Origin of the sequence: Aeromonas bestiarum, from assembly GCF_000819745.1 — a bacterium.
GTDB lineage: Bacteria > Pseudomonadota > Gammaproteobacteria > Enterobacterales > Aeromonadaceae > Aeromonas > Aeromonas bestiarum.
Genome location: NZ_CDDA01000006.1, coordinates 140,780 through 231,635 on the forward strand (window position 1 = coordinate 140,780; position 90,856 = coordinate 231,635).

Annotated in this window: 92 protein-coding genes, 3 tRNA genes and 1 pseudogene; 50 read left to right on the forward strand and 46 right to left on the reverse strand. The window is 61.4% G+C overall.

What is annotated here, in order from left to right:
* Positions 1-71: 71 nt before the first annotated feature.
* From BN1118_RS02385 to rsmC, 4 genes are all read right to left on the reverse strand, one after another.
* A tRNA-Leu gene (locus BN1118_RS02385) sits at positions 72-157 on the reverse strand.
* A 116-nt stretch (positions 158-273) separates the two neighbouring features.
* Positions 274-1,734, reverse strand: a complete 1,461-nt coding sequence (gene glgA / locus BN1118_RS02390; RefSeq protein WP_043137217.1) for a glycogen synthase GlgA — start codon at positions 1,732-1,734, stop codon at positions 274-276.
* A complete protein-coding gene (glgC, locus tag BN1118_RS02395) occupies positions 1,724-2,983 on the reverse strand; it encodes a glucose-1-phosphate adenylyltransferase (RefSeq protein ID WP_274454401.1) in 1,260 nt (419 codons plus the stop codon). Before glgC ends, glgA begins: the two co-directional genes overlap by 11 nt.
* A 107-nt stretch (positions 2,984-3,090) precedes the next feature.
* Entirely contained in the window at positions 3,091-4,119 is a 1,029-nt protein-coding gene (gene rsmC / locus BN1118_RS02400) for a 16S rRNA (guanine(1207)-N(2))-methyltransferase RsmC (protein ID WP_043554404.1), read from the reverse strand.
* Positions 4,120-4,397: 278 nt separating this feature from the next.
* Here rsmC and dapA point away from each other — a divergent pair, with 278 nt between their 5' ends.
* The 4 genes from dapA (at position 4,398) to BN1118_RS02420 (ending at position 8,769) form a co-directional block, all read left to right on the forward strand.
* Positions 4,398-5,270: a 4-hydroxy-tetrahydrodipicolinate synthase gene (dapA, locus tag BN1118_RS02405; protein WP_043554405.1), complete on the forward strand. Its 873-nt coding sequence runs from the start codon at positions 4,398-4,400 to the stop codon at positions 5,268-5,270.
* A 94-nt stretch (positions 5,271-5,364) separates the two neighbouring features.
* On the forward strand, positions 5,365-7,005 hold the full coding sequence (locus BN1118_RS02410; protein ID WP_043554406.1) for a GGDEF domain-containing protein: 1,641 nt from the start codon (positions 5,365-5,367) through the stop codon (positions 7,003-7,005).
* Between the two features lie 4 nt (positions 7,006-7,009).
* Positions 7,010-8,113: an EAL and HDOD domain-containing protein gene (locus BN1118_RS02415; protein ID WP_043554407.1), complete on the forward strand. Its 1,104-nt coding sequence runs from the start codon at positions 7,010-7,012 to the stop codon at positions 8,111-8,113.
* A gap of 65 nt (positions 8,114-8,178) precedes the next feature.
* On the forward strand, positions 8,179-8,769 hold the full coding sequence (locus tag BN1118_RS02420) for an HAD family hydrolase (RefSeq protein WP_043554408.1): 591 nt from the start codon (positions 8,179-8,181) through the stop codon (positions 8,767-8,769).
* Between the two features lie 139 nt (positions 8,770-8,908).
* On the opposite strand, the gene hfq is transcribed toward BN1118_RS02420, so the two are convergent.
* Positions 8,909-9,271, reverse strand: coding sequence for an RNA chaperone Hfq (gene hfq, locus BN1118_RS02425; protein WP_011707507.1), 363 nt, complete (start codon positions 9,269-9,271; stop codon positions 8,909-8,911).
* 177 nt (positions 9,272-9,448) lie between these two features.
* Here hfq and BN1118_RS02430 point away from each other — a divergent pair, with 177 nt between their 5' ends.
* Genes BN1118_RS02430 through BN1118_RS02440 form a run of 3 tightly spaced genes read left to right on the forward strand, consistent with a single transcriptional unit; the run spans position 9,449 to position 12,934 of the window.
* The gene (locus BN1118_RS02430; RefSeq protein WP_043554410.1) at positions 9,449-10,726 is read left to right on the forward strand and encodes a paraquat-inducible protein A; all 1,278 of its coding nucleotides are present in this window, start codon (positions 9,449-9,451) and stop codon (positions 10,724-10,726) included.
* Positions 10,719-12,365 (forward strand): intermembrane transport protein PqiB, encoded by a 1,647-nt coding sequence (pqiB, locus tag BN1118_RS02435; RefSeq protein WP_016352115.1) that lies wholly within the window; start codon positions 10,719-10,721, stop codon positions 12,363-12,365. The genes BN1118_RS02430 and pqiB overlap by 8 nt, the downstream gene beginning before the upstream one ends.
* The gene (locus BN1118_RS02440; RefSeq protein WP_084213991.1) at positions 12,365-12,934 is read left to right on the forward strand and encodes a PqiC family protein; all 570 of its coding nucleotides are present in this window, start codon (positions 12,365-12,367) and stop codon (positions 12,932-12,934) included. The genes pqiB and BN1118_RS02440 overlap by 1 nt, the downstream gene beginning before the upstream one ends.
* Positions 12,935-13,018: 84 nt before the next feature.
* Here the strand turns inward: BN1118_RS02440 and ompA are convergent, their stop codons facing one another.
* Entirely contained in the window at positions 13,019-14,077 is a 1,059-nt protein-coding gene (ompA, locus tag BN1118_RS02445) for a porin OmpA (protein ID WP_043554548.1), read from the reverse strand.
* A gap of 232 nt (positions 14,078-14,309) precedes the next feature.
* On the opposite strand from ompA, the gene BN1118_RS02450 reads away from it, so the two are divergent.
* On the forward strand, positions 14,310-15,044 hold the full coding sequence (locus BN1118_RS02450) for a substrate-binding periplasmic protein (RefSeq protein WP_043554413.1): 735 nt from the start codon (positions 14,310-14,312) through the stop codon (positions 15,042-15,044).
* A 56-nt stretch (positions 15,045-15,100) separates the two neighbouring features.
* Here BN1118_RS02450 and BN1118_RS02455 read toward each other — a convergent pair whose 3' ends face one another.
* Positions 15,101-16,108 carry an SGNH/GDSL hydrolase family protein gene (locus tag BN1118_RS02455; RefSeq protein WP_043554549.1) on the reverse strand — a complete coding sequence of 336 codons (1,008 nt, stop codon included), beginning with the start codon at positions 16,106-16,108 and terminating at the stop codon, positions 15,101-15,103.
* Positions 16,109-16,346: 238 nt separating this feature from the next.
* On the opposite strand from BN1118_RS02455, the gene BN1118_RS02460 reads away from it, so the two are divergent.
* Positions 16,347-16,727, forward strand: coding sequence for a YgiW/YdeI family stress tolerance OB fold protein (locus BN1118_RS02460; protein WP_043137188.1), 381 nt, complete (start codon positions 16,347-16,349; stop codon positions 16,725-16,727).
* Positions 16,728-16,796: 69 nt separating this feature from the next.
* On the opposite strand, the gene mltC is transcribed toward BN1118_RS02460, so the two are convergent.
* The 5 genes from mltC to BN1118_RS02485 all read right to left on the reverse strand — a co-directional run bounded on the left by mltC (position 16,797) and on the right by BN1118_RS02485 (position 21,831).
* The gene (mltC, locus tag BN1118_RS02465) at positions 16,797-17,897 is read right to left on the reverse strand and encodes a membrane-bound lytic murein transglycosylase MltC (RefSeq protein WP_043554414.1); all 1,101 of its coding nucleotides are present in this window, start codon (positions 17,895-17,897) and stop codon (positions 16,797-16,799) included.
* 168 nt (positions 17,898-18,065) lie between these two features.
* Entirely contained in the window at positions 18,066-18,338 is a 273-nt protein-coding gene (locus BN1118_RS02470; RefSeq protein WP_005313967.1) for an oxidative damage protection protein, read from the reverse strand.
* An 8-nt stretch (positions 18,339-18,346) separates the two neighbouring features.
* Complete coding sequence (mutY, locus tag BN1118_RS02475; RefSeq protein WP_043554415.1) at positions 18,347-19,408, reverse strand: A/G-specific adenine glycosylase; 1,062 nt, start codon at positions 19,406-19,408, stop codon at positions 18,347-18,349.
* Positions 19,409-19,507: 99 nt separating this feature from the next.
* Positions 19,508-20,188 (reverse strand): GspB family T2SS assembly factor variant ExeB, encoded by a 681-nt coding sequence (gene exeB / locus BN1118_RS02480; protein ID WP_043554416.1) that lies wholly within the window; start codon positions 20,186-20,188, stop codon positions 19,508-19,510.
* The gene (locus tag BN1118_RS02485) at positions 20,188-21,831 is read right to left on the reverse strand and encodes an ExeA family protein (RefSeq protein WP_043554417.1); all 1,644 of its coding nucleotides are present in this window, start codon (positions 21,829-21,831) and stop codon (positions 20,188-20,190) included. Before BN1118_RS02485 ends, exeB begins: the two co-directional genes overlap by 1 nt.
* A gap of 273 nt (positions 21,832-22,104) precedes the next feature.
* Between BN1118_RS02485 and BN1118_RS02490 the strand changes: the two genes are divergently transcribed.
* On the forward strand, positions 22,105-23,346 hold the full coding sequence (locus BN1118_RS02490) for a multifunctional CCA addition/repair protein (protein WP_043554419.1): 1,242 nt from the start codon (positions 22,105-22,107) through the stop codon (positions 23,344-23,346).
* A gap of 130 nt (positions 23,347-23,476) precedes the next feature.
* Here BN1118_RS02490 and BN1118_RS02495 read toward each other — a convergent pair whose 3' ends face one another.
* From BN1118_RS02495 to BN1118_RS02510, 4 genes and pseudogenes are all read right to left on the reverse strand, one after another.
* On the reverse strand, positions 23,477-24,361 hold the full coding sequence (locus BN1118_RS02495; protein WP_043554421.1) for a hypothetical protein: 885 nt from the start codon (positions 24,359-24,361) through the stop codon (positions 23,477-23,479).
* Between the two features lie 54 nt (positions 24,362-24,415).
* A pseudogene (locus BN1118_RS02500) lies at positions 24,416-24,703 on the reverse strand (hypothetical protein); the annotation flags it as partial.
* A 148-nt stretch (positions 24,704-24,851) separates the two neighbouring features.
* Positions 24,852-25,541 carry an LrgB family protein gene (locus tag BN1118_RS02505; protein ID WP_043137161.1) on the reverse strand — a complete coding sequence of 230 codons (690 nt, stop codon included), beginning with the start codon at positions 25,539-25,541 and terminating at the stop codon, positions 24,852-24,854.
* Positions 25,534-25,935, reverse strand: a complete 402-nt coding sequence (locus BN1118_RS02510; RefSeq protein WP_043554424.1) for a CidA/LrgA family protein — start codon at positions 25,933-25,935, stop codon at positions 25,534-25,536. Before BN1118_RS02510 ends, BN1118_RS02505 begins: the two co-directional genes overlap by 8 nt.
* Positions 25,936-26,061: 126 nt before the next feature.
* On the opposite strand from BN1118_RS02510, the gene BN1118_RS02515 reads away from it, so the two are divergent.
* The gene (locus BN1118_RS02515) at positions 26,062-26,937 is read left to right on the forward strand and encodes a LysR family transcriptional regulator (RefSeq protein WP_043554425.1); all 876 of its coding nucleotides are present in this window, start codon (positions 26,062-26,064) and stop codon (positions 26,935-26,937) included.
* 6 nt (positions 26,938-26,943) lie between these two features.
* Here the strand turns inward: BN1118_RS02515 and BN1118_RS02520 are convergent, their stop codons facing one another.
* The 3 genes from BN1118_RS02520 to pdxR all read right to left on the reverse strand — a co-directional run bounded on the left by BN1118_RS02520 (position 26,944) and on the right by pdxR (position 30,441).
* Positions 26,944-27,804 (reverse strand): hypothetical protein, encoded by an 861-nt coding sequence (locus BN1118_RS02520; protein WP_043554551.1) that lies wholly within the window; start codon positions 27,802-27,804, stop codon positions 26,944-26,946.
* A gap of 217 nt (positions 27,805-28,021) precedes the next feature.
* On the reverse strand, positions 28,022-28,906 hold the full coding sequence (locus tag BN1118_RS02525) for a hypothetical protein (RefSeq protein ID WP_043554426.1): 885 nt from the start codon (positions 28,904-28,906) through the stop codon (positions 28,022-28,024).
* A 107-nt stretch (positions 28,907-29,013) separates the two neighbouring features.
* Entirely contained in the window at positions 29,014-30,441 is a 1,428-nt protein-coding gene (gene pdxR / locus BN1118_RS02530) for a MocR-like pyridoxine biosynthesis transcription factor PdxR (RefSeq protein WP_043554428.1), read from the reverse strand.
* A gap of 128 nt (positions 30,442-30,569) precedes the next feature.
* On the opposite strand from pdxR, the gene BN1118_RS02535 reads away from it, so the two are divergent.
* The 3 genes from BN1118_RS02535 (at position 30,570) to BN1118_RS02545 (ending at position 32,299) form a co-directional block, all read left to right on the forward strand.
* The gene (locus BN1118_RS02535) at positions 30,570-31,052 is read left to right on the forward strand and encodes an OsmC family protein (protein WP_043554429.1); all 483 of its coding nucleotides are present in this window, start codon (positions 30,570-30,572) and stop codon (positions 31,050-31,052) included.
* Positions 31,053-31,143: 91 nt separating this feature from the next.
* Positions 31,144-31,581, forward strand: coding sequence for a rhodanese-like domain-containing protein (locus BN1118_RS02540; protein WP_043554430.1), 438 nt, complete (start codon positions 31,144-31,146; stop codon positions 31,579-31,581).
* Complete coding sequence (locus BN1118_RS02545) at positions 31,571-32,299, forward strand: GNAT family N-acetyltransferase (RefSeq protein ID WP_043554431.1); 729 nt, start codon at positions 31,571-31,573, stop codon at positions 32,297-32,299. The genes BN1118_RS02540 and BN1118_RS02545 overlap by 11 nt, the downstream gene beginning before the upstream one ends.
* A gap of 51 nt (positions 32,300-32,350) precedes the next feature.
* Here BN1118_RS02545 and ybaK read toward each other — a convergent pair whose 3' ends face one another.
* The 3 genes from ybaK to BN1118_RS02560 form a co-directional block, all read right to left on the reverse strand.
* Positions 32,351-32,821 carry a Cys-tRNA(Pro) deacylase gene (gene ybaK / locus BN1118_RS02550; protein WP_042868183.1) on the reverse strand — a complete coding sequence of 157 codons (471 nt, stop codon included), beginning with the start codon at positions 32,819-32,821 and terminating at the stop codon, positions 32,351-32,353.
* A 220-nt stretch (positions 32,822-33,041) separates the two neighbouring features.
* Positions 33,042-34,307, reverse strand: a complete 1,266-nt coding sequence (locus tag BN1118_RS02555; protein ID WP_042868184.1) for an inorganic phosphate transporter — start codon at positions 34,305-34,307, stop codon at positions 33,042-33,044.
* A 25-nt stretch (positions 34,308-34,332) separates the two neighbouring features.
* Positions 34,333-35,013 carry a TIGR00153 family protein gene (locus BN1118_RS02560; protein ID WP_042653142.1) on the reverse strand — a complete coding sequence of 227 codons (681 nt, stop codon included), beginning with the start codon at positions 35,011-35,013 and terminating at the stop codon, positions 34,333-34,335.
* A gap of 169 nt (positions 35,014-35,182) precedes the next feature.
* Here BN1118_RS02560 and BN1118_RS02565 point away from each other — a divergent pair, with 169 nt between their 5' ends.
* On the forward strand, positions 35,183-36,148 hold the full coding sequence (locus tag BN1118_RS02565; RefSeq protein WP_043554434.1) for a CYTH domain-containing protein: 966 nt from the start codon (positions 35,183-35,185) through the stop codon (positions 36,146-36,148).
* 107 nt (positions 36,149-36,255) lie between these two features.
* Here BN1118_RS02565 and BN1118_RS02570 read toward each other — a convergent pair whose 3' ends face one another.
* Both BN1118_RS02570 and lpxL read right to left on the reverse strand, forming a co-directional pair.
* Positions 36,256-36,723, reverse strand: coding sequence for an energy transducer TonB (locus tag BN1118_RS02570; RefSeq protein WP_043554436.1), 468 nt, complete (start codon positions 36,721-36,723; stop codon positions 36,256-36,258).
* Between the two features lie 155 nt (positions 36,724-36,878).
* Complete coding sequence (lpxL, locus tag BN1118_RS02575) at positions 36,879-37,802, reverse strand: LpxL/LpxP family Kdo(2)-lipid IV(A) lauroyl/palmitoleoyl acyltransferase (protein ID WP_043554438.1); 924 nt, start codon at positions 37,800-37,802, stop codon at positions 36,879-36,881.
* Positions 37,803-38,110: 308 nt separating this feature from the next.
* On the opposite strand from lpxL, the gene hldE reads away from it, so the two are divergent.
* Positions 38,111-39,538: a bifunctional D-glycero-beta-D-manno-heptose-7-phosphate kinase/D-glycero-beta-D-manno-heptose 1-phosphate adenylyltransferase HldE gene (gene hldE / locus BN1118_RS02580; RefSeq protein ID WP_043554439.1), complete on the forward strand. Its 1,428-nt coding sequence runs from the start codon at positions 38,111-38,113 to the stop codon at positions 39,536-39,538.
* Between the two features lie 171 nt (positions 39,539-39,709).
* On the opposite strand, the gene tolC is transcribed toward hldE, so the two are convergent.
* Positions 39,710-41,035, reverse strand: a complete 1,326-nt coding sequence (gene tolC, locus BN1118_RS02585; protein WP_042868198.1) for an outer membrane channel protein TolC — start codon at positions 41,033-41,035, stop codon at positions 39,710-39,712.
* A 306-nt stretch (positions 41,036-41,341) separates the two neighbouring features.
* On the opposite strand from tolC, the gene nudF reads away from it, so the two are divergent.
* The 11 genes from nudF (at position 41,342) to parC (ending at position 52,761) form a co-directional block, all read left to right on the forward strand.
* Positions 41,342-41,983: an ADP-ribose diphosphatase gene (gene nudF, locus BN1118_RS02590; RefSeq protein WP_043554440.1), complete on the forward strand. Its 642-nt coding sequence runs from the start codon at positions 41,342-41,344 to the stop codon at positions 41,981-41,983.
* A 108-nt stretch (positions 41,984-42,091) separates the two neighbouring features.
* Positions 42,092-42,538 (forward strand): DUF1249 domain-containing protein, encoded by a 447-nt coding sequence (locus BN1118_RS02595; protein WP_043554441.1) that lies wholly within the window; start codon positions 42,092-42,094, stop codon positions 42,536-42,538.
* 26 nt (positions 42,539-42,564) lie between these two features.
* Positions 42,565-43,383, forward strand: coding sequence for a 3',5'-cyclic-AMP phosphodiesterase (gene cpdA, locus BN1118_RS02600; RefSeq protein ID WP_043554442.1), 819 nt, complete (start codon positions 42,565-42,567; stop codon positions 43,381-43,383).
* Positions 43,384-43,396: 13 nt separating this feature from the next.
* Positions 43,397-43,984 carry a YqiA/YcfP family alpha/beta fold hydrolase gene (locus BN1118_RS02605; protein ID WP_043554444.1) on the forward strand — a complete coding sequence of 196 codons (588 nt, stop codon included), beginning with the start codon at positions 43,397-43,399 and terminating at the stop codon, positions 43,982-43,984.
* Between the two features lie 2 nt (positions 43,985-43,986).
* Positions 43,987-44,610 (forward strand): NUDIX hydrolase, encoded by a 624-nt coding sequence (locus BN1118_RS02610; protein ID WP_043554445.1) that lies wholly within the window; start codon positions 43,987-43,989, stop codon positions 44,608-44,610.
* Between the two features lie 37 nt (positions 44,611-44,647).
* The gene (locus tag BN1118_RS02615; protein ID WP_043137111.1) at positions 44,648-45,052 is read left to right on the forward strand and encodes a GFA family protein; all 405 of its coding nucleotides are present in this window, start codon (positions 44,648-44,650) and stop codon (positions 45,050-45,052) included.
* Between the two features lie 199 nt (positions 45,053-45,251).
* Complete coding sequence (locus BN1118_RS02620) at positions 45,252-45,494, forward strand: DUF1656 domain-containing protein (RefSeq protein ID WP_043137108.1); 243 nt, start codon at positions 45,252-45,254, stop codon at positions 45,492-45,494.
* Complete coding sequence (locus BN1118_RS02625; protein WP_043554447.1) at positions 45,487-46,353, forward strand: efflux RND transporter periplasmic adaptor subunit; 867 nt, start codon at positions 45,487-45,489, stop codon at positions 46,351-46,353. The genes BN1118_RS02620 and BN1118_RS02625 overlap by 8 nt, the downstream gene beginning before the upstream one ends.
* A gap of 1 nt (position 46,354) precedes the next feature.
* A complete protein-coding gene (locus BN1118_RS02630) occupies positions 46,355-48,370 on the forward strand; it encodes an FUSC family protein (protein ID WP_244463569.1) in 2,016 nt (671 codons plus the stop codon).
* A gap of 116 nt (positions 48,371-48,486) precedes the next feature.
* Positions 48,487-50,382 (forward strand): DNA topoisomerase IV subunit B, encoded by a 1,896-nt coding sequence (gene parE / locus BN1118_RS02635; protein WP_043554448.1) that lies wholly within the window; start codon positions 48,487-48,489, stop codon positions 50,380-50,382.
* An 84-nt stretch (positions 50,383-50,466) separates the two neighbouring features.
* Entirely contained in the window at positions 50,467-52,761 is a 2,295-nt protein-coding gene (gene parC, locus BN1118_RS02640; protein ID WP_043554449.1) for a DNA topoisomerase IV subunit A, read from the forward strand.
* 67 nt (positions 52,762-52,828) lie between these two features.
* Here parC and BN1118_RS20940 read toward each other — a convergent pair whose 3' ends face one another.
* A complete protein-coding gene (locus tag BN1118_RS20940) occupies positions 52,829-53,641 on the reverse strand; it encodes an FRG domain-containing protein (protein ID WP_084213985.1) in 813 nt (270 codons plus the stop codon).
* A 420-nt stretch (positions 53,642-54,061) separates the two neighbouring features.
* On the opposite strand from BN1118_RS20940, the gene BN1118_RS02645 reads away from it, so the two are divergent.
* A complete protein-coding gene (locus BN1118_RS02645; RefSeq protein WP_043554450.1) occupies positions 54,062-54,274 on the forward strand; it encodes a hypothetical protein in 213 nt (70 codons plus the stop codon).
* 123 nt (positions 54,275-54,397) lie between these two features.
* On the opposite strand, the gene BN1118_RS02650 is transcribed toward BN1118_RS02645, so the two are convergent.
* The 10 genes from BN1118_RS02650 to BN1118_RS02695 all read right to left on the reverse strand — a co-directional run bounded on the left by BN1118_RS02650 (position 54,398) and on the right by BN1118_RS02695 (position 61,901).
* Positions 54,398-54,772, reverse strand: a complete 375-nt coding sequence (locus BN1118_RS02650) for a hypothetical protein (protein ID WP_043554452.1) — start codon at positions 54,770-54,772, stop codon at positions 54,398-54,400.
* A 182-nt stretch (positions 54,773-54,954) separates the two neighbouring features.
* The gene (locus BN1118_RS02655) at positions 54,955-55,206 is read right to left on the reverse strand and encodes a hypothetical protein (RefSeq protein ID WP_043554453.1); all 252 of its coding nucleotides are present in this window, start codon (positions 55,204-55,206) and stop codon (positions 54,955-54,957) included.
* A 193-nt stretch (positions 55,207-55,399) separates the two neighbouring features.
* Positions 55,400-56,305 (reverse strand): cold adaptation protein AtcC, encoded by a 906-nt coding sequence (atcC, locus tag BN1118_RS02660; RefSeq protein ID WP_043554455.1) that lies wholly within the window; start codon positions 56,303-56,305, stop codon positions 55,400-55,402.
* 11 nt (positions 56,306-56,316) lie between these two features.
* Positions 56,317-57,078, reverse strand: coding sequence for a cold adaptation protein AtcB (gene atcB / locus BN1118_RS02665; RefSeq protein ID WP_005313872.1), 762 nt, complete (start codon positions 57,076-57,078; stop codon positions 56,317-56,319).
* 13 nt (positions 57,079-57,091) lie between these two features.
* A complete protein-coding gene (atcA, locus tag BN1118_RS02670) occupies positions 57,092-57,622 on the reverse strand; it encodes a cold adaptation protein AtcA (protein ID WP_021139714.1) in 531 nt (176 codons plus the stop codon).
* A gap of 6 nt (positions 57,623-57,628) precedes the next feature.
* Positions 57,629-57,913 (reverse strand): cold adaptation protein ActJcold adaptation protein ActJ, encoded by a 285-nt coding sequence (gene atcJ / locus BN1118_RS02675; RefSeq protein WP_005313867.1) that lies wholly within the window; start codon positions 57,911-57,913, stop codon positions 57,629-57,631.
* Positions 57,914-58,162: 249 nt separating this feature from the next.
* The gene (locus BN1118_RS02680) at positions 58,163-58,687 is read right to left on the reverse strand and encodes a protein disulfide oxidoreductase (protein WP_043140421.1); all 525 of its coding nucleotides are present in this window, start codon (positions 58,685-58,687) and stop codon (positions 58,163-58,165) included.
* 3 nt (positions 58,688-58,690) lie between these two features.
* The gene (locus tag BN1118_RS02685) at positions 58,691-59,434 is read right to left on the reverse strand and encodes a DsbA family protein (protein ID WP_043554458.1); all 744 of its coding nucleotides are present in this window, start codon (positions 59,432-59,434) and stop codon (positions 58,691-58,693) included.
* Complete coding sequence (locus tag BN1118_RS02690; protein ID WP_043554459.1) at positions 59,431-61,473, reverse strand: protein-disulfide reductase DsbD family protein; 2,043 nt, start codon at positions 61,471-61,473, stop codon at positions 59,431-59,433. The genes BN1118_RS02685 and BN1118_RS02690 overlap by 4 nt, the downstream gene beginning before the upstream one ends.
* Before the next feature lie 50 nt (positions 61,474-61,523).
* Positions 61,524-61,901: a hypothetical protein gene (locus BN1118_RS02695; protein ID WP_043554553.1), complete on the reverse strand. Its 378-nt coding sequence runs from the start codon at positions 61,899-61,901 to the stop codon at positions 61,524-61,526.
* 175 nt (positions 61,902-62,076) lie between these two features.
* On the opposite strand from BN1118_RS02695, the gene BN1118_RS02700 reads away from it, so the two are divergent.
* From BN1118_RS02700 to pspG, 4 genes are all read left to right on the forward strand, one after another.
* On the forward strand, positions 62,077-62,805 hold the full coding sequence (locus BN1118_RS02700) for a 1-acylglycerol-3-phosphate O-acyltransferase (RefSeq protein WP_043554460.1): 729 nt from the start codon (positions 62,077-62,079) through the stop codon (positions 62,803-62,805).
* Positions 62,806-63,016: 211 nt separating this feature from the next.
* On the forward strand, positions 63,017-63,679 hold the full coding sequence (pspA, locus tag BN1118_RS02705) for a phage shock protein PspA (protein WP_043554461.1): 663 nt from the start codon (positions 63,017-63,019) through the stop codon (positions 63,677-63,679).
* A 2-nt stretch (positions 63,680-63,681) separates the two neighbouring features.
* On the forward strand, positions 63,682-63,888 hold the full coding sequence (locus BN1118_RS02710) for a PspC domain-containing protein (RefSeq protein ID WP_043140401.1): 207 nt from the start codon (positions 63,682-63,684) through the stop codon (positions 63,886-63,888).
* Between the two features lie 46 nt (positions 63,889-63,934).
* The gene (pspG, locus tag BN1118_RS02715; RefSeq protein WP_043140399.1) at positions 63,935-64,153 is read left to right on the forward strand and encodes an envelope stress response protein PspG; all 219 of its coding nucleotides are present in this window, start codon (positions 63,935-63,937) and stop codon (positions 64,151-64,153) included.
* Here pspG and BN1118_RS02720 read toward each other — a convergent pair.
* Positions 64,150-64,560: a GIY-YIG nuclease family protein gene (locus BN1118_RS02720; RefSeq protein WP_043554462.1), complete on the reverse strand. Its 411-nt coding sequence runs from the start codon at positions 64,558-64,560 to the stop codon at positions 64,150-64,152. The two genes, pspG and BN1118_RS02720, sit on opposite strands and share 4 nt — an antisense overlap.
* 44 nt (positions 64,561-64,604) lie before the next feature.
* On the opposite strand from BN1118_RS02720, the gene BN1118_RS02725 reads away from it, so the two are divergent.
* Positions 64,605-65,336, forward strand: coding sequence for a substrate-binding periplasmic protein (locus tag BN1118_RS02725; RefSeq protein WP_043554464.1), 732 nt, complete (start codon positions 64,605-64,607; stop codon positions 65,334-65,336).
* Here BN1118_RS02725 and rarD read toward each other — a convergent pair.
* A complete protein-coding gene (gene rarD, locus BN1118_RS02730; protein ID WP_043554465.1) occupies positions 65,318-66,220 on the reverse strand; it encodes an EamA family transporter RarD in 903 nt (300 codons plus the stop codon). The two genes, BN1118_RS02725 and rarD, sit on opposite strands and share 19 nt — an antisense overlap.
* 102 nt (positions 66,221-66,322) lie before the next feature.
* Between rarD and BN1118_RS02735 the strand changes: the two genes are divergently transcribed.
* Complete coding sequence (locus BN1118_RS02735; protein WP_043554466.1) at positions 66,323-66,910, forward strand: uracil-DNA glycosylase family protein; 588 nt, start codon at positions 66,323-66,325, stop codon at positions 66,908-66,910.
* 14 nt (positions 66,911-66,924) lie between these two features.
* Here the strand turns inward: BN1118_RS02735 and BN1118_RS02740 are convergent, their stop codons facing one another.
* Positions 66,925-67,782 carry a DMT family transporter gene (locus BN1118_RS02740; RefSeq protein ID WP_043554467.1) on the reverse strand — a complete coding sequence of 286 codons (858 nt, stop codon included), beginning with the start codon at positions 67,780-67,782 and terminating at the stop codon, positions 66,925-66,927.
* A 91-nt stretch (positions 67,783-67,873) separates the two neighbouring features.
* Here BN1118_RS02740 and BN1118_RS02745 point away from each other — a divergent pair, with 91 nt between their 5' ends.
* Complete coding sequence (locus BN1118_RS02745; RefSeq protein WP_043140387.1) at positions 67,874-68,764, forward strand: LysR substrate-binding domain-containing protein; 891 nt, start codon at positions 67,874-67,876, stop codon at positions 68,762-68,764.
* Positions 68,765-68,776: 12 nt separating this feature from the next.
* Here BN1118_RS02745 and znuB read toward each other — a convergent pair whose 3' ends face one another.
* Together znuB and znuC are read right to left on the reverse strand one after the other, a co-directional pair.
* Positions 68,777-69,556: a zinc ABC transporter permease subunit ZnuB gene (znuB, locus tag BN1118_RS02750; protein ID WP_042868261.1), complete on the reverse strand. Its 780-nt coding sequence runs from the start codon at positions 69,554-69,556 to the stop codon at positions 68,777-68,779.
* 20 nt (positions 69,557-69,576) lie between these two features.
* The gene (gene znuC, locus BN1118_RS02755; RefSeq protein ID WP_042868263.1) at positions 69,577-70,341 is read right to left on the reverse strand and encodes a zinc ABC transporter ATP-binding protein ZnuC; all 765 of its coding nucleotides are present in this window, start codon (positions 70,339-70,341) and stop codon (positions 69,577-69,579) included.
* A gap of 94 nt (positions 70,342-70,435) precedes the next feature.
* On the opposite strand from znuC, the gene znuA reads away from it, so the two are divergent.
* Both znuA and BN1118_RS02765 read left to right on the forward strand, forming a co-directional pair.
* The gene (gene znuA / locus BN1118_RS02760) at positions 70,436-71,341 is read left to right on the forward strand and encodes a zinc ABC transporter substrate-binding protein ZnuA (RefSeq protein WP_043554468.1); all 906 of its coding nucleotides are present in this window, start codon (positions 70,436-70,438) and stop codon (positions 71,339-71,341) included.
* Between the two features lie 76 nt (positions 71,342-71,417).
* Entirely contained in the window at positions 71,418-72,092 is a 675-nt protein-coding gene (locus BN1118_RS02765) for a transglutaminase-like cysteine peptidase (protein ID WP_043554469.1), read from the forward strand.
* On the opposite strand, the gene BN1118_RS02770 is transcribed toward BN1118_RS02765, so the two are convergent.
* Positions 72,087-73,028 (reverse strand): TAXI family TRAP transporter solute-binding subunit, encoded by a 942-nt coding sequence (locus tag BN1118_RS02770; protein ID WP_043554470.1) that lies wholly within the window; start codon positions 73,026-73,028, stop codon positions 72,087-72,089. The genes BN1118_RS02765 and BN1118_RS02770 overlap by 6 nt on opposite strands.
* Positions 73,025-74,323, reverse strand: a complete 1,299-nt coding sequence (locus BN1118_RS02775; protein ID WP_043554472.1) for a LapD/MoxY N-terminal periplasmic domain-containing protein — start codon at positions 74,321-74,323, stop codon at positions 73,025-73,027. Before BN1118_RS02775 ends, BN1118_RS02770 begins: the two co-directional genes overlap by 4 nt.
* A 260-nt stretch (positions 74,324-74,583) precedes the next feature.
* On the opposite strand from BN1118_RS02775, the gene mepM reads away from it, so the two are divergent.
* The gene (gene mepM, locus BN1118_RS02780; protein ID WP_043554473.1) at positions 74,584-75,921 is read left to right on the forward strand and encodes a murein DD-endopeptidase MepM; all 1,338 of its coding nucleotides are present in this window, start codon (positions 74,584-74,586) and stop codon (positions 75,919-75,921) included.
* A 72-nt stretch (positions 75,922-75,993) separates the two neighbouring features.
* Here mepM and BN1118_RS02785 read toward each other — a convergent pair whose 3' ends face one another.
* Positions 75,994-76,938: a D-2-hydroxyacid dehydrogenase gene (locus tag BN1118_RS02785; protein WP_043141060.1), complete on the reverse strand. Its 945-nt coding sequence runs from the start codon at positions 76,936-76,938 to the stop codon at positions 75,994-75,996.
* Positions 76,939-77,101: 163 nt separating this feature from the next.
* On the opposite strand from BN1118_RS02785, the gene BN1118_RS02790 reads away from it, so the two are divergent.
* On the forward strand, positions 77,102-77,683 hold the full coding sequence (locus BN1118_RS02790) for a YjaG family protein (protein WP_043141062.1): 582 nt from the start codon (positions 77,102-77,104) through the stop codon (positions 77,681-77,683).
* 78 nt (positions 77,684-77,761) lie between these two features.
* Here the strand turns inward: BN1118_RS02790 and BN1118_RS02795 are convergent, their stop codons facing one another.
* Positions 77,762-78,241, reverse strand: coding sequence for a MarR family winged helix-turn-helix transcriptional regulator (locus tag BN1118_RS02795; RefSeq protein ID WP_042866558.1), 480 nt, complete (start codon positions 78,239-78,241; stop codon positions 77,762-77,764).
* A gap of 163 nt (positions 78,242-78,404) precedes the next feature.
* Here BN1118_RS02795 and BN1118_RS02800 point away from each other — a divergent pair, with 163 nt between their 5' ends.
* Together BN1118_RS02800 and BN1118_RS02805 are read left to right on the forward strand one after the other, a co-directional pair.
* Positions 78,405-78,932, forward strand: a complete 528-nt coding sequence (locus BN1118_RS02800) for a hypothetical protein (protein WP_043141064.1) — start codon at positions 78,405-78,407, stop codon at positions 78,930-78,932.
* 9 nt (positions 78,933-78,941) lie between these two features.
* Positions 78,942-80,540 carry a BCCT family transporter gene (locus tag BN1118_RS02805; RefSeq protein ID WP_043554476.1) on the forward strand — a complete coding sequence of 533 codons (1,599 nt, stop codon included), beginning with the start codon at positions 78,942-78,944 and terminating at the stop codon, positions 80,538-80,540.
* A gap of 84 nt (positions 80,541-80,624) precedes the next feature.
* Here the strand turns inward: BN1118_RS02805 and mutS are convergent, their stop codons facing one another.
* Entirely contained in the window at positions 80,625-83,195 is a 2,571-nt protein-coding gene (gene mutS, locus BN1118_RS02810; protein WP_043554477.1) for a DNA mismatch repair protein MutS, read from the reverse strand.
* Positions 83,196-83,476: 281 nt separating this feature from the next.
* On the opposite strand from mutS, the gene pncC reads away from it, so the two are divergent.
* From pncC to BN1118_RS02855, 9 genes are all read left to right on the forward strand, one after another.
* Positions 83,477-83,968 (forward strand): nicotinamide-nucleotide amidase, encoded by a 492-nt coding sequence (gene pncC / locus BN1118_RS02815; protein WP_043554479.1) that lies wholly within the window; start codon positions 83,477-83,479, stop codon positions 83,966-83,968.
* 80 nt (positions 83,969-84,048) lie between these two features.
* The gene (recA, locus tag BN1118_RS02820) at positions 84,049-85,110 is read left to right on the forward strand and encodes a recombinase RecA (protein ID WP_042866551.1); all 1,062 of its coding nucleotides are present in this window, start codon (positions 84,049-84,051) and stop codon (positions 85,108-85,110) included.
* Positions 85,111-85,151: 41 nt separating this feature from the next.
* Positions 85,152-85,652, forward strand: coding sequence for a regulatory protein RecX (locus BN1118_RS02825; RefSeq protein WP_043554480.1), 501 nt, complete (start codon positions 85,152-85,154; stop codon positions 85,650-85,652).
* A gap of 25 nt (positions 85,653-85,677) precedes the next feature.
* The gene (locus BN1118_RS02830) at positions 85,678-86,034 is read left to right on the forward strand and encodes a hypothetical protein (RefSeq protein ID WP_156994802.1); all 357 of its coding nucleotides are present in this window, start codon (positions 85,678-85,680) and stop codon (positions 86,032-86,034) included.
* Between the two features lie 146 nt (positions 86,035-86,180).
* The gene (gene alaS / locus BN1118_RS02835) at positions 86,181-88,805 is read left to right on the forward strand and encodes an alanine--tRNA ligase (protein ID WP_043554483.1); all 2,625 of its coding nucleotides are present in this window, start codon (positions 86,181-86,183) and stop codon (positions 88,803-88,805) included.
* Positions 88,806-88,821: 16 nt separating this feature from the next.
* Positions 88,822-90,069, forward strand: coding sequence for an aspartate kinase (locus BN1118_RS02840; RefSeq protein WP_043554484.1), 1,248 nt, complete (start codon positions 88,822-88,824; stop codon positions 90,067-90,069).
* 93 nt (positions 90,070-90,162) lie between these two features.
* Positions 90,163-90,351: a carbon storage regulator CsrA gene (gene csrA, locus BN1118_RS02845; protein WP_005315760.1), complete on the forward strand. Its 189-nt coding sequence runs from the start codon at positions 90,163-90,165 to the stop codon at positions 90,349-90,351.
* Positions 90,352-90,563: 212 nt separating this feature from the next.
* Positions 90,564-90,656 (forward strand) — tRNA-Ser (locus BN1118_RS02850).
* Positions 90,657-90,659: 3 nt separating this feature from the next.
* A tRNA-Arg gene (locus BN1118_RS02855) sits at positions 90,660-90,736 on the forward strand.
* The last annotated feature ends 120 nt before the right edge of the window (positions 90,737-90,856 follow it).

Consider the following 90,856-nt stretch of genomic DNA (forward strand, 5'->3'; position numbering starts at 1 on the left):
TTCCGCCACCTTCGCACATTCGGGTTATCAGTCTGGATTGACATGCTGTCTGATAAAAGCATGTTGCAGTATGGTGCGAAGAGAGGGACTCGAACCCTCACATCCGTGGGACACTAACACCTGAAGCTAGCGCGTCTACCAATTCCGCCACCTTCGCATCACTGCGGTGGGGGATTCTATAGAGTTTTGAAGGAGCGTCAACAGCCAAAGGGGACTTTTTTCGCTGTTGACGTTCAAAGCAGTGCTAAGGGCACAAAACTTCAGCAATTAGCGTCATTGACGCGCCAGGGCATCCCGATACATCTGCTCATACTGGGTGACCGAGTCCGGCCAGTTGAAGCGGGTGTTCATGGCGTTGCGCTGCACTCTGGCAAACCGTTCGGGATCCTGCAGGTAATAGAGCAGGCTGCGGCGCATGGCATCGAGCAGTATGTTGGCGGTCGGATCGTTGAAGCAGAAGCCGGTGGCGTGCTCAGGATCGGCATCCCAGTCCACTACGGTATCCTTGAGGCCACCGACGGCCCGCACCAGCGGCAAGGTGCCGTAGGCCAGGCTGTACATCTGGTTGAGACCGCAGGGTTCGAACAGGGAGGGCATCAGGAAGAAGTCGGCGCCCGCTTCCACCAGGTGGGCCAGCCTATCGTCATAGGTGTTGATGAAGGCAAACTTGTCCGGGTACTGCTGGGCCATGGCCTGCAACTGGGCGGCGAGGGAGGGATCCCCCGAGCCCACTATCACCACCTGCACCTTGTGATGCAGGAACTTGTCCAGCACCGGCAGCAACAGGTGCACCCCTTTCTGCTCGGTCAGCCGGCACACCATGCCGTAGATGGGCAGATCCGCCACCGGCAGGCCGGTTTCCTGTTGCAGCGTCTGTTTGCAGATCCGCTTGCCGGCGAGGTTGTCGACGTCATAGGTGGCGGGCAGGAAGTCGTCGAAGGCCGGATCCCAGTCCTGATAGTCGCAGCCATTGAGAATGCCGCGCAGGTCAGCTGCCCGCTGCTGGAAGATGCTGGCCATGCCGTGGGCGCCCAGGTGAGTCAGCAGCTCGCTGGCGTAGTTGGGACTGACCGCATTGATCTTGTCTGCATAGAGCACCCCGCACTTGAGCAGGTTGATGTGACCGTAGTCGTAGCTGATGCGCTGTTCATACTCGGCAATCTCGGGCATGGCCCAGAACTGCTCCCGCCCGAATACCCCCTGGAAGGCCGCGTTGTGAATGCTGATCACGCTGCGGGTGTGCTGGAAGAAGGGGTTATGGGCATGACGGGACTTGAGCAGCAGCGGCAGCAGACCGGTATGCCAGTCGTTGCAGTGCACTATGTCGGGGGCAAAGTTGAGCTGTTCGCAAGCATGCAGGGCCGCAGCCGAGAAGAAGGCGAAGCGTTCACCATTGTCGCCATAGGCCTGGTTGTTCTCGGCGTAGAGCTGGGGTCGATCGAAATATTGCGGGCAGTCGAGCAGGTAGACACAGACCCCTTCCAGCTCCATCTGATAGATGCGATAGCCGATATCCGGCAGTCCCGGATGGGTTGGCAACCAGCGCGAGGCGATCAGTCTGGCCTCATCACGGCGTTTGATCGTCTTGTAGAAGGGCAGGATGATCCTGACGTCATGGCCCTTCTGGGCCAGATACAGCGGCAGGGCTCTGGCCACGTCCGCCAGGCCCCCGGTCTTCACAAGCCCCTCAACTTCCGAGGCAACAAACAGGATTTTCAGTGGGTTAATAGCCAACTCTTGCTCCCTTAGGTACCACGACGATACCGCCTTCGGATACGGTAAATCTCTCTCTGTCATGGTCCAGATTTTCACCGATCACGGTGCCGGGTGCAATTTCAACGTTCTTGTCAATGATGGCGCGTCGAATGGAACAGCCTTCGCCAATCTTCACATCCCCGAGCAACACCGACTCGCTGATGTGGCTGCAGGGGCCTATGTTGCAGCGAAAACCCAGGATGGAGCGCTGGATTTGGCTGCCCTGAATGAAGCAGCCGCCGGAGATCAGGGAGTTGGCAATCTTGACCTTGCAGTCATCGGTATCGACGAAGGTGGCTGGCGGCAGGGGCGGATAGTGAGTGTGCAGCGGCCACTTGCGGTTGTAGAGGGAGAAGGGGGCGTCGTCCGCCACCAGATCCATGTGCGCCTGCCAGTAGGAGTCGAGGGTGCCCACGTCGCGCCAGTAGACGTTGGGCTTCTCGCCCGGGATCACGTTGGTGCTGTAGTCGTAGACATAGACGGGGGCGCGCGGGAACAGGCTGGGGATGATGTCCTTGCCAAAATCGTGGCTGGAGTTCTCCTCGGCGGCATCGCGCTTGAGCTCGCGGTAGAGCGCTTCGGTTTCGAAGATGTAGTTGCCCATCGAGACCAGTGCCTGGGTGGGATCCCCCGGGATGTGCTTCGGATGTTTGGGTTTTTCTTCGAAACCTATCATGCGCCCTTCCTGATCCACCTCGATCACCCCGAAGGCGCTCGCCTCCTCGATGGGCATGCGCAGGGCGGCGACGGTCAGGGCGGCGGCCTTCTGTTTGTGGAAGGTCACCATCTGGCTCACATCCATCTTGTAGATGTGGTCGGAGCCGAAGATGCAGACGTGCTCTGGGTCGGAGATCTCGATGAAACGCAGGTTCTGGTAGATGGCATCGGCCGTGCCGTCATACCAGCGTTTGCCCATCCGCATCTGGGCAGGAATAGGGTCGATGAAGCGGTCCGTGATGCCGACTATGTTCCAGCCCTTCTTCATGTGCAGATAGAGGGACTGGGACTTGAATTGGGTCAAGACGTAGATGCGCAGGAAGTCTGCGTTGACGAAGTTGTTGAGGACGAAGTCGATCAGTCGATAGCTGCCGCCGAACGGGACAGAGGGCTTGCTGCGAGTGGTGGTAAGCGGCTGGAGACGGGTTCCTTCGCCGCCTGCCAGTATCATGGTGAGTATGCCTGCCATCGTATTTCTCTCCCTGAATTTATGATATGAAAAGGTTTTCAGCTCACTGCAAAAAAACACCCCTAAAGGGGTGGTTAAACGATTGATAATTACCTTATCAGATCCCGGATGGGGCCCTCTACTTGTTTTATTACACCGGTTACACTTATTTACACTTTGCTCAGATACACCTTGAATTTGCTGTCGCTGTTGACCACTTCGGTCCGTTTGAAGTGCGTATCCAGTATAGGCTGATATCGCAGGAAGGCGTTGGCGACTATGGTCAGACCGCCATTCGCCGACAGGTATTCCGGTGCCTTGGCGAGGAAGGTTTCGGTGGCCGCATAGAAGGTCTTGAGCCCGGCGTGGAAGGGAGGGTTCGAGACGATATGTTGAAACTTTTCAGCAATGTCGGAGTAAACGTCAGAAGCATGAACCTTCCCCTGCAAGCCATTGACGGCCAGGGTGCGGCGGCTCGATTCCAGCGCCAGCGCACTGATATCCACCATGCTGACCGCCAGATCCGGATTACGTTTGGCCAGCATTGACCCTATGACACCGGCGCCGCAACCAAAATCGAGCAGCTTGCCCCGCATCGGCGGCAGGCTGGCCAGCAACATCTGGCTGCCCAGATCCAGCTCGTCGGCACTGAATACCCCCGGCAGCGCCAGCACGGTCAGCGCCGTCTCACCCGCCTTGCATTCATACCGGCTGAACCAGGCGTCCAGTTCGAACGGCGCTACCGGTTTGCTCAGCTCACAGTGATAGAGGGAGCAGCGGCGCGCTGAGTCGCGCTTGATGGGCTTGTCGCCGTAAGGGGCCAGCAGCTTGTCGGCGCCGTTAATGCCGCCGCGATTCTCACCGGCCAGAAACAGATCGGCGCCAGCCTCCAGCAGGGGGGTCATCATGGCCAGCAGGTATTGCGCCTCGGCCTTGGCCTTGGGCATCAGCAGCAACAGGGCATCGAAGCGGGGGGTGCCGCCGAGCTGGTGATCGAACTGGATGGCGTCCCCCAGTGCGGCCTGCTGACTGCGGTAGTAGCAATAATCCGTGGTGAATACAGTCAGGGATAGGGCCAGCTCGGCCAGCTGGCGGGGATAGTCATCCTCCAGCGTCCCGCAGACAAGTAGCCGCTTGCCGACAAAGAGGGCTTGGTTTCGTTCCAGCATCTGGCTGACGGCACTGACAGGGCTGCTCATCGGGTCTCTCCACACAATTTTGGGCGGCCATTATACATAGCCCCTTTCGCCTTGACATTTATGCCGTGTTCCCGAAATATGCCCAGACACCATTTTTTGACCAGAGATGATGAAATGCGGTTCAACGGGTTGAAACGAAAGCATAAGAAAAGCCTGACATTCGGGCCTGCCGACGTTCGCGCGTAACCTCTCATCCCTGAGAAGATTCAAACCCCGGTTGCGCAGCCCGTACCGGGGTTTTTTATTGCCATATGCGAGTCAACGGAGAAGGAAATCCCATGTTTCAAGGTTCGATAGTTGCCCTGATCACCCCATTTCGACAGGGCCAGCTGGATGAGGCCGCACTGGCTCGTCTGGTGGAGTGGCACATAGCGCAGGGGACCCACGGCATAGTGCCGGTCGGTACCACGGGTGAGAGCCCGACCCTGACCCACGACGAGCATTGCCGGGTGGTGGAACTGGTAGTCAAGCAGGTGGCGGGGCGCATTCCCGTGATTGCCGGCGCCGGCTCCAACAACCCGGTCGAAGCCATCGAATACACTCGCCACGCCGAGCAGGCGGGGGCCGATGCGACCCTGCATGTGGCCGGTTACTACAACCGTCCCAATCAGGAGGGGCTCTACCACCACTTCAAGGCGGTGCACGATGCGACGACCAAGCCCATCATCGTCTACAACATTCCGCCACGCGCCATCGTGGACGTGCAACCGGCGACCCTGGCCCGCCTGGCCGAACTGCCGCGCATCGCCGGCGTGAAGGATGCCACCGGCGACCTGGCCCGCCCCTGGACCGAGCGCCAGCTGATCAAGAAGCCGTTCGCCTGGCTCTCCGGCGAAGATGCCACCGCGGTGGCCTACAACATAGGTGGCGGCCAGGGCTGCATCTCGGTGACGGCCAACGTGGCACCCAAGCTGGTGGCCGAGGTGCAGAATCTGACGCTGGCCGGTGAGTGGCAGGCTGCCCGTGAGTTGCAGGACACGCTCATTCCGCTGCATCAGGCCATGTTCGCCGAGCCGAGCCCGGCGGGCGCCAAGTATGCGGTCTCCCTGCTGGGCTTTTGCAGCGAAGAGTGTCGCCTGCCGGTGATGCCGCTGTCCGAGGCGACCCGCGAACGCATCCGCAGTGCGATGCAGGCATTGAATTTGTTATAAAAATTGGGCTCTGGATCGCGCTTTTGACTGCCTAGTCAATTAATGTGCAAGGTTTGCAGATATACTCGCTTGGATACAACCAAGGATGGCAGGCATGCAGGAATGGGATCCAGAGCACTTCACCAGTTTTGAACATCTCTGTGAAGTGACGCTGGCAACGGTCAGGGAAAAGACAGAAGCCGAACAAATTTACCTCTGGTTGCGGGCTCCCGAGTCCCAACTTTACAGCTTTCAGCTCGATCAGGGGCTGATCTGCCTGAATGCGGACATTGCCGCCCCCCTCAAACTCCCCGTCATCTTCATCGAACATGCCTTCGACAAGGGCCAGCTGGTGGTGGAGCAGATAGCCCCGACGACCGATGTCTGGGAGACGGTCGAACCCGAAATTCCACGCCTGCGTGCCTGCTTCCCGCTCAAACGCCAGAAGGGGCTCAAGGCCGTGGTCTATCTGGAGACTCGCCGCCGCCTCGATCGCCTCTCCCGACGCCAGCAGCAGAGCATCCAGTTGCTGATGCATTACCTGGCCGCCGAGCTGGAGAGCCGGTTACTCGCCAGCCAGATCGATCAGGAGCGGGATCAGCGCAGGCACACCCAGGCCGATCTCATCCGCAGCCAGGCGCTGCAAGACTCTTTCCTCAGCATGTTGCAGGCGCTGCATCAGGTGGGGGTCAAACTCTCCCGCTGCGACAGCGAGCATCAGCTGCTGCACGATGCGGTGGCGCTGGCCCGTCAGGATCTGCAGTTCGACCGCATCGCCATCTTCCTGGTCGACGCCGAGTTCAAGACAATGCACGGCACCTGGGGCACCAACGAGGCGGGTGAACTCATCGACGAGCACCACTTCATCAGCCCCATTCCGGAGCACCCCACGGTGCAGGAGGCCCTGCGCCGCAAGGACTATGTGCTGGTGCTGGAAGATGCGCCGCTCTACTACGAGAAGCAGGAGGTGGGGCGCGGCTGGAATGCCATGGTCTCGCTGTGGGACGGTGCCACGCCCATCGGCTGGATCGCCGCCGACAACCTGCTGTGGCGGCGGCCGCTCAAGGCGTACCAGAGCGAGATCTTCAAACAGTATGCGGCCATGCTCTCCCAGCTGTTGATCCGCCAGCGCACCCAGGCCGCGCTGGAGCGCTTCAACCGGGAGCTGGAGCTGAGGGTCAGCGAGCGCACCATGCAATTGGCGGAGACCAACCGGGCGCTGGAGGCGGCCAACAAGCGACTGTCGCTGCTGTCGCTGGAGGATCCCCTGACCGGCATCGCCAACCGTCGCCACTGGGATCTCACCATGCAGCGGGAGTGGGAGTGGGCCCGTCGTCACCAGGGCCTGCTGGCGGTGCTGATGATCGACGTGGACGAGTTCAAGTCCTACAACGATCACTTCGGTCATGCCAAGGGGGATCTGTGTCTGCAACAGGTAGCCAGTTTGCTGCAGGAGGCGGAGCGGCGGCGCACCAACCTGGTAGCCCGCTACGGCGGGGAGGAGTTCGTTATCCTGCTGTGCGGCCCGCAACCCGAAGAGGCCGAGCGGTTGGCGGAGCGGATTCACGAGGGGCTCAGTGAATTAAAGATCCCACATCCGGCTTCCCGAGTTGCTGATTTCATTACGGTTAGCATAGGCTTTAGCTATCTGGTTCCCTCGCTGGATGGAACATGGCAGAGCTTGACCGAACAGGCCGATCAGGCGCTCTATCATGCCAAGTCGCAGGGGAGGGCGTGTACGCTAGCCTATCGGTGAGCCCATGTTGTTACGTCGCTATCCCATCTTCAATCGTCGTCTCGCCCTCGTTGCCTATGGCATGGACTATCAGCTTGCCGACCCCGCCGAATGGACTCTTCTCGCGACGCAATGCCGTCTGCTGGCCCAGGGGCGCCAATACTTGCTGCCCTTCAGCCATGAACAACTCGATGAGCAACGCCCCCTGCTGTTCGATCAGGACACTATCCCACTGGTCGAGGCCTCGGCCGAGCGGTTGCCCGCCTCGTTTCCCGTACTGGCCCAGTGGCGCGATTATCGACGCCGTCTGGCCGTGCACGGTGCCCAGCGCGAGCCCCGCTGGTTCAACGCCTCCCGGCTGCTGGTGTTCTGGATGGGGGAGGAGGGGATCAGTCAGCCGACCGAGCACAAGCGGATGGCGCTCGACATCGAGACCTGGGGCGATTTTCTGCCGCTCAAGGAGGCGGGGGTGGACTTCTTCGCCGGCGGTTTTCTCGCGCGTCCCGAGCTGGTGAATCAGCGCGCCGCCCAGCCGGACATGAAGCTGGTGCAGGAGATACTGCAAATCATCTGCCATGAGGAGTTCTCCTTTGCCAGGGTCGCCAGCCTGCTGGAGCAGGACGCCTGGCTGCCGGGCCAGCTGATGACCTATGTCAACGCCCCCGGCTTCGATCACGCCAGCCCCATCGTCTCGGTCACGCGGGCGCTCTCCTATCTGGGGGAGCAGGAGATCCGCAAGTTCGTGCTCATCTACGGGCTGGCGCGGGTCAGTCAGCACATGCCGGAGGCCTGTACCCGCATGGCCATCGCCCGTGGCCGTTTCTGCGAGCTGATCGCCGTGACCGCGCTCGGCAAGGCCGCCGCCAGCTGGGCGTTTCTGGTGGGGCTGGTGCTGGATGGCTCGCTGCTCTCCGAGCAGCTCAAGGCCCATCTGCCCAAGGATGTGAAGCGGGCGCTCGAGTCCAGTGAGGGGCCGCTCTTTCATCTGTTCCAGCTGGTGAAGACCTATGAGCAGGGGAACTGGCCGCTGCTTGCCCAGCTGGCGCCTAGCTATCAGCTGGATCCCGCCAAGCTGACCCCCATCTATTTTCAGGCTCAAATGTGGGGGCAAGCGTTTCTCGCCACCTAGGTCATGGCGACTGGGCGCGGCTCTGGCTAGAATGGGGACCCATTTTCAGACACAGATCCCGCACCATGACCCTCTCCGGATTTCAAGGCCTGGTATTTGACCTCGATGGCACCCTGGTGGACTCAATGCCACTGCACCTTGCCGCCTGGGCGCACACGGCCCGGGAGTTTGGCTTTCACTTCGATGCCGACTGGTTCTATGAACTCGGTGGCATGCCGAGTCGCAAAATCGCCCTGCTGGTCGCCGAGCAGCAGCAGATCGCCCTGGATCCGCTGGTGGTGACCCGCTGCAAGACGGATCACTACGTGGCCAACCTGCACAAGGTCACCGTCTTCCCGGCCATGCTGGAACTGGTTCAGCGCCATCACGGCCTCATTCCCATGGGGATAGGCACAGGCTCGCCCCGTATCAATGCCGAGGCCGTGCTGCGCAATACCGGGCTGGATCGTTACTTCCCCGTGGTGGTGACCGCCGACGATGTGGATCTGCACAAGCCCCATCCAGATACGTTTCTGCTGGTTGCACGTCGGCTGGGGGTCGAGCCGGCGACCTGTCTGGTGTTCGAGGATACGGGAATTGGCGTACAGGCCGGTCAGGCTGCGGGGATGCAGACCTGCATGGTCAGGGATGGCAGACCGGTCGACTTGCAGTATTGAAGTGAAGGGCGGTGAAACAGGTGGATCCACTCGGAGGAAGAGTGGAGTCCATTCTCATACGGGACAGACATGATAAATGAGAATGGACTCGGTCACCCTTTGACGCAGCAATGGCGTGGGGGTGATTCAGGCAAGCGCATTACTGCTCGCTGCTACCGCCGCCCTGGTTGTCATCGTAACGACCGGGGGCGCCATGGGGACGCGGCGCCATGGAGACGCGCGGCTTGCGGGCGCGCTGTATGCTGACCTGGGGACGGCCGGAGTGCATGGCGATGGTGGAGATCTTGGCCTTGTAGACCAGCTGCTGGTTGCCATGGGCATCGGTCAACAGCACGCTGTACTGGTCGAAACCGCTGATGGTCCCCTCCAGCTTGATGCCGCTCACCAGGAAGATGGCGACCTGACTGCGATTCTTGCGCAACCAGTTGAGGGCAGAATCTTGCCCGTTCCCGAGGGAGAAGGCTTGCTCGATCGTGGAGTAGCTTGGGGATTCAGTTGTCATAAATTATTGTCCCGCGGAAAAAAAGTGGCGTTTGATTGTGCTAAATGGTCACTGGCTTGTCAAAGTCATTCTCGCTCCCATCCCGGATGGTGCAACGACAGTGCTGGTCGGCAGGGGCCGCTGCTGTAATAATTGGCGGCTCTGGCCCCGTGGCGGGCCTCATGCTGGGGTTTCATCTTGCATCCGGTTTCACACCAACACCTACCCACCTATACCCATGACGCGACCGCGTGCGAAGAGTGTGACCTGCTGGTGCCGGCCACCGAGCTGGCCGTCGGGGAGACGAGCAGCTGTCCGCGTTGCGGCCATACCCTGAGCCGTCATTTGCCGGAGCAGGAGCGCAGGCCCATCGCTTACGGCTTTGCGGCCCTCATCATGTTCGTGCTCTCCAACGCCTTTACCTTCATGTCGTTCTCGGCCAAGGGGGTGGGGCAGGAGATGACGTTTCTGCAGTGCATCACCACGCTGGTGGACCAGGGCTATCTGTTTCTGGGGGCCGTGCTGAGCCTGACCCTGATCGGCCTGCCGCTGGTCTACATCGGCTCCATCATGCTGGTGCTGTGGCGGGTCGACAAGGACTTGCACAGCAATGCCCTGCGCTCCCTCGGTCGCCTGCTGTGCCGGATCAAGCCCTGGCTGATGGTGGATGTCTTCCTGATCGGGGTGCTCATCTCGCTGGTGAAGCTGATGGGGATGGCCGACATCAAGATGGGGTTGTCGTTCTGGGCCTTCGTCGGCTATACGGTGCTGCTGATCAAGATGATTTCGTCGCTGGACCGGATGTGGCTGTGGCAACGGCTGTTCGGCCCGACCGAGGCTCGCGAGCTGGATGCGGATGGCGAAGTCGCTGCCATGGCGTCCGGGCTGGTGGGCTGTCACATCTGCGGCGCCCTGAGCGAGGCGGGCGAGCACAGCTGCCCGCGCTGCGGTGGCAAGCTGCACAGCCGCAAGCCGGGCGGCCTGAACCGGACCTGGGCCCTGCTCTTCACCTCTGTGATCCTCTATGTGCCCGCCAACCTCTATCCCATCATGGACACGGTCTTCCTGGGGGACGACAGCCCTTCCACCATCCTCGGCGGCGTGGTCTTGTTGTGGGCCATGGGTTCCTACCCCATAGCCGCGGTGATCTTCATCGCCAGCGTGGTGGTGCCGCTGGTGAAAATTCTGGCGCTGTTGTGGCTTTGCTATATGGTACAGCGCGGCCACGGCGCCTCGCCCCTTGGCAAGCTCAAGCTCTATCGCATGACTGAATTCGTGGGACGCTGGTCGATGATCGACGTCTTCGTGGTGGCCATCCTGGCGGGCCTGATCCGGCTCGACAACCTGATGACCATCTACCCCGGCCCCGCGGCCGTCGCATTTGCGGGTGTGGTGCTGATTACCATGGTGGCAGCCATGAGTTTCGATTCCCGCCTGATCTGGGATTTACAACAAGGAGAACGCGAACGTGAGTGAGCGTAAGAAAAGGTGGAAACCCGGCTCTGATTTTCTGAGCTCGGCCGCCGCAATCTGGATGGTGCCGCTGCTGGCGCTGTTCATCGGCATCTGGATGTTGTTCCAGCACTGGTATTCGCAAGGTCCCAGCTTCACCCTGACAGTGGCCACCGCCGAAGGCATAGTGGCGGGCAAGACGGTGATCCGCTCCCGCGAGGTGGAAGTGGGCCGCATCGAGGCGGTGGAGCTCAGCGAGGACTACAGCCATGCGGTGCTGAAGGCTCGCCTGACCAATGCCGCCGCCGGCATGCTCAAGAAAGACAGCCAGTTCTGGGTGGTCAAGCCCAGGGTTGGCCGGGAAGGGGTCTCGGGCCTCGGCACCCTGCTCTCCGGCGCCTACATCGAGCTGGCCCCCGGCAAGAAGGGCAGGCCGCTGGACGAATACGCCATGCTGGACAAGCCGCCGCTGGCCTCCCAGGACGCCAAGGGGCTGCGGCTCTCCCTGAGCAGCCGGGATACCCGGGCGCTCGGGGTGGGCTCGCCCATCAACTACCAGGGCTTCACCATAGGCCAGGTGGAAGAGGCGAAGTTCCTGCCCGAGAAGAGCGAGATGCAGTACCAGATCTTCATCAACGCCCCCTATGACGTGCTGGTGAGCGGCAACTCCCGCTTCTGGATGACCCCGGGCTTCGAGGTCTCCATGAGCAGCGAGGGGATGAAGGTGAAGATGGATTCGCTGGAGAGCCTGCTCGACGGCGGCATCACCATGGGGCTGCCCCCTGGCTGGGCACCGGGTGAGCCGGCCAAGCAGATGGACGATTTCACCCTGTTCCAGGATCAGGCCAGCGTGTTGGCCGGTAGCCTGGATCAGTTCATCGACTATGTGTTCCTGTTTGAAGACAGCGTCGGTGGCCTGCACCCCGGTGCGGCGGTGGAGTATCGCGGTATCCGGGTCGGCACCGTCATCTCGGCGCCCTATCTCATCGACGAGAAAGGGGTGCAGATATTCCAGAACCGGCAGATCCCGGTACTGGCGCGCATCGAGGTGCAGCGCCTCTCCCACCGCTATGCCAACGCGGAGAAGGAGCAGTGGCGCGCCCTGTTCGGCAAGCAGTTCAAGGAGGGGTTGCGGGCGACGCTCAAGACCTCCAGCCTGTTGACCGGGGGCAAGGTGGTGGATCTGAACTTCTATCCGGATGCCCCCAAGTATCAGGCCATCAAGCTGGCCGGTTATCAGGTATTCCCGACCGTGCAGGCCGGGCTGGACCAGATCGAGCGCAAGGTGAACCAGATCCTCGACAAGTTCGTCGACATGGACACGGCCAAGACGCTGAACCAGGTGAATCACACCCTGGTCACCCTGGACCAGACCCTCAAGAACGTCAGCGCGGTGAGCGCCAATCTGGACAAGTTTACCGGCCAGAGTGCGACCCAGCAGTTGCCGGCGTCCCTGAACGACAGCCTGAAGCAGTTGCAGAGCACGCTGCAAGAGTACGATGCCAACTCCCAGACCAATCAGGATCTGCGTCAGTCGGTACAGTCGCTCAATCAGCTGATGCGTGAGTTGCAGCCACTGGTGCATTCGCTCAACGAGCAGCCGAGTTCGTTGATCTTCGATCGCGCCCGTCCCCGTGATCCCGAGCCCAAGCGAGGCCAATGATGAAGAAACAGATGATGATGCTGGCCTTGTTGGGCCTGCTGGCGGGTTGCAGCTCGGCGCCGACGGCGCTGCACTACTACTCCCTCGATGCCGAGGCGCAGCAGCCGACTACGATGACGGCGCAACCGCAGCACCAGCTGGTGCTCAAACCTGTCTCCCTGTCCGGCCAGCTGGACAGGATGAGCCTGGTCTATCAGCTGGAGGGCAAGGAGCTGCACTTCGCCGAGTACCATCGCTGGGCGGGGTCGCTGGATGCCCAGCTCGATCAGCTGACCCTGAACGGTCTCTCCAGCCGGCTGCCCGGCTGGGTGGTGCGCCAGGACGGTGCCCGCAAGGGGCCAGTGCTGACCATCTCGGTCGAGCGCTTCCAGGGGCGCCACGACGGGCGCGCCGTGCTGAGTGGCCGCTGGCGACTGCTGACGGAAGAGGGCACTGTCCTGCGCGACGTTCCCTTCCAGCAGGTGCGGGTGTTGCCGGAGGATGGCTACGGCTCCCTGGTCAGCGAACTGGGACAGGGCTGGCAACAGCTGCTCGACCAGATTGCGGCAGAGGTGCGCAAGGGCGCCTGAAACCGCCGAGAATGAAAACGGGAGGCCAGAGGCCTCCCGTTTTTTTATCCCGGCACCACAGACCCGGTGCCAAGGAGGTGGAACTTACTGCTGAACGTCGGATACCCCTTCCACCTTGACCTCGACCCGGCGATCCGGGGCCAGGCAGACGATCAGCTCACGCTTGGATTTGCTGGTGCAGCTGTCGCCGGTGACAGGGGAGCCCTTGCCACGCCCTTCCACATTGACCTTGCCTGCCGGCAGGCCCTTGCCGACCAGGTAATCGGCGACTGTGTGGGCACGCTGCTCGGAGAGCTTCTGGTTGTAGGCATCCGAGCCGATGCGGTCGGTATAGCCGATGACTGTGGCGACGCCATCCTTGGGTCTGGCTTGCTCAATCTGGCCGTAGAGGTTATCCAGCGCCTGTCCGCCTTCCGCTTTGAGGGTCGCCTTGTTGAAGTCGAACAACACGTCCGAGCTCAGGGTGAACTGCTTCTCGACCACCACGGGCTCAGGCGCGGGGGCCGGAACCGGGGCCGCAACCACGGGAGCAACCTGGCCGAAGCGGTAGACCACGGCGACCGCCAGCAGGCCGTTGTCGAGCTCGGCCCCCGTCTTGTCGAGCGCCTTGTCACCGAGCGGGGTTGTGTACTGGTATTCGAGGCGGGCGGCCCAGTCGCGGTTGAAGGCGTATTCGGCGCCCAGGGCACCGACGAAGGCGGCGCCGTTGTCATTGTCCAGCTGCTTGCTGTCGGTCCAGGCGTAGGCACCACCGAGGCGAGTGTAGAGATCCAGGCTGTCGCTCACCGGCAGACCTATCTTCATGGTGAGCTGAGCCAGCTGGGCCTTGATCTCGTCCTGGCTGATGTCGGTGGGCGTCAGCAGGTCGGTTGCTGTGTACTTGTATTTGCCGAGCCAGTCATAACCGAGCTCGACGCCGAGGTTCTGGTTGATCTGGTAGCCGAGGAAAGCGCCGGCGCCGACGTCGTTCTTGTCCTCTTCGCCGATGGCGTAGTTGTCCTTGATGCTCTGGTTGTGATCGACGCCATAGAAGTTGGACCAACCCAGCTTGGCACCGCCATACCAGGTGTTGTCTTGTCCGGCAGCCTGGGCGTTGGCCGCAAGCAAGCCTGAAACCAGTAAGGTAATCAGTGTTTTATTCATGTTGAGCCTCTGCAATTTCATATTTGGGGGGAGGTTTTTCTATGTCGTCTCTCCTTATGGGTCGGGGCTTATAGCACAGCCACAACAGATTAAAGGTAGTCGCTTTCCATGAGTTCTCAAGCAACTGATATAAAACATATTGTGATTATTATTGCCGCAGTTGAGCGGTGTGATTTGATCTCTGGGGCGGGGCGGCAATAGTTAACCGAGGCAGGATCGCATCGGGGTGGGCATGAAAAACAAATGGATATGGCTGTGCTGGTCGCTGTGGCTGGCGCCGGTCTGGGCCGCTGACACGCTGCAGGTGGTGACCGAAGACTATGCCCCCTACAACTATCTGGAAGAGGCCGAGATCAAGGGGCTGGGCACCGAAGTGGTGGAGGCCATGCTGGAGGAGGCGGGATTCGAGTACGACCTCGACATCTATCCCTGGGCGAGGGCCATCTCGCTGGCCCGCAGCCGCCCCAACGTGCTCATCTACAGCATCAGCCGCTTCCCCGAGCGCGAGGCGCAGTTCCAGTGGATCGGGGTGATAGCCCGCATCAACTTTCATGTGTTTGCCCTGGCCAAACGCGATGACATCAAGCCGTTCAGCCAGCTGTCACAGGCGCGTGCCTGGTCCATCGGCACAGTGCGCAACGATGCGCTGGAGCAGTATCTGATCGGTCTCAACTTCTCCAACCTGCAGCGCAACAACAGCAACGAGGCCAACATGCTCAAACTGTTGATGGGGCGCATCGATCTCTGGCCCGTGTCGCAGGAGGCGGCGAACTACTATGTGCGGCAGGCGGGCTATGGGCCAGACACCCTCAAGATAGTGCACGACATCGAAGATTTTACCGGAGGGGAGCTCTACGTGGCGGCGAGCCTGAAGACGGCGCCCGAGGTGATCAAGCGGCTGCAGGAGGCGCTGGCCACCATCCGGCAGAACGGCATCTATGACGGCATAGTGAAGCGCTATCGCTGATTGATGGTGCTGTGGCGAGGTAAAAGAGGGGCCGACCGAGTGTCGGCCCCTTGTCATCAGTGGGCGAGGAACTCGTACTGACTCTCGATGAAGGTGGCGGCGCGCTCACTCAGGGCTGCGTGCACGACAGTGGTGGGGTGGACCTGATCCCAGAACATCTTGCCCTCACAGTTGAGGGGGCTGGCGCTGCGGCGAGCCATGGGGCTGGCGACGGCCTGGGCCAGCAGCGGGTTGCCGGCGATGGCGAGGCGCTCCTGCGGGTTGAAGGCGGAGAGCTGGCTGTCGGTGCTGGCGCTGCGGGAGGCAAACGGCTTCCACACATAGCTGCCACCGTAGCAGGCGTTCTCCGTGTCGCTCAGGCCGAAGTTCTGCGGATCACGCAGCATCTCGGCAAACTGCTTGTCGATCTCGAACAGCTTCACCATGCCGGTGGGAGCCAGCTGGCGTGCCAGGTTCAGCAGCAGCTGGTTGTGGTAGGCGGAGACATGGCTGGCCGCCTCGACTACCTTCTGGCTGCGGGCCGAGGGGTTCTGGCCCAGATCCGGCAGGTTGAACAGCAGTATCTGCTTGGCACCGTTCAGCACCATGCGGTTGGCCGCATCGCTGATGGCGTCGCGCACCCGCTTGGCATCCTGCTCTGTGTTCCAGCCATAGGCCAGATAGTCGTTGGCGCCGACCCAGAGGATCACCAGATCGTCCGGCTTGAAGCTGTCTTTTTGCAGGAACTGGGTGACCTCGTAGTCCAGGTTGTTGATGACCTGATACTTGGGATTCCAGGAGATCTTGTTGTAAGCCACGGCGGTGGCACCGCCTTCCGCCTCGTTGGCTATGGTCAGGCCCGGGAACTGCTTGGTCAGCTGCTCCAGCCAGACGGGCCCGTTGGAGAAGCGGCCCTCATAGTAGGGGGGGCTGGAGGGGAGGTAACCGCGCATCTTGCTGTACATCTTGCCGGTATCGGAGAGGCTGTCGCCAAACATCACGATCCGGGAGAAGGCGGGACGGCTGTCGGCTGCCTGAACTGTCAGCGCGACCAATCCCAATAAACACACAAACCATTTTTTCATCTTGTTGTTCTCGTTGCTTTGAAAGCAGGTGGTGCCTGCAGGCTTTTCCTCGATAGGCAAAGGTGCTGGGAAGCTGTTTTGCCATTTTGCAGGGTATCCAGCCGAATTAAATTTCGCAGCAGGCGGTGCTGATTAAATCGATTACGGTCACATTCCCTTCACCCAGATGGGGAGGCTTCACGTTTGTTTCACGCCCCGGCTTGCACACTGCTCCCGTACCCAATGACAGGAGCATGAAATGAACAAGGCAAGCGTAATCGGTCTGTTGACCCTGATGTCCATCTCTTCTTTCGCCATGGCGGCCTATACAGGCCCGCAGGAGCAGAACAAGGTGTCCGTCGCGCAGTTGAAGGATCTGGCCGATGACAGCTGGGCCACCCTGGAAGGGAAGCTGGTCAAGCACCTGGGCGGCGAGAACTACATGTTCCGCGACGCCAGTGGCGAGGTGGAAGTCGAAGTGGATCAGGATGTGTGGCGCGGCACCGAGGTGGGCCCGGACGATCTGATCCGCATCCGTGGTGAAGTGGACCACAGCTGGAACAAGACAGAGGTGGAGGTGGAGAGCCTGGAGAAGGTGGGCGCCGCTCCGCAGAGCAAGGGCGGGTTTGTCGCCAAGTAAGGCAGGATAGCCGCACGCCGGACGTAACAAGGGCGCCTCCATGGAGGCGCCCTTTTGTTGTTGGTCTGCTTAGCCGGTGCGGGCCAGCGTGCGCTTGAATCCCTTCTCGGCCAGATTGACCTTGTAGAGATAGCGTCTGGCTTCCGCCTTGGGGTGCTGCTCGGTCAGGATCTGGTACACAGCCTCGGGGGAGAGCTGGTTGATCATGCCGGGCGCCGCCTTGCGGTCGCTGGAGAAGGTGTTCAGTACACCGCCGGCGCCGCCGTTGTAGGCCGAGATGACGGCATAGCGGCGGGAGAGCGGATCCTGGATGTCCACCAGATAGACGGTCTGCAACAGGTGCAGGTAGGCGGTGCCCACGTCTATGTTGTAGGCCGGATTGAACAGATCCTCCCGGGTCGGCTGGCCGTTCCTGCCCTTGACCCGCACGTAGACGTCCCGTCCTGCGGTGGCCGGGATCACCTGCATCAGGCCATAGGCGTTGGCGTGGCTGACCGCATAGGGGTTGAAGCTGCTCTCTGTCTTGATCACCGCGTAGATGAGGCTTTCGGCGACCCCGTACTTGCGGGAGGCTTCCCGTATGATGCCGGCATACTTGTAACCCCGTCTGTCCTCGTGGTTGGCCACCATGGGGATGTCGACGAAGAAGATGGTGCGGATCCCCAGGGTGCGCTTCTTCATCGCCGTGCTGAGCAGGTAATCGGCGTAGCGCTCGGCACGCCAGTCGAAGCGGATCGGCTGGCCCAGGTTGTCCAGCACCTGACCATAGAGGAAGGGCTCGCCACCGGGCAGAATTTCACGGTCGGAGTACAGATCCACTTCCGCCGGGTCGTCCGGGGTCAGCAGGGTCTCTATGATGGCGCGGCGCAGGTGGGCACGAGGGTCAAGCCCGGAGACGGTTTCCACCATGATGTGGCCGCTGGAGAAGTCGATGTGAGCCCGGCTCTTGTACTGATCCGTGTATTTGACGTAGTCAAATTTGCCCGCGAACAGCGCCTCACGCCCCCATATCTCGTTCACGTTATGGGAGAGCGCGCTGATCATGTGTTCGAAACCGCGAATGTCCTTGCCGTTGACCAGATCGTCATCCTCACTCCCGCTGGGCTTGGGGGAGGATGAGCAGGCAGAGAGAAACAGCAGGGTGCAAAGCAGCCAAAAAATTCGGCCCATAGGATCCTCAAACTGGGCGGCGGGGCCGCCCGTCATGCATGGCTGTGAACAGAGAGAGGTATAGCCGTCACTGGCTCACAGGTACAACTCATTGGTTCATAGACCGGTCACTGGCTGTGAACCGGGAGCTGTATCGCCGTCGCTGGCTCACAAGTACAACTCATCGGCTTATTGGCTGGGAGGGGTATAACCGTCTATGGCCACTTCACCCGCTTCAAACAGGTAGCTCACCATCTCTTTTTCCAGCAGCTGACGATGCTCCAGGTTCATCATGTTCAGCTTCTTCTCGTTGATCAGCATCACCTGCTTCTTCTGCCATTCGGTCCAGGCTTCCTTGCTGATGTTGTCAAAAATCCGCTTGCCGAGCTCACCGGGATAGAGTTGGAAATCCAGGCCCGGGCCCTCTTTTTTCAGGCGTTGGCAAAATACAGTACGGCTCATGTTGACCTCTATGGTTGTAAGTCCGGGTAGGCGAGCAGGCGGGCCGTGGCGGCCGCCAGACCCACCTCTGCAGGATGGCGTAAGTTATACCAGAGTCGGTTATCCGCTTCCATGAGCTGGGGGGCCGGTGGCGCATCGATTTCAATCAGGAAAGGCTGAATATCGAGATGGAAGTGGCTGAATGTATGCCGAAATCCGCTCAGTTCCCGATAATCATGGCCGCTCAGCCCGAGCCGCTGCATCAGCCCCTCGACCTCCGTCAGCGACTCCACCTGCGGGAAGCAGTAGAGCCCGCCCCAGATCCCCTGTGGCGGCCGCTTCTCCAGCAACAGCTGGTCGCCGTGACGAATGAGCAGCATGATGCCGGCGCGGGCCGGAATGCTCTTCTTGGGCTTGCTGTTGGGGTAGGCGGTGGGCTTGCCCTGCGACAGCCCCTGGCAATCGGCCTGCACCGGGCAGCGCTCGCAGGCGGGTTTGCTGCGGGTGCAGACGGTGGCTCCCATGTCCATCATGGCCTGGTTGTAGTGGGCCACGCCGAGCTTGGGCGTGAGGCGGATGGCGAGCTCCCACAGATCGTTCTCCACCTGTTTCTGGCCGGGCCAGCCCGGCAGTGCCAGCCAGCGGGTGAGCACCCGCTTCACGTTGCCGTCCAGAATGGCGTGGGGCTGGCCAAGGGAGAGGGAGAGCACGGCGCCCGCGGTGGAGCGGCCTATGCCGGGCAGGGCCATCACCTCTTCCAGCCGCTCCGGGAACAGGCCGCCGTGCAGCTCGCAGATCTGCTGGGCCGCCTTGTGCAGGTTGCGGGCGCGGGCGTAATAGCCGAGCCCGGTCCAGTGGTGCAGCACCTCATCTATGGGGGCCTGTGCCAGGGCCTGCACATCGGGGAAGCGGGCCATGAAGCGTTGATAATACGGGATCACTGTGGCGACCTGGGTCTGCTGCAGCATGATCTCGGAGACCCAGACCCGATAGGGCGTCTTGTCCTGCTGCCAGGGCAGGGTCTTGCGGCCGTGGATCTGGTACCAGTCCAGGATCCTGGTGGCGAAGGTGGTGTTGTCTGAATTGCTCACATGGCTCTCATGTTATTGATTAAAAAGGGGAGCTCTCAGGCTCCCTCTTGAAATGGACGCCGGCTCAGCGGGGCTGAGCCGGCGTTGTGGTCGTGACGGTCAGCCGCGCCAGTCCTGCAGCGCCTTGAGACTGACGTTCTGGCCCGCCACCTGCAGGATGATGTAATCCTGGGCTATGGCGATCAGGGTGACGCCGGGGGCGACCTCGCTGCCCTCGCGAAACTCACGTCCGTTCAGCATCACGGCCCGCTTGGCCGGGTTGGACGAGAAGACGTGGGAGCCGTAGGCCAGGGCAGGGATCCGCTGCTTCAGCTCCAGCGGCAGGGCGCTGATCGGCATGGCCTGAGACTCGCTCTGGGCCTGGGGTGCCGTCTCCTCCATCAGCGGCGTGCTGTTGAGTGCATTCATGATGCGCTCGGCCAGCCCCTGGCTGCCGTTGGTGGCAGGGGCACTGTCATTGGGGGTGACTCTGGGGCGCACCACGGGTTCCGGCAGCGGCGGGGGCAGCGGGCGGGTGATCATGGGTCTGGGTTCGACCCGCACGAACGGCGGCGTGACCACCTCTTTCACCTCCACCGTCTTCTCGATGGGGCGGTTGTTGAGCAGGTGCCAGCCATAGTTGGCGCCGGCCCCCATCAGCAGGGCAAGCGGGGCCAGCAGCCACCAGATCCAGCGCCGGTTCTGCTCCTCTTCCTGGGTGACGGGCAGCCCCATCGCCGGAATATGCGGGGTGAACTGGGGCTGTTCGGCCCGGCGCAGTGCCTTGAGCAGGGTAGACATCAGGAAGCCTCCTCCGACAATGTGACCATGGGCTCATCGTTCATGGTATCCGGCGTGGCCGGTGTGCTGGCGCGCTGGGACTCATCTTCCAGCTTCGGCATGGGTTCACCGGCCATCACGTTGAGGCGCAACAGGGTATTGCTGCCGGCGATGCCGTCCGGGTTCAGCCCCTGCTCGCGCTGGAACTGCTGCAACTTGCTCTTGAGCTCGGCGTCGAAGCGACGCACCTTGCGATCCGGCTGTTGCAGGGCACGGCTGAGGGCGTTGTCCAGCCACTGCACCTGGGTCGCCCCGGCATTGTTGCCGATCAGGGCGACGCCGCCCTTGGGCATGCGCCACAGCAGGGTGTAGCTGCCGCCCCAGAAGTCGGACAGCCACTGCCTGTCCACCTGCCAGCTCTGGTTGCCGATGAGCAGGTTGGCCTTGTCCGGCCCGAGATTCACCAGGGTTGCGTAATAGATGCCGCCCGTCTCGTCGGTCAGGCTGATGAGGGCCGGGTGCTGCAGGGCCTGCAGTTCCGCCAGCGAGGCGTCGCCCTCCTGGCAGCGCAAGCCGGCGCGCGGTGCGTTGTCGCAGGTCGCCTCCTCCAGCTCTGTCTGGTAGCCCCACACCTTGTAGAGATTCTGCATGGCGCTATCCGGCTCCAGCGCCTGATTGATGGCGCGGGTCAGTTGCTCCTGCTGCTCCGGGGTGTCGTCCACCTTGACCGGCACCTCCACCTTGATCACGGGGCGCTCGGGGAAGAAGCCGAAGAACTGCCAGCCCCACCAGCCGGTGGCGACCAGCAAGGCCCCTGCCAGGGCGACCATGACGCCGGACTGCCAGGTGCCTTCGTCGCGAATGCCGCTCACCTCGTAGGCCGCCAGGCTGATGTCGCCGTGCACTATCTTGTGGCTGCCACGGGCGAAGGCGGCGATCAGGGCGCGATCGCAGATGAGGTTGATGAGGCGGGGAATGCCGCCGGAGAGGCGGTGCAGGGTCTGGAGCGCCTTGGGGGTAAAGATGGGCTGGACGCAGCCTGCGACCTGCAGCCGGAAGCGCACATAGGCATCCACGTCCTGATGCGAAAGCGGCAGCAGGTGATAACGGGCCGTGATGCGCTGGGCCAGCTGGCGCAGCAGGGGCTGGCGCAGCATCTGTTGCAGCTCGGGCTGACCGATGAGCACCACTTGCAGCAGTTTCTTCTCGTCGGTTTCCAGGTTGGTGAGCAGGCGCAGTTGCTCCAGTACACCGGGCAGCAGATGTTGGGCCTCATCCACCAGCACCACGCTGCGCTTGCCTGCCGCCAGGTTGGCCAGCAGGTGATCGCGAATGAGATCGAACAGCAGCTTGAGACCAGCGTCCTTGTCGTACGGCAGCTGGAACTCGTCGCAGATGGCCGCCAGCAGGTCACGCTCGGTAAGGGATGGATTGAGGATGTAGGCGATCTCGGTCTCGGCCGGCAACTGCTGCAACAGGCAGCGGGAGACGGTGGTTTTACCGGTTCCCACTTCCCCGGTCAGCAACACGAAGCCTCCCCCATCCTGCAACCCGTAGTTGAGGTGGGCGAGGGCCTCCCCGTGACGTTCACTCATATAGAGGTATTTGGGGTTGGGCGAGATGGAGAACGGGGGCTCCGACAGACCGAAGAACTGTGTGTACATAAGGATCCATTCCATTGTTATGGGCGGCAGGTTAAAGCCTCCCCACCGGGATGTCAAAGACCCGGATGCCATAAGGGGGGCTGGCGCGGCTGGCGGCCAAAACCGCTGTTTTTATCGAATGTGGCCTGGTTGTGGTGGGGATAAGTCAGAGTGGCTGTCGGGCCAAACCGGCCGGGCGATCATGGCTGCCTGATCGCGGGGGCGTGGCGGCGCCATCGTGCCCGTCAGGCAAAACCGGTATAATCGAGGCAGGTTTATCAAGGGAGACAGAGATTGCAGACTTATCTGGTTGGGGGCGCGGTGCGGGATCGCCTGCTGGGATTGCCGCAAGGGGATCGGGATCACCTGGTGGTGGGGGCGACCGTGGAGCAGATGCTGGCGTTGGGGTTCACCCAGGTGGGCCGCGACTTCCCCGTGTTTCTCCATCCCAAGACCCAGCAGGAGTACGCATTGGCCCGCACCGAACGCAAGCAGGGCCGCGGTTATACCGGGTTTGTCTGCCACGCCTCCCCTGAGGTGACGCTGGAGCAGGATCTGCTGCGCCGGGATCTCACCGTCAATGCCATCGCCGAGGACGAAGAGGGTCGGCTGCACGATCCCTACGGCGGCATCCAGGACCTGGAGCGACGGGTGCTGCGTCACGTCTCCCCGGCCTTTGCCGAGGATCCGCTGCGCATCCTGCGGGTTGCCCGCTTCGCCGCCCGTTTCCACGCTCAGAGCTTCGTGGTGGCCCCCGAGACGCTGGTGCTGATGCGCGAGATGACCGACGCCGGCGAGCTGGCCCACCTGACCCCGGAGCGGGTCTGGAAGGAGCTGGAGAAGGTGCTGCTGGGAGAGACTCCCCAGATCTTCTTCGAGGTGCTGCGCGAATGTGGCGCCCTCAAGGCGCTGTTCCCGGAGCTGGACGCCCTGTTCGGTGTGCCGGCCCCCGCCAAGTGGCACCCTGAGATAGACACCGGCATCCACACTCTCATGGTGCTGGGGCAGGCGTGTCGCCTCTCCCCCGAGCTGGCGGTGCGCTTCGCCGCCCTGTGCCACGACTTTGGCAAGGGACTGACTCCGCCCGCCTTCTGGCCGAGCCACCACGGTCACGGCCAGAAGGGATTGCCGCTGATCCGCGACTTTTGCGAGCGTTTTCGGGTGCCGAACGACTGCCGCGATCTGGCGCTGCTGGTGAGCGATCTGCACACTCATATCCACATCGCCTTCGAACTCAAGCCCGCGACCCTGCTCAAGGTGTTCGACAAGGCGGATGCCTGGCGCAGACCCGAGCGTTTCGCCCAGCTGCTGGACGCCTGCCGCGCCGATTTCCACGGCCGAACCGGCGGCTTTGAGGAGCGGGTCTATGCCGAGCCCGATTATGTGGCCCAGGCGCTCGGCGCAGCCCAGGCTGTGCCCGTGAAGGAGATAGTTGCAGCCGGTTTCAAGGGCGAAGCCATTCGCGAGCAGCTCGCCAAGCGCCGGCTCGATGCCATCAGCCGGGTGCGGGACGAGTGGACCTTTATCGAGGAGTAGGCGCGGCTTCTGCCAGCTGTCCGCCATGAAAAAGCCCGGGTCACTGACCCGGGCTTTTTGCTGAGGCGTGCTTCAATAGGCGCGGGCTGGGGCTGTCGGCCGAGGATGTCGCTGCCCGGGCAAGGTCCGTTCAGGGTTCGCCCGGGCCGAAACGGCCGTGGACGGGGTCGTAGAAATAGGCCTGGTAGTCGAAATCTATGTCCTTGATGAAGGGGTTCTCCAGCCGGAACAGGCGGCGGGTGTTGAGGTGGGCGAAGGTGAGTGAGGGCTTGAAGGTCTTGAGCCAGTGCGCCTGCAGCGAGCCGTCTCGCCAGGCGGCCTTGAGCCCGGCCTGTACCCGCTGGATCGCCTGCCGATTGGCATTGTGGGTGAAGAAGACGCGGGGCAGGGGGTAGTAGAGGGCTATGTTCTCATCCATGACCAGCCCCTTTATCTCCTTGTGGTTCAGCTTCTCCTGAGGCAACTCGTTGATCCCGCGGCAGAAGAGATCGAAGCGGCCACGCGCCACCATCTTGAACAACTGCTCGTAACCCTCTATCTCCTGCACCCTGAACCCGGCTTGCTGCAGGATCTTCACATCGAGCCAGCCCTTGCCCTGGCCCAGGTCGAACTTTTTCAGCTGCTCCAGGCTGGTGACCCTGGCGACGGCCTCCTTCTGCTGGGGGCTGACGAAGCAGATGCGGTAGCTGACGATACCGAGATAGATGGGAAAGCGCACATAGTCGACCCCCGTCATGTCACGGTCCGAGTGGTAGCTGTCCATGGCAAACAGGTTGGGATAGTGATCGAAGCGCAGGCTGATCCACATCCTGGCCAATGTCATGGGCGGGGCGGCTTGCAGGCGATAGTCGCCATGGCTGGCGCGGGTCTTCTCCAGCACCAGCCGCAGCAGCTCACGGTCATAGGTGACCCTGGGATCCTGTTCGCTCTCCGGGCTCATGTAGGTGAACACAGTCGGGGCCGCGGCCGGCACGGGCAGGGCGAGAAACAGGGCAAGCAGCGGGATCCAGCGCATTGTGACCTCCTGTCGGAGAAAGAGACTCCCATGAGTGTAGTGGTTGCGCCCTTGCTAGTGGGTCGGGCTCGCCTCGCCCTGCTGCTCATTGCTCGCGGCTTCGCCGGGCCCGAAGCTGTGGCTGAGGGGGTCGTAGAGATAGGGGCGATAGTCAAAATCCATCTGCCGGAGCAAAGGGTTATCCAGCCTGAACAGCAGGCGCTGGTCCAGTCTGGCAAAATCCAGCGCCGGTTTGAAGGTCTTGAGCCAGAGCGCCTGCAGCGATCCGTCCTGCCAGGCCAGTTGCAGGCCGGCGCGGATGCGGCGCAGGGCGTGCTGGTTATCCTTGTGGCTGTAGAAGAGCAGGCTGCATATCAGCAACCCGAGGGGGATCACTCTGTGGTTCATCATACCGCTCACTGCCATCACATTGAGTTCAGTGTAGCGGCTGGCGGGGGAGGCTTGCCGTCCCAGGCAGGGGGAAATTGACCTCGCCTGGCAGCAGGCCGGATTACCAGAACATCTGGCCGAGCAAGGGGGCGAGCAGCACAGTCACCATGCCGGCGATCATCATCACCATGCTGGAAACGACGCCCTCCTCGTTCCCCATCTGGTACGCCTTGGCGGTGCCGGCGCCATGGGCAGAGGCGCCGAAACCGGCCCCCTTGCCGAGGCGGCTGCGGATGGCGAGCAGGGTGAGCACGCTCTCCCCCACCGCCATGCCGATCACCCCGGTCAGCACCACAAACAGGGCGGTGAGATCTGTCTGGCCGCCGATGGCACGGGTCGCCTCCACCGCGAACGGTGTGGTGATGGAGCGCATCGCCAGGCTGCGCTGCAACATGTCGGAGAGGTGCAGCCAGCGCGCCAGCAGCACTGTGCTGCCCACCGCCATGATGACGGAGGCGACGACCCCGATCGAGAGGGAGAGCCAGTGACGGTGGATCAGCTGGCGGTTCTCATAGACAGGCACGGCGAAGGCGACGGTGGCCGGGCCCAGCAGCCAGAGCAGCCAGTGGGACTGGGCCATGTAGTCCTGATAGGGGATGTGAAACAGCAGCACCACGGCCACCAGCAGGGTGGGTGCCAGCAGCAGCGGCATCAGAGGCAGTATGCGCTTGCGGCCATAGAGCCACTTGCTGGCGTAGTAGAACAGCAGGGTCAGGGCGAAGCAGAGCAGGCCAAGCAGGGTATCAGACATGACTGCGACTCCGGCGGGCCAGCTTCAGCTCGAGGCGATAGACTCTGTCCACCACCAGTGCCGTGGTACCCAGCACCAGGGTGGTGCTGATCAGCAAGACCAGCATGATGCGCCACCCCTCCTGCAACAGCAGATCCTGATAGTTGACCACGGCCACCACGGCCGGCACGAAGAACAGCAGCATTTCGGCCAGCAGCCAGCGGGCGCCGGCGCTGAACCACTGGGTCTTGACCACGCCGAGCAGGATCAGGACCAGCAGCGCCAGCATGCCGGTGAGGTTGGCGGGCAGCGGCAGATGGAAGGTGCGTACCGCCGCATCGGCCAGCAGCCAGATGGCGGCCAGCAGGGCGATTTGGAAGGGCGTCTGGAACCAGCGAATGCAGAGGGCTTTCATGATGGGTATCTTTCTGTGAACTGGCTCACAGTATAGATACAAGCAAAACCTGCAAAAAATGAATTTAAATTATCAAATTCATGCCAAAGAGGCATGATTAAGGCTTGCCGCCCGTGAGAGAGCACCATGGATATCCGAGCCCTGCGTTACTTTGTCGAACTGGTGCGGGAGCAGAGCTTCACCCGCGCCTCCGAGAAGCTGTTCGTCACCCAGCCCACCATCAGCAAGATGATCCGCAACATGGAGGAGGAGCTGGGTCAGCCGCTGCTCAACCGGGAGGGGCGCCGCTTCACCCTGACCGACAGCGGCCAGGTGCTGTTCAACCGGGCCCAGACCATATTGGCCGAGATGCAGCAGCTGGAGGCGGAACTCGCCGATCTGCAGAGCCTGCAATTTGGCCGGTTGGCCCTCGGCATACCGCCCATGGTGGGCCATGTCTATGCGGATCTCATCCGCACCTACCGCAGCCGCTATCCCAGGGTGGAGCTCTCCATCGTCGAGTACGGTGGCCGGCGCATCGAACAGGCGGTATTGGAAGGAGAGCTGGATCTCGCCATCACCATGTTGCCGACCAAAGAGGGGGGCGCCCTGAGCGCGCTGGAGCTGGATCAGTATCCCATCCAGGTGGTGTTGCCTGACTTGCCACGCTGGCGCGCGCGTCGCGAGATCCGGCTGGAGGATCTGCGCGATGAGCCCTTCCTGCTCTACACCCAGGCCTTCACCCTGAGCGAGCGGCTGGAGCAGGCGTGCCAGCAGGCGGGCTTCGTGCCCCAGGTGGCGGCCCGCAGCAGCCAGTGGGACTTTCTCACCGCCATGGTGCGCAGCGGCATGGGTGTCGCCTTTCTGCCCGAGCCCATCTGCCGCCGGCTGACCCCGGACGGGCTGGTGTTGCGGCCGCTCCTGCCCGAGCTCAGCTGGCGACTCGGGGTGATCTGGCCGAGCGAACGCTATCTCTCCCGCACCGCAGAGGCCTGGCTGGCGCTCTGCCGCGAACAGGGCTGAGCCTCATCAGGGCTCGCCGAAGCGATCTGTCATGGGGTTGTAGAAGTAGGGGCGGTAGTCGAAGTTGATGCCCTCGAGGAAGGGGTTCTCCAGTCGCAGCATGCGCCGCTGCTTGAGCCCGGCAAAGGCGATGGCGGGGCCGAAGCTGTGGCGCCACAAGGCCTGCAGCGAACCGTCCTGCCAGGCCTGCCGCAGCCCTGTCTCCACCCGTTTCAGGGCCTCGCCGTTTGCCACATTGGTATAGAAGACCCTGGGCAGCGGGTAGTAGAGCAGCAGGTAGGGATCCATCTTCAGACCCCCTATGTCCTTGTGGGTCAGCAGCTCGCTGCGCAGTTCGCTCGCCCCGCGGCACAAGAGATCGAACCGGCCGCGCGCCACCATCTTGAACAGCATCTCGTAGCCATCCACCTCCACCACCTTGAGACCGGCGTGGCGCAGTATCTCCACATCCAGCCAGCCCTTGCCCTGGCCGAACGTGAAATGGCGCAATCCTGCCAGATCATGCACCTCTGCCAGGGCCGCCTGCCGTTGGGGGCTGACGAAGCAGATGCGATAGCTGACGATGCCGAGATGAATGGGGAAGCGGACATACGCCAGCCCTTTGCCATCGCGCGTGCTGCTGTAGCTGTCCATGGCAAACAGGTTGGTGAAACTGTTGAGCTGCAGGCTGAGCCGCACCCTGGCCTTGGTCATGGCCGGGGCGGGCACCAGCTGATAGTCGCCGAAGGTGTCACGGGTCTTGTCGAGGGCGAGACGTAGCAGCTCCCTGTCATAGGTCATGCGCGGATCCCGCTCGCTCTCCGGACTGATGTAGGTGAAGCGGGTGGCAGCCTGGGCCCCCATCGACAGGAGACACAGCAGCGTCATGACCAGCAGAGTCGCCCGTCTGCTGATCTTCATGGGGGTGACAAGGGGGAGAGGCAGGTTGCCTGCACGCACTGGCTGCGCCGTCTGGTCGTTGGCGGGCCGCAGCTGGCGTCCACGCCAGGAAAACAGGGCGTGCATCACGGGCTGCCCGCCGGTGGGGTGAGTGACGCTCCGGCTCGGCGCCACGCCTGGCCATGCCGGCGGCCTGTGCGCCCCATCAGGGGTCAATGCCAAAGTCATCGCGCGCCGGGTCATAAAGATAGGGCCGATAGTCGAATCCCTCCTTGGGCAGCAAGGGGTTGGTCAGCCTGAAAATCTGGCGCGGCCCCAGATTGGCGAACACCAGGGAGGCTTGGAAATGGTGGCGCCAGAGCCGTTTCAGCGAACCATCCTGCCAGGCCAGTTGCAGGCCGCGCTCGATGCGTTGCCGCTCCTTGCTGTATTGGGCGTGGCTGTAGATCACATGGATCAGCGGATAGAAGAGCGCGACATGGCGATCGACCACCAGCCCGGGCAGTCCGGCTTGATGGGTTTTCCACTCGGGGAGTATCTCGTTGGCACCGCGGCAGAAGAGGGCTACGCGGCCACGGGCCACCATGCGAAACAGCGACTCGTACTTTTCCACCTCCTGCACCTGAAAGCCGTTGTGGCGCAAGATATCGGCATCCTGCCAGCCGCTGCCCGTGCCCTGATTGAAACCTTGCAACTGGGCCAGTGTGCCGACCCTGGCCAGCTCATCCGCCCGGGAAGCGCCGACGAAGCAGACCCGATAACCGAGAATGCCGAGATCGACGGGGAAGGGGATGGCAGTGACGCGATCGCCGGGGGACTGCAGGGGCCAGCTGTCGATGATGAAGAGAGCGTTGGCCCCGGGTTCCTGCACCTCGATCCGCATTCGTGCCTTGTTCATCGGCAGCGAGTCGAGCAGCTCATAGTCGCCATAGTCGGGGCGGGTCTTCTCCAGCGCCAGTTGCATCACCTCCCGGTAGTAGCGCATCCGCGCATCCTGCCCGTTTTCGGGGCTGAGCAGGGTAAAGCGGGTGGCCGCCATCGGGGGGGAGGAGAGGGAAAGGCAGAGGATCAGCAACAGGAGTCTATACATCTCGGCTAGGCTCTACGACTTTGGTCCATCCATTATAGTCCGGCGCCCGGGGCTGCGCCCTGCCCCCGGCCCCCGGGCTGGCTTGCCTCGCTACCAGAATGAGCCCGTCAGGACGACGCCATCAGGCTGCCCAGCTGGCGACAGAGCCGGCGCAGGGTCTGGTTGTCGAGGGCGCCAAAGCCGAGCAGCCAGCCCTCCAGACCCGGCTCGCCTAGATGGAACTGGCCGAGCGGGCGCAGGCCAATACCCATGTCATTGGCGCGCTTGGTCCAGCGCGCCTCGCCGCCGGCGGGCAGCAGCATGGCGCACTGCAAACCGGCGCCGCTGTGAACCGGGGTGAGGGCGGGGCAGTGGCTGGCGAGTTCGCTCAGCAGCAGGTCGCGCCGGCTCTGGTAGATGAGCCGGCTCTGGCGCAGGTGGGTGGCGAAGTGACCGGCGCGAATGAAATCTGCGGTGACCGCCTGCTGCAACTGGTTGCTGTGGCCATCGAAGGCTGCCCTGGCCCGGCAGAAGGCATCCATCAGCGGCCTCGGCAGCACCAGATAGGCGAGTCGAAGCGAACCGAACAGCACCTTGCTGAAGGTACCCACATAGATGACCCGCCCCTGGCCATCCAGCCCCTGCAGGGCGGGGAGCGGCCGCTGATCGTACTGATACTCACCGTCGTAATCGTCCTCCAGGATCCAGGCGCCGTGACGCTCGGCCTCGCTCAGCAGCGCCATCCGGCGAGGCAGGCTCATGGGCACGCCCAGGGGATACTGGTGGGCCGGCGTGGTGTAGATGAGGCGCGGCGCCGGATGTTGCCCCAGTGGATTGAGCCCTTCCCCATCCACGGGCACGGGGTGGACCCTGGCACCGGCGCTCTCCATGGCGGTGCGGGCCCCAGGATAGCCGGGATCTTCCACCCAGACGGTGTCGCCGGCATCGATGAGCAGCTGGGTCGCCAGCAGTATCCCCTGCTGGGAGCTGGTGAGGATCAGGATCTGGTCCGGCTCGCACACCACGCCGCGGGACTGCACCAGATAGCTGCTGATGGCGCTGCGCAGCTCGGGCAACCCCTGTGGGTCGCCGTAGTTCATCCAGCGCTCCCCCTGCTGGCGCCACTGTTGCTGCATCAGCCGGCCCCAGAGCCCGTGGGGGAAGAGGCGGGGATCCGGTTGGCTGGAGGCAAAGGAGGCGCCGACGTGCGGCGTGTCGTGACAGGCGCCCCCCGCCGCCATCTCCTGGCCACGGCGGGATAATCCGGCCGCCGACTGGGGCGGACGTGGCGCCGGGCACACGGCCGCCAGCGCCACGAAGCTGCCGGCCCCCACCTTGCGCACCAGATAGCCCTCCGCCTCCAGCCTGCCATAGGCCAGCTCTACCGTGCTGCGGGAGATGCCGAGATCGCCGGCCAGCATGCGGCTGGCGGGCAGCCGGCTGTGCTGGGGCAGATGGCCGGCCAGAATGGCGCCTCGCAACATGCGCACCAGTTGCTCGTGCAGCGGCAGCTCGCTGGGTTGCTGAGTGGCGAACAGGGTTGGCAGGGCGGGCATGGTTATTTCCAGGCAGACAATTGGTCTGTCCATATTGGCAAAATTGGTCGGCGTGGCAAGGCCATTATGTCGCTACATTGAGGCTCAAGGTTCGGGTTCAACAGATATTGGCAATGAAAGGAGTCTGCATGTCGGAATACGGCGCCATCATCAGCTGGCAGTGCGGGGCCGGCGAGCCCTTCGTCGATCAGCGCTACAGTCGGGCCCACTGGTGGGAGTTTGATGGCGGCGTCAGGGTGCCCGCCTCCTCCTCCCCGCACGTGGTGCCCTTGCCTTGGTCGGTGGCCGAGCACGTCGATCCGGAGGAGGCCTTCGTCGCGGCCCTCTCCAGTTGCCACATGCTCACCTTCCTCTGGCTGGTGGCCAGGGCCGGTTATCGGGTGGAGAGCTACCGGGACGAGGCGGTGGGCATCATGGAGGCGGACGACAGGGGTCGCCAGTCCATCACCCGGGTCACATTGCAGCCGCTGGTGCAGTTTGCCGGCGAGCGGCAACCCACCCTGGCCGAGCTGGAGCAACTGCACCATCAGGCCCATGAGGAGTGCTTCATCGCCAACTCGGTCAGGACCACAGTGATCACCAAGATAGTGCAGTGGTCACGGGAGGCTTAGCAATGAGCCATGTATTGGGTACCGGCTTGGTCAGTCCGGTCAACACAGTCGTCACCACCCGGACTCGGGTCTGGTCACAAGGAGGTTTATCATGAGTCAGGTATTGAGCAGCGGGCTGGCCAGTGCGGCAGAGGCCAGCGCTTTCTTCGAGGCCCAGCTGGCCTATCGCACCGACCCGGCCGATCTGGCTGCGGATCTGCTGGCGGGCGAGGCGCGCATCGTCGTCATCGACACCCGCTCCGCCGGCCACTATGCCGAGGGACACATTCCTGGTGCCATCAGCTTCCCCCACGCCACCATGAACCCGGCGACCACGGCCGCATTGGCACGGGACAAGGTCTATGTCTGCTATTGCGATGGCATCGGCTGCAACGGCTCGACCCGCGGCGCCTACAAGCTGGCGGCGCTGGGGTTTCAGGTCAAGGAGCTGATTGGCGGCCTGCACTGGTGGCGCCAGGACGGCTTTGCCGTCGCCACCGGCAACGAAGCGGGCGTGCTGCAAACGGGAGGGATCGCCTGTGGCTGCTGATATCCATCTGAACGAGTTCGGCCAGCCGGTCGGTGCGCCGCTGCCCGATTGGCGGGGTGCCGAGTTTCCGCCCCGCCGCCCTCTCAGCGGCTGGGGCTGCCGGCTGGAACCGCTGGATCCCGAGCGTCACGGCCCCGGCCTGTGGCAGGCCTTCAGCGCCGACAGTGGGGCCATGTGGACCTATCTGACCACGGGCCCCTACGCAGAGGAAGCGGATATGCTGGCCTGGCTGCGAGAGTGCGCCGCCAAGACAGATCCCCAGTTCTATACCATCTTCGATGAGCGTGGTGAACAGCCGCTGGGGCTGGCCAGCTACCTGCGCATCGATCCCCAGGCGGGCAGCATAGAGGTGGGCTGGCTGCACTTCTCGCCGGCTCTGCAGCGCTCGCGGCTGGCGACGGCGGCCATGGCGCTGATGATGGCCAACGCCTTTGCCCTCGGCTACCGGCGTTACGAATGGAAGTGCAATGCCTTTAACCGACCCTCCTGGCAGGCGGCGCTGCGGCTCGGTTTCAGCTACGAGGGAACCTTTCGCCAGAGCCGGGTGGACAAGGGGCGGGCGCGGGATACCGCCTGGTTCTCGGTGATCGACGGCGAGTGGCCGGCGTTGCAGGCCTGCTTTGCACGCTGGCTGGCGGAGGAGAACTTCGATGAGGCCGGCAGGCAGCGGTTGCGGCTATCCGAGCTGACCGCCGCTTGTCGAGCCAATAACGACTGACCCGGCAACATAACAGAGGCCCCGTCAGCGGGGCCTCTGTCGTTTCAGGCGTTACTCATGGTGCTCGCCGATGGGGGCGGCGATCCACTTCAGCAGGGTCAGCATGTCCTGTGGCGCCACCCCGACCGATAGGCCGCGCTTGCCGCCGCTCACCAGTATCTCGTCAAACGCCATGGCGGAGTCGTCGAGCACAGTGGGCAGCAGCTTCTTCTGGGCCAGCGGGCTGATGCCGCCGACCTTGTAGCCGGTCAGCTTCTCGGCCTCGGCCGGTTTCATCATCTCCACCTTCTTCAAGCCAGTGGCCTTGGCCAGCTGCTTGAGGCTGCACATGCCCGACGAGGGCACTATGGCGACCACCGCCTGCTTGTCGTGATGGGCGACCAGGGTCTTGAACACCTGGGCCTCCGGCAGGCCGAGCTGGGTCGCGGCATGTTTGCCGAAATCGTCGTGAGCTTCGCACTCGTAGGGGTAGAGTTTGTGGGGGATCTTGAGCTTTTTCAGGAGGTTGATGGCAGGAGTCATGATGGTTGCCTTGAATCGAATCGCATAAAAACAAGGCCAAACAGTCTGCGCCTGCCAGGCAGGGGATGCAAGCCGGTTGCAGCGGCAGGAGGTGGCACGTCCGACATTGTGAATAGAGACAGTGGCAGGGCCGTGTTGACCGCCGCCGAACCCTTGCTTCCCATGCGCCAGATATGAAAAAGCCCGGGTCAGTGACCCGGGCTGTTTGCGGCTGCGCGTATCAGGAGAAACAGGCTTGCAGCACGTAGAAGATGGCGATGGCCAGGATGGCACCTGCGGGCAGGGTGATGATCCAGGAGACCACTATGTTGCGCAGCACGCCCAGGTTCAGGGCGGCTATGCCACGGGCCAGACCTACACCCATAACAGCACCCACCAGGGTCTGGGTGGTGGAGATGGGCAGACCCGTGCCGGAGGCGATCACCACGGTCGCGGCGGTGGCCAGCTGGGCGGCGAAGCCACGGCTCGGGGTCAGATGGGTGATGCCGGTACCGACGGTGGCCATCACCTTCTCGCCCATGGTGGCGAGGCCGATGACTATGCCGATGCCGCCGAGCGGCAGGATCCACCAGGCGATGGTGGACTGGCCGGCGATCTGGCCGGCGCTGTCGACGATGGAGACCACGGCGGAGAGCGGGCCTATGGCGTTGGCCACGTCGTTGGAGCCGTGAGCAAAGGCCATGGCACAGGCGGTGATCACCATCAGGATGCCGAATACCTTCTCCACGTTGGCGAAGTGCATCTTGCTGTCATCCTGCGGGTTGTATTGCTGGCCGCGAATATAGAGCCAGCCTGCAAATGCCACCGCGATGGAGATGACGATGGAGAGCAGGATCCCTTCGCCATCGCTCAGGTGCAGACCGACGTGGGTCAGCCCCTTCTTGATGGTCACCAGGCAGATCACCAGGGCGGTCAGGAACATGTAGAAAGGCACGTAGCGCTTGGCGTTGGCCAGGGGATCATCTGTGTTGAAGATGAGCTTCTGCACGCTGATGAACATGAAGTAGGCGATGATGCCCGAGATGGCCGGGGTGATGATCCAGGAGCCGACTATGCCGCCGAACTTGCTCCACTGCACAGCTTCCGGGCCTATGCTCACCACGGCGAAGCCGACGATGGCACCTATGATGGAGTGGGTGGTGGAAACGGGCCAGCCGAAGTAGGAGGCCAGGATCAACCAGGCACCGGCCGCCAGCAGAGAGGCGATCATGCCGAGCACCAGCAGATCCGGGGTGTCGGCAAAGGCGTTGGTATCTATGATGCCGTTGCGTATGGTGGCTGTCACTTCGCCGCCGGCCAGATAGGCACCGGCAAATTCGAAGATCATGGCGATGATGATCGCCTGACGTATGGTCAGGGATTTGGTGCCGACCGATGTGCCCATGGCGTTGGCCACGTCATTCGCGCCTATCCCCCAGGCCATCAAAAAGCCGAACAAGGCCGCCACGAGCACCAGTGTAGTGCCGTAATTCGCGATAATGTCCATTAATAGTGTTTACCCAGTCAGTCGATTACGAACGAGCCAGCATCAGTTCCAGACGGGCGCCAACGCGCTCGGCCTGATCTGCCAGGTCACCTACCCATTCGAGGATCTTGTAGAGGAACATAACGTCGATCGGATTGTATTTCTGCTCAACGGCTTGCAGCTGTTGGCGCAGTCCGATCTGCATGGTGTCAGTATCGTCCTCGATAAGATCCAGCTGGTGGATCATCTCGGCAACCATTTCAACTTCACGTCCTTTGAAGCCGGTTTCGAGCAGCTCATCGAGTTCTCCGATGGCTTTTTCGGCTTGGGCGGTCGCATCGATACAACGTTTGAGATAGGCCATGAAATCGGCACGCATCTCGGCAGGGAATTCCATTCGACGACCAAGCATGCGGCCGGAGATATCCTTGGCACGGTTGGCAATCTTGTCTTGCTGGGTCAGCAGCTCCAGCAGGTCGGTACGGGCGACCGGCAGGAACAGGCCGCGAGGCAGTTTCAGACGAATTTCACGCTTGAGGATGTCCGCCTCTTTTTCCAGCTGGGCTATCTGCTGCCGGATCTTCTCGGCATCTTCCCAACGGTCTTCGGCAACGGCGTCAAAGAAGGGAATGAGCTGCTCGCAGCACACGTGAACCTTGACGATATGCTTCTGCAGCGGCTTGATGGGGGACTTGGCAAAAAGCCCCAAAATAGTATTTACTGGCATGGCCAAACCTGTGTCGGTGAAAAAACACTCGATACGATTTTATGAGGGGCGCATGGTAACCGAACTGCGCCATCAATAAAACCGTGAATTAATCCTGATGTATCGCAGGCATTATATCCTCGCGCTCCACATCATGCCCCCCAAAGTTGCCTGCCAGCCCGGAATGACTATGCAAACTGAGATCGAGATAAAGTTTTTTGTCTCACAAGATATTCAACAGCCACTATCCAAGCTTCTGAATTCACTTGAAATTATATCAAGCTCCCAGGTCGAGCTCGGCAATGTCTATTTTGATACGCCGACTCTGGATTTACGTCGGCTGGAAATGGGATTGCGGGTTCGTCGCAGCGATGATTTTGCCGAGCAGACGATTAAATGTCGGGGCCAGGTGGTGGGGGGATTGCATGCCAGGCCCGAATATAATGCCCCCGTACATGGCGATGTGCCCCTGCTTGCGGCTTTCCCAGCCGAGCTTTGGCCGAGTCTGGTGGTGCGCGACGACATCCAGGCCGGGCTGGTTGCCCAGTTCAGGACCGACTTCCTGCGCCGTCACTGGCTGGTCGCCTTCGAGGGGGCCGAGATCGAGCTGGCCTGGGATCAGGGCGAGATCGTCGGTTCGCTGGGCAAGACCTGTATCGATGAGCTGGAGCTGGAACTCAAGTCCGGCGACGCCCGCGCCCTGTTCGGGTTGGCGGAGCAGCTGGCCGGGCTCGGCGGGGTCAGGCTGGGGGCGCAATCCAAGGCGCAGCGCGGCTATCTGCTGGCGGGGCTCGGCAAGCCGCTGGCGCTGCAATCCTTGCCGGCGATCAATGGGACCGACGCCGCCATGGGCATCACCGCGGGCCTGCAACATTGGCAACATCACGAGCAGTACTGGCTGGAGCAGGTGGACCCCGAACAGCGACGCCTGGCGTTGCAAGAGATCCGGCAAGGGGTTGCGCTCATCGTCGATGCTGTCGCTCCGCGGGCGCCAGTGTGGCTGGCGGCGCTGACCGATTTGTCGACTCATCTGGCCTTGTTGGCCCAGGCTTCGGCCGACGCCGGGTGGCAAGCGACCCTGTCGATGCTGTTCCATCGCGCCGACTATGTGCGGCTGCAACTGGCCATCGCCGCCTGGCTGCACGCGGGGACATGACATCCGTGCCTTGCAGGGCGCGGCGGCGATAAACAACTGTGATAACGAAAAAGGTGAGCCTGGGCTCACCTTTTTCATGTGGGATGCCTAGCCAGGCGGGGCTGTGCTCAGACCTGGGTGTAGACCTGCCCCGTGCTGCGAACCATGTCCTCACCCTGGCAGAGCTGCGCCAGCCCGCTGGTGTCACAGGGCTGGCCGTTATGCTCGATACAGAATTCGAACCGGGTCTGGGACTTGACGGGAAGATGGCCCGGATTGGCAGCGGTTGCCTGCCATTGCCACTGCTGCAGCGTCTCCATGGCGGCTTCGCTGAATGTGTCATCACTGCGGGCCAGCACGCGGATTTGCTCGGCCCGGCCCGCTTCATTGATCACGTACTCGAGCGAGGTACACCCCATCTTCTCGGCCAGTATGGCTTCCTTGGGGTAGCGGGATTCGTTCCTGCTGAGAGGGCTCCACTGGGCATTCACATCCGTGATCTTGCTCAGGGGGAGAGAGGTGAGGTGCACGCTCTGGGTCTGGTGACTGCAACCTGCCAATACGCACAGGGCACCCAGTAAAAGAGTGGCTTTCATGTTCGCTTCCCTTCGTTTGTTTTATTGTTCCTGGCGGAGCCTGGCCCGCCGCTCGGCACTGCCATTAATAAAATATTCAGCCACGAATGAAAACCCTTTCCGGGCTGCAGGCCATAAAAAACCGCCTCGCGGCGGTTTTTTCATCCCTTTCTGACTCAGTAGTAGCCAGCGTCATCCGGATTGGGCCGGGTCTTGAAGCGACGGTGCAGCCACATGTACTGCTCGGGGGCCTTGCGAACCGCCGCCTCTATCTCCCTGTTGGCGCGGGTGGCGTCGGCCACGTCATCGCCACTGGGGTAGTCGGCGAGCGGCGCTCCTATATGCAAGACGTAGCCCTCCTGGGTGCGGATGTTGTAGCAGGGCAGGGTGACGGTATTTTTCACCCGCGCCAGGGTGGCTGTGCCCGTGATGGTGGCGGCCTGTTCGACCGCGAAGTAGGGCACGAACACGCTGGCGTGGGCACCGTAGTCGTGATCCGGCGCGTACCAGAGGGCGTCACCGTTGCGCAGCGCCTTGATCATCCCCTTCACGTCCATGCGGTCCACCAGATACTTGTTGGAGGCGCAGCGACCGTGGTACTGGGCATATTCCAGCACCGGATTGGTGTTGGGGCGGTAGACGCCGACCCCGGGGCGCACCAGGCCGAAGCAGCGGGCGTTCAGCTCCAGCGTCAGGAAGTGGCAGGAGAGCAGCAGCATGCCCTGCCTCTTCTCCATGGCGGCGATGACGTGCTCTTCCCCTTCCACCTTCATCAGGTTGCGCATCCGCCAATCCGGCCAGAACCAGGCCATGCCCACCTCGAAGATGGCGCAGCCGACGCTTTCGAAGTTGGCCTTGAGCAGCTTCTCCCGCTCATCCTTGGTCAGCTCGGGCATCGCCAGTTCCAGGTTGCGGCGGGCAATCTTGACGCGGGATTTCAGCAGCTTGCGGGCGAGACGACCCAGTTGGCGGCCCAGCCACATCTGGCTGCGCCAGGGCAGCAGCACCAGCAGCCAGAGCAAACTGAGGCCGAACCAGCTGGCCCAGTAGCGGGGATGAAACAGGCGGGATTCGAGGCGGGGAGCATTGTTGTGGGCCATGAAAAGTCTCTTGTTCGCAATCGCCATGCACCGGGGCAAGCCCGGTCGAATAAGGGGAGGCGATAAAGGCACGTGGGTATCCTGAGCGGATAGTTTTACTCGCAATCGGGGGATTCTAGCCGAAAAGCGGGGTCGGGGGCGAATGGCTATGTGCTGGTCAGAGGGGCTGCTTGCCTCTGATCCGCGTGGCGCGGACTGTAACTATGAGTTTCCTTAAATGGAAACCACAGGTTTGCTTTTTCTACACCGTAGAAAAGAGTGTGATAAAATCCGGGACTGAATTTTTCAGGTTTTGAGAGTCGATACAGATGAAGATCACCCTGCCCGAGTTTGAAAAAGCCCGCGTTCTGGTCGTTGGCGATGTCATGTTGGACCGCTATTGGCATGGCCCCACCGGCCGGATCTCGCCCGAGGCCCCGGTGCCCGTGGTCAAGGTTGAGCACATTGAGGAGCGCCCGGGTGGCGCCGCCAACGTGGCCCTCAACTCTGCCGCCCTGGGCGCCCACGCCGTGCTGCTGGGCCTGACCGGTCAGGATGAGGCCGCCGATGCGCTGGCTAGCCAGATGGCTGGCGTCAAGGTTGCCTGTGATTTCGTTCGTCTGGCCGACTATCCGACCATCACCAAGCTGCGGGTGCTGTCGCGCAACCAGCAGCTGCTGCGTCTGGACTTCGAGGAAGCGTTCCACGATGTCGATTCCACTCTGCTGATGAACAAGGTGGAGCAGGCGCTGCCGAACAGCGACGTGATGATCCTCTCCGACTACGGCAAGGGTGCCCTCAACGACGTACCCGGCATGATCCAGCGTGCCCGCGCCGCCGGCATTCCCGTACTGGTCGACCCCAAGGGGACCGAGTTCGAGAAGTATCGCGGCGCCACCCTGCTGACCCCCAACATGTCCGAGTTCGAGGCCGTGGTGGGCAAGGTGAAGGGTGAAGAGGATCTGGTCGCCAAGGGACTCGAGCTGGTCAAGCGTTTCGAGCTGGAAGCCCTGCTGGTCACCCGTTCCGAAAACGGCATGACCCTGATCCGCGAAGGTCAGCCAGAGCTGCACCTGCCGGCCCAGGCCCACGAGGTTTACGACGTGACAGGTGCCGGTGATACCGTCATCTCCACCCTGGCCACCTCGCTGGCCGCCGGCATGAGCCTGGACGAGGCCTGTGCCCTGGCCAACACGGCGGCCGGTATCGTGGTCGGCAAGCTGGGTACCTCCACCGTCAGCCCGGTCGAGCTTGCCAATGCCCTCTACACCGAGCAGGAGACCGGCTTTGGCGTCATGTCCGAGGCTCAGCTCAAGGTTGCCGTGCAGGCTGCCCGCCTGCGTGGCGAGAAGGTGGTGATGACCAACGGCTGCTTCGACATACTGCACGCCGGCCACGTCTCCTACCTCGCCAATGCCGGCAAGCTGGGGGATCGCCTGATAGTGGCGGTCAATACCGATGACTCCGTCCGTCGCCTGAAGGGGCCGGGTCGCCCGGTCAACTCGACCGACCGTCGCATGGCCGTGCTGGCCGCGCTGGGCGCCGTGGACTGGGTGGTGCCCTTCGCCGAAGATACGCCCCAGCGGCTGATCGCCGAAGTGCTGCCCGACCTGCTGGTCAAGGGCGGTGACTACAAGCCGAAGGATATCGCCGGTTACGACGAGGTGACCGCCAACGGTGGCGAGGTGCGCGTGCTCAACTTCGAGGATGGTTGCTCCACCAGCGACATCATCAAGACCATCCGCGAACGCGGATGAGTCAAAACCCGGCTCAGGCCGGGTTTTTTTATGTCTGGCGCGTCAGAGTGCGGAAGTGGCACCTAGCGGTACCAGTCTGCGGCAAAGCAACCGGCCGCTGCGGGCAACAGCAAGCGCAGATAACAAAAGGCGACCCTGAGGTCGCCTTTTTCATGACATGAGCTGCGGGGCTCAGGACTTCTTGGTGACCTGGGCTGCAGGCATCAGCCCCTGGTTCACCTCTTCCAGATCCTTCTGCTCAAGTGTGCCGGCGGCCTGCTTGAGGGAGAGAATGCTGAGGATGTAGTTGTAGCGGGCTTCGGAGAGCTTCTGCTTGGCCTGGTACAGCTTGCGGGTGGAGTCCAGCACGTCGACTATGGTGCGGGTGCCGACCTCATAACCGGCCTCGGTCGCCTTGAGGGCGCTGTCGGCGGAGATGACGGACTGGCTGTAGGCGCGCACCGAGCCGATGCTGGCGTTCACGTTGTTGTAGGAGGAGCGAACCGTGCTCTGCACCGAGCGGAAGCTGCGCTCCAGCTGCTCGCTGGCGGCCACGTAGTTGAACTGTGACTGCTTGACCTGGGAGGTAGTCGCCCCACCCGTGTAGAGCGGCAGCTTGAAGTTCAGGCCTATGTTGCCCTGATTGCTGTTGCTCTCGGGGTTGCGGATCTCGTCCTTGTAGTCGTTGTAGCTGGTGGAGAGACCGGCGCCCAGATCCACGGTCGGCTCATGACCCGTCTTGGCCAGATCGATCTGTTCCTTGGCGATGTCCTTGCCGATGCGGGCGCTGTGCAGTTGCAGGTTCTTGTCCAGCGCCAGCTCCAGCCACTTGTCGGAGTTGAACGGTGTCTTCTGCGGGGTGAAGCGCTCTGTGTTGAGCACGTCCAGCTGACGGTGGTCTATGCCGGTCAGTTCACGCAGGCTCTCGTAGCTGTTGTCCAGGGTGTTTTCGGCATTGATCTCGTCCGCCAGCGCCTGGTCGCGCTCGGCCTCGGCCTCATGCACGTCCGTGATGGCGGTCAGGCCCACTTCGAAGCGCTGCTGGGTCTGTTCCAGCTGGCGTTCCACTGCGGCCTTGTTGGCGCGGACGAACTCCAGGGTGTCCATCGCCTTGAGCACGTCGAAATAGGCCTGGGAGGTACGCAGCATCAGGTTCTGGACTTCGAGGTTGTAGGCCACATCGGACTGGGTGGCGCTCTTCTCGGTCAGATCCAGGTTGACCCAGTTGCTGCGGCGGTAGATGGACTGATCCAGCGAGAGGGAGCCGGTGGCGTTGCTGTTGGTCTGGGTATCACCCTTGTTCTGCAGGTAGTTCAGACCGGCACCCAGATTGATTTGGGGCAGCAGGGCTGCGCGGGATTCGTTGATCTTCTCGAAAGCCTGATCACGCTTGGCCTTGGATTCAAGCAGTTGGGTGTCCTTGATCTGAGCCTGTTGGTAAATATCGAGCAGGTTTTCGGCATGGGCGCCGGCGCTGACGCCCAGCAACACCATGGCTGACAAGAGTGTTCTTTTCATAGATCGTTTTAACCTTATGTATTAACCCAAAGCTGTCGCTGGATGAAGGAGGGGTATTGTCACTGAGCAAGCTTGATTTCAGCTTAATCACTCTACTATAAGCAAAATTTTATGATAACTGTCTCTTTTCCAGCGACAGGAACGTCAAGCACGAGGGGGAGTTTTCTCCCCCTCGTGCCTAGCCAAATGCCCTGTGGCTGCTAAAATCCATCCCTCATCTCCGTCGGGAACGAGTGAATGAATGTTCATTCATGTTCTCGGATTTTATGGTCAAACCGAGCCAAGTCAAGCTGGCGGGAGTCTCGTATGTCGCAGCAAGCCTTGCCCCAAACCCGTCACTATTCTGCCGATGATGTAAAAATCATCGATAAATCATCGGGATATAACGGCTTCTTCAAAGTGAACGTCTATCGCCTGCAGCACAGGTTATTTGCGGGGGGCTGGAACGAACCCATAGTGCGCGAGCTGTTCGAGCGCGGCCATGCCGGCGCCCTGCTGCCCTATGATCCTGTGCGCGACCAGATAGTGCTGGTGGAGCAGTTTCGCATCGGCGCCATCGAGACCAGCCCTACGCCCTGGTTGCTGGAGCTGGTGGCCGGCATCATAGATGAAGGGGAGACCGCCGAAGCCGTGGTGCGCCGGGAGGCGGTGGAAGAGGCGGGCATCGAGGTGGGTCGCTGCGAGCATGCCATCAGCTATCTGGTGAGTCCGGGTGGCAGCACGGAGCGGATCGAGGTCTATGTGGGCGAGGTGGATGCCAGCAAGGCCGAGGGGATCCACGGTCTGGCGGAGGAGGGCGAGGATATTCGGGTGCACGTGGTGAGCCGCGAGCAGGCCTATGCCTGGCTCAAGGAGGGGCGTATCGACAACGCGGCCTCCGTCATAGCGCTGCAGTGGCTGGCCCTCAATCACGGCGAGCTGAGGGCTCGCTGGCTGGCGGGGCGCTGAGGTGGTGCGCGTCCAGCAGCAGGGCAAGCGCTATGTGCCTGACTTGATGTCCTTGCAGCGTACTTGCGAGGTGAATTACTCACGGGTGTTGATTGATGGAGCTGCGCTATGCCGTTAGTCCAGAGCCCGATGAAACGCTATGTGCCTGATTTGATGTCCTTGCAGCGAACCTGCGAGGTGAATTATATGGCCTTGATGAAACTGTTGCCGCCGGGCGGCACAGTCGGGGCCGAACGCCGTTATCAGGTGGGTAACGGCCTGCAGTTCCAGCTCACCGTCAGCGAGGAGAGCCGCTTCACCAGCCAGGTGATCCTGGCCCAGCACAACCCGGAATTGCCGAGCTACTTGCAGGCTCGCATCGAGATTCGTTTGTATCATGATGTGCGGATGGCGGAAGTGTGTGCGGCGCAACAGATTTCGAGGTTGCAACCACGTTATGATTATCCCAATAAAAAAATGCACCAGCGGGATGAAAAGGAGCAGGTAAATCTGTTTCTGGCCGATTGGCTAAAATTTTGTCTCAGACATGGTACCAGCCTGATAAACATCCTCTAGTTGAACTTATAAAAAGAAGCGTGATTTTGGAAACAGAGCTACCCCAGGCGCAGGACGGCAGTGTGCGCCTGTTACAAATTACCGACACCCACCTCTTCGCGAGTGCCGAGGGGCGGCTATTGGCCGTGCGCACCGCGGAGAGCCTGGCTGCCGTGCTGGAGCGGGTGCAGGCCAACGATCATCCGTTTGATCTGATCCTGGCGACCGGCGATCTGTCGCAGGATCACAGTCCGGAATCCTACCAGCGCTTTGCCAGCATGATGGCCCCGCTGGCACGCCCCATCTACTGGCTGCCCGGCAACCATGACGACGCTCCCCTGATGACCGAATACCTGCATACGGCCGGCATCAGCGAGGCCAAGCAGCTGGTGGGCGAGCACTGGCAGGTGATACTGCTGGATACCCAGGTACGCGGCAAACCTCACGGCGTGCTCGGCGATCACCAGCTGGCGGCGCTGGACAGCGCACTGCGCCAGCACCCCGAGCGCCATGCCCTCATCGCCCTGCACCATCAGGCGGTGCCTGTGGGTTGCGCCTGGCTGGATCAGCACAATCTCAAAAACGCCGACGACCTGTTCGCCGTGCTGGCCCGTCATCCCCAGCAGAAAACCATCTTGTTTGGTCATGTCCATCAGGAGTTTGACGAGGTGCACCGCGGGGTGCGGCTGATTGCCAGTCCCTCCACCTGCATCCAGTTCAAGCCGCTCAGCGATGGTTTCGCGCTGGACGAGTCAGGTCCGGGCTGGCGCTATCTCACCCTGCATCCGGATGGCCGGGTCGCGAGCCAGGTGTGGCGTCTGCCGGTGGGGCAGTTTGTGCCCGACCCCGATGCCACCGGTTATTGAGGAGGCCGTTTCCATGACCTCCGTTTTGCTTTATCTGCATGGTTTCAATTCATCACCCGGCTCGGCCAAGGCGCAGCAGATGGCTGCCTGGGTAGCGGCGCACAGGCCCGACATAGAGGTGATCATCCCGGCCCAGCCCAATACGCCGGCGGCGGCCTGGGCGGCCATAGCGCAGACCATTGAAGAGGCCAGCGCCCGTCACGGTGACCGCCTCAAGCTTGGCGCCGTGGGCAGCTCACTCGGCGGTTTTATGGCAACGAGAGTCAGTGAGTTGTATGGCTGTCGCGCGGCCCTGATCAACCCGGCGGTGCGCCCTCACGAGCTGCTCTGCGACTATCTGGGCCCCCAGACCAATCCCTATACCGATGAGCGCTACGAGCTGCTGCCGGCCCACATGGACGAGCTGCGGGCGCTGGCGGTGCCGGTAACCGCCCCCGAACGGCTCTGGATCCTGCAACAGCAGGAGGATGAGGTGCTCGACTATCGCAAGGCGCTGACCGAATACCGCTTTGCCCGTCTCTCGCTGGAGTGCGGTGGCAATCACGCCTTCACCGGGTTCGAGCGCTACCCCGCCCAGATCATTCGCTTCCTCGGGCTCTAGCCATGCAACCGCCGTTGGCCGCCTTTCTGGAACAGGTGCTGGCCACGGCGCAGGCCGGTCTCACCTATTCCAGGGATCCCTTCGATATCGGCCGTTTCGAGGCACTCAGAGCGGCCACGGTCGCCCTGATTGCCAGTCAGAGCGAGCTGGATCCCGCCGCCATTTCAGCATGGATCGCCCTCGATAGCGGCTATCCCACCCCCAAGCTGGATGTGCGGGCGTTTATTCAAAACGATGACGGCCATATCCTGCTGGTGCAGGAGCGCAGCGACGGCTGCTGGACCCTGCCAGGCGGCTGGTGTGACATAGGTGATTCACCGGCCGGCGCCGTGGTGCGCGAGGTGGCCGAGGAGACGGGGCTCGCCTGCCGGGCCGTGCAACTGTTGGCGTTGTTCGACAAGCTCAAACACCCCCATCCGCCCCAGTTGCCCCACGCCCACAAGGCCTTCTTTTTGTGCGAGGTGACGGGGGGCCAGCTGCTCACCGAGACCGACGAAACCCGGGGCGCTGCCTACTTCGCCCTCGATGCCCTGCCGTCGCTCTCCCTGCACAGGGTGTTGGCATCCCAGCTGCGTACCCTGCATGCTCATCTGCAACAGGGGCGGCGCGAGACGCTGTTCGATTGAGACGACAGGGCCCAGTGCCCGGCGGCAAGGAGGCTGCATGATAAAACGCATCGGCAACACCCCCATTGAAGAGAAACACAAGGCCAGCTGTCACTGCGGGGCCGTGGTGCTGGAACTCAGCTTGCCGGATGGGGTGGTGGATCCGCGCCGCTGTGACTGTTCCCTCTGCCGGCGGCGTGGCGCCATCGTCGCCTCGGTGCCGCTCTCGGGCATCCGCATCCTGCAGGGAGAGGCGGTGCTGCGCTGCTACCAGTTCAACACCCGCACCGCGAAACACTACTTCTGCAGCGTCTGCGGCATCTACACCCATCACCAGCGCCGCTCCAACCCGGCCGAGTATGGCTACAACCTCGCCTGTCTCGAGGGGGTCAATCCGTTCGAACTGGGGGAGGTACCGACGCGAGACGGGGTGCATCACCCTGCGGATCGCCCAACCCGTTGAGAACAGGATGACACCCTCGCCTGTCTCTGAAGGATCAACCCGTTCGAGCCGGTGAAGTGCCGCTGCGCGACTGGGTTTACCACCCGGCCGAGTGGTCTGACCGCAAGGGAACCATCTGCTCCTGTAGCACTGGAAATGGCTGTGTTAACCTTGGCGGGTCTGCTCTGGTGCAGACCCTGGCCGACTTTTCTGCCCTTCTCTGCCAACAGGGAGCACGCTTGTGACGACCCCTTCAGCGCTGCCGGATCTGATACTGGGCGCTTCTCTCTACTTTCCACCCCTGTTCAAGGCCGTGCTGTTCGGTCTGCTTGGCTGGTTGCCTGTGCATCATCTGCTGCGTGACTGGCTCTATGGCGGGGATGTCTGGCATCCCCTGCTGATGGATCTCTCCCTGTTTATCCTCGCCGTCAGTGGCGCTTTCTGGATCCTGTTACATGGCTAAATCACCCCTCGCGACCCTCAAATACTTCTCCACCCTGCTGGTCTGCGCCCTGGCGCTGGCGGCGGGCTGGTGGCTGTGGAACTACTACATGCAGGGCCCCTGGACCCGGGATGGCAAGGTGCGGGCCGAGCTGGTCAGCATCACCCCCGAGGTATCGGGCAAGATCATCAAGATAGCGGTCAAGGACAACCAGCTGGTCAAGACGGGAGAGCTGGTCTTCACCCTGGATCCCGTCCCTTACCGGATCGCCCTCGACAACGCCAGCGCGGCGCTCGCCAAGGCCAAATCGGATCTCGACAAGGCCGAGCACGAGGCGACGCGTCGCCGTGGCTTGTCGAATAACGTCATCTCGGCGGAGGCCGGGGACGAGGCACGGCTCAATGCCCAGGCGATGAAGGCGGCCTATCAGGTGGCCCAGGCCAATCTGGAGCAGGCGCAGTGGTCCCTAGCCAAGACCCAGGTGCATGCCGCGAGCGACGGTTACATCACCAACCTGCAGACTCGGGTCGGCAACTATGCCAGCGCCGGGGTGCCGCTGGTGGCACTGGTGGATATTCACTCCTTCTATGTGCAGGGTTATTTCGAAGAGACCAAGCTCAGGCGCATAGCGCCGGGCAAGCCGGCCGAGGTGGTGCTCTACAGCGGGGATCAGACCCTGCGCGGCGAGGTGGAAAGCATAGGGCGCGCCATTCACGATCAGAGCGTGGACGGTGGCAGCAGCCTGCTGCTCGACGTCAAACCGAACGTGCCCTGGGTGCGGCTGGCCCAGCGGGTGCCGGTGCGGATCCGCCTGCTGGATGTGCCGCCCGAGTTGGCCCTGATCGCGGGCACCACCTGCACCATCACCATAGGGGAATGAGGTGAGTGCAATCGGGTCGCTCTGGCGCCGGACCCCCTGGGGCAAGGCCAGCGGTGGCCAGTGGCGTTATGCCCTGCGCAACAGCCTGGCCATGTGCCTGTCGCTCTGGCTGGCGTTTGTCTTGCAGCTGGATGCCCCTTACTGGGCCATGACCTCGGCCGCCGTGGTGAGCTTTCCCACCGTCGGCGGGGTCATCAGCAAGAGCCTGGGGCGGGTAGTCGGCAGTCTGGTCGGCGCCATGGCGGCCGTGGTGATCACCGGCCTTGGCATCAGCGATCCCTGGCTGTTCAGCTTTCTCATCGCCCTCTGGCTCGGGCTCTGCACCTACATCTCCAACCACTATCAGAACAATGTCTCCTACGCCTTTGCCCTGGCGGGTTACACGGCCGCCATCATCGCCTTCTCCTGCGTCAACGTGGTCGATCCGCACCATATCTTCGACATAGCCCAGGCCCGGGTGAGCGAGGTGATCATCGGCATCCTCTGCGGTGGCCTGATGATGATGATCCTGCCCAGCACCTCCGACAGCGAGACCCTGCTGCAATCGCTGCGCAAGAGCCAGAGCCGTCTGCTGGAACATGCCCAGCTGCTCTGGCTGGGGGAGGCCAACCCGGATGTGCGCAGCGCCCACGAGGGGCTGATCGGCCAGATCCTCACCATGAACGTGCTGCGCATTCAGGCGGTGTGGAGCCACCACCGGCTGCGCCGCCACAACAAGCTGCTCAACTTCCTGCTGCACCGCCAGCTGCGGATCATCAGCCTCATCTCCAGCCAGCGCCGCATGCTGCACAACTGGCCGGAGCAACCGGCGGGCATTCAGGCGCTGCTGGCCAGCCTGCTGACCGAGCTGGGCAAGCCGGCGTGCGACAAGTATCGCATCGCCCGGCTGCTGGCTCCGTTCGCGCCGACTGCAGGGGGCGATTATCGGCACCGCACCTTCTGGCTGCGGCTGCGTCACTTCTGCTGGAGCTATCTGGAGTGTCAGCGCTGGCTGAGCCGGCTGGAGCAGTATGACGATCGGGAGTGGCCGGCCCCGCCGCGCCACACCTCGCTCACCAGTCACATCGACAGCTATGAGGCGGCCTACAACGGTGGCCGCACCTTCCTCTGCGTGCTGCTGGGTTGCGCCTTCTGGATCCACAGCCAGTGGGATCTGGGGGGGACTGCGCTGACCATGCTCTCTATCTGCTGCGTGCTCTACTCGGCGACGCCGGCGCCGGCCAAGGGAGTCAACACCATGCTGCAGGCCATTTTGCTGCTGAGCCTGGTCTGTTTCGCGGTCAAGTTCGGCCTGATGATCCGCATCGACGACTTCTGGCAGTTCTGCGCCCTGCTGTTTCCCGTGCTGGTCACCATGCAGATGTTCAAGCTGCAAAAGCCCAGGATGGCTGTGCTGTGGGGTCAGCTCATAGTGCTGCTCGGCTCCTTTCTCTCCATCACCAACCCGCCGAGCTACGACTACTCGTTGTTCATCAATACCAGCATCAGCCAGGTGTTGGGGGTGATGGCGGCCGGGCTGGCGTTCCAGATCCTGCGGCCGAGCTCGGATCGGCGCAAGAGTCGCCGCATCATGCGTATCTTGCGCCACGACTTCATGGATCAGCTGGCGCCCAGGCCACAGCAGAGCGAGAGCCAGTTCGAATCGCGCATTTATCACGGCATCAGCCAGCTCAGCCAGAGCCAGGATCAGACCGCCCGGCTCTGGGTGCTGCGCTGGGGCGTGGTGCTGCTCAACTGCAGCCACATCGTCTGGCAATTGCGCCAGTGGCGTGGCGATGATCAGCCGCTCTATCTGGTGCGAGACGCCTGCATTCGCTGCCTGCGAGGGATCCTCACCGAGCGGGGGGTGCAGCATGACTCCCTCGAACGGACGCTGGCCGAGCTGCAACGCATCAGCCAGGGGCTGGCTCGTCATCGGGATCCGGCGGCGCTGGATCTGGCTGGCATGGTGTGGCGGCTGCACAGCTCTCTCTCCCAGCTGCAGCAGGCGCTGCCGGTGGCGTCAGCCGCGGCCTGAGTCCGGACTTGGGCCTGGCCGGCCCCTGTCTGGATCACCCTTTCCCGCAGTCGGGTTTGTCCAAGGCCCTCCCAACGAGTAAGATTCTCCCCAAACGTCAATTCGCAAGGCCCTCCATGTCCACTCAATACAATGCGGATGCCATTGAGGTCCTCAATGGCCTCGAACCGGTGCGTCGTCGCCCCGGCATGTACACAGACACCACCCGGCCCAATCACCTCGGCCAGGAGGTCATCGACAACAGCGTCGATGAGGCGCTGGCGGGCCACGCCCGTACCCTGGAGGTGACCCTGTTTGAAGACCAGTCCCTCGAGGTGATCGATGACGGCCGCGGCATGCCGGTCGACATTCACCCGGAGGAGGGGGTATCCGGTGTGGAGCTGATCCTCTGCAAGCTGCACGCGGGGGGCAAGTTCTCCAACAAGAACTATCAGTTCTCCGGCGGTCTGCACGGGGTGGGCATCTCGGTAGTGAACGCCCTGTCCGATCGGGTCGAGGTGACGGTGCGCCGCGACGGCCAGGTCTATGACATCGCCTTCGAGCGAGGTGACAAGGTGCAGGAGCTGACCATCACGGGCACCTGCGGGCGCCGCAACACGGGCACCCGGGTGCGCTTCTGGCCGCAGGCGAGCTATTTCGACTCGCCCCGCTTCTCGGTCACCAAGCTGGAGCACCTGCTCAAGGCCAAGGCCGTGCTCTGCCCCGGCCTCACCATCAAGTTCCTCGATAAGAACACCGGCATCAAGCTGGAGTGGTGCTACGAAGATGGCCTCAAGGATTATCTGGTCGATGCGGTCAAGCAGTTCACCTGCCTGCCGGAGCAGCCCTTCGTCGGCGCCTTCAGCACAGAGCAGTCCGCGGTGGACTGGGCCTTGTGCTGGTTGCCGGAGGGGGGCGAGTGCCTCGCCGAATCCTATGTGAACCTGATCCCGACGCCGCAGGGCGGCACTCACGTCAACGGCCTGCGCCAGGGCCTGCTCGACGCCATGCGCGAGTTCTGCGAGTTCCGCAACCTGCTGCCGCGCGGGGTCAAGCTGACCCCGGAAGACATCTGGGATCGCTGTGCCTACATCCTTTCCATCAAGATGCAGGATCCCCAGTTTGCCGGCCAGACCAAGGAGCGGCTGTCGTCGCGCCAGAGCTCGGCCTTCGTGTCGGGGGTGGTGAAGGATGCCTTCAGCCTGTTCCTCAACAGCAACACCGAGCTGGCGGAGCAGATCGCCGAGATCTGCATCTCCAGCGCCCAGCGCCGGTTGCGCGCCGCCAAGACTGTGGTGCGCAAGAAAATCACGCAAGGTCCGGCCCTGCCCGGCAAGCTGACCGACTGCAACTGCGCCGACCCCATGCAGGGGGAACTCTTCCTGGTGGAGGGTGACTCGGCGGGTGGCAGCGCCAAGCAGGCGCGGGATCGTGAATTCCAGGCCATCATGCCCCTGCGCGGCAAGATACTGAACACCTGGGAGGTGGAGGCCGGTCAGGTGCTCGCCTCGCAAGAAGTGCACGACATCTCTGTGGCCATAGGCCTGGATCCGGACTCCGAAGATCTCTCCGGCCTGCGCTACGGCAAGGTGTGCATACTCGCGGATGCGGACTCGGACGGTCTGCACATAGCCACCCTGCTGTGCGCACTGTTCGTCAGGCACTTCAGAACCCTGGTCAACCATGGCCACGTCTATGTGGCCATGCCGCCGCTCTACCGGATCGACATCGGCAAGGAGGTGTTTTATGCCCTCGACGAGGACGAGAAGAACGGCGTGCTGCAGCGGGTCGAGGCAGAGAAGAAGAAGGGCAAGGTGATGGTGACCCGATTCAAGGGTCTGGGCGAGATGAACCCGAAACAGCTGCGGGAAACCACCATGGATCCCAACACCCGCCGTCTGGTGCAGCTCACCATGGGCGAGATGGAAGAGGGGGACGAGACCCTGCAACTGATGGACATGCTGCTGGCCAAGAAGCGCGCCCCGGATCGTCGCGAGTGGCTGGAAGAGAAGGGCAACCTCGCCATCATCTAAGCCGTCGGCTGGCCCTGTACGGGCCAGCAAGCATTTAGCCGGAGTCGCCCTGTGGCGGCTCCCGAACAGAAAGAGAACTATCACATGAGTGATGCTATCGAGCTCAGTCTGGATGGGGTAGAGCGCCAGCCCATGCGCACCTTTACCGAACAGGCTTACTTGAACTACTCCATGTACGTCATCATGGACCGGGCCCTGCCGCACATCGGCGATGGCCTCAAACCCGTGCAGCGGCGCATCATCTACGCCATGAGCGAGCTGGGTCTGTCGGCCCTCTCCAAGCACAAGAAATCCGCCCGTACCGTGGGTGACGTGCTGGGTAAATACCACCCTCACGGCGACAGCGCCTGTTATGAAGCCATGGTGCTGATGGCTCAGCCCTTCTCCTACCGCTACCCGCTGGTGGACGGTCAGGGCAACTGGGGGGCGCCGGACGATCCCAAATCCTTCGCCGCCATGCGTTATACCGAGGCGCGGCTGTCGCGCTTCTCCGAACTGCTGCTTTCAGAGCTCGGTCAGGGCACTGTGGAGTGGACGCCGAACTTCGACGGCACCATGAAAGAGCCGGTGGTGCTGCCCGCCCGCCTGCCTCACATACTGCTCAACGGCATCACAGGCATAGCCGTGGGCATGGCGACCGACATTCCACCCCACAACGCGCGGGAAGTGGCCTACGCCTGCGCCGAGCTGCTCGACAACCCCAATGCCGGGCTGGATGCATTGATGGCGCACATTCAGGGGCCGGACTACCCGACCAGCGCCGAGATCATCACGCCGCGCGATGACATCCGCAAAATCTACGAGACCGGCAAGGGCTCCATCAAGCAGCGGGCGGTCTGGAACGAGGAGGATGGCGACATCGTCATCACGGCGCTGCCCCATCAGGCCTCAGGCGCCAAGATTATGGAGCAGATCGCCGCCCAGATGGTGGCCAAGAAGCTGCCCATGGTCACCGATCTGCGGGACGAATCGGACCACGAGAACCCGACCCGTCTGGTGATCATCCCCCGCTCCAACCGGGTGGACATGGAGGCGCTGATGGCCCACCTGTTCGCCACCACGGATCTGGAGAAGAACTATCGCGTCAACCTCAACATACTGGGGCTGGACAACCGGCCGCAGGTGAAGACCCTCAAGATGATCCTCTCCGAGTGGATCATTTTCCGCCGCGAGACGGTGCGCCGTCGCCTGCAGTATCGCCTCGACAAGGTGCTGGCTCGCCTGCACATCCTCGAAGGCTTGCTGGTGGCCTACCTCAACATCGACGAGGTGATCGAGATCATCCGCACCGAGGATGAGCCGGGCAAGGTGATGGTGGAGCGCTTCAACATCAGCGAGACCCAGGCCGAGGCTATCCTCGAGCTCAAACTGCGCCACCTGGCCAAGCTGGAAGAGTTCAAGCTGCGTGCCGAGCAGGACGAGCTGGCCATAGAGCGCGACAAGCTGGAACTGCTGCTGGGTTCGGAGCGTCGCCTCAACACCTTGCTCAAGAAAGAGCTGCTGGCGGATGCCGAGAAGTACGGCGACGATCGCCGCACCCCGCTGGTGGAGCGCGCCAGCGCGGTAGCCCTGACCGAGAAAGAGCTGACCCCGAGCGAGCCGGTTACCGTCATCCTCTCGGGTGCAGGCTGGGTACGGGCCGCCAAGGGCCACGACGTGGACGTGGCAGGCCTCTCCTACAAGGCGGGGGATGGCTATCTGGCCCACGCCTGCGGCCGCAGCAACCAGCAGGCAGTATTCCTCTCCACCCTGGGGCGTACCTATGCACTGGAAGCCCACACCCTGCCATCTGCCCGCAGTCAGGGTGAGCCGCTCACCGGCCGCTTTGCACTGGGGGCGGGGGAAGAGGTGCGCCATCTGGTGATGGGCAACGAGGGTGAACCCTATCTGATCTGCTCCGACGCCGGTTATGGCTTCGTCTGCACCTATGACGATCTCATAGGCAAGAACAAGAACGGCAAGGCGCTGCTCACCGTGCCGGAAGGTGGCCTGGTGATGGCACCCCAGAAGATTGGCTCGCCGGAGACCGATCTCTGCATGGCCATCTCCAACGAGGGGCGCATGCTGTTGTTCCCGCTCAACACCCTGCCGGTGCTTGGCAAGGGCAAGGGCAACAAGCTGATCAGCATACCGTCGGCTCGCGTGAAGGCGCGGGAAGAGTTTATGGTGATGGCCGCCATTATCCCGCAGGGGCAATATGTCACCCTGTTCGCCGGCAAGCGCAAGCTGACCCTCAAACCTGCCGATCTCGACTACTACCGTGGCGAGCGCGGCCGCCGTGGCGCCAAGCTGCCCCGCGGTTTGCAGCGCGTCGATCGCATCGAGATTGAACCCGCCGCCGGCGCTGAGCCGGCAGCGGAGGAAAATCAGGAAGGGTAATAGATAAAGGGAGCGATTAGTCGCTCTCTTTTCAATTAAACCTAAATGTGAGAAAAACCGTATTTAACTAAGTGCTAGTCTTTTTATTTTCTCGTCTTGTAATGTAGTTCGCATATTTAGCTGCACCTAATAAATCAGGAAAAAGTGTGAGTGAGTTGATATTCATTTTATCTAATGAATCAAGGGCAAGCTCTTTTTCCTTTGCGGGTATTAACAATCTGGCCAAATCTATCGTGCCTTTTTCTTTTATTTGATTTGCCCATTCATTTATGCATGTCATTCTTGGTGATGTAACAAACAAACCTCTTTGATTTATTAGGCGAGAATTTTCATCTAAAAATGGTGTTAGGAATTCCAGATGATTTTCTTTCTTTAATTTTTCAATGCATGGTTTGTCATTAATCTTTTTTGATAAAACCCATATGACAACATTTTCTGTTTCATGAAGTTCTGAATTAAATGCAAAAAAAGCTGCAACATATGGCGACTCTGTCCAATCTAATAATGGAGTATCCAATCCGAAATGCTGTCCTAATGCCCACCACTCTGTCTCTTTTAAATTTGCAGGATTGTGCCCCCTTCGACCTAAGCAGAACTTTTTAAATGAATCTAAAGTTCTTTGTTCTATTTTTTCTATATTATCGCCATTTTTTAATGCTCTTTTAAGGGTTGGCTCCAATTTCCATTTTTCTGACGCATGTCCTCTAAAAACATATGAATGATTTTGTTTCAGTGCTCTATCGTTATGAAAGAAATCGATAAATCCATTCCAGTCCTTGCAGTAAACGTCTGCTGTTACGGGACCTGTTTTATTTAATACCCAACCACCTCCTTCCTCTTTTTCATCTGAAATATTTGATTTCGTTACATCTTCACTCATATTTTCTCCATAAATTATAATTGCTGTAAGTTTTATTCGTGTAGCGTAATCAGATTTCGAGATTATAAATTATAATAAAATACTACGAAGTTAGATTGACAGTTAATAGATTGACATTTCCAAGTTCAGAATCAACCTGTAAAATGTTTGCTTTATAGAGTACGGAATGGAATGGTTTTTTATTGTGACCAGAGTCACGTAGGGACGCTTTAACTCTTTAATAGGACCGTAGGTCTGATTAGCGAAGCGTGATCAGATGTTCTCGAAAACCGGTTGCCGCTGTTCTACCAGCAACCCTCTTTTCTCCCTTTTCCTATCGCTACGGAACCAATGGCGCGGACGATTACGCTGCGCTAATCGATCCTACTTTTTCTCGCTCGCTAAGATTGAAGAGGACAGCACAAAGCCAGGAGGCCAATCATGGAGATCGACAAAGCCATCGATCTGATCGAGGCTCACGGGACCTTTCACGGGGATCACTACAGCTTCAACAGCGGCGAGTTCGTGCAGTGGTGCCGGGAGGACAACCATCAGACCCTCAGCCTGGAGCAGGCAAATCAGGAGTTGGCCCCCTACTGCATAAGAGTGGGCTATTCGGAACCGGTCAGGGCGTGGCGTTACTACCTGACCTGAGCGCCAGGGTAAGGCGAGCTTGGTGAAGGATGGGAAAGGGCAGGGGCCGGGCTCCTGCCCTTATTGCATGGATCGCAGGGGAGCATTGGACATCCAAGGCATCGGCTTCCGAGACCAATAGGCTTACTTATTGAAATTCCAAGCGATGGGCAGCTCAAGGTCGAAGACAAGCGCATCTCCTTCGAGGCTAAAGGGCAGGCTGGTCTGGTGCTGCTCATATTCGTTGACGATCAGGCAGCACTCGAAGAAGTTGGATTCGTAGCTGAGGTGGGCCAGGCCATGGGCGCCGTCTTGATCGAGCTCGATGCGCAGCACCTGCGGTGGGTGCTCCTGACTGAGGTTGACCGCGGGATTGCCCTCATCCACCAGCCGCTCCAGCAGGGGGAAGAAGTCCTGCTTGTGGGTCTCAATGGCCAGGGTGATGGCCTGCTCCAGCGTGCTCTGGCTGGCGAAGGGGCCGCCGAGGGGGTAGCGGGTCTGGATCCTTTCCTGAGTCATGGCGTTTCCTCCTGAACTGAGATGTGGCAACAGTTTGGCCGCTGCAGCGACCTGTAACCCGGAATCTGCGACCAGCGTGTTTTATCGCAAATTGTCGATGGCGCATCACGTAATAGGGGAGTCCTTGTCCTGATAGATGAAGCAATCCGTAAAATCGAAACCATGCCGATGTTTATAAAATATCAGGCGGGGATCCGGCCATTTTTCACCAGCGCCCGGCGGATGTTCTTGCACATCTTGCCAAAACTGTAGAGCTCGTCGAAGGTCGGCGGGATGCCGCGGTTGATCTGATATTGCCAGTAGCTGAGATCCGTATCCACCAGCTCCATCAGCTTCTTGGGGCAGCCGATACAGGTATTGTCCGGCCCGCATTTGAAGGTGTCAGGTTGATAGAGCGGGAATTCTTGCTTCACGGCATCGATGATCTGCTGCATCGCTGTGATGCGGTCGGGTTTTCTGCTCACGCCTGGCCCCTGCTGCCTGTAGGAAGGATGCATTATATCCCTGAGAAAAACGGGGCCAATTAGGCTAACGAGGTAGTCCGGCCAGGATGTCCGCCGGCCAGACACCACAACGCCCGGCGGGCCGGGCGTTGTGGTGCGACTGAGCGGGCGGCGAAAACGCGCCCTAGAAGTCGTGGTAGAGCGGCCAGCCGAGCAGGGGGTGCTTGAGACCGGCGCGCATCTCGAAATTGTCGAGCTTCTCCGGCTCGGCGTTCTCTTGTTGCAGCAACTGGTACTGGCGCACAAAGCCCAGGGTGTGCAGCAGGTTGGCGACGAATCCCTTGCTGAGATCCTGACGCAGGCCGGTGGTCAGCTCGCCCGGCAGCTCCGCCAGCAGCAGCTCCAGCTGGGCGGCCAGATAGTCGGTGTCGTACCAGACTTCTTGCAGCACGATTTCTCGCGCCAGACGACGCTTGAGATCCTGCTTCACCTTCAAGGGCGCGGCGCCGCTGCCATTGCCGCAGAGGATGCGGTAGAGCAGGGCCTCGGCCAGCTTGTCCTCCATGGTGGGGTGGTCGTTCTCGCAGGCGAAGAAGTGCTGATCGATCAGGCTCATCAGGCGGGCCTTGTTGTGCTCCACCAGCGCCTTCTCGTACTCCTGCCACCCTTGCCACTCCTCCACATCCGGCGGGCTGGAGATCTTGTCCAGCAGGCGGGCATCCACATCGCCATAGAGGCTGTTGCCACCGGGCTGCTTGGCGCTGACCGAGATCAGCATGGACCAGCCCTTCTGGAACGGCTTGATGGGCCCCTCCGGCGCCTGCAGCAGGGCCAATGCCTTGGCCGTATCCCGTTGCGACAGCTCCAGCAGGCCCAGGCTGACCACACCAATGACGTCGTGGGCGGCCTGTTCCAGCAGATGCATCTTGTACTTGTTGTAGTACTTGTCGGCGAACTTCAGGCTCATCAGCACCGCCTTGCCCTTGATCTGGCCCAGCTGCTGATCGCTCAAGTGTTCGCTCTCGCGGCCAAAGCGCAGCACCTGAGTGAGAAAGGGGCCCTGATTGACATCGCGTATGGCTAGTTGCATGACGGGGTTCCTCAATCCAGGAAGCTGAACATGTCGTCGACTTCGGCGTACTCGTCGGAGGCATCGTTCTTATCTTTGGCCTGCATCACCAGCTCGCTGGCGAACTTGCTGATGATCCCTTCCCAGGATGAGTGCTCATTGCGCAGCAGTGCCTTGATGGCTTTTTCCACGTCCGGGGTCAGCTCGCGGATCAGCATCAAGAGGCTGCGCGGGTCATCCAGCGGGTAGTCGTGGGCATTTTCGCTCTGCTGGCGGTCGCTGTAGGAGAGTGCCTCTTCCAAGTCTTCCTCTTCGGCGTGCAGCGTGTCGTGGAAGCCCTCTTCATCCTCGAAGCGCTCACCGCGATAGAACTCGATGAAGGGGATGGCGAGGTAGAAGAGACCGGCCGGATCCTCGGCGATGCACTCCAGGATCTCCGCCTGCTTGGCGTCGCTGTCCTGAGTGCGGATCAGGTAGTTGAGGAAGTCGAAGGTGTGCTGCTGCAGCTCTTCGGCGTTGTTCTTGATCGCCTCTTCCCAGTAGAGGGGCTGCTGGCAGACGATGTCGCGGATCCGCTCCGGGGTCATCAGCTCGGAGATGATGGACGGGAACGACATGTCGTGCTGGCCGTTGATCTGGGTCAGGGTGACTATATCAATCTGTTCAATGACTTCGGCCAACTGATCGTCAGACATTGTCTTGGCGATCAGCTCGAACTTCTCGCTGGCCTGTTTCGGCTCGATCACGGCCAGCTCTTTGATCTCGATGGCGGTAATTTCTATCAGACTGTGCATGCTTTGCCCCAAGTTAGAAACGTACTTCGTCGTACATGTCTTGATCGCCGTCGTCGTCACCATCACCGTTGTAGTCGGCGTCAGCGTTTTCCCCGTCGTCATCGTCGTCGTCGCGAAGCTCATAGTCGTCATCGGCACGGCGGCCACCGCGCGGCAGCGGGTTGTCCAGCTGGAACAGCACGGCGCAGGCTTCGATCAGCTGATCTTCGCTCTGGGCCCGTACCGCTTTCACCAGCGGCAGGTCGGCATTGTTGAACGCCACCGACACCTTGAATTCGTCCCATGAGGGTTGTACGCCGCTGCCGAGCCACTTGTTCCACTCAGGCTTGGCCTTGGCCGGAAACTGCACCCGGCCATAGAGGGCCAGCGGCAGGTATTCGGGCATGAATTCCAGCATGCTCATGTCAGCCAGCAGCAGTGTCTTCATCTTGCCGGTGAATTGCTCCAGCGCCTTGGGGTCGTCCTGATCCCGGTAGGATTCGATGTTCTCGCTGGCATCACTCATCAGCGCTTTGATCCGCGCCTGGTCCCATTTTTTCTGCATAGCGCCTCAGGGGTAAAATTGGTCCCACATCTCCTGCATGGCAGAAGCGGGATCGGTCACGATGACGTTGTTGAAATCCTTGATGAAAGCGGCCCGCTGTTTCGGGTCTGACAGCACTTCATAGGCCTGCTTTACCTGGTGCAGCTTGATGGCTGCCAGCTCTCGCTCTTCTTCGCTCGCCCCTAACAGCTTGTCTGGGTGGTACTGGTTCGACAGCCGTCGATAGGCTTTTTTGATGTCGTTTTCGCTGGCATTGGACTTGACGCCCAGTACCCGAAAGTAGTTGTTCATGGCAGATCCTGCATCACTGGCATCTTGGAATTCACAATGCGGGCGCCTGATGGTGGAGCTTGAGAAACCAGGCACAGCAAAAACCCGTCATTTTAACGGAAACAGGCCAGCTCCGCCATGAATAGGAGGCGATATGGCAAGCAAGTTGCCAATAGCGAAAAAGCTCCAATCGCTGCCATTTTGGCAAGGAGAGGGTGGGGCATGTGTGATGGATGTTGAAAAAACGCCCGGCAGGCCGGGCGTTGTCGGTTATTGGAGGCGGGCCCAGGCCAGGCGCAGTTTCAGCCCCAGACCCGCACTCCAGCCTGTGGTGGTACTCACCACCTTGCCGTCCTTGACGATGAGGAAGCTGGGAGTAACGCTCACCTGCCAGCGGGCGGCGAGATCCCCTTGCTCATCGTTATGGGTCGGGAAGGTCAGCCCCTTCTTGCCCATTCCCTTGCTCAACTGCTGGGCGTTGCCGGAGCGCAGTGCCACCGTCAACACGTTTTCACCGTCCTGCCAGAGCTGCTCCACCGTTGGTGTGGTGAAGCGGCAGACGGCGCACCAGCTGGCCCAGTAGTAGACCAGCAACGGCCTGTCCCGGCTCATGGCCAGCAGGTCGGCGGTGGTGCCATCTTGCAGGGTGAGCCTGGGCAGCGGGCCGTCTTCTGGCAGCGCCGGGCTGCGCCAGAGGTCCAGCGCCGTCGAGATGACAACGCCAAACAGCAGCAGCCAGAGCGCCTCCTTGCCCCAGCGCCGCCAGCGGGGCTGGGTGGTGATAGTCTCTGTCATGGTTTATCCCTGCTTGGCCAGTTCGGCTTTGACGATTTGCTCCAGCTCCTCATAGGGGACGGCGCCGGAGACCAGCTGGTTGCCGATCAAGGTGGCCGGTGTGCCCTGCACACCGAGCAAGGTGCCGATGCGCAGGCTGTTGCGCAGCTCCTCGGTGGCCTTGGCCGCAGGCTTGAGGGCCAGGTTGTCGGTGGCCGCCAGCGCCTTGTTGATGTCCGCCTCGGTCAGCATGCCCTGCTTGCTCATCAGCTTGTCGTGCAGGGTGAGGAAGCGGGCGGGATCCTGCTGCCACAGGGTCAGGCTGTACTGGGCAGCCTTGGCGGAGCTCTGTCCCTTGAACGGCAGCAGCTTGATCACCAGCCCGACATCATTTGGATAGGCCTTCAGCAACCTGGCCAGATGAGGGTCGAACTGCTTGCAGTAGGGGCAGTTGTAGTCGGTGAAGGACACCAGGGTCAGCTTGGGATTCTTGGCACCCAGGCGTGGGCTGGTGGGGCTGTTGAACAGCACATCCTGATTGCCCTTGATGAAGTCGCCAAGCTGGCTGGCCTGATCCGCCGCGTTCTGCTTCTCCCAGGATTCGGCTGCCTCGTCGAGGATCTTGGGGTTGGCCACCAGGGTTTCACGAATGAGCTCCTTGATGCGGGCCTCCTGCTCCGGGGTGAAGGTGGCTGCGTGCAGGGCCGGGGCCAGCAGGGCGGCAGAGAGGGAAGCCAGCAGGGTCAGGGTGCGCAGGGTCGGTTTCATTTAGTGTCTCCTTGAGAAGTGGCAATGCCTGCTTGCGCCAGGGTGGCAAGCAGGGTCGGGCGGTCCAGCAGGGGCGAAAGGATCTCGCCACCCTGCAGGCCGGGTCCGTAGATCTGGTTGAAGGGAATGGCCACGCTGCCGCGTTGGCGCAAGAAGTCGGCGATGCTGGCAGAGGGACGGCTCCAGTCCCCTCGCAGGGCCACCACATCGGGGGCGCTCAGCGCTTTTTGCACGTCATCTCGCAGTAGCACGTTGAATTTGTTGGCTTTACAGGTTATGCACCAGTCGGCGGTGACATCGACAAAGACCCGCTTGTTCTGCGTCAGCGCGTCCTGGATGGCTTGCTCCGAGAGTGGCTGCCAGTTGACGGTATCTCGCTGGGGTTTTCCTTCCATCGTAAAGGCGCCGCCCAGCAGCAGGGCTCCACCCAGTAGACAGGTGAGGGCCAGTCCCAGGGTCACACCCCGAATACCATGACGCCACACCACGGCTAGCAGCAGGACAGCCAGCATCAGCGCCATCAGGATCAGTATCCAGAATTGACCGATATGGTTGCCGAGCAGGCTGAGCAGCCAGAGGCTGGAGCCCAGCATCATCAGACCGAGCAGGATGCGCAGGCGGCCCATCCAGCGGCCCGGTTTCGGCAGCCAGAGCGCAAGGCGGGGGAAGGCGGCGATCAGCAGCCAGGGCAGGCTCATGCCGAGGCCAAGCGCGGTGAAGATGAGCCAGAGCTGACCGAGCGGGGCCCCGAGCGCAAAGGCGACTGCGGTGCCGAGGAAGGGGGCCGAGCAGGGGGTGGCCAGCAGGGTAGCGAAGCACCCCTGCAGAAAGTGACCGCCCAGGCTGTTGCCACCCGTGGTGGCGAGACGGGTATTGAGGTTGCTTGGCAGCCTTAACTCGAACAGCCCCAGCAGGTTGGCACAAAACAGCAGGGTGACCACCACCATGAAGCCGATAAACCAGACGCTCTGGAACTGGATACCCCAGCCGACCGCTCCCTGGGTGGCGCGCAGCAGTGTGCTCATCAGTGCCAGCGCCCAGAAGGAGACCAGGATGCCGGCACTGGCCGCCAGGAATTGCAAACGAACCGGACGGCGCTCGCGGGTTTCCAGCTGCAACACCGACCCCAGCTTGAGTGCCAGCACCGGCAGCACGCAGGGCATCAGATTGAGGATAAGGCCACCCAGCAGGGCTGCGCCCAGCAGCCAGAGCAGCGAGTGGCCCTGACTCGGCAGGGTCAGCGGGTCACCTATGTGGAACTCGCTCTGCCAGGCCTGTTCACCGTTGGTCAGTACAAACCCGAGTTGCTGGCGACGTATGTCCGGCGCATCGCCCTGCCAGCCATCGCTGACCGGAATGCGGGCGATCAGGGTGTTGCCTTGCACCTCCAGCTCGGGTTTGCCAAATTCGGCGCCCTCCAGCCGCTGGAGGAAAATCTGCGGATCCTGCCAGCCCTGCGGGTTGTCGGCGGTCAGCTGCAGCTGGTTTTGCCGGTAGCCGGCCTTGAGGGTGACGGTGCCCGGCATGGCTTGTGGCAGCTTGCTCATCGCCTGGGCGTAGGCAAAGTCGAACCCTTCCGGCGCAGTGCCATCCCGCGCCAGGGTAAAGGGGTAGTCGGTCAGTATGCAGACGTTGCTGCAGGTCGAAAGGCGCAGCGTGCCCGTCAGCGCCTCGCTGCTGCTGTGGGCAAGTGTGATGGGGAGGCTGACGGTCTTCTGATAGCCCTGGGTCGAGATACCACTGACGTCAAATCGCTCCGGCACGGGCCAATGCCACTGCTGGGTGGCTTGAGGGGCATCCCAGAAGATTTCAGGAGCTATGCCACCTTCCCCCGGGTTCTGCCAATAGGTCTTCCAGCCGGACTCGAGCGCCAGGCTGAGCAGCACGCGAGTTTGGGCGGGATCGCTGGCGTCGGCTTGCAGCCGCACTTTTGCGTGATCGTTCTGGGAGCTGACAAGCCAGCCGGTATCGCTGGCCAATCCCATGGATTGCCACAGCAAGCCGCCCATCAACAGGGCAGTCTTGATCATGTTTGACATGTTTTTGTCTCTTGAAAATGGAAGTTAGGGTGGTGTAAACCGCGGCTAACTCATTCTCGCCAGACACATAAAGTAAGGTGAAGCCGCCGTTCAGGCGGAGATATGTTGCGAGGGGGAGGCAAGGCGGGTGAGCGGCGCGACAGTGGCGCCAGCAAGGCAATCACGAAGGCGATGGCAAAGAAGATCTGTTCGACGCAGAGCAGGCTGGCGGCACTGAGCCACTTGCCATTGAGCTGGCAACTGCTCGGCTGGGGCGTCGCTGGCTGTGCGTCGTCGGCATCGGCGCTGGAAGAGGGGAGGAGCTGTACCTGGCAACTGAGGGCCTGATCGAGCTGAGCCAGCCGGGCCAGCGGCTGGGCCGCGCAGTTGAGCACCAGAATGCAGACCAGCAGCAGGAGTCTTGTCGCCACGCGTTGTCGCAAAATCATGCTCGCCCTACCCTGTTGAATGGTGCATATCCTATCGATCAATAATGACAGGAGCAAGTCAGCAGGATTCGATGCGACCATATGCAACATCGGGGTGGTCGGTTCTGTTTGGCGAACGCTTGTTCGCTAAAAGGGGGACCAGTATACTGCGCCGAGTTAAAATCCGAGGTGTTCGATGCTCAAACTTGCCCGTGTGCTGCTGCTTACCCTGCTGCTCGTTTTCTGGTTCGTGTTTGGTCTGTTGCTCTGTCTGGTGCGTCCGCGTCATCCCAACAACGTCTTTGTCTTCGCCCGCATGTACCATGCGATCTGCCCGCTGCTCGGCCTCAAGGTCAAGGTCATCATACCGGACGAGGTCAAGTCGGTTGGCCCGGCGGTTTACGTCTGCAACCACCAGAGCAATTTCGACATCTTCACTGTGACAGGTGCCGTCATGCCCGGCGTGGTGGCGGTGGGCAAGAAGAGCCTGCTGTGGCTGCCCTTCTTCGGTCTCCTCTTCTGGCTCTCAGGCAACGTGCTGATCGACCGCTCCAACCGTTCCCGTGCCATCGGCACCATAGGCCAGGTGGTGGATCGCATCAAGCATCACGGCACCTCCATCTGGATGTTCCCGGAAGGCACCCGCTCCAAGGGGCGCGGCCTGCTGCCGTTCAAGGCCGGCGCCTTCCACACCGCCGTGCAGGCCGAGGTGCCCGTGGTGCCCATCGTCTGCTCCAGCTACTTCGGCCAGATCGACCTGAACCGCTGGGACAATGGCGAGGTGTTGCTGGAAGTCATGGCACCTGTCTGCAGCAAGGAGCACGGCGCCGCCGGCATTCGCGAGTTGTCTGACAACTGCCGTGCCCGGATGGAAGCCAAGCTGGTCGAGCTGGACAGCAAGCTGGGTCGCCATCAGGCCGCCTGAGTCTGAACGAAAGATGACATAGAGGGAGCCGCTGGCTCCCTTTTTTGTTGGTTAAAAGCACCACTTTGTTGGCGATTTTAACCAATCACCTCACCTTGAATCTCAGCATAAAATCTATATCTATATGTAAAACAACAATAAATTATCTTGGCATGGCTCTTGTAATGCTATTGGGAAGAGATAGCCATCCCCATGAACAAGGAACCAGACCATGAGCGTATTTAGCCGCCTGACCGACGTGATCAATGCCAACCTGCACAGCCTGCTCGACAAGAGCGAAGAGCCGGAGAAGATGCTGCGCCTGATGATAGAGGAGATGGAACAGGTCCAGGTCGAGATGAGAACCCAGGCCGCCCGCGTCATCGCCGAGCAGAAGCAGCTGGAACGCCACCAGCAGGCGCTGCAACACCAGATCCTGGAGTGGTCGGCCAAGGCCGAGCTCGCCATCCAGAAGGGGCGTGAGGATCTGGCCCGTGCCGCCCTCACCGAGAAGCTGGCCGAGGCCAAAAAATGTGACCAGCTGGAGCAGGACAAGGCCCGGGTGGCCGAGGTGCTGGCCCAGCTTACCGCCGACAGCGAGCGGCTGGCCGCCAAGCTGACCGAGGCCCGCGAGAAGCAGAAGATGCTGACCCTGCGCGAACAGACCGCCCACAGCCGCATCCGTGCCCGCGCCCAGGTCGACAACCAGCGCATGCACGAGCTGATGGCCCGTTTCGACGGCTTTCAGGGCAGGGTCGATCAGCTGGAAGCCCAGTTGGAGGCGGCGACTCTGGGGCAGAATCCCTCGCTGGAGGCCCAGTTCCGCGAGCTGGAGCTGAACGACGAGATTGAGCGCGAACTGGCCCGGCTGAAGGGTCAGAAGGTGGAGGCATAAACATGACGCCCTGGCCGAAGGACCTTGCCCATCGCAAGTTGACCGGGGTCTGTGCCGGCATCGCCAACGGGCTGGGGCTCTCCAGGGTGACGGTACGGATAGTGGCGCTGATCGCCCTGATCCTGATGCCGCCACTGACCCTGGCCGCCTATCTGCTGGCGGTGCTGATCATGCCGCCCCGTCGTGAATTGAAGCGCTGGCTGGATTGACCCCAGGGTCATTCAGCCGGCAAGAGAAGCCTGTGAGGAGCAGAACATGCTGGAATTTATCGTCTTGATGCTGGTGTTGGTGGCCATGGCGCTGGCGGGGTTTACCGTGCTGGCCATGCTGCTGGTGAGCGGCCTCTTCGTGCTGTTTGGGGCCCTGGCCGGCATGTTCGCTCTGATCATCAAGCTGGCGCCCTGGTTGCTGGTGCTGCTGGTGGTGTGCTGGCTCATCAGCAACCGGCGCAAGCAATCCAATACCTACCGTTAAGCCTCCCTGCTATCGGATCCTGCCTTGGCCACTGCTCGCAGTGGCCTTTTTTGTGGCCTCTTCATCGCCTGCTCGACAGCCGCCAGCCAGGGCTGGCTCCAGTCGGCCCAGCCATCCGGCTCCCGCACCAGGCGCTCCTTGAAGGCCTTGCTCTGCTGCTTGAGGCGGTATTCGAGTCGCAGCGCCGCCCCCTTGTCACCCACCATCTGCTGCCAGACCAGCGTGAGCGGTCCCTTGCCGCGCAGGGCGCGGGATCCCTTGCCGCTCTGGTGCTGGCGCAACCGCCTTATCGGATCCGTGCTGATCCCCGTATAGAGCAGGCCGGTCGCGGTGCGTACCAGATAGAGGGACCACTGGCTGGTTGGGGGTGAGCTGGTCGGTTCTGTGTCCATCGCTGCTTTTCTCATTCGATCTGTCTGTGCCAAACTCAAGAGCAGTCCAAGGAGGTGCGATGCGAGTCTGGTTCTGGTTGTGGTGCCTGTTGTCGGTCCCGGCTCTGGGGGAGACGATCCGTGTTTATGATTACCATCAGCACCCCCCTTTCATGACAGGGGAGAAGACGGGGCTGAGCCGGGATCTGGTCAAGTATCTCAATGAAAGGCTCGGCGGAGAACCCAGGCTTGAGCTCTGGCTGGTCAATCGGGCCAGATTGGCGCTGGAGATGTCGGATCCCGGCTTCGACGGCCTGGTGGCCTGGGTCAATCCCGCCTGGGTGGGGGATCCCCAGCGCGAGCGCTATCTGTGGACCTTTCCCATCATGCGTGACACCAACGAGCTCATCTCCAGCGCGGCCAGACCCATTACCTATCGCGGCCCGGATTCACTCAAGGGGCTGATCTTCGGTGGCATAGAGGGCTATCGCTATCAGGGGATCGATGATGCTGTGGCCCGGGGCGAGCTGGTGCGCCACGATGCCAAGAAGGTCAAAACCAATTTCAGCCTGCTGATGCGGGGCCGCATCGATGTGACGCTGGTGCCGGGCTCGGCACTCTCCTTCTTCATCCATGATGCCTATGAGGGCAAGCTGTTCGTCTCGCCCTTTCCCCAGTCCAGCTATACCCGCCACCTCTTGCTGCCGAGATCCCGCAGCGAGCTGCATGCCCGGCTGAACGACATCGCCGAGCAGATGGACCAGGATCCCGCGTGGCACGCCATCCTGGAATCCTATCGTGGCAGACCCTGAGCAGGGTTGCCGGCCCCGCGCCTGAGTTTGTGCAGCGGCAGCAGGCTCACCAGCAGACCCGCCCAGACGAAGGCAAATCCCACCGACTTTACCGGATCCGCCGTCTCGCCAAACCAGAAGAGGGCGAGCAGGAAGGCGAGGCTGGGTTCTATATATTGCAGCAACCCCACCGTGCTCATGCGGGTGCGCGCCACGGCGTAGCAGAACAGGCCCACCGGCAGCAGGGTGGCGGGGGCGCTGCCCATCAGCAGCAACCGATCAGCCCAGTCACCGGCCATGAACTGGCTCATGCCGCTCAGGGCCAGAGCACCGATGATCAGCAAAGCGACCGGCAGCTGGACCAGGGCCTCGAGATAGAGGCTGACGCCGGCGTCGTAGTGCACCTTCTTCTTGAGCAGGCCGTAGAAGGCGAAGTTGGCCCCCATGATGAGGGAGAACCAGGGCAGCTGGCCGTAGGAGAACAGCATGTAGGCCAGCCCCGCCAGCGCCAGGGCGACCGCCAGATGCTTTTGCGGGGTGAGCCGCTCCTTGAGGAAGAGCACGGCGAACACGATATTGAACAGCGGTGTCATGAAGAAGGCGAGGCTGGTGGCCAGCACCTGACCCGTGGTCAGGCACCAGGTGAACATGCACCAGCTGATGGACATGACGGGGCCCGCCAGCAGTATGAGGCCGAGTTGACGGGGTTCACTGCGCAGGCGCGCCCAGGGCACCCGGTAGCCGAGCAGGGCGAAGAGGGTGCCCAGCAGTACCGCCGACCAGAGGACGCGATGGGAGAGCAGCTCCCACATGTTGACCTCCGGCATGAACTGGTAATAGAGGGGCAGCATGCCCCACAGCACGAATGAGAGGGCCGCGCTGCCGGTGCCCATCCAGTTCTTCATCTCTCTCCGTTTATTAAATTAAACATTTGTGGTCGCATGATAAGTACCCGCTGACGCTTTCACAAGCAGGATGGAGGGGGAAATTCTGTTACTATCGGGCCCATGAACCGACTCGATACGCTGTTTGAACAGATCCGGGCCTGCCGGTTATGCGAGGCTCATTTGCCGCTGGGACCACGCCCGGTGATCCGTGGCGCCGAAAGCGCCCGCTTGCTGATCATCGGCCAGGCGCCCGGTACCCGCGTGCATGCCAGCGGCATCCCCTGGGATGACCCTTCTGGCGATCGGCTGCGTCACTGGCTCGGCGTGGATAAAACGACCTTCTACGACGAGTCCCGCATCGCCATCATGCCGATGGGGCTCTGCTACCCCGGCAAGGGCAAGTCGGGGGATCTGCCACCCAGACCCGAATGTGCGCCCACCTGGCACGACAAGGTGTTGATGCTGCTGCCCAATATCGAGCTGACCCTGCTCATCGGCCAGTATTCTCAACAGTACTATCTGGGCAAGGCCAGCAAAGGCTCGCTCACCGAGACGGTGCGCAGCTGGGCCGACTATGATCCCGCCTGGCTGCCGTTGCCGCACCCGTCCCCGCGCAACACCTTCTGGCTCAAGAAGAATCCCTGGTTCGAGCAGGATGTGATCCCCCATCTGCAGCAAAGGGTCGCCCCCTTGCTGGTGCGACTCTAGTACTGGCCTCTGCGTCAGACCGCAGGTTCCGTCAGCGGCTTTGGTTTGCTGCGAGCCATGGCAAGCAGCGGGATTATGATGCACAGGCAGCCCAGCAGCAGCGGCAGACCCGGCTGCTCGTCGAACAGCCAGACCCCGATGGCGACCGCCATCAGGAGACCCGTGTATTCCGCCGAGGCGATCTTGCTCGCCTCCGCCTTGCGATAGGCCACCACGCACAGCCCGGCATAGACCATGATCAGCGCCGATGAGCCGAAGGCGGGCCACCACATCTGCCACTGCCAGTCTCCCCCTTCCCACCAGGCCAGCGCCAGTATGAAGGGCATGCTCAGCACGTTGGTGAAGAACAGGGTCTGTGCTATGGGCTGCTTGAGCGGGATCCGCTTGATCAGCAAGTTGTTGAGCGCCATGGAGAGCGCCACCCCGAGCGCCGCCAGCGCGGCCCAGTTCACCTCGGTCGGCCGCAGCACGATCAGCACCCCGATAAAACCGATGAGCGCGGTCAGCACCTTCTGGCGCGAGATGGCTTCCCCCGCCATCCATACCGCCAGCGGCACCATCATCAGCGGGGCCGCATAGAAGAGGGCGTTGGCGGTGGCGAGCGGCAAGCGGGTGAGGGCAATGACCATCAGGCAGACGCCGACCGCCCAGATGTGAGCCCGCAGCAGATGCCACTTGAGCGCCACCGGCGGGTTGCGACGCCAGGACCAGAGCAGCCAGGGCATCAGCAAGAGGGCGGCGGAGAGCTGGCGAAAGAAGACAAACTGGAACACGGGCTGGCTCGGCTCCAGCATCTTGACCAGCGCATCGGAAAAGACCGCCACCATGTTGCCCAGCACCAGATAGAGGATTCCGATCCCGACTGCATTCATACCACCTCCCATATCAGATGAGGGCAGGGTAGCGCGGGGTCAGTTATCCAGTAAAATGATAAAAAATCACCATCTATGAGAATTTTGGATAATGAAGCTGCCTCCCCTGCGCGCCGTTCAATATTTCGAAGCTGTCGCCCGCCTGCTCAGCTTTTCCCGTGCAGCCCTCGAACTGAATGTCAGCCAGAGTGCGGTCAGCCACCAGATCCGCCTGCTGGAAGATTTTCTGGGTGAGCGCTTGCTGCTGCGCCAGGGGCGACTGTTGTCACTGACCGCCCAGGGGGAGGTTTACTTCGAAGGCATAGCGGCCGGGCTCGGCCAGATCGCCCAGAGCAGCGAACAGCTGCGCGGCGGTGGCGAGATGCGGCTGCGGCTCGCGGTCTACAGCTCGTTCGCGGTGAAGTGGCTGATCCCGCGTCTGGCGGGGTTGCGCCAGCTCTATCCCGAGCTGGATTTGAGCCTGGAGATGGTGGCGGAAGATCCCGAGCTCTCCGATCGGGTGGCTGACTGTTTCATCACAGTCTCGCCCCACGGCCGCGGTTATTGCCACGATCTCATCTACCGGGAGCGACTGTTCCCGGTCTGCAGTAGGCGCCTGCTGCAACAGCTGGAAGGGGAGTGGCCACAGGCCATCTGGCAACTGCCGCTCTTGTCGGTGCAGTCCATCTACAAGGCGCGGGGGGAGGATTGGCAGCGCTGGGCCAAGGCGGGCGGCCTGGTCATCCCGGACGAGGCGCGGATGCACCACTTCAGTCATGTGCTGCTGGCGATGGAGGCGGCGGCCTGGGATCAGGGGGTGGCGTTTGTGAACGATTACATGCTGCGGCCGGATGATCCCCAGCTGGTGGCCTTGCCGGTACACCAGCTGGAGACGGGGGATGCCTTCTACTTTACCTGCAAGCGCTCCCGGGCCCATGAGCCCGCCATCAGCCGGTTGCGTCAATGGCTGATGATGGAGACGCGCCAGAGCATGGCGCTATAACTGCTTGGGCTATCAGGCTTTTTTGAACTGGCTCAGGATAAACAGGCTGGTGGCACAGACCACCACGGAAGGGCCGGCTGGCGTGTCTTGATACCACGAGAGTGTCAGTCCGCCCAACACCGCCAGACAGCCGATCAGCGCGGCAAAACCGGCCATCTGCTCAGGCGTCTGGCTAAAGCGGCGGGCAGTGGCGGCCGGAATGATCAGCAAGGAGGTGATGATGAGCGCCCCGACAAACTTCATGGCCACGGCGATCACCAGCCCGATCAGCAGCATCAGCACACAGCGCAGCACATCGACCCGGATCCCTTCCACCCGTGCCAGCTCTTCCGAGATGGTCATGGAGAGCAGGGGATCCCACAGGCGCCACAGGGTGAGCAGCACCAGAGCGCCGCCGCCGTAGATCCAGAGCAGATCCACCGGTTGGACCGAGAGCAGGTCACCGAACAGGTAGGCCATCAGATCCACCCGCACGTTATCCATAAAACTCAAGGTGACCAAGCCGAGCGACAGGGCGCTGTGGGCCAGGATGCCGAGCAGGGTATCGGTCGCCACCTGCTGGTTGCGGCTCATGATCACCAGCAGCATGGCCATGGCGAGGCAGCAGACCACCACCGCCAGGGTGAGATCCACCTGCAGCAGTATCCCCAGCGCTATGCCGAACAGGCAGGCATGGGAGAGGGTGTCGCCAAAATAGGCCATCTTGCGCCACACCACGAAGCTGCCGAGGGGCCCGGCCAGCAGGGCGATGCCGAGGCCGGCCGCGAGGGCATATAACAGAAAGCTGTCCACTTGAATGTCCTTAGCTGCGCTTATTGATTGCGAGACGGCAGGCGGATGACGGGGGCCTGCTCATCGTGATGATGGTGTTCGCCGTCGCAGTGATGATGGTGGGTGTAGACCGCCAGCACCTCCTGCTCGGGGCGCCCGAACAGGCGGGCAAATTCGGGATGGCGTGCCACGCTTTCCGGCTCGCCGTGACAGCAGACGTGGCGATTCAGGCAGATCACCTCGTGGGTGCTGGCCATCACCAGGTGCAGATCGTGGGAGACCATCAGCACGGCGCAGTTGAACTCGGCCGCCAGCTTGCTGATGAGGGCATAGAGCTCGATCTGGCCGTTGATGTCCACCCCCTGCACCGGCTCGTCCAGCACCAGCAGCTCGGGCTTGACCAGCAGGGCGCGGGCCAGCAGCACGCGTTGCATCTCGCCGCCGGAGAGCTTCTGCATCCGGTTGTCCAGCAGCCCCTGGGCGCCGACCCGGTTGAGCGCCTCCTCGATGGAGAGACGGCCATTCTTGCCGAGCTGCAGGAAACGGCGCACCGTCAGCGGCAGGGTGGGATCCAGATAGAGGCGTTGCGGCACATAGCCGACCCGCAGATCGCGACGGCGCAGGATCTCGCCGGTATCCGGGGTGAGCAGGCCCAGCACCAGCTTGCTCAGGGTGCTCTTGCCCGCCCCGTTGGGGCCGACCAGGGTAGTTATTTTGCCTTTATTCAGGGTAAAGGAGACCTTGTCGAGCACGAGTCGTCCGTCGAACGAAAGACAGACCTCTTTCAGCTCCACCAGTTGGGTCATGACAGCTCCGGGGTTTACAGCCTGTGAGAGTTATAATATAACAACAGCGTTGGTTTGTTATATTATCACACACTCACTTCCTGACGAGATCTCTATGCGAATTCTTACACTGATCACTGCCCTGCTGGCAGTGAGCCTGCCTGTCCGTGCCCTCGAGGTGCTGACCACCATCAAGCCCCTCGGCTTTATCGCGGCCGCGATCACCGATGGCGTGAGTGAACCCAAGGTATTGCTGCCGACCGGCGCCTCTCCCCACGACTTCTCCCTGCGCCCCTCCGATATTCGCAGTATCCAGGATGCCGACCTGGTGGTATGGGTCGGTCCCGAGCTGGAAGGCTTCATGGCCAAGCCGCTGGCCAAGCATCCCCATGTGCTGACGCTTACCCGGGTTGAGGGGATGCCGCTGTTCGACTATGCCAAGCAAGAAGGGCACGAAGAGCATGCCGATGAGGGTCATGATCACGATGGACACGAGGGCCATCATCACGAAGGGGTGGATCCGCACATCTGGCTGGGGCCGACCCAGGCACTGGTCATCGCCAATGCGCTGAGCGAGACGCTGAGTGCCCAGGATCCCGCCAATGCCGAACGTTATCGCGCCAACCTGTTGACCTTCAAGGCCAAGGTGGATGCCAAGGACAAGCTCATCGCCGAACAGATGAAGGCGGTGAACCAGAAGGGCTACTTCGTGTTCCACGAGGCCTATGGCTACTGGGAACGTCACTATGGCATGAGCTCCAAGGGGCACTTTACCGTGAGCCCGGAACGCCGTCCCGGCGCCAAGACGCTGGTGGAGATCCGCAAGGCGCTGCAGGAGAAACAGGCGAGCTGCATCTACGCCGAGCCGCAATTCTCCCCTGCCGTGATTGAGTCGGTGGCCCGCAACACAGGCGCCAAGGTATTGCTGCTGGACGAGGTGGGTGAACAGGTGCCGCTCGGACCGGATGGCTATCCCCAGTTCATGCAACAGCTGGCCGACGCCTTCGCCCAGTGCCGCTGAGCCACTCCTGGCTCATCCCATGGGGTTGCCTGCGCCAACTATACTGACCTCCAGCATCTGACATGGAGGGTTAAGTATGAAATGGTTGCTCATTCCCACCTGCACGCTGGCACTGTTCTGTGCCAGCGTGCAGGCCTCCCGCCTCTCCGAATACATCGCCAGTCCCGAGTTGAGGGCCAAGTTGCAGGAGGTCTATGGCGGCAGGGCGATCCAGCGGGCCGAGGCGTTTTCCCGCCTGCTTACGCCCAGAGCGGGCACCACGGATCAGCAGAAGATCACGCTGGTGAACACCTACTTCAACAACCTGACCTACAGCGATGATCCCAGACTGTGGGGGGATGAGGACTATTGGGCCAATCCGCTGGAATTTATCGGTGCCCGGGGCGGGGATTGCGAGGATTACAGCATCTCCAAGTACTACACCCTGATGGAGCTGGGGGTGGATGAGAAAAAGCTGCGGCTGGCTTACGTCAAGGCGGTGAAATACAACCAGTTTCATATGGTGACGCTTTATTTTCCAACGCCAAAATCCGATCCGCTGGTGCTCGATAACATCAACAGCCGGATCCTGCCCGGCAGCCAGCGAACCGATCTCATTCCCGTTTACAGCTTCGATGCCAAGAGCATCTGGATCATGAAGTCGCGCCGTGAAGGCACGCTAGCGGGCAGTGCCGATCGGTTGGCGCAGTGGACATCGATGAAGACCCGTTTCTCCAGCGAGCAGCTGCGCTCCCCCCGTCGCCAGCTATAGTTTTCCCGCCGCTTTCAACTCCGCGAAATATTTTGCCGCGCCCGGATGCTGTTCGATGCTCAGCACCGAGCCTGTTTTGTTGCGCGCCTTGTGAAACAGGTTGGCGTAACCATAGGTCTGCTCGTTGAAGCTGGTCTGCTGGGTCAACATGGCCCGGGTCAGCCGGTAGACGTCCGCCTCCGGCGTGGCGGCATTGGTCACCAGGGTGGCCGCGATGGCAAAGGTGGGGGTCGCCTTCAGGTTGCCGGGATAGATGCGGGCAGGCACCTGGCTGCGCTGGTAGTACTTGACCCCCTTGAGCAGCTGATCCCGAATATCTCCCTCGATGGGCAGAAAGTGGATGGCGCAGCGCTTGGTGGTATCGAGCACGATCCGGTTCGGGTGTCCCATCACCAGACCGTAGGCATCTATCTGTTTGCTGCAGAGTGCCTCCGCCAGATTGCCTGCGCTCTTCAGATCGAGTTCCTGCTCCTTTGCTCCCAACAGGTTGAACAGGGCCAGGGCCGTCTGGCGAGTGCCCGAGCTCTTCAGCCCCATGTCGATGGGCGCCAGCTTGAGCTGCGCCAGCGTGGTGATGTCACCATCCGCCCGCACCACTATGGTGAAAGGCTCGGCGTGGGTGGCGAAGATGGCTCTGAGCTCTGGCTGCGGCTGGCTGGCATAAGGCCCCAGGCCTCGGCTGGCCTGATAGAGCCAGTCCGATTGCACCAGGGCATAGGGTATCTGCCCAGCCTGCAACTGGCGCAGATTCTCGATGGAACCTGAGGTGGCCTGCAGCTTGCATTGCAGCTCGGGGTCACTCTTGTTGGCCAGCCGGCAGAACTCTTTGGCGACCTGATGATAGATCCCCTGCTCACCGCCGGTGGCGATGATCATTGGACTGGCCAGCAGCGGCAGCGGCCACAGCAGGGCGAGCAACGACCCGAGTCTGTTCATGAGATCTCCTTGCTGGCGTAACCGTCTATGCCCCAGCTGCGCAGGGTGTCGATATCCTGGATCTCGCCGGCTTCTGCCAGCAGGGTGTAGCCCGCACTGTGCAGGCATTGGGCCACCAGATTCCAGTAAAGAGGAGCCTGGGTTGGCTGGCAGCTGATGAAGACGGGACTGATGGGGTCGAGCTGATTGAAGGTGTCGTTGGTCATGGGAATGGCGCTGAACGCCATCTCGACGCCCTGTTCCTGCAAGGTGGCGAGCCGTTCTGCCCCGAGGGGCGGGAAGTTTGCCAGATCCCAGCGCCAGTCGAGGGTCTTGCCTCTGCCCTTGGCCAGCAGCGAGGCGAATTGCGCCCAGTCAGCATGATTTAGCAGGCTGAGGGGCAGTTGCAGCCCCTCCACCGGATGGTGCAGCCAGAGATCGAGCAGGTGCTGGATCTCGTCCGGCGAGCTCTCCTGCGAGGGAGGTAGGGTGGGGATGAGGCGGCTGTAGAGGCGGATGCTGCCCTGGGTGGAGAAGAAATGCTGTTGTTGCAGGCCGTCTCCCCCCTCGGTCAAGCCCAGCAGGGGCTGAGGGGCTGTCGTCGCCTGCTGCTTGCCGAGCTGGGTGATCTTGAGCCGCTGTTGCAGCAGATCCCGCTTGCGCTCCGAGACCAGCTGGTTGACCGAGATGACCAGCTCCTTGAGCTCCTGCAGCCAGGGAGAATCCAGATTGCCGCTGAACTGGCGTTTGCGGATCCTGACCAGTTGCTGGTTGATGAGTTCGAGGGGGCGCAGCAGGCGGCCGCATACCCAGGAGATCACCAGAGTGAACACCAGTAGGCCGGCGAGCAGGGCCAGGCCGGTACGGCTGATGGCATTCCACAGGTGTTGATAGGCGTAGCCTTTGTGTCCCTCGAGCGTGAGGGTGCCCAGCATGCGCCAGCCATCGGTCAACTCCTGCTCAATCTTGACCGGCGGCATGTCGATAACGAAAGGGAGCCAGCTCGGCACATTCTGCTGCGCTGTGTGAAAGACCTTCTGGAACAGCAGTTGACCGTCGGGGTCCAGCAGGGTGACCGAGCTGACGAAGCCGCCGTCGAACATGGCGTTGACTATGGTTTCGGCCAGCACCTTGTCATCGTTGAGCAGGGTGCCTTGCAGCACCAGGCCGAGGGCCGTGATGGCCGTTTCCAGGTTGGCCGACATCTGGTCGAGGATGGACTGACGTACCGTGGTGACCTCTAGCATGAACAACAGGGCGGCACCGATAACGAACAGGATCAGGATGATTCGGTTTAACAGTTTTGCTAACGACATATCCACTCCATGGAAAAGTTATCGCAACATCATGAAACCTTGGGTCAAACACAATCGGACCCGGTTCTTAAAAATAGGAAAAAAATGGTTAAAAAAGACGATCATTTCTGCCCATAGCGGAATGTTATGCATAAAATGTGAGGTTCATGCAGATTGCTATGAACTAATTGTGAGTATTTAGGTCAAACAATCAGTTTTATACGGTTCTATAGCAAACAGACTGACCACTAACACCCTTGGATCTAATGACAGGATAGCGGATGAAACGTCTCCGTCCCTTGGTAGCACAGGCTGCCAATTGGGAACCCCCGGTTCCCCGCAAGCATTTTTACGCCATGTTACTGCTCACGGCCATGACGCTGTCAGCGGTAGCCATATTGCCGGCACCAGGTGACATCCTGGAGCGGCCATTGCGTCTGGAGTTGCCCATTGCCACCAACGGCACGGCAACCAACGAAGACAATACGGATTTTAACGACATCCCGGATCATGAGCTGGTGGAAGCCGCGACCCCGGAAGATGACATCCCGACCGATGCCACTCCCCAGTGGCAGGACTACAGGGTGCGCAACGGTGAAAACCTGACCACCATCTTCAACAACCTGGGGCTCTCGACCACCACTCTCTACAAGGTGCTGGATGCGGATGGCCAAAACAATCTGGCCCGCCTCAAACCCGGTCAGACCATAGAGTTGCTGATCGATCAGGACAACATACTGCAACAGATGAAGATTCGTCTGAACATCAAGCAGACCCTGATCCTGGAGCGCACCGATGACACCTACAGCGCCAGCATGCTCAATGAAGAGGTGCAGTGGCAGCAGAAGAGTTATGACGGCGTCATCAACGGCAGCTTCTATGTCAGTGCCCGCAATGCGGGGATCCCGGCCAACCACATCCAGAAGATTGCCAACCTGTTCCAGTGGCGGTTGAATTTCGCCAAGGATCTGAAAAAGGGCGACAAGTTCAAGGTGCTGGTCCGTCAGGAGACGGTCGAGGGCAAGAGCACGGGCAACACCCAGTTGCTGGGGGTCGAAGTGTTCAATCAGGGGCAGGGCGTCTCGGCCTGGTTGTCGGAAGATGGCAACTATTATGATGGCCAGGGCAACAGCCTGGAGCGCGGTTTCCGCCGCTATCCGACCCACAGCCGTTATCGGGTCAGCTCCAGCTTCAACCCGAATCGTCGCCACCCGATCACAGGTCAGGTTCGCCCTCACGAGGGCACCGACTTTGCCCTGCCGGTGGGCACGCCTGTATTGGCTACCGGTGACGGTGTCGTGCTCAAGGCCACCAGTCACCCGCTGGCCGGTACCTATGTGGTGATCAAGCACGGTCGTACCCTGATGACCCGTTATCTGCACCTGAGCAAGTTGCTGGTGAAAACCGGCCAGAAGGTGAAAATGGGCGACAAGATTGGGCTCTCCGGCAACACGGGCCGTTCCACCGGTGCTCACCTGCACTACGAGGTGCGGATCAACAACCGCCCGGTCGATGCCATGAAGGTCAAGCTGCCGATGGCGGAGCCGCTCTCCGGCAAGGCCAAGCGCCAGTTCCTCGCCAAGGTGAAGAGCTATCGCAAGGAGATGGAGGCAGGCTGAGGCCGGTTTCCAGCCGAATAGAAAAAGGCCCCGCCACATTGGCGGGGCCTTTTCGTTGGCGCCATGGGCGGATCAGTAACCCTTGTCGAAGTCTATCTTGCCGTCCAGCGGCTGACCGTCGATAAAGCGGATGTAGTTGCGCACGAAGATCTGGGCCACATCATCGGGGAAGCTGTAGGCGCTGTTGTGCGGGGTGATGATGAGGTTGGGCTGGCCCCAGAGCGGGCTGTCTGCGGGCAGGGGCTCCTGCTCGAACACGTCCAGCACCGCCATGCCCAGCTTGCCGGTACGCAGGGCGGTCAGCAGATCGCCTTCGTTGATGGCATTGCCGCGACCGACGTTGAACAGGATGGCGCCCGGTTTGCAATGTTCGAAACGGGAGGCGGTAAACAGATGATGGGTCTCGCGGGTGGCGGGCAGGACACTGACGATGACGTCGGCCTGGGCCAGCATCTTGTTCAGCGCTGGCAGCTGATACACCTGATCGAAACCGGCCCGCTCACGGCCGCTGCGACTGACGCCGAGCACCTTCATGCCAAAATGCTTGCCGGTGTGGGCCAGGTGCTGGCCTATGCTGCCGGTCCCCAGGATCAGCAGGGTGCGCCCCTTTAGCCCCTGATACGGGTGGCTCTGCCACAGCCGCTGCTTCTGCTGCTCCCGGTAGAGCGGCAGCTGGCGCATCAGGCTGAGCAGGTGACCGAACACGTACTCGCTCATCAGCGGGCCGAAGATGCCGCGCACATTGGTGAGTTGATAATCGCGGCGGCAGCTGGCATCCAGCAGCACGTCGACGCCGGCATAGGTGGACTGGAACCAGCTCAGCTTGTTGGCCCTGGCTAGCAGCGGCTTGGCCCGCGCCGGCTCGGCCATCAGTATGTGAGCCTCTCCGATCAGTTTCTCGGCCTCGCTCTGGCTGTCGGCTCTCAGAATGCGCAAATGGGGGAGATGGGCCGCCTTGAGCAGGCGCTCGTAGTGCGCGTTGTCCTGGCTGAGCAAAAGAAGGGTACGTTGACTCATACTCTTGTTCCTTATCAGATTTGCGGCGCGGGAGAGAGGCCGCTCTGTGTTTATCTTACCCGAGTTGATCGGGCAAGATAGTCGACCGGGCCGCTTTATTCGTTTTCGCGCGGCCCCTCGTGGGCTACAATCTGCCCCACATTTTGCAAAGGATCCGACTCCAGTGTTTGGTGACAAGTTTTATAAGCGACTGGCCGAGCTACAGCCTTGGCAACAGACCGTCTACACCCTGGCGCTGGCGGAGCGCATGTACCCCAACTATGCGCTGTTTGCCCAGGCATCCGGCTTCGGCGATGCCAAGGCGTTTCGCAACGCGCTGGATCAGATGTGGAACTACCTGACGGTAAAGGGATCCCGCGTCAATCTGGGGGCCATCCTGGAGGCGTTTGAAGTCTACATTCCGGAGCCAGGCAAGTTTGAATCCTACGGTGCCTATCCGGCGCTGGATGCCTGCGTGGCGCTGGGTTGTGCCTACAACTCGGTGATCTGCCGGGTCGGCGAAGAAGCCGAAGACGCCAGCCATGCCTCAGTGGGAACCGTGGCCGGTTTCATCGAGATGCTGGAAGAGCGCGACATGACCGAAGAGGAACTCTACGAGCACGAGTACATCGAGGCCGAGCTGGAGTTTCAGGTCGAGCTGCTCAAACGGGTGGCCCACGAGCGTGACAGCGACCGCATCCTGGCGATCAGGGCATTTGCGGCCCAGGACGGTGTTTCCAACATAGGCATCAGCCTGGACGAGTGACATCGCCACGGGATCTGTCGAAAACGTCCCCATAGAAAAAAGCTCCCGTCGGGAGCTTTTTTTATACCTGCTCCCTTCTCATGCCCGTTCTTCGGTGAGCGGTCTGACGCTCAGCACGGGGGCGGCATCTATGCCATCGGCATTCATCATGGCCGAGATACGCTGCAGGGAGGAGAGCAACAGCCCCTGCTCCCAGATTTCCAGCGCCTGAAAACGCTGGATGAAGCTCTCTTGCAGCGGGGTCGGCGCCTGGGCCAGCAGGGCACGGCCTGCGTCAGTGAGTGTCGCGTGGACCTTGCGCTTGTCGGTTTCACTGCGAATGCGCTGCACCAGCTGGCGGCTCTCGAGACGGTCCATGATGGTGGTCGCGGTAGCCTGGCTCATGTTGGTGTGATCCGCCAACTGACGCATGGAGATCTGCCCCAGCTCGTTGATCCCCTTGAGCAGCAAGAGCTGCGGCGATGTCAGCCCGGCTTCCTTGATCAAGCGCTTGGAGTGCATATCGATGGCACGAATAATCTGGCGCAGTGCGACCAGCACTTCATCATGTTTTTCCATGGGATCTGAGTCATTGGGGGGCTGTTGAGAGGCGCAAAATTCTCCGCCTAATTCCTCATCAGGTCAATATGGTTTTTGGTCTAATGATTTCTGCTCTAATGATTTTTGTGTTAGGTTGTCCGCCGTTTTCCGGATTTTAACCCGACATTTGAGGAGCGAGATGATGAATAACGATCTGGACATCAAGTCTCTGGTTGCCGAGCTACGGGTGGTCAGAGTGCGTTACGAACTGCCTGACACCTCGGCTTTCGTGCGTTATCAGCCCGCCTATGACGAAGACCCCAACACCCTCAAGGTGCACCACTATGATGGTGAGCTTCCCCTCTCCTGTAGCGAGACTGGTGCTTTCAACCTAAAGGAGTTGGTGAACGAATTACGTTATGCCTATGTGCTGGTCCACCTCTTTCCCGACGAGAGCGCCATGAACTTCTACCTGACCGGTCTGGATACCGGCCTGGCCCAGCTGGAGTTCATCGGCGGTTCCTATGACTTCAACCGGCTCTGGATCACCAGCGGCATCTCCAATCTGGGCGTGCCCATGGCCATCTTCCTTGGCAAGCGCCACGCCGTGAATGGCCAGCCTTCCGTCACCTTGGTGGACCATCGTGAACTGGCCGCGGGTCGCATGGTCTATCGCGCCATCGGTGGTGCCGGTGAGCATGTGGGCGAAGACTTTTTCAACAACGACTAAGGAGGCCCGATGAGAGCAACCAAAGGGCTATTGAAAGGCCTCAACCCGACCATGGCCATGACGGCGCTCACTGTCATCACCCTGTTCCTGCTGTTTGGCGTATTCGTGCCCGAAACGGCCGCCGCCTGGTTCGTCGGCGCCAAGGATCAGATCATTGCCGGGTTCAAGTGGTACTACATTCTGGTGGTCGCCCTGTTCCTGTTCTTCGCCGTCTATCTGATGTTCAGCCGTTTCGGCAGCATACGGCTGGGTGACGACGACCAGGTACCGGAGTTCGGCTACTTTGCCTGGTTCTCCATGCTGTTCAGCGCCGGCATGGGTATAGGGCTGGTGTTCTGGAGCATAGCCGAGCCCATGAACCACCTGCAGGGCAATCCCTTCATCACCGAAGGCATGACCCCGGAGGCGGCCCAGATCGCCATGCGTCTCACCTTCTTCCATTGGGGCCTGCACCCCTGGGCCATCTATGTGATCGTCGGCCTGTCGCTGGCTTTCTTCAGTTACCGTCGCAAGCTGCCGCTGGCCATTCGCTCCGTGCTCTATCCCATTCTAGGCGAGCGGATCTACGGCTTCTGGGGCCATGCCGCCGACGTGCTGGCGGTGTTCGGTACCGTGTTCGGGGTGGCGACCTCCCTCGGTCTCGGCGTCTCCCAGATGAATACCGGCCTCAACCAGATGTTCGGCATGGCGGTGTCTCAGTCCAATCAGCTCTGGCTCATCGGCGGCATCAGCCTGATCGCGACCCTGTCGGCGGTCTCTGGCGTGGGGCGCGGGGTCAAGCTGCTCTCCGAGCTCAACATCTGGCTGAGCGTGTTCGTGCTCGGCCTCTTCCTGGTGCTGGGGCCGACCACCTATATCCTCAACGCCTATGTGCAGAACATCGGCGACTACCTGCAAAACATCGTCAAACTCAGCTTCTGGACCAACACCGAGGCCAACGGCACCTCGGCCTGGCAATCGAGCTGGACCGCATTTTACTGGGGCTGGTGGATCGCCTGGGCGCCGTTTGTCGGCATGTTCATCGCCCGCATCTCCAAGGGGCGCACCATACGTGAGTTCGTGCTCGGCGTGCTGCTGGTGCCCTCGCTGCTCGGCATGTTCTGGCTGACGGTGTTCGGCGGTACGGCCATGAATCTGGAGCTGTTCGGCGGCGGTGGCGTGGTGGCTGCGGTCAATAAAGATGTGACCCTGGCGCTCTACCAGACGGTAGAACTGCTGCATTGGGAGACCTTCGGCTGGATTGCCAAGGGGGTGCTGACCTTGCTGATCTGTACCTACTTCATCACCTCCAGCGACTCGGGCACGCTCGTCATCACGACTCTGCTCTCCATCGGCGATCAGGATCCTCCGGTGCTGCACCGCGCCATCTGGGGTCTGGGGCAGGGGCTGGTGGCGGCCATCCTGCTGGTGTCCGGCGGACTGGCGGCCCTGCAGGCGGCCAGCATCATAGCCGCGCTGCCCTTCTCGCTGATCATGCTGGCCATGTGCTACTCGCTGATGCTGGGGCTCAAGCAGGAGAGCCAGCACCAGTTCGAGTACCGGCAGAAGCTCAAGCGTCATCCCGGCTCGGTCAACCTGAGCCTGCTGGATCGCATAGGCCCGGCCTGACCACGCAGTGGCAAAGAGTGCAAAACGAAAGGGGAACCGCGAGGTTCCCCTTTTTCATTGTTATTTCCTGTGCTCGGCGGCCGATCACAGCATCTGCTTGAGGCGATAGAGCAGATCCAGCGCCTGGCGGGGGGTCAGCTCGTCCGGGCGCACCGCCTCCAGCTCATCCACCACAGGATGGGACTGGGGGGCCAGCGTCACCGGCGTCGGGCGTGTTTCACCTGCGGCCGGAGGCGTGGCGCTTTCGAGCTCCGCCAGCTTGTGGCGGGCCTGATGGATCACCGATTTCGGCACTCCCGCCAGCGCTGCGACCTGCAGGCCGTAGGAGCGGCTGGCCGCCCCCTCCTGCACCGCGTGCATGAAGGCGATGGTGTCGCCGTGCTCGACCGCGTCCAGATGGACGTTGGCCAGCCCCTCGATCAGCTCCGGCAGCCGGGTCAGCTCGAAATAGTGGGTGGCAAACAGGGTGTAGGCGCCAATCTTGCTCGCCAGCTGTTCGGCGCAGGCCCAGGCCAGCGAGAGGCCGTCGTAGGTGCTGGTGCCGCGGCCAATCTCGTCCATCAGCACCAGACTGCGGGCGGTGGCGTTGTTGAGGATATTGGCGGTCTCTGTCATTTCCACCATAAAGGTGGAACGGCCGGAGGCGAGATCGTCCGACGCCCCGATGCGGGTGAAGATGCGGTCTATGGGGCCGATGCGGGCGCTGTCGGCGGGCACGAAGGCACCGATGTGGGCCAGCAGCACGATCAGCGCGGTCTGGCGCATATAGGTGGATTTACCGCCCATGTTGGGACCTGTGATGATCAGCATCCGGCGCTCCCGCTCAAGCCGGATGGGGTTGGCGATAAAGGGATCGCTCATCACCTGCTCCACCACGGGGTGGCGGCCCGCCTCGATGATGATCTGATCCTCGTCGATAAGTCGCGGGCAACGGTAGTCCAGGGTCTCGGCCCGCTCCGCCAGGTTGGCCAGCACGTCCAGCTCCGCCAGCGCGGACGCCGACTCCTGCAGATCGCCGAGATGGGGCAGCAGGGTGTCGAGCAGCTCCTCGTACAGCCGTTTCTCCAGCGCCAGCGCCTGAGCCTGGGCCGTGAGCACCTTGTCCTCGTACTTTTTCAGCTCGTCTATGATGTAGCGTTCGTTGTTCTTGAGGGTCTGGCGGCGTATGTAGTGGGCTGGCACCAGATGGCTGTTGGCCCGGCTCACCTCGATATAGAAGCCGTGCACCCTGTTGTAGCCCACCTTGAGGGTGTTGATGCCGGTCAGCTGCTTCTCGCGCTCCTCGATGCGGGCCAGGCTGGCGGTGGCGCCGTTGGCCAGATCCCGCAACTCGTCCAGCTCCTGGTTGAAGCCGTCACGGATGACGCCGCCATCGCGGATCAGTACGGGTGGCACCTCCATCACGGCGCGCTCCAGCAGGTCGAGCAGCTCGGGGAAGGTGCTGGCGCGCTCGGCCAGTTGCTGCACCGCCTCGTGCTGGTTATCCGCCAGCAGGCGCTGTAGCTCGGGCAGCTGGGCGAATGCCTGCCGCAGCCGGGTGAGGTCGCGCGGGCGGGCGGAACGCAGAGCGAGGCGAGCCAAGACGCGTTCCACGTCGCCTACCTGACGCAGCAGGTTGCCCAGCTCGTCGTAGAGGTTCTGCTCGATCAACTCCTTGATGGTGCTCTGGCGACCCTTGAGGATCACCCGATCGCGGATCGGCTGATGGATCCAGCGCTTGAGCAGGCGACTGCCCATGGGGGTGGCGGTGCGATCCAGCACATCGCTCAGGGTATTTTCATACCCTCCCGCCAGATTCTGGGTCAGCTCCAGGTTGCGGCGGGTGGCGGCATCCATGATGACGGCGTGATCGGGCTGCTCGAGGCGCACGCTGCGGATGTGGGGCAGGGCGGTACGCTGGGTGTCCTTGACGTACTGCATCAGGCAACCTGCGGCGCACAGGGCTGTCTCGCTCTGGTCGACCCCAAAGCCCACCAGATCCTGAGTGCCGAACTGCTGGCACAAGAGGGTGCGGGCTGTGCCCAGCTCAAACTCCCACTCGGGGCGACGGCGCAGGCCGCGGCGACCCTCGACGTGCTGCAAAAACGCGAAGGATTCGGGATAGAGCAGCTCAGCCGGGTTGGTGCGTTGCAGCTCCGCCAGCAGCGTCTCTTCCTTATCGAACTGGTTGATGAAGAAGCGGCCGGAGCCGATGTCCATGGTGCCGTAGCCGAAGCGGCGGCCATCGTGATAGACGGCGGCGATCAGGTTGTCCTGTCGCTCGCTGAGCAGCGCCTCGTCGGAGACCGTGCCCGGTGTGATGATGCGGATGACCTTGCGCTCCACCGGCCCCTTGCTGGTGGCAGGATCCCCCACCTGCTCGCAGATGGCGGCGGATTCACCGAGCTGTATCAGCTTGGCCAGATAGCCCTCGATGGCGTGATAGGGGACGCCCGCCATGGGAATGGGGCTGCCCGCCGACTGGCCGCGCTTGGTCAGGGAGATATCGAGCAGCTGGGAGGCCTTGCGGGCATCGTCGTAGAACAGCTCGTAGAAGTCGCCCATCCGGTAGAACAGCAGTATCTCCGGGTTCTCGGCCTTGAGGCCAAGGTACTGCTGCATCATGGGCGTGTGGGCGCTCAGATTGGCGCCGCTGGCTTGGTATTGTGCTGTCATGTTCTATTCCAGAAGGGGCCTCTGCGGGCCTGGGTCTGCGGTGATGAGCTCTGAACGAATGGAGGCCATTCTACACATAAGCGCCGCCGCAGTGGAGGCATGGCTTCCATGGTGCTGTCGGCATAGTCGGCAAGCCCTGGCAGGCGGCGCCTGCGCGACTGGGCCCCAGAGCCGCACATCAGTGCCGCGACGGGGGCGGTCGGGTTCTGCCCTGCCGCGGTTGCGGGCGACAGGATCGGGATCGCATAATGTGCCTCTTGAGCGGATCAGAAGGAGCCGGGATGAAACTGGATGCTGAAATAGAGCAGCTCGCCACCGAGCTGGGCCTGGCCCTGAGCCAGCGTGGCTGGCTGGCGGCTACCGCCGAATCCTGTACCGGTGGCGGGGTGGCTACGGCCATCACCGACATAGCCGGCAGCTCCGGCTGGTTCGATCGCGGCTTTGTCACCTACACCAATGAGGCCAAGCAGCAGATGCTGGGGGTGAGCGACCAGAGCCTGCGGGAGCAGGGCGCCGTGAGCGAGGCCGTGGTGCTGGAGATGGCCCGTGGCGCGCTGGCGAACTCGTCGGCCGCCATCAGCGTGGCCATTAGCGGCATCGCGGGCCCCGGCGGCGCCACAGAGGACAAACCGGTCGGCACCGTCTGGTTCGCCTGGGCGGATCGCAGTGGTCGTCATCACTCCCTGTTGGCCCGGTTCGACGGGGACAGGCGGCAGGTACGCCAGCAGGCGGTCAGGCAGGCCCTGGCCGGTCTGTTGGCTCTGCTCAGATAAATTGGGCTTGATACTGTATGAATAGACAGTATACTTAGCCCAACTTCACTTCTTACTCACGATTTCCAGCGGAGATTGGCATGGATCAGAACAAACAGAAGGCACTGGCGGCTGCGCTGGGTCAGATTGAAAAGCAGTTCGGCAAAGGCTCCATCATGCGTCTGGGCGACAGCAAGACCATGGATATCGAAGCCATCTCTACCGGTTCCCTCTCTCTGGACGTGGCGCTGGGCATCGGTGGCCTGCCGTGTGGTCGTATCGTCGAGATCTACGGCCCGGAATCTTCCGGTAAAACCACCCTCACCCTGCAGGTGATTGCGGAAGCCCAGAAGAAGGGCAAGGTCTGTGCCTTCATCGATGCGGAACACGCCCTCGACCCCATCTATGCGGCCAAGCTGGGCGTCAACGTCGACGACCTGCTGATCTCCCAGCCGGATACGGGTGAGCAGGCGCTGGAAATCTGCGACATGCTGGTGCGCTCCAACGCGGTTGACGTCATCATAGTCGACTCGGTGGCGGCCCTGACCCCGAAAGCGGAAATCGAAGGCGAGATGGGTGACTCCCACGTCGGCCTGCAGGCTCGTCTGATGTCCCAGGCACTGCGCAAGCTGACCGCCAACATCAAGAACGCCAACTGCCTCTGTATCTTCATCAACCAGATCCGGATGAAGATCGGCGTCATGTTTGGCAGCCCGGAAACCACTACCGGTGGTAACGCGCTCAAGTTCTACGCCTCCGTGCGTCTGGATATCCGTCGCATCGGCGCCATCAAGGAAGGCGACGAAGTGGTCGGTAACGAGACCCGCGTCAAGGTGGTCAAGAACAAGGTTGCCCCTCCCTTCAAGCAGGCTGAATTCCAGATCTTCTACGGTGTCGGTATCTCCAAGGAGGGCGAGCTGGTGGATCTGGGTGTCAAGCACAAGCTGATCGACAAGGCCGGAGCCTGGTACAGCTACAACGGCGAGAAGATCGGTCAGGGCAAGGCCAACGTGATGAAGCTCTTCTCCGAGAACAAGGCGATGGCGGCCGAGGTCGAAGCCAGACTGCGTGAGCTGCTGCTCTCCGGTGATGCGCCGGCCGAGAAGCCGGTGGCGGCTGACGCTGACGAGCTCGAAGCCGAAAGCGAACAAGAGTTCGAATAAGGAACAAAGGAAGGCCGGGTTGATACCCGGCCTTGTTATTTATGCTTGATGAATCTGCTGACGAGTCTGTCGAACTCACCTTTGAAGAGCAGCTGGCGGCGGCCCGAGCCTTTGCCATGCGCAGTCTGGCCCGCCGCGAGAGCGCCGAGTCCGAGCTGGCCAACCGGCTGCGCAAGCAGGGTTTCAATAACGAGGTGATCGAGGCGGTACTCGACTACTGTCGCGGCTACAACTGGGTCGATGACGAGCGTTATGGCGCCATGGCGGTACGAGCCGGTGCGACCAAGGGGCAGGGGCCCATCAAGATCCGCTTCGATCTGCGCCGCAAGGGACTGAGTGATGCACAGATAGAGGCCGCCTTCGAACAGCCCGAGCTGGACTGGTTCGAGCTGGCACTCGCGTTGCTGCAACGACGGGCCAGGGTCAGTGATCTGGGGGATTTCAAGCTGCGGATGAAGTGGATCAAGTATCTGCTGGGACGCGGGTTCAACCAGGATCAGGCTCGTTATGCCATCGCAGCCATGATGGAGCAGAGTGCCTAGCGTGGCGTTTGCCACTGACGGTTGAATGGGTCGCCAGGAAAACGGCTTGAAGAGGGGGTCTGAGCTGCTCTTTGCCATGGTCATCGCGCCTGGCTTCACCACTCTGGCGGTGGAGAGGGTTGCCGCCCCATGGCCTTCGCCGCCCGGCGCTTCTCCTGAACGCCCCCAGGTGAGCGCTTTTTCTTTTACTGTGGTTGCATTGCACTGGCTCCTTGCCAGCGATCTGGCCCGCAAGGGCCATCAATGCCATCGGCCGTGCCGCCTAGCGTCATTCGCTTGCGATTTAGCCATGGCTGGCCGAATCGCCGACATGCTGCCGGGTGATAGCCCCTCGGATTTAAGCCTGAAAATTCTCCCGCTGCTGACCGCATTTCCCCGCTAAAAACGGCAGGTTTGCCTCCCTTGTCTGCCAACACGGCGTTATGCGCGCTTTTTCACCCGTCACGGGCTGGTACGTTTTACTTTACCCCGCAGAAAACTTACATTAATGCGGTTAAAAGTCCGTATTCGAATCAAGCAGGATTTTCCATGTATATGTCCACGTCAGAGTTACGCTCAGCGTTCCTCGAGTATTTCCGCTCCCAGGGGCACCAGGTTGTCTCCTCCAGCTCGCTGGTGCCGCATAACGACCCGACCCTGTTGTTCACCAACGCAGGCATGAACCAGTTCAAGGATGTATTCCTTGGCGCCGACAAGCGTGCCTACAACCGCGCCACCACGGCCCAGCGTTGCGTGCGGGCTGGCGGCAAGCACAATGACCTGGAAAACGTCGGCTATACCGCGCGTCACCACACCTTCTTCGAGATGCTGGGCAACTTCAGCTTCGGTGACTACTTCAAGCAGGATGCCATCCGTTTTGCCTGGGAATTCCTGACCGGGACCCTCAAGCTGCCCAAAGAGCGCCTGCTGGTAACCGTGTATGAAACGGATGATGAAGCCTTTGACATCTGGGCAAAGGAAATGGGTGTGCCGGTCGAGCGCATAGTGCGCATCGGCGACAACAAGGGCGCTCCGTTTGCTTCCGATAACTTCTGGCAGATGGGTGATACAGGTCCGTGCGGCCCCTGCACCGAGATATTCTATGACCACGGCGATCACCTCTGGGGTGGCCCTCCCGGTTCACCGGAAGAGGATGGCGACCGTTTCATCGAGATCTGGAACGTGGTGTTCATGCAGTTCAACCGTCAGGTCGATGGCACCATGGAACCTCTGCCCCGTCCGTCCGTGGATACCGGCATGGGGCTGGAGCGTATCTCCGCCATCATGCAGGGTGTGCACTCCAACTATGAAATCGACATCTTCCAGGCGTTGATCAAGAAAGCCGCCGAGATAGTCGGCACCACGGATCTGAACAACCAGTCCCTGCGGGTCATCGCCGATCACATTCGTTCCTGCGCCTTCCTGGTGGCGGACGGTGTCATGCCATCCAACGAAGGGCGTGGTTATGTGCTGCGTCGCATCATTCGCCGCGCCGTGCGTCACGGTCGCAAGCTGGGCGCCACCGACGTCTTCTTCTACAAGCTGGCCGCCGAACTGGCCGTGCAGATGAAAGACGTGGCGGTCGAGCTGATCGCCCAGCTGCCGCTGGTCGAGCGCGTGCTGCGCATCGAGGAGGAGCAGTTCGTCCGTACCCTGGATCGCGGCCTGCTGTTGCTGGAAGACGTGCTGACCAACCTGGGCGATGCCAAGATCATCCCGGGCGAGGTGGTGTTCAAGCTGTATGACACTTATGGCTTCCCGGCAGATCTCACCGCCGACGTGGTGCGCGAGCGCGAGATCGGTATCGACGAAGAGGGCTTCAACGCCGAGATGGAGAAGCAGCGCGCCCGTGCGAAAGAGGCCTCCAGCTTCGGTGTGAACTACAACGAAGTGCTCAAGCTCGACTTCGAGACCCCGTTCACCGGGTACAAGCAGCTGAGTCAGAAGACGACAGTCGTCGGCATCTACAAGGATGGCGTCGAAGTGAACGGCCTCATCTCAGGTGAAGAAGCCGTGGTCGTGCTGGCCGAAACCCCCTTCTACGCCGAGTCCGGTGGTCAGGTGGGTGACAGCGGCATCCTCAAGGTGGATGACGGCATCTTTGCCGTGACCGATACCCAGAAAGCGGGCAAGGCCATCATTCACAAGGGATATCTGGAGCTGGGCACCCTGGAGAAGGGTGCCGAGGTCGAAGCCGTGGTCGATGGCGAGCGCCGTCAGGCCGTGGCTCTGAACCACTCTGTGACTCACCTGCTGCACGCCGCCCTGCGTCAGGCGCTGGGTGATCACGTGACCCAGAAAGGGTCTCTGGTGGGCGCCGAGCGCATGCGCTTTGACTTCTCCCACTTCGAAGGCCTGACCATGGCGACCATTCGCCGGGTCGAAGAGCTAGTCAACGCCCAGATCCGTGCCAACCATGACGTCAACACCCAGGTGATGGATCTGGAAACGGCCAAGTCGGCCGGTGCCATGGCGCTGTTTGGCGAAAAATACGAAGACGACGTGCGCGTGGTGCGCATGGGCGACTACTCCACCGAGCTGTGTGGCGGTACTCACGCCAAGCGCACCGGTGACATCGGCTTCTTCAAGATCATCGCCGAGAGCGGCATTGCCGCCGGCGTGCGTCGTATCGAAGCCGTGACCGGCAAGGGTGCCATCGATTTCATGCACCAGCTGGGTGAGCAGATCGAAGAGGCTGCGGCTCTGGTGAAGGGGGATCAGTTCTCCATCGCCGACAAAGTGCGCCAGATGCTGGACAAGTCCAAGATGATGGAGCGCGAGCTGGAGCAGCTCAAGGCCAAGCTGGCGGCTCAGGCCGGTAGCGACCTGCTGAGTCAGGTGATCGAGATCAATGGCCGGAAGGTGCTGATCGCGGCGCTGGAAGGGGCCGATCCCAAGTCACTGCGCGGCATGCTGGACGAGCTGAAGAACCAGATGAAGTCCGGTGTCGTGCTGCTGGCAACCAGCAGCGATGACAAGGTCAACCTGATCGCCGGCGTGACCAGCGATTTGACCGGCAAGGTCAAGGCCGGTGAGCTGGTCAATCTGGTGGCCCAGCAGGTGGGCGGCAAGGGCGGTGGTCGTCCCGACATGGCGCAGGCGGGTGGTACCCAGCCGGAAGCCGTGCCTGCGGCGCTGCAATCTGTTCACTCCTGGCTGGAAGAGCGCCTGTAATCGGGCGAGGTGATCTGTGGCACTCTATGTACAGAAGTACGGCGGCACCTCGGTCGGCACGTTGGAGCGGATCGAGGCGGTGGCTGAGCGGGTTCAACTGACCCGCGCCCAGGGACACGATGTGGTGGTGGTTGTCTCCGCCATGTCGGGCGAAACCAACCGGTTGCTGGGCATGGCCCAGCAGTTGGATCCTGATGCCAACCGGCGCGAGATGGATGTGCTGGTTTCCACCGGTGAGCAGGTCACCATAGCGCTGCTGGCGATCGCGTTGAACAAACGCGGTTGTCCCGCGGTCTCGATGACCGGCGATCAGGTACGCATTCATACCGACTCCGCCTATGGCAAGGCGCGCATCAGCCACATAGATACCGAGCAGGTTCAGGCTGAACTGGGCGCGGGCAAGGTGGTGGTGATCGCCGGATTCCAGGGCCGTGACGAGCACAATGCCATCACAACGCTGGGGCGCGGTGGGTCGGATACCACGGCAGTGGCGGTGGCGGCTGCCATCAAGGCCGATGAATGCCAGATCTTTACCGATGTGGATGGGGTCTATACCACGGATCCGCGCATCGAGCCCAAGGCCCGTCGTCTCTCCACCATCACCTTCGAGGAGATGCTGGAGATGGCGAGCCTGGGGGCCAAGGTGCTGCAGATCCGTTCGGTGGAGTTCGCGGGCAAGTACCGCGTGCCACTAAGGGTGCTGTCGAGCTTTGTCGATGGAGAGGGAACCTTAATCACATATGGAGGTGAGAGGATGGAAGCTCCCCTGGTATCCGGGATTGCGTTCAATCGCAACGAGGCCAGCCTGACTATTCTGGGTGTGCCGGACCGGCCCACGGTGGCGGCGCAGATCCTGAATCCGATCAGCGATGCCAACATTGATGTCGACATGATAGTGCAGAACACCCTGGGCGATGGCACCGCCGATTTCACCTTCACGGTGAATCGCGATGACTATCGCCGGGCGCGCGCCCTGCTGGAGGAGACTGCCAGCGAGCTGGGGGCCGCCTGCGTGCAGGGCAACGGCGAGATAGCCAAGGTGTCCATCGTCGGCGTCGGCATGTGGAATCATCCTGGCGTCGCCCGCACCATGTTCAAGGTATTGGGCGAGGAGGGGATCAACATGCAGTTGATTTCCACCTCTGAAATCAAAATATCCGTGGTGATTGACGAGAAGTACCTGGAGCTGGCGGTGCGCGCGTTGCACGCCGCTTTCGGGCTGGATAATGAGCCTCATGAGCAGCCCTTGGGGAACAATCCCTGATTGATTTAGTTTCAACCATTTACCATATCGGTATCTTTGTAAGATAATGTCGCATATCGATATAAATACAAAACAGGATACAGGAGCAAGCGAATGCTTATTTTGACTCGTCGTGTAGGGGAAACCCTGATGATTGGTGACGAAGTGACTGTCACCGTACTGGGCGTTAAAGGCAATCAGGTTCGTATCGGTGTGAACGCACCGAAAGAGGTCTCCGTGCACCGCGAAGAGATCTACATGCGGATACAGGCCGAGAAAGTTCCGGGCCAACCGAATTTCTAAGCCGCATCGATAGCTGCTTGAAGGCGACACCTCTGTGTCGCCTTTTGTTTTTCCGTGCTCCGGAAATCGCCCTGCAAGGCACTAAACTGCGGGATAAGTACTGATATTGTTTGAATATTCCACGCTTTGACCAAATGCTGAGCGAACACGCTTTTTTCTCCAAAAAAGTGTTTGACTAAAAATCCCTGTGAAGTATTATCAGCCCCGCAAACGGAGAGGTGGCCGAGAGGCTGAAGGCGCTCCCCTGCTAAGGGAGTATGCGGCTTATACCCGCATCGGGGGTTCGAATCCCCCCTTCTCCGCCATTTGCGCCCGTAGCTCAGCTGGATAGAGTACCTGGCTACGAACCAGGTGGTCGGAGGTTCGAATCCTCCCGGGCGCACCATATTACGACTCAAGCAAGAGTCATGTGTTGACCGTCAGCAAGTCGACACTTTGGAAAAGGCTTACTGATAAGTAAGCTTTTTTTATCGTTTTAAATCAGGGCGCCCGTAGCTCAGCTGGA

What these genes read in the sequence shown, in the direction of transcription:
- rsmC (WP_043554404.1), bottom strand. Translation starts at nt 4,119, where the DNA reads ATGAGCAGCCCTGTCAGTGCCGTCAGCCAGATGCTGGAACGAAACCAA.
- BN1118_RS02505 (WP_043137161.1), bottom strand. Translation starts at nt 25,541, where the DNA reads ATGTCTGATACCCTGCTTGGCCTGCTCTGCTTCGCCCTGACCCTGCTG.
- BN1118_RS02565 (WP_043554434.1), top strand. Translation starts at nt 35,183, where the DNA reads ATGCAAACTGAGATCGAGATAAAGTTTTTTGTCTCACAAGATATTCAA.
- BN1118_RS02655 (WP_043554453.1), bottom strand. Translation starts at nt 55,206, where the DNA reads ATGCAGCAGATCATCGATGCCGTGAAGCAAGAATTCCCGCTCTATCAA.
- BN1118_RS02540 (WP_043554430.1), top strand. Translation starts at nt 31,144, where the DNA reads ATGAGTCAGGTATTGAGCAGCGGGCTGGCCAGTGCGGCAGAGGCCAGC.
- pncC (WP_043554479.1), top strand. Translation starts at nt 83,477, where the DNA reads ATGAAACTGGATGCTGAAATAGAGCAGCTCGCCACCGAGCTGGGCCTG.
- exeB (WP_043554416.1), bottom strand. Translation starts at nt 20,188, where the DNA reads ATGTCTACCCTGCTCAAGGCACTGCGCCGGGCCGAACAGCCCCAGTTC.
- rarD (WP_043554465.1), bottom strand. Translation starts at nt 66,220, where the DNA reads ATGAAGAACTGGATGGGCACCGGCAGCGCGGCCCTCTCATTCGTGCTG.
- hfq (WP_011707507.1), bottom strand. Translation starts at nt 9,271, where the DNA reads ATGACAACTGAATCCCCAAGCTACTCCACGATCGAGCAAGCCTTCTCC.
- BN1118_RS02420 (WP_043554408.1), top strand. Translation starts at nt 8,179, where the DNA reads ATGACCCTCTCCGGATTTCAAGGCCTGGTATTTGACCTCGATGGCACC.
- BN1118_RS02745 (WP_043140387.1), top strand. Translation starts at nt 67,874, where the DNA reads ATGAAGCTGCCTCCCCTGCGCGCCGTTCAATATTTCGAAGCTGTCGCC.
- lpxL (WP_043554438.1), bottom strand. Translation starts at nt 37,802, where the DNA reads ATGGCCCACAACAATGCTCCCCGCCTCGAATCCCGCCTGTTTCATCCC.
- BN1118_RS02645 (WP_043554450.1), top strand. Translation starts at nt 54,062, where the DNA reads ATGGAGATCGACAAAGCCATCGATCTGATCGAGGCTCACGGGACCTTT.
- BN1118_RS02700 (WP_043554460.1), top strand. Translation starts at nt 62,077, where the DNA reads ATGCTCAAACTTGCCCGTGTGCTGCTGCTTACCCTGCTGCTCGTTTTC.
- BN1118_RS02690 (WP_043554459.1), bottom strand. Translation starts at nt 61,473, where the DNA reads ATGTCAAACATGATCAAGACTGCCCTGTTGATGGGCGGCTTGCTGTGG.
- tolC (WP_042868198.1), bottom strand. Translation starts at nt 41,035, where the DNA reads ATGAAAAGAACACTCTTGTCAGCCATGGTGTTGCTGGGCGTCAGCGCC.
- BN1118_RS02615 (WP_043137111.1), top strand. Translation starts at nt 44,648, where the DNA reads ATGATAAAACGCATCGGCAACACCCCCATTGAAGAGAAACACAAGGCC.
- BN1118_RS02830 (WP_156994802.1), top strand. Translation starts at nt 85,678, where the DNA reads ATGGGTCGCCAGGAAAACGGCTTGAAGAGGGGGTCTGAGCTGCTCTTT.
- parE (WP_043554448.1), top strand. Translation starts at nt 48,487, where the DNA reads ATGTCCACTCAATACAATGCGGATGCCATTGAGGTCCTCAATGGCCTC.
- BN1118_RS02625 (WP_043554447.1), top strand. Translation starts at nt 45,487, where the DNA reads ATGGCTAAATCACCCCTCGCGACCCTCAAATACTTCTCCACCCTGCTG.
- BN1118_RS02415 (WP_043554407.1), top strand. Translation starts at nt 7,010, where the DNA reads ATGTTGTTACGTCGCTATCCCATCTTCAATCGTCGTCTCGCCCTCGTT.
- BN1118_RS02440 (WP_084213991.1), top strand. Translation starts at nt 12,365, where the DNA reads ATGAAGAAACAGATGATGATGCTGGCCTTGTTGGGCCTGCTGGCGGGT.
- BN1118_RS02695 (WP_043554553.1), bottom strand. Translation starts at nt 61,901, where the DNA reads ATGATTTTGCGACAACGCGTGGCGACAAGACTCCTGCTGCTGGTCTGC.
- BN1118_RS02525 (WP_043554426.1), bottom strand. Translation starts at nt 28,906, where the DNA reads ATGTATAGACTCCTGTTGCTGATCCTCTGCCTTTCCCTCTCCTCCCCC.
- BN1118_RS02595 (WP_043554441.1), top strand. Translation starts at nt 42,092, where the DNA reads ATGCCGTTAGTCCAGAGCCCGATGAAACGCTATGTGCCTGATTTGATG.
- csrA (WP_005315760.1), top strand. Translation starts at nt 90,163, where the DNA reads ATGCTTATTTTGACTCGTCGTGTAGGGGAAACCCTGATGATTGGTGAC.
- BN1118_RS02765 (WP_043554469.1), top strand. Translation starts at nt 71,418, where the DNA reads ATGAAATGGTTGCTCATTCCCACCTGCACGCTGGCACTGTTCTGTGCC.
- parC (WP_043554449.1), top strand. Translation starts at nt 50,467, where the DNA reads ATGAGTGATGCTATCGAGCTCAGTCTGGATGGGGTAGAGCGCCAGCCC.
- BN1118_RS02555 (WP_042868184.1), bottom strand. Translation starts at nt 34,307, where the DNA reads ATGGACATTATCGCGAATTACGGCACTACACTGGTGCTCGTGGCGGCC.
- BN1118_RS02510 (WP_043554424.1), bottom strand. Translation starts at nt 25,935, where the DNA reads ATGAAAGCCCTCTGCATTCGCTGGTTCCAGACGCCCTTCCAAATCGCC.
- BN1118_RS02570 (WP_043554436.1), bottom strand. Translation starts at nt 36,723, where the DNA reads ATGAAAGCCACTCTTTTACTGGGTGCCCTGTGCGTATTGGCAGGTTGC.
- alaS (WP_043554483.1), top strand. Translation starts at nt 86,181, where the DNA reads ATGTATATGTCCACGTCAGAGTTACGCTCAGCGTTCCTCGAGTATTTC.
- BN1118_RS02410 (WP_043554406.1), top strand. Translation starts at nt 5,365, where the DNA reads ATGCAGGAATGGGATCCAGAGCACTTCACCAGTTTTGAACATCTCTGT.
- BN1118_RS02740 (WP_043554467.1), bottom strand. Translation starts at nt 67,782, where the DNA reads ATGAATGCAGTCGGGATCGGAATCCTCTATCTGGTGCTGGGCAACATG.
- BN1118_RS02485 (WP_043554417.1), bottom strand. Translation starts at nt 21,831, where the DNA reads ATGTACACACAGTTCTTCGGTCTGTCGGAGCCCCCGTTCTCCATCTCG.
- BN1118_RS02520 (WP_043554551.1), bottom strand. Translation starts at nt 27,804, where the DNA reads ATGACGCTGCTGTGTCTCCTGTCGATGGGGGCCCAGGCTGCCACCCGC.
- BN1118_RS02795 (WP_042866558.1), bottom strand. Translation starts at nt 78,241, where the DNA reads ATGGAAAAACATGATGAAGTGCTGGTCGCACTGCGCCAGATTATTCGT.
- BN1118_RS02605 (WP_043554444.1), top strand. Translation starts at nt 43,397, where the DNA reads ATGACCTCCGTTTTGCTTTATCTGCATGGTTTCAATTCATCACCCGGC.
- dapA (WP_043554405.1), top strand. Translation starts at nt 4,398, where the DNA reads ATGTTTCAAGGTTCGATAGTTGCCCTGATCACCCCATTTCGACAGGGC.
- ybaK (WP_042868183.1), bottom strand. Translation starts at nt 32,821, where the DNA reads ATGACTCCTGCCATCAACCTCCTGAAAAAGCTCAAGATCCCCCACAAA.
- atcC (WP_043554455.1), bottom strand. Translation starts at nt 56,305, where the DNA reads ATGCAACTAGCCATACGCGATGTCAATCAGGGCCCCTTTCTCACTCAG.
- BN1118_RS02680 (WP_043140421.1), bottom strand. Translation starts at nt 58,687, where the DNA reads ATGACAGAGACTATCACCACCCAGCCCCGCTGGCGGCGCTGGGGCAAG.
- BN1118_RS02495 (WP_043554421.1), bottom strand. Translation starts at nt 24,361, where the DNA reads ATGCGCTGGATCCCGCTGCTTGCCCTGTTTCTCGCCCTGCCCGTGCCG.
- hldE (WP_043554439.1), top strand. Translation starts at nt 38,111, where the DNA reads ATGAAGATCACCCTGCCCGAGTTTGAAAAAGCCCGCGTTCTGGTCGTT.
- BN1118_RS02770 (WP_043554470.1), bottom strand. Translation starts at nt 73,028, where the DNA reads ATGAACAGACTCGGGTCGTTGCTCGCCCTGCTGTGGCCGCTGCCGCTG.
- BN1118_RS02450 (WP_043554413.1), top strand. Translation starts at nt 14,310, where the DNA reads ATGAAAAACAAATGGATATGGCTGTGCTGGTCGCTGTGGCTGGCGCCG.
- BN1118_RS02460 (WP_043137188.1), top strand. Translation starts at nt 16,347, where the DNA reads ATGAACAAGGCAAGCGTAATCGGTCTGTTGACCCTGATGTCCATCTCT.
- atcJ (WP_005313867.1), bottom strand. Translation starts at nt 57,913, where the DNA reads ATGAACAACTACTTTCGGGTACTGGGCGTCAAGTCCAATGCCAGCGAA.
- BN1118_RS02785 (WP_043141060.1), bottom strand. Translation starts at nt 76,938, where the DNA reads ATGAGTCAACGTACCCTTCTTTTGCTCAGCCAGGACAACGCGCACTAC.
- BN1118_RS02610 (WP_043554445.1), top strand. Translation starts at nt 43,987, where the DNA reads ATGCAACCGCCGTTGGCCGCCTTTCTGGAACAGGTGCTGGCCACGGCG.
- pspG (WP_043140399.1), top strand. Translation starts at nt 63,935, where the DNA reads ATGCTGGAATTTATCGTCTTGATGCTGGTGTTGGTGGCCATGGCGCTG.
- BN1118_RS02560 (WP_042653142.1), bottom strand. Translation starts at nt 35,013, where the DNA reads ATGCCAGTAAATACTATTTTGGGGCTTTTTGCCAAGTCCCCCATCAAG.
- BN1118_RS02710 (WP_043140401.1), top strand. Translation starts at nt 63,682, where the DNA reads ATGACGCCCTGGCCGAAGGACCTTGCCCATCGCAAGTTGACCGGGGTC.
- BN1118_RS02650 (WP_043554452.1), bottom strand. Translation starts at nt 54,772, where the DNA reads ATGACTCAGGAAAGGATCCAGACCCGCTACCCCCTCGGCGGCCCCTTC.
- BN1118_RS02515 (WP_043554425.1), top strand. Translation starts at nt 26,062, where the DNA reads ATGGATATCCGAGCCCTGCGTTACTTTGTCGAACTGGTGCGGGAGCAG.
- nudF (WP_043554440.1), top strand. Translation starts at nt 41,342, where the DNA reads ATGTCGCAGCAAGCCTTGCCCCAAACCCGTCACTATTCTGCCGATGAT.
- BN1118_RS02725 (WP_043554464.1), top strand. Translation starts at nt 64,605, where the DNA reads ATGCGAGTCTGGTTCTGGTTGTGGTGCCTGTTGTCGGTCCCGGCTCTG.
- BN1118_RS02775 (WP_043554472.1), bottom strand. Translation starts at nt 74,323, where the DNA reads ATGTCGTTAGCAAAACTGTTAAACCGAATCATCCTGATCCTGTTCGTT.
- mutS (WP_043554477.1), bottom strand. Translation starts at nt 83,195, where the DNA reads ATGACAGCACAATACCAAGCCAGCGGCGCCAATCTGAGCGCCCACACG.
- BN1118_RS02800 (WP_043141064.1), top strand. Translation starts at nt 78,405, where the DNA reads ATGAATAACGATCTGGACATCAAGTCTCTGGTTGCCGAGCTACGGGTG.
- BN1118_RS02720 (WP_043554462.1), bottom strand. Translation starts at nt 64,560, where the DNA reads ATGAGAAAAGCAGCGATGGACACAGAACCGACCAGCTCACCCCCAACC.
- atcB (WP_005313872.1), bottom strand. Translation starts at nt 57,078, where the DNA reads ATGCACAGTCTGATAGAAATTACCGCCATCGAGATCAAAGAGCTGGCC.
- znuA (WP_043554468.1), top strand. Translation starts at nt 70,436, where the DNA reads ATGCGAATTCTTACACTGATCACTGCCCTGCTGGCAGTGAGCCTGCCT.
- BN1118_RS02455 (WP_043554549.1), bottom strand. Translation starts at nt 16,108, where the DNA reads ATGAAAAAATGGTTTGTGTGTTTATTGGGATTGGTCGCGCTGACAGTT.
- BN1118_RS02685 (WP_043554458.1), bottom strand. Translation starts at nt 59,434, where the DNA reads ATGAAACCGACCCTGCGCACCCTGACCCTGCTGGCTTCCCTCTCTGCC.
- BN1118_RS20940 (WP_084213985.1), bottom strand. Translation starts at nt 53,641, where the DNA reads ATGAGTGAAGATGTAACGAAATCAAATATTTCAGATGAAAAAGAGGAA.
- BN1118_RS02825 (WP_043554480.1), top strand. Translation starts at nt 85,152, where the DNA reads ATGCTTGATGAATCTGCTGACGAGTCTGTCGAACTCACCTTTGAAGAG.
- mepM (WP_043554473.1), top strand. Translation starts at nt 74,584, where the DNA reads ATGAAACGTCTCCGTCCCTTGGTAGCACAGGCTGCCAATTGGGAACCC.
- mltC (WP_043554414.1), bottom strand. Translation starts at nt 17,897, where the DNA reads ATGGGCCGAATTTTTTGGCTGCTTTGCACCCTGCTGTTTCTCTCTGCC.
- recA (WP_042866551.1), top strand. Translation starts at nt 84,049, where the DNA reads ATGGATCAGAACAAACAGAAGGCACTGGCGGCTGCGCTGGGTCAGATT.
- BN1118_RS02535 (WP_043554429.1), top strand. Translation starts at nt 30,570, where the DNA reads ATGTCGGAATACGGCGCCATCATCAGCTGGCAGTGCGGGGCCGGCGAG.
- atcA (WP_021139714.1), bottom strand. Translation starts at nt 57,622, where the DNA reads ATGCAGAAAAAATGGGACCAGGCGCGGATCAAAGCGCTGATGAGTGAT.
- ompA (WP_043554548.1), bottom strand. Translation starts at nt 14,077, where the DNA reads ATGAATAAAACACTGATTACCTTACTGGTTTCAGGCTTGCTTGCGGCC.
- BN1118_RS02735 (WP_043554466.1), top strand. Translation starts at nt 66,323, where the DNA reads ATGAACCGACTCGATACGCTGTTTGAACAGATCCGGGCCTGCCGGTTA.
- znuC (WP_042868263.1), bottom strand. Translation starts at nt 70,341, where the DNA reads ATGACCCAACTGGTGGAGCTGAAAGAGGTCTGTCTTTCGTTCGACGGA.
- BN1118_RS02470 (WP_005313967.1), bottom strand. Translation starts at nt 18,338, where the DNA reads ATGAGCCGTACTGTATTTTGCCAACGCCTGAAAAAAGAGGGCCCGGGC.
- BN1118_RS02805 (WP_043554476.1), top strand. Translation starts at nt 78,942, where the DNA reads ATGAGAGCAACCAAAGGGCTATTGAAAGGCCTCAACCCGACCATGGCC.
- pspA (WP_043554461.1), top strand. Translation starts at nt 63,017, where the DNA reads ATGAGCGTATTTAGCCGCCTGACCGACGTGATCAATGCCAACCTGCAC.
- pdxR (WP_043554428.1), bottom strand. Translation starts at nt 30,441, where the DNA reads ATGCCCGCCCTGCCAACCCTGTTCGCCACTCAGCAACCCAGCGAGCTG.